The organism is Glaciimonas sp. OK215 (genome assembly GCF_057787885.1).
Map to the genome: position 1 here is coordinate 57672 of NZ_JBYMEG010000004.1, position 115343 is coordinate 173014.

The window sequence follows — 115343 nt, forward strand, 5'->3', positions numbered from 1 at the left end:
AGGCGATGGAACCCGCTTTGACAGGAAGCAAGCCAAACAGGCATTTAATGGTCGTGGAGCGCCCCATGCCGTTACGACCGAGAAGCGTAACCACCTCCCCGGCCTTGACCTCAAAAGACACGCCAAAAAGCGCTTGCGCATGCCCATAGGATGCTTGCAGATCGTCAACCGTAAGTAATGTGCTCATGAATATCTCCTTGAACCTTATATTTCTTCTTCACCGAGATACACGGCTCTCACCTCGGGGTGATTTCTGATCTCTTCGGGCGTTCCAGTGAACATCACCTTGCCGTAAACAAGGACAGTAATCCGGTCTGCCAGCGCAAACACGGCATCCATGTCGTGCTCGATCAGCAAAATTGCGTAGCGCCCCTTCAAGCTCTTCAGCAAAGACACCACGGCGCCGGATTCCTGCACGCTCATGCCGGCCATCGGCTCGTCGAGCAGAAGAAATTTTGGCTGTGCGGCCAATGCCATCGCCAATTCAAGCTGTCGCCGCTCGCCATAGGCAAGGTCCTCTGCCGGTACATGTGCCCGATGCGCCAGACCCGCTGCCCGCAGGGCGTCATCCGCAGCGCGCACCAGTTGTTTACGCTGCAACATAGGCTGCCAGAAACGGAACGCGTGTTCCTTCGCGCCCATCGCAGAAAGCACTGCGTTTTCCTGTACCGTGAATTCCTCAAAGATGGAGGTGATCTGATAGGAACGTAACAAGCCCAACTGTACGCGGCGATGAATAGGCAATGCTGTCACGTCTATGTCGGAAAATAGTACCTTGCCGCCATTCGATGGAAGTTCACCGGACAGCTGATTGATGAGGGTCGTTTTGCCGGCCCCGTTTGGGCCGATAATCGCGTGGAGTTCACCTGGCCGGATATCCAGCGAAACATTATCCGTGACCAGAATGCCGCCGTAACGTTTGACCAATGACTCGGTGCGTAGCAGGCTTGTCGTCATCATTGCTCTCCTGCACTGTGTGTGTGCGTGCGTGGAACTGCTTACCAAGTGTTTGCCCGCGTCATTGTGCGAGCCCTTCCGACCATCCAGCATTTCAAGAAGGCCCACAATTCCTGCCTTGCCTAGCAGCGCCACCAGGACAATGATCGGGCCGAAAATCACCATCCAGTGCTCGGTAAACATTTTCAGGATCTCTTCCAGTCCGAGAAACGCCAACGCACCCAGCAACGGTCCGAAGACAGCGCCTATTCCGCCCAGAACAACCATGACAATCAAGTCTCCGGAAACGGTCCATGACATGCTGCTTGGCGATGCAAAAGCGTTTAGATTCGCAAACAGCAAACCAGCTACGCCGCATAAAACAGCTGAAAGCACATAAGCGGACAGCTGGTATCGCTTGCTGGGCAGGCCAACCGCATTGATTCGACGCGCATTTTGTTTGGCGCCGCGCAGCACCATGCCAAAAGGCGCAACGCGCATGCGCGCCATCCACCATGTCGCAAGGCAAAGCGTGATGAATGCGGTCGCATACAATGTGTTCGCACTGCCAAGATCTGCACCAAAGAACTTGCTGGTCAGAGAGATGGTAGTGCCATCGTCGCCGCCGTATTGCTTGAGGCTCACAAACACGAAGTAACCCATCTGCGCGAACGCCAGCGTAATCATGATGAACGCAATGCCGGAAGTCCGCAGACTGACTGCCCCGGTAACCAGGCCTACCAAGGCGCAAACGGTGATGCACAGCAGCAGATGTATCCAGCCGCTATCGATGCCATAAAAAGCTGGGATCGCTACGCTATAGGCACCCAAGCCGAAAAATAAGGCATGCCCCAGGCTGACCAGACCGCCATAACCTATGGCGAGATTAAGCGCAGTGGCGGCAATCGCATAGATAATGATGCGGGCAAAGAAGCTGACGTAGAATGGCTGGCCCATGAAATAGGCCACAAACGGAACGGCCGCGAGACCCGCCAGCAAAACCAGAGGTACCAGAACGCTTAACCTGGACGAAGATATTGGACGTGGCATTAGTTTCTCCATGGCGTGAACAGACCTTGCGGCCGAATGGCAAGTACGATCGCCATCAGTACATAGACGAGCATCGATGCCAGCGCCGGACCGGCTGCATTGGCGATTTCCCGGCTCATCATTTCCCGCAGCAGCATAGGCAGAAACGCACGTCCTAAGGTATCCGCTATTCCGACAATAAGCGCCGCGTAAAACGCGCCGCTCACAGAGCCGATTCCTCCGATCACAATGACCACCAGCGCCGTTATCAGAACAGGCTCACCCATACCCGACTGAATGGATAGGATAGGACTGGCCATTACTCCCGCCAGACCGGCCAATCCGGCTCCCAGGCTAAACAGCAGTGCATTAAGAAGCTTGATGTTGATGCCCAGGGCGCCGATCATCTTCGGATTGCTTGCTCCCGCCCGTATCAGCATTCCCAGCCGCGTTCGATGCATCAGAAGATATGAGCCAACCGCAACCAATAAACCGACAACGATGATCGCAAACCGATAGGCGGGATAGCTGATTCCAAACAGGTTTACAGTGCTGTCCAGGAAAGTCGGCACGGGAAGAAAATAAGGCTGGGGTCCCCAGACAATCCGAACAAGCTCATTGAAGAACAGCACCATGCCAAACGTCGCCAGCACATGGTCCAGGTGATCCCGGCTGTACAAGCGGGATACGGCAAGCTTCTCAAGGACGAATCCCAATGCAACACAACCACCGACAGCGGCCAGGACCGCGAAGGTGAAGGACGTGGTTAGACCATAGGCCGTTGCAGCAAAATATGCACCCATCATATACAGCGAGCCGTGCGCCAGATTCACAAAACGCATGATGCCAAATACCAAGGTGAGGCCCGCCGCAAGCAAGAATAAAAGGACGCCGTATTGCAATCCGTTTAATAGCTGTGGAAGAACAAGATTCAACGCCATGATCTATCCCTCACTTTAATTGGCACTTGGTGTAGTAGGCATCCTTATGCTCAGGAAGCGGCGTGCCAAGCAGCTTTACAGCGGGCTTGCCAGACTCCTTCACCACCTGAAAGACGTAATAATTTTGAATAGGAAAATTGTTGTTATTAAAGCGGAACGGACCGCGCACAGAGCGGAACTCTTGTCCAGATGCCTTGACTGCCGCAGCAAACGCCTTCTTGTCCGACGTCCTGCCGGCTACTTTTCGAATCGCGACATCAAGAAGCTGTGCAGCGTCGAAAGCCGTTGCAGCGTACTCACTCGGCGTGTGCTTGTACCTTGCCTCGAATGCAGCGACAAATTTCCTGTTTTCCGGATTGTCCAGTGTGGCATCCCACATCGCTCCCGAGATAGTGCCCACAGCTGCATCACGCAAGGCCGGCATGGTCGTACCGTCTACGGTAAACACCGAATAATTTGGGAATTTTCCAAGCAGCCCGGCCTGACTGAGTTGCTTGATAAAGTTGACGCCCATGCCGCCGGGGTAGAAAGCAAACACGGCGTCAGGTTTGCCTGCTTGCAGCTGCGCGATTTCTGCTGAATAGTCGCTCTGCCCGACTTGCGTATACACCTCATCGACAATCCGGCCTTTGTAGAAGTGCTTGAATCCAGCCAGCATGTCTTTGCCTGCCTGATAGTTGGGCGCCATCAGGTACACGCCTTTGTGGCCTTTATCCTGTATATATTTCCCCGTCGCTTCGGCCGCCCCATCGTTCTGCCAGGCCACAGAAAAGACATTGGGCGCACAAGATGCGCCGGCAACAGGTGACGGACCCGCATTGGTCGCAATGGCCACAGTGCCCGATTCAACGATGGGCTTCAGGCTCGCCATCAGAACGTTAGAGAAACCAAGGCCGACAATCGCGTCGACTTTGTCCTTGTCCAAAAACTTCCGGGTGATCTGGATGCCGATTTCCGGCTTGAGTTGATCGTCTTCCTTGACGATAGTGACCGTTTGCCCGCCGAGCTTATTGCCCAGCTGTTCAACTGCGAGCATGAAACCGTCAATCTGGTCCTGTCCCACCGACGCTTGGCTTCCAGAGAGCGGCGCAGACAGACCAATTTTTACCTGTGCCGAAACTAAAGAGGCGGCGCTCAACATAATCCCTGCAATGAAAGCCGGCGCAAATTTCTGGGAATTCATCCTTGTCTCCTATTCTATTAATATAATTTTTCAGCAATTTGAAACTAGTTCGTGAAGATAGAACCTAGTGTAGTGTTGCATTCTGTTTGCCGCTTAATCGGCTGTTTGCGCGAATCACTTTTTGTAGGATGTCGCGGGCCGTTGCGGTCCAGATGAATGGCTTCGGATTGGCGTTGTGATGAGCGACGTATTGCTCAATCGCTGCGGTCAATTCCGGCACACTGGTGAACACCCCGCGTCGGAGGCGATTCTCCGAAATATCTCGGAAGAACCGCTCCACCATGTTCAACCATGATGCCGATGTCGGCGTGAAATGCATGTTGAAGCGCGGATGTTTTTCGAGCCATGATTGCACGTTGGGATGCTTGTGCGTGGCGTAGTTGTCGCAGATAAGGTGCAGCGTCTTTCCCTTCGGTGTCTCACGGTCGATCTTGCGAAGGAAGCGTAGCCATTCCTCGTGACGATGGCGTTGCTGACATTGGGCGATGACTTGACCATCGAGTACGTTCAGCGCGGCGAACAGGGTGGTCGTGCCATTGCGTTTATAGTCGTGCGTCATGGTCGCTGCGCGCCCCTTCTTCAGCGGCAAGCCCGGCTGCGTGCGATCAAGTGCCTGCACTTGGCTTTTCTCGTCGCAGCACAACACGATCGCATGCTCGGGAGGCGACAAATACAGCCCCACTACATCTTCGAGCTTTTCGACAAATTTTGGATCGCGCGAAACTTTGAAGCCGCGCACAAGGTGCGGCTTTAAACCCTTGGCTCGCCAATGCCGAGATACGCTGGCGGCACTGACACCAAGTTCGGCTGCCATCTTGCGAGTGCTCCAATGCGTCGCAGTTTCGGGTGTGGTCTCTGTCGTCAGCGTAACCAAGCGGGCAACATCGACCTTCACCGGCGGTGCCCCGCGCGGCAGATCTCGCTCAATGCCCGACAGGCGAAATTGCGCGTAGCGTTCGCGCCAGCGCCTGACCTGCCCACGGTCCACGCCAAGTTCCACAGCAATGTCCTTGTTTTGCACGCCCTCGGCCGCCAGCAGCACAATGCGCGCGCGCAGCGCCAGCCTCACACTGGTGAGACCGGAGCGAATCAACGCCGCAAGTTCCGCATGCTCTTCGGTAGTCAACACAAGCTCGGTCGCAATTCGCACTGGCACTCTCCTATCAGATACGAAAGAATAGCCTTTTAAGTGCGTAATTTCAATACGAAGCATCAAGAATGAAACACTACACTAGATCGACAAAGACCCTCCCGCCTTCTATCTTTACGGGATAGCTACGAATATCTTCGCTTACCGGTTCGCACAAGGCCTTGCCATTACGGACATCGAACTTGCCTTGATGCAGAGGGCACTCAATCTCGCAGCCATCAAGAAAACCATCGCTAAGGCGAGCCTGCCCATGCGTACAGATATTGTCTGTAGCGAACACCTCGCCGCTAACGCTATACAGCGCCAGTTCTTTTCCATTTACATCGATACCGACTACATCGTCGTCCGCGACTGTTTCCCGCGCGGTCACGTCTATCCATTTTTGCGTCATTGCGCACCTCAGATCGGGTAAATAAGAGAGTTGGGAATCATCTCGGTGTCATAGATGCACAACCGGGATTCGAACTTCAATCCCTGGGGCGTAATCCGCACCCGGTCCAGATAGCGCCCAACGTTGAAAACGGTCGAGTCCTGACTGAGCTTGGTCCGGAACACCGCGTAGTTCGCTTCCGAGACGATCAGGTCGCCGTCGTGTTTGAGGATCAGGGGCACGCCTACCACATGACGCTGGTAATACGGATCATGGAACAGCGTTTCGCGGATGCCATAAACGCGGTCCTTCAACATGCCGCGGCTGAGGAGCGACAGCGTCGCCAGTGGAAAGCCGCGCTCGTAATTCTCCCGCGGTTGCACCTTGTATTCGCACTCTTCCGTAAACAAGTCGACCCACTTGTCCCATTCGGCGGTGTCCACCACCGATGCGTAGTCCGCATACAGGCGCATCAAATCGACATAGGTTTGAAAATCAGTCATCATCAAATCTCCATTACCTTGCGCCAGTAGTTGTACATGCCGCGAATCAGCGTCTCCGTCACCATGTGATCGGTGTTGCCACAGTCATATCCGCCCAGCTCCGCCAGGGTGCGATGAAACGGCTTTTGCTCAAAGCCGCACTGCGAGAACTCAATGACCTCGCCGTCGTCAGCCGAAACGAATCCGGCCGGGCCGAACAAATTCGCCTGAATAAGACGGCGCTCGGTCATCTCAGGCGTGTCGTCCTCGAATCCGAAGTGTGTCCATACAAAATCGAACGAACCCTTTCCATTCGGCTGAATATGCCGCGTCGACACGCTGTTGACCTGCTGCTGGAAGATCACGCTGGGGAAGATGGTCAGCATGACGGCGGTTGGCCCACCCCACCATGGCTCGACCACGATGTCCAGTAGCCGCTTGTCATTGATTGACATGCCTTCCTTGAAACTCGTGACGCCAGCCGTCACTTCCTCCTTCGCGCCCGCGGCGCCGCGGGTCGACACCATGGCGGCATGGCGGAACTCGCTATCCATTTTCAGCTCGGACTTATTGTCGGCGCGCCACAAGCCATAAGTGACGAACCAGGTATGCAGAAGGCCGGGATGATAGGGATCCTTGATGTTCTCCTGCATCAGCTTCCAGTTGCCCGGAATACGCTGGCGGTTGTAGCCCAGAATACGCAGTTTGCGTCCGCTAAACAGGCGGTCGAAATAAGCAAGCATGTCCGGCCCCAGGTAGCCTTCGAGGCTTTGCACATCGTGGTCGAAAGATGCGAACACGACGCCGCCTCTGGTGGCGACCTTGAGTTTGTTCAAGCTGTGTTCGTCCGTCCTGAATTCTTTCGGCATGCCGCCATTGATCTTGCCATCCTGTTTCACGCCACGGCGAAACGGGACGCCCTGGAGATCGCCCTTCAGGGTGTAATTCCACTGATGGTAGGGACACACCAGTTCTTTCTTGTTGCCATGGCGCTCGCGGCAGAATTGCATACCGCGATGCGCGCACACGTTCTCCACAACGTGAATGCTACCGTCCTGGGCGCGCGTCATGATCACGGAGCGCTCGCCCACGACAGTCCTTTTGAAGTCGCCGTGATGCGGGATTTCCGCCTCCAGACCAACGTAGCACCAGTGGCCGTGATAAAAGAAGCGCTCGAGCTCCTTCTTGTATATCGACTCGTCGGTATAAGCCCAAAACGGAATCCGGCTTGATCCTTCTGCCTCCCAGACCGGATTTTTCTGGAACACGACAGGAATATCACCCATCTCTATCTCCTTGTTATCGGTGTATATGTGGCATTGCCATCATTGCGCCACGCGCACGACAATCTGGCCCAGCCCAGTAATCGCGCCGCGCATGACGTCGCCCGGATTGACCGCGTTGACGCCTGCCGGCGTGCCCGTCATGATGATGTCGCCCGGTTCCAGCACTTCATACTCCGACAGGTAGGATATGGCCTCAGCCACTGACCAGATCAGCTGGTCGATATCGGACGATTGCCGCGGCGCATCGTTGACTGTCAGCGAAATCGCTGCCGAGGCGGGATGACCGATGTCGGCCGCGCGATGCAGCGGACCGATGGGCGCGGACTGCGCGAACGACTTGCCGAACTCCCACGGACGCCCCTTATCGCGCGCGTCAAGTTGCAGGTCGCGGCGCGTCATATCGAGGCCAACCGCGTACCCGTACACATGCTGCAAGGCCTGCCCGATTGGGATGTTCGCACCGCCTGTGCCGATCGCGACGACCAGTTCGATTTCATGATGAAAATTGTTTGTCTTCGGCGGGTACGCGATGGTGATGCCTGCTTCATCCGCGGCGACGGCCGCGCAAGCCGGCTTCATGAAGAAGAACGGTGCTTCACGCTCCGGATCCTTGCCCATTTCACGCGCGTGCGCCGCGTAATTGCGGCCGACGCAGAAAATCCGGTTGACCGGGAACGCTGCGCTTTGACCTGCCACGCTCAGTGTGTAGATAGGTGCCGGGGTAACTGCATATTCCATGATGACTCTCCAAATAATTGGTTAAATTTTCTCTTCGCGCCACAAGCCGAGGACCTGTTGAATGGGACGATCTGAATAGCTGAACAAAATAGTGTCGTGCTTCGCTCGCAGGCGCAGCGTCTGCCAGGGCGGCACGACGAAAACATCGTTTTGGATAAAGTCGATTGTCTGACCGCCGATCTCAGCGCTTCCCTCACCTTCGAGGCAGACATATACCGTGCCATCGGTACAGCGGTAAGGTCTGGTTTCGAAGCCTGCCTCCAACCGTTGGGCAAACGCGCCTATGGTCGGCATCGGCGAAGCACCGGTCGCGGGATTCACAAAGCGCAACTTGTAGCCGAGGTGTGGATCGACAGCTCCCTTGGAGATGCCGAGCAATGACTCGCGTGTCTTGGCGAACGGATAAATGAATACCTTGGTGGGCTCCGATGAAGTTTGATGAAAATCCACCGGCAGCATGTTGTTGCCGTAGCGCGCCAGCGCATCACCTTCGTCGCGGGATGTTGCCTGGGAGGCGCTGGCACCATGCTCGGCAAAACCGGCATCAAAAAAGCGCACCGTCGGAATGTCCAAACCGTCAAGCCAGACTACGGGCTGATCGCCCAGGTTCCCATGATCGTGCCAGGTCCATGCGGGCGTGATGATGAAATCGCCGCGGTGCATCGTGGTGCGCTCTCCGTCCACAGCGGTGTAGGCGCCTTCACCGTCCAGAACCAGGCGCAATGCCGATTGCGTGTGCCGGTGTGCGGGGGCGACTTCGCCAGGCAGAATCAACTGCAGGCCGGCATACAGCGATTGCGTCACCGATGATTGACCGCGCAGGCCCGGGTTTTCCAGTACCAGTACCCGGCGTTCGGCTTCGGCAGCCGTTATCAGCCGCCCCGCCTCCATGACAAAGTCGCGCACATCCGCATAGCGCCAGATAGCAGGCGTAACGGGCGTTACAGGGGCTTTAGGAACCAGTGCGCCAAGCACTTCCCACAATGGCGTCAGATTGTAATTATCGATGCGCTTGTAGTATTGCTTGCGCTCGTCGAGCACATCGTTGGATACGGCTTGTGCATGCATGTGTTTCGCTCCTTGATTTAAATGGCACTAGCGTAAAAAGCATCTGCGTAGACGTGCTCTGTCAATACGCCTTTTTGTTTGACCAACAGGGCCGCAGCCTCGACCATCGGAGGAGCACCGCATAGATAGACGCGCCACCCGGCGAGCGTCTGCCAATCCTGAGCGACGGCGTCTGTTACCAACCCATTGCGTGTGGCGGGGCTCTCATTACCCGTAGCGACGACAATGTGAACGTGGAGATTGCTGTGGGCGGCAGCCAAATCGTGCAGCCAGCGCGTACCGTAAATGTCTTGTGGAGAACGTACGCCAAAGTAGACATGGATCTGATTCGTCATGCCCGCAGCTAACGCACCGCGGACAATCGAGAGTACCGGCGCCAAGCCGGTGCCGCCCGCGACACAGAGCATCGGACCTTCATGTTTTTTACGCAGATAGGCAGTACCCAATGGCCCGCTCACGCGGATTGCATCTCCCACTTTCAGGCTCTGTGCGATGTAGCCGGTGACGCGACCGTCGGGCACCAGACGGACGTGAAACTCCAGTTCCTCGCCGTCGCTGAGGCAAGCCATGGAATAAGGGCGAATATGCTCGGGCGTGAACTGCAAGGTTGCATACTGGCCCGGTGAAAACGCCAGCGGCTTGGCCGGGCGCAAGCGCAGACGTTTGATGTCATGCGTCATTTCCTCAATCGCGCTTACCGTGGCTTTGATAATGCGTGCGGGATGAGTGACGATTTCGTCCGGCTCAGGAATTTCTATGGTGCAGCTTTCCGTCAACACGCTCATGCATGCCAGCACATAGCGGCCATCGTTCGGATTCGTGATCTTGGCTTCCCTCCCCGACTCGAGAACATTGCCATCGACCACCTTGCAACGGCAAGTACCGCAACGACCAGCCATGCAACTGTAAGACAACGGCACATTGAGCTGACGCAGTGTTTCCAACAGGTTTGAACCTGGTTCCACTACAAAGGTGCGGTCTAGCGGTTGCACAACGAGTTCCATGGTCTGCCTTGCCCTGCTCGGGGAATTGATGAGGTATGGCAGCAGTATAAAAAATCGAATACTATTAATATATAGAATCTTGTGAATTCACATAATCACTGAAATGAATATTGGTACGCCATGGATCTTAAAGATATCGATCTGAATCTGCTGATCGTGTTCAACCAGCTCCTGCTGGAAAAGCGCGTGTCGGCGGTGGGAGAGACGCTGGGACTGTCTCAACCGGCGGTCAGCAATGCATTGAAGCGACTGCGGCGATTGCTGGGAGATGATCTGTTCCTGCGCACTTCGCGAGGAATGGAGCCGACGCCCTTTGCGACGCAACTGGCGGAACCGATCGCCTACGCGTTGAGCACGATCCTCAATACCCTCAACCAGCGCGCGACATTCGATCCCGCCATCAGTACGCGCAAGTTCACCATCGGGATGACCGACATCGGCGAGATTTACTTCTTGCCGAAGCTGATGGATATCGTCGCGCGCATCGCGCCTGGGGTGTCGATCAGTACGGTCCGCAACACCGGGATCAATTTGCGGGACGAAATGGAGGCGGGACATGTCGACCTGGCGATTGGATTATTACCCCAGCTGAAAGCGGGATATTTTCAACAGCGCTTGTTCAAGCAACGCTACGTATGCATGTTCCGCCAGGGCCATGCGCTGGACAAAAAAGAAGTGTCAGTGGAAGAATTCGCGCAAGCGGATCATGTCGTGGTGATTTCGCCCGGGACGGGGCACGACAAGGTCGACGAATCCATCGCACGCAAAGGCATACGCAGAAATGTGCGGCTTACTGTCCCCCATTTTGTCGCAGTTGGACATATCCTCTCGACCACCGACATGGTGGCGACCGTACCGGAGCGCTATGCGCGGGAATGCCTGGCGCCGTTTGGACTGAAGTATGTGCGCCATCCGGTGGCGCTACCTGAAATCGGCATCAATGTTTTCTGGCATGCCAAATATCATAAGGAGCCAGGCAACCAGTGGCTGCGCGGCGTCATTTTTGATACATTTTCCGATTGATGACTATTGAAAGTGTCACGCCTTCCCATCCATGAATGCCTACGTTGGCTCGCCATATTGCAATTTTAAACTTGAAGGACGCAGAGCGTTGTGGATGACACAGATTTAACAGTGACGTGGCAGTGGCCTAACGCAGAATGCGTTTTCTCGGCAGCCCAGCTTTCGCATTCGGCCTCGAAGTGCCGCTGATACTGGCAGCGGAAGAAACAAAAGACAAGCCCTCGGGGATCGGCCAGTCGCTTGTCAAGGCGATTGCTTCGATCTTATACGCCAGCAACCCGCTGCCCTTCGACGTGCACAGCATACGAGAACGCTAGTCAGGTCAATAACGCCGGCTGGTTTTTCATACGCTGCCATGACGCACGGTTCAGTGGAGCTCGGCGAGCAGCACTTTGGCCTCCTGCAGGTCCGCGGTGTCAAAACCTTCGGTGAACCAGCCGTAGGTCTCGGCCAGCATCTGGCGGGCGTCTCCCGGCTTGCCCTGTTGTCGCCACAGCCGGCTCAGCCCCATCACCGTGCGCAGCTCCAGCGATCGGGCGCGCTGCCGCCGAGCGATCGCGATCGCCTGCAGGAAGCAGGCTTCGGCCTCCCCCTCGCGGTTCGGCTGCCGCAGCTTCAGTTCCCCCTTGAGCCGATACAGCTCGGCCTCATACACGCGCGCTTCCGTTCGGTTCACCACGGCCAGCGCCTCGGCCAACGTCTTCAGCCCTGTCTCGGCTTGCCCGGCTCTTCCGTAGGCGTCGGCCAGCAGCGCCAGAAAATGCGTCCGCCAATACTCCGCCCCGGTGGCCCGGTAGGCGGCCAAGGCCTGTTGCATCCTTTCGATGCCTTCTGCTGCGTGTCCCTGCTCGGCCAGCGCCCAGCCAGAGAGAATGGTTCCGTAAGCCAACCCGAAAGGGAATCGGAAACGCCAGCGGTTGCCAATACCGGCGTCCGTGAATCCGGCAATGTCGGCGCAGTCAGTGTCGACTCGGACTTTGACCGCGATGATTTGATGGCCGGCATCAAGAATGTGACATCACAAGCCGCTCGCGTGATGCAAGCTTCAGCCCATTGGCGGCGGCTTACGGCGAGATCGCATATGGCAAACAGCGACGTCGATCTGCGACATGTCCGCAATAACCTGGGGCATGAATCCATCAGCACAACGAGTAACTACCTTCACTCGTCGGATGACAAACGGAACACCGAAACGGAACAGAACAGAAACACCGTATCAAGTGGTAAACTCCCCACCGCGATCTATGTCGTATTGACGGAACGTCCGAGGCCATCTCTGGGGTTACCTGTTCAACTCTCACTGTCCTTTACGCCTTCGCCCGTTGAGCAAGGGTCTACAAAGGGATTCCCGAAAAAAAGTATCAAGCCGAAGCTAATCCTAGGTTCTCGATCGCAGCATTTGCCTTCGCCAGCAAGGCTTCCAGTTGGCAAAACTCTTCCTCTGACAGCGTTGCGCTGATAGCCCCGGTCACATGATGGATTCTCTCTTTCAGCGACTCAAACACCCTTTTCCCCTCATCTGTCATCTGCAGATAAATGCGACGCCTATCATCGGTGCTCGGCGCGTAGCTCAGCAGCCCCTTTTCCACCAGTTGATTCACGGAACGGCTTAAGGCACCTGGGTCATGATCAAATGTCTTGGAAAGATCGCTGACGCTATCTCCCTGCCCTGTGGCAATACTGGAAAGCACACTCCATTGCAACGCACTCACACCTTCGATGGCCACCTGGGTTTCTACCTCATTCCACAATTGCTTTCTGAGGCGTTTGGCTAGAAAAACTATATTCCGAAGGCTGTACTCACGGGTTTCCATAAAAACTCCCTTCTAACGCGCCGCACGAGAGCGCTGAAAAACAATTTTAATCCAAATATCTGCCTTTTACAATCTCTGCCATTGACATTATCTGCCTAGGCAATATAATCAAGTCACATCAAAGGAGATTGCTGTGGACGCTGCTACTGATATCGGATTGGGTAACTTCTACGGGGGCGGCTTGGGCCACTTGATTAATGAAACGCGTAACGCGATATTGTCAGAAATTGAGAAAGGGTTGCTACCTCTAAATATTACTTCCTCGCAATTTATCGTGGTTCGAGGGATAGCGCATAAACAGGCGAAAACCTTGACCGAACTCTCCAGATTGCTGGGCTATGATACTGGCGCCATGACTCGCCTGATTGATCGCATTGAGCAGAAAGACATTATCAAGCGGGTCCGGAGTACGATGGATCGCAGAACAATCTACATAGAATTGACGTCGAAGGGCGAAGAGCTGTATCCGCAGATCATGGAGGTCGTGACGCGTGTTCACGAAAAACTGCTTGACGGATTTTCCGGGGTTGAGACCGCGCAGTTTCAGCTTTTTTTGCAAAGAGTCCTGGCGAATACGGCAAAGTAGTTGCAACTAGAAATATTTGTACCCAATCTTATGGAGAGCCGGAAGCTATGCCCTGGTTTTCAGTAATCCAGGGGAATTTTTTTAACAATTTATCTGCCTAGGCAGATTCTGTTTGCGGTGACTAATCATGCATCAGTTGAATGTTCCAGAATATAGCCAAAAAACCGAAGCTACATGGTTGCGTGGCATGGCAGATCAAACAAATGGAACTCTGCCCATTAAACACATAGGAAAATATGCGTTAAGTGCTTTGATTTTGGCGGCTGCTCTTCTGTCCGGTTGCGCAAGCACCGGAGGCCTGGAGCCAAGCGCCAGGTTAAAGAACGCGCAGGAATTGGCATCTTCAGAAAGTCTTGCCAGTCAAACAGTGTCTGCCAGTGCGTGGCCGACGCAAGACTGGTGGAAACGTTACGGCGATCCCCAGCTTGATCAGATGATGGCCGAAGCGCTGAACGACAGTCCATCGCTGCGTATCGCAGAAGCCCGGGTCCGGCAGGCGCAGGCTTATGCCGATTTGGCAGAGTCGACATTGTCACCGCAAGTGAATGGGAATCTTAAGAGCACGCGTCAGCAATTCAGCGGACATAGCGTAGTTCCCAAACCGTTGGCCGGCAGTTGGAATTGGTATAACGAAGCCTCATTGAACTTCAGTTATGAATTTGATTTCTGGGGAAAAAACCATTCAGCTGTCGAGGCTGCAATAGGCAGGGCTAAAGCCAGTGAAGTGGACGCCTATGCAGCGCGCGTGATCTTGTTGACAGCCATCACGCAGTCTTACTTACACCTGGAACAAGCCTTTGCACAGCAGGAACTCGCCGAAACCGTGTTGAAACAACGTCAGCAAGTTCTTGCACTAACTCAACAACGCGTTGCAGCGCAAATCGACTCTACCGTCGATTTGAAACAGGCCGAACTGGCCATTCCACTGGCGAGAGATCAAATAGCGCAAGCCAAGGAAAGCATAGGTCTGACCCGTAATCAATTGGCAGCATTACTCGGCGCAGGACCTGATCGTGGTTTAAAAATTGACAGGCCGCACCTTGCCACCGTGGCCGGAGCGGTCATTCCCAGCAATCTGCCCTCCGAGCTGATCGGTCGCCGTCCAGACGTGATTGCGCAGCGTCTACGCGTAGAAGCATTTGCCAAAGACATCAAGGTCGCCAAGGCGCAGTTCTATCCGAACATCAACCTGACTGCCTTCATCGGCTTCCAGAGCCTGGGCTTCGCGAAATTCCTCGATGCAGGAAGCCAGATTGCCGGCGTTGCACCCGCTATCAGCCTGCCCATCTTCGACGGCGGACGACTGCGCAGCAACCTGGCTGTGCGGGACGCCGAATACGATATCGCGGTAGAGCAATACAACCAGACGCTGGTCGAATCAATGCGGGATGTAGTGAATCAATTGGTTTCCATCCAATGGCTCGCAGAGCATATGGAGCAACAGAATCAGGCATTGAAGACTGTTCAGGAGGCCTATGAATTGTCGGTCCAGCGATATCGCTCAGGGTTGGGCAATTACCTGCAAGTGCTGGCAACAGAAATTCAGCTGTTGGCACAGCAACGATCCCAAATTGATCTGAATGCGCGCGCCCTGGAGCTGGACATCAATCTGGTGCGGGCGCTTGGTGGCGGCTACCAGCAAACGACACAGAACGACGCGACTCCAAATCCACCCACTCTTTCTTCCAGGTGAATCATGAATCAGCCTAACAATGTTAATGCTAACACTCCAGATACCAAGTCGACTGACGGCAAAAAGACAGGCCGAAGGAAAAAAGTTCAGATTGCCATAATCGGCTCCGCGGCGATAATCGCGGGTGGCCTATATTGGTTGCTTGCATCCCAAAATGACGAAGTCACTGAAGATGCCTATGTCGATGGCAATGTCGTGCAAGTCACGCCACAGATTGCCGGCACAGTCACCCTGATCGGTGCGGACAATACCGATTTTGTTAAGGCCGGTCAGCCGTTAATAAAATTTAACGAAGTGGATGCTCAGCTCGCCTTGGCCCGCACGGAAGCACAACTGGCAAAAGCAGTTCGTCAAGCGCGGGTCCAGTTTGCAACGGCAACCCAAATGAACGCAAATGTTACGCTGCGCAGTGCTGATTTATCGAAGGCGGAAGCGGATGTTGAGCGCCGCGCTCAATTGGCCAAGACCGGAGCGATTTCCGGCGAAGAGATCCGGCATGCCGAAGATGCCGTCAAGAGCGCCAAGGCGGCACTCACTGTCGCCGAACAACAATACGTCAGTAGCCAGGCACTGGTCGATCAAACCACTATCGCAACAAATCCCGACGTACTCAGTGCGGCATCCCAGGTACGCGATGCATTTATCGCTAAGAACCGCACTACATTACCAGCACCTGTGAGCGGAATTGTTAGTAAACGTAGCGTGCAACTGGGACAGCGGGTAAGCGCAGGCACACCCTTGATGTCCATCGTCCCATTAGATCAGATCTGGGTGAATGCCAACTTCAAGGAATCACAGTTGCGCAATCTACACGCTGGGCAAACCGTGAAGCTAAAAGCCGATGTGTATGGCGACTCCGTCGTCTATACCGGACACATCATCGGGCAGGACGCAGGAACAGGCAGCGCATTTTCCTTGATGCCGGCCCAAAACGCGACGGGCAACTGGATCAAGGTGGTGCAACGCGTACCGGTACGCATCGCGCTGGATCCTAAGGACTTGGCGAAGCATCCGCTGAAATTGGGCTTGTCCATGCGCGCAGAAGTGGATACCCAGGATCACCATGGCGCCGTTGTTACTGAAAAGCCCGCAGGCCCCCAATCCTACCAAACCAGCGTGTTTGCAAATGAAGTCCAGCAGGCTGATCGGTTGGTACAAGGCATCATCCAGGTCAACACCGGCGGCAAAAATTCTGCCGCTTACTAAGTCACCAGACCGACAACGACCAAGGAAGGTGTGACATGAGCACTGACAAAACGCAATATCCGCGACTCTTATTGGTGACCATCTTCATTTTGGTCACGATAGAATTCTTGCAGGCCGGAATGATCGCATTCGCAGCTGGCCCTATCATGGGGCAGATTGGCGCGTCGCCTGAGGAGTTCAGTCTGATAAGCGCAGTGTATGCTTGTATTGCGATTGCCACCATTTCCAAACACTACTGGCTGGTAGAGCGCCTGGGATGGCGCAGATTCCTCCAGTTTTCAGTCGCCATATTCGTTGGGGGAGCCTGGATCGCCGGGTCCAGTACCTCGCCACAGCGGTTCTTGCTTGGGCGTGCGGTGATGGCGTTCGGCGGAGCATCGTTCATGACTGGCGGCCGGATGATGATCAACCTGATCAAACCAGGCCCGGGAAGATTTACCGGCATCAAGACATTTGCCAGCGCATTAGCCCTTGCTAATGCGGCAGCGCCCTGGCTGGCATCCGTAGCAGTCATGCATGACCGCTGGAATGCGATCTTTGGCATCTTGATCCTGCTGGCGCTGACTGCCTGTGCGCTGGGAAGTCTATGCCTGCCGACCGATAAGGTAGCTGAAGATTTGCGCACGCAATCCCAACCCTTCTTTTTAGCGTGGATGATTGGCGGCAGCTTCCTAATTCTGTATGCATTGCAGCGCGCGTATTACGAGTTTTATACGAATCTCACGATGCTGCTCATCTTCGCCGTGCTCGCAATCCTGGCAATCGGGTACTTTGCACGCTCCCAGATCCAGCATGAGCGCCCCCTACTCCTTGTGAAGGAACTGATACAAGCACGTTATCTGATAGTGCTAGCGCTTTTTACTATTTGCTACTTTATATTGGGCGCCACCAACTACATGCTGCCGGTATTGATGCAGCGCGCATTAGGATTTTCGTGGGAGGCCATTGGCAGAATCGAGTCCCTAGGTCTCATCAGCGCGTTGTTCGGCTTCTGGATCATCGCGCACATCATCCCGAAACATCCAGGTCCCAGGAAATTTTATGTGGCGGGATTCGGCGCATTATTCGTGTGCGGCTGGCTACTGTCGGGAATTAACGGCAACGCCAATTTGTGGCGCGATATCCTTCCTGCCATTGTGTGCTTTGGACTCTTCATCATATTGACAATGTCCACCAACGCTTTACAGGGATTTAAGGACTTGCAACACAACGATGTCGCATTCTCACATGGACAACAAGTCAAGAACATGCTGTCACAACTCGGCATTGGTCTAGGTGTCTCATTTGCCACCGTGAGTCTCCAATGGCGAACCACAGAACATTATGGTGTTCTCCATGAACGCTTTGTTAGCGGCGGGGTTGAGTTCACTCGCTCCATCCAGCAATTGTCTGAATATTTCAGCTTGACTCAGGGGCCGCAACAAGCGGCGCAACTAGCTACGTCACAGCTTTCTCAGCAACTCGCTCAACAGGCGACGCTACTGGCAGGGATAGATTATTTCTGGTTACTGATGATAGTAGGAATCGTATTTGCAGGAATCATGGGCATTCAACGGACCTTAAAGTAAAGGATTGTTGGCGCCGATGTGCTATTGACCCCAGATGCCGACACTGGACTGACCCATCTCAACTCTCTGCAATCCTGCTTGTGGCAATGGGTTGCGAGGCATGAAGCTGGGTAATCAAAATACCGGCAGGTGGGTCAAAACTGTATCGGCGCCAACAACTATCCCTGCAGACGAAAAAGAATCGCAACCCCATGAAAAAAGCCATGAACAACCCCGCCCCAATCTCTCCTGAACTGGCCAAAGCTTATGCCGACGCCAACTACCACGTAGCCGACCCCCGCGCGACCTTCACTATCCGTCCCGGCGAATACTCGCCTGAATTGATGTCGCTCTATCTCGACAACGACACATTTTCGTCGGCGTTCTTAACCGCTCACAACCCGCTTTCGAACATCGTTACGGATGCGCAAAACACGGCCGCGCAACAAGCCCTCGAGGCCGAGCTGACCGACCTCGGATTCATGTTTTTTATAGGTTACGGCTGCGATGGAGATGGCGCGTGGCCGAAGGAAGTGAGCGCGCTTGTGCTCGGAATCGATTTTGAAACCGCCAAGGCGATATCGAAGAGGTACGGCCAGAATGCGTTTTTGTTCGCGGCCGATGATGCTGTGCCAAGATTGATTCTGAACCGATAAGCGACGTTCAATTGGTACCGGCGGGTCAATCGCCTGATGGCATCGCGCGATCGCGTGCGTCAGCTCGAGGGCGAACTGACGGCAACGTGGGCGTAACTCGGCTGCGCGTAATTTCCCGGTTCCGAGACGAATCGGCGCCGGAAAAGTGCGCGGCGCGGCATTGATCAAACGCGGAAAGCTATAAACAGAAAAGAATATCGGAGGTGTGTAATCTATTATGCATTGGCGTCCTAACGCTGGCATAGCCAGCACCCCGCAGCTAAATCGCGTATTTCCCCTACCCTCTTGAGCGAATTGGAGCCGCGTCAGTGAAACAGGTAGAGATCGACATCATCGGTTCCGAGTCGCCGCAGGCTGCGCTTGCAGGCCGCCTGCGTGCCGCGTCGGTCAGCGTTGTGCGGGTACACCTTGCTGACCAGAAATATCTCGGCACGGTGATGTCACGGACCTTGTCGATGAACAGCGGATCGGAGGACAGCTTGAATGTTTCGTCGCAATGTGGCTGCAAGCCGAATGCGCGCCAGATGCGCGTCACCGTGGTCTGATTGAGGGGCGCCGCCGTCGCCATTTGCCGCGTGCTCCAATGCGTTGTATCGGCCGGCCTGGTCTCGAGGGACAAGGCGATGACCTCTTCAACATTCGCATCGCTGATCTGCGAGGCTGCCCGGACGGGACGCGTCCAGCAAGCCACCGAACCACAGGTCGACAAAGCGCTGGCGCCATTTGCCCACTGTTTGCGAGGTCACATGCAAGCGTTTGGTGACTTCCCCGTTCAACGCGTCGCCGGCGCATGCCAGCACAATGCGGGCATGCAACGCCAGCGCCTGCGCGCTTTTGCGGCGTCGCGTCCACTCGACCAGCCGGTTGTTATCTTCGCCGTCAACGTCAACTCAGGCAACTGTCTTCCTCGTCTCATCTCGATCTCTCCTGTGCCATTTCGAAAAACGAGACAAATACGGAAGCTAATTGTTCAACGAATTAATGACTCAGGACACTAGAAGGGAATGGATGCCTTAACCCAGAATGCCTTTCCCTCCGGGCGATTACGAACATCCATTTCTTTTTGGTACTTGGCCGTGATGAAAAAGCCTTTGCCATTATCGTATTTGATGGAAGGACCAATTGCAAAAGCCTGGCCTTTATTATCTGCGACGTTCCTTCCATTTTGCTGATCCGAGGTGATTTGCTTATAGGCGTAACCACCGACTCCGGCCACCCAATTATTCGCGAAGCCGTAGCCGATTGTATAATCAAAATGAAGCTCCTGGCCCGACGTGTAGTTGGTATCCTTATTTTTTAGATTGAAGTCAACCATCAGCTTTACGTCCATATTCCATCCGGCCGGATCAATATAGCTCACCGCATACACAGGCTGAATGGTCCAATAGTTGCGCCCGATATTGGCCAATTCATTTTTGTTGTAACCACCTGTCGGCACAAAAAAATCCAGCCCCAGCACGCTGTGAAGATGATTGCTGTGGTGATAGCCAAGTGCCACCGCCGTGATATCTATGTCGCCGATACCGGTCTTGGATTGATGAGTGCCATTGACATTGACATCCAGATTCACCAGGGGAACAAGAATGGCGTGCGCTACTTGCCCACCGAGAAACGTGTTACCCGTTACCCAAACAAAGCGCGGTACTAGCGCATCGGCGGTCACTTTAAAACTCACTGGGACAGTATTTCCATTATTGTCCTTGAGCGTATCTGCGCTATAGTGTTCGGCATACAACAGCGTATAAAAACCGGGGGGTGGCAATGCGCCGACAAGTTGGCTTTCAGCACCCATCGGGTAAGTTGAACCTCCGCCTTCTGTCGCATATCCTGCTTGCGAGCCTATGGCAGCTGTGAATGCGATGCTCGCCAAATACGACATCTTCTTTATTGCCATGCCTGTCTCCTCATTAATTATTGATATCGAATCATTTCTATTTTTTAACTGGCACTAAGGCTTGTTTTTCCGCTTCACCTTTATTCGAAAAAACACTCCCCCTCCTTCTGTCGGAAGAGGAAAAGTGTGTGCCTGGAAGATGGAAGCTTTTAGACGCTACTTCGGCGCTGCATCAACGCCCAAGTTCTGCTGCGCTCTGGCCACCGATGCCGAAATGCTCCTTCGGCATTTCAGTCAGGATCACGCGCACGCTCTCCGGTTTGGCGCCAATGGATTCGTGCATTGCCTCGGTGATTTTGGCAATCAACGTGCGCTTCTGTTCAACCGTGCGACCTTCGAGCAAATAAATTTGGCAAATAGGCATATCAACCTCGTCTATAAAAATTATGGGAACGTCATCTCAAGCAAAGCGGACACTGACGCTGCCCAGGTCTTGCACACGCAGGGTGACGTTATCGCCGGCTTTCACCATGACGGCCTCTGTAATGGCGCCAGACAGAATCAGCGTGCCGGCCGGAATTTCCTCGCCGCGCTCACCCAGCAAGTTCGCCAGCATGGCGATTGCTGCTGCAGGATGACCGAGCACTGCCGCACCGGCGCCGAGCGCTACCACTTCGCCATTTTTTTCCAACACCACGCCGAGCGTGCGCAGGTCAAGGTCCTCGACTGGACGGATACGTCCACCAACCACAAAACGGGATGATGAGCAGTTGTCGGCGACCACGCTTTTCAGGTCGAACTTGAAGTTGCGGTAACGCGAATCTATGATCTCGATCGCCGGCATCACGAAATCGGTTGCAGCCAGTACCGTGCCGATGTGACAGCCTGGCCCCTTGAGCGCGGCCTTGGTAACGAAGGCAATTTCCGGCTCGACTTTCGGATGGATCAACTCGGAGAGTTTTACTTCGCCGCCTTCCGGCACGGAAAAATAATCGGCGAGAAAACCGAACACCGGCGTATCAACACCCATCTGCTTCATCTTGGCATGCGATGTCAGACCTGCTTTCAAGCCGACGATTCTGCAACCGCGCGCGATCTTGCGCCGTTTAATTTCATCCTGAATGGCGTAGGCATCATCCCAGTCCATCTCAGGGTGGTCGTCGGTAATTTTGGTGGTATCACGCGCCTCCAACTCGCAGTTTTCGAGATGCGCTGCCAGTTTGGCAATAGTGGCTTGGTCTAATTTCATGTCAGTAATCCTTGTTAAATCAATCCACGGGCACGCGCCATGGTGAGTGCGGTGTCTTCGATCATGTCTTCCTGGCCGCCAACCATGCCGCGACGGCCCAGTTCAACCAGAATGTCGCGCGCGGAAATCTTGTACTTGGCCTCGACACGCTTGGCGAATAACAGGAAGGATGAATAGACGCCTGCATAGCCCAGCGTCAGAGAATCGCGGTCGATGCGGACCAGGTGATCCATCATCGGCACCACGAGGTCTTCGGCCACGTCCGAAATCTTGAAAACATCGACTCCGGTCTCAATCCCCATGCGTGCGCAGACGGCGATGAAGACTTCCATCGGCGTGTTGCCCGCACCGGCCCCTAACCCGGCCGCCGCTGCATCGATCCGGTTGGCGCCGTACTCGACGGCAATCAGTGAGTTGGCCACGCCCATTGCCAGATTGTGGTGGCCATGAAAGCCCAGCTCCGTCTCGGGTTTCAATTTTTCGCGCAGGAGGCCGATACGAGACTTCACATCTTCCGGCAGCATATAGCCGGCGGAGTCGGTGCAGTAAATGCAATTGGCGCCGTAACTTTCCATCAGGCGTGCTTGTTCGAGAATCTTCTCGGGCGAAGCCATGTGCGCCATCATCAGGAAACCGACGGTGTCCATGTCAAGCTTGCGGGCATAGCAGATATGCTGCTCGGAAACATCTGCCTCCGTGCAGTGGGTAGCGACACGGATGGTGTGGACGCCCAGATCGCGTGCCATCTGCAAGTGATCGACGGTCCCGATGCCCGGCAACAAGAGCGCCGAGATCTTGGCCTGCTTCATCAACGGGATCACGCTGCCCAGATACTCCTCGTCGGTATGCGCCGGGAAGCCGTAGTTGACGGAAGAGCCGCCGAGACCGTCGCCATGCGTGACTTCAATCAGTGGCACGCCTGCAGCATCCAGACCTTGTGCAATGCTTTTCATTTGATCCAGCGACATCTGGTGGCGTTTCGGGTGCATCCCGTCGCGCAGGGTCATATCGTGGACCGTGATTTTTGTTGCTTGGCTTGTCATGGTTTTTCCTTACGCCGCAATCGGCTGAAGAGTGAGCTTGCCGTTGATGATCTCCTCGGCGAACATTTCCGCGGTACGTGCGGCAGCGGCGGTCATGATGTCGAGGTTGCCGGCATATTTCGGCAGGTAATCGCCGAGACCTTCGACTTCCATGAAGACCGAGACCCGATTGCCGTCAAACACGGGGCCATTCACCAATTTGTAGCCGGGAACGTATTTCTGCACTTCCTTGATCATGGCGTGGATGGATGCGGTGATCTTGTCGCGATTCGGTTCCGTCTCTGTCAGGCAGTGGATCGTGTCGCGCATGATCATCGGCGGCTCGGCCGGATTGATGACGATGATGGCCTTGCCCTTTTTGGCACCGCCCACTTTCTCCACCGCACCCGCGGTGGTGCGGGTGAATTCATCAATATTCTTGCGTGTGCCGGGTCCAACCGACTTGGACGATACCGTGGCCACGATTTCACCGTAACTTACCGGCTGCACACGGGAAATTGCAGCGACCATCGGAATCGTGGCCTGGCCGCCGCAAGTGACCATGTTGACGTTCATTTCACCTTTACCGACGTGTTCCAGCAAGTTTACTGGCGGCACGCAATACGGGCCGATGGCTGCGGGCGTGAGATCGATCATTAGCACCCCCAGCGCATTCAGTTTGCGTGAATTCTCGGCATGGACGTAAGCCGAGGTAGCGTCGAAAGCGATCTGGATGTTATCGGCCGCGATGTGCGGCAGCAAACCGTCCACGCCGTCGGCGGTAGTTTTCAGGCCCATGTCGGCGGCACGTTTCAAGCCTTCCGAGGTCGGATCGATACCAACCATCCAGACTGGCTCCAGAAAGGGACTGCGCTTTAGCTTGTAGAGCAGATCGGTGCCGATGTTGCCCGGACCGATCAATGCGCATTTGATTTTTTTCATGTTGGTCTTCCGTTGGAATTAATAAAAGCGTACAGAGCAACCACCGATGCCGCCGATGGAAACGCGCAGGTTGTCGCCGGCCTTTACCGGGAACATCGCAGCCAGCGAGCCAGACAGGATGACTTCGCCGGCTTTCAGTGCAATGCCCAGGCGGCCCAGGGTGTTCGCTAGCCACGCCACCGCATTGACCGGCCCTCCTGACGCCGCTGCACCAGCGCCGGTTCCGACGATTTCGCCGTTCTTTTCCAGCACCATGCCGCAGGTAGAAAGATCGACTTTGCGCGGATCGACTGCATGGTCACCCAGCACAAACACGCCACATGAAGCGTTATCGGCAACCGTATCCTGAATCTTGATTTTCCAGTCCTTGATGCGCGAATCGACGATTTCAAAGCACGGCATAACGCATTCGGTGGCGCGCAATACGTCGGCATTGCCGATCCCCGGCCCCATCAGATCGTGCTTCAGGATGAACGCAATTTCGCCTTCCGCCTTTGGCTGAATCAGGCGTGACATCGGAATCGCGTCGCCTTCGTTGTAAATCATGCTGTCGAGCAGGTAACCGAAATCGGGTTGGCGCACGTCGAGCATGTCCATTACCGCTTTGCTGGTGACGCCGATCTTTTTTCCTACGATGCGTGCGCCATCGGAAATACGCAGCGAAAGCATATGTTGCTGTATGTGGTACGCATCCTCAATCGTCATACCGGGCACGCTGTTGGTCAGCGGATCGATCGTTTTGCAGTCTATGAGCGCCTGATACAACGCATCGCCAAACTGCTGAATTTTTTGCTGTTCCATGAATAAGTATCCAAAAATGATGGTGATGACTTGGGGGGATTGGTCAGGATTCAGTCAAAAACTGCGTGACCAACTGGCTAAAACGGGCCGCGTGTTCGATTTGCGTCCAATGGCCGCAACGACCGAACACATGCAGTTGCGAGCGCGATATCCACGCTGCCAGGGTGAGGGAATTTGACAACGGAATCACCTGATCCTCGCGCCCGTGAATCACCAGCGTCTCGTGCGGAAGCGCCCGAATGTCTTGTTCCCGGCTGGTCAGCGCATCAACACCGGTTTGGCGCGGGGCCGGAAACATGGCTGAGAACGTCTCTTGAAAGCCGGGCTGGATACTGGCTTTGTAGCGCAGTTCAGCGAGCTCATCGGACATCAGGCTGCGGTCATAGGCAAAAATATCGAGTAATTTACGCATATTCTCGATAGAAGGCTGATAACCCCAGACCGCATCCAGACCGGGGGTGATCGGAAACGATACACCGGCGCTGCCCATTAGCACCAACCGTCTTACCCGCTGAGGATGGCGAATCGCTAACGCCAGCGCCAATGCACCGCCGAACGAATTACCGACGACATCAGCGCAAGGGATGTCAAGCGCATCGAGTAAGCCCACCGCCTGCGCGACCCAGGTATCAAGGTCATACTTGACGCCCGCCAAGCGCTGGGTGAAACCGAATCCGGCCACGTCGGGGGCGATCACCCGACAATGCCGCGACAGTTCAGGGATCGTCAACCGCCAGTTTGCCCAGGCGGTCACGCCCGGCCCCGAACCATGGATCAGCAGAACGGGCGCGCCAGTTCCCATGTCATGATAGTTAGTGGCGATGCCATTGATGGCAATACTTTTGCCGATCTCAAGATTGTGTGCGTGTCCCATGACTTCCTCAGAGTTTGATGCAAATATTTTTAAGCTCGGTGTAGAACTCAAGAGAATGCACGCCGCCCTCGCGTCCGATGCCGGATTGTTTAGCGCCACCAAAGGGTGTGCGCAAATCGCGCAAAAACCAGCTATTGACCCAGACCAGACCGGCATCAATACGACCGGCTACGCGATGACCGCGTTGCAGATTGGTAGTCCACACCGAGGCCGCCAGACCGTACTGCGTGTCGTTGGCGCGACGGATCACTTCCTCTTCGCTATCGAACGGTGAAATATGACAACACGGCCCGAATACCTCTTCCCGGCACACCGCTGCATCATCGGATAAACCGGTCCAGATAGTCGGTTGGACCCACGCACCATGCGCCAGGTCTCCGGCCATCACTGGCGCGCTACCGCCGGTGATAACGTTCGCGCCTTCTTCCACCGCTTTTTTGTAATAAGACAAGACTTTGTTCTTGTGTTCCTGACTGATAAGCGGCCCCATGTTGGTATCCGCCGCAGTCGGAACGCCGATTTTTAACGATTCAGCACCCTGCTTCATGGCGGCAACAAACTTGTCGAAAATCGGACGCTCGACATATACGCGTTCTGTGCCCAGGCATACTTGCCCGCTGTTGGCAAACGCCGAACGCAACGTACCTTCGATTGCGGCATCGAAATCGCAGTCGGCAAAAACAATCGCTGGATTTTTGCCGCCCATCTCCATCGATACTGGTCGTGCGCCATCGGCGGCGGCCTTCATGATGGCCGCACCGGTCCGTGTTTCGCCGGTGAAAGTGATCGCATTCACGCCCTGATGCGTGGTCAGATGTTCCCCTGCCGAGCCGGGGCCAAAACCGTGCACAACGTTGTAGACCCCTTTTGGAATGCCGACTGCATTCATCACCTCGCCAAGCAAGGTCGCGGTTTGAGGTGTTTCTTCGGATGGCTTGACGACAACGGTATTGCCGCAGGCTAACGCAGGACCGACTTTCCATGTCATCAACAACAACGGCAAGTTCCACGGGCAAACCACGGCAACAACACCGACCGGGCTGCGCGTGGCGTAATTGTGCGCGCCGCGACCATCGGGGGTTGCCATGTCAAAAAATTCGGTCGGCACGTTCTTCACCACATCGGCAAAGATTTTGAAGTTGGCCGCGCCGCGCGGAATATCCAGATGACGCGCCAGGCTCATCGGCTTGCCGGTATCGGCTACTTCAGCCGCAACGAAGTCATCAAAGCGACGATTGATTTCGTTGGCAACGCCATGCAGTAAATCGGCACGCTCCGCAATCGCCAGCTTGCCCCATGGTCCGTTTAGCGCAGCACGGGCGGCCTGCACAGCGGCGTCAACCTCAACTTTACCGGCCTCGGCGACCCGGGCAATCACTGCATCATTCAATGGCGAACGCTTCTCGAACATTTTCGTGGTCGATACAAATTCACCATTGATAAAATTATTAATCCGTTTCATCTTATTTTCTCCATCAAGGTTTTTTATTAAAGTCACGCCGCCAACCCAATGGCGGCCAGACCGGCACGAGCGCACTCCTCGTCCTGCGAGTCAGATGCCCCGGATACGCCAATGCCGCCGAGCCAATCATTGCTCTCCGCGTCAAAACGGATGGGAAGGCCGCCGCCAAACACGATCAAACGTGGCTGCGCAGAAAAGCCGAGCTTCATCCCCTCGTCATGACCGACGGCGGCCATCCAGTCTTTGGTCGGAAAGCCAAAACTCGCCGCCGTATAAGCCTTATCGATGGCAATGTTGATCGAATGGAGAAAAGCGCCCGGCATACGCAGAAACGCCATCAGATTTCCCCCACGCTCAACCACTGCGACATTGATGCGCCAGCCGTTCATTTCTGCATGGCGCACCGCAGCCTGCGAAGCGGCCAGGGATGCTTCCCACCCGATCGCCAACGATGTCTCTTGGATTTGCAAGATCAACCTCAGGTATAGACCGTGGTGAACGACTCGACAAGATCACCAGTGTGGTAAAAAATGCCGCGCCCGACGTTTTCCTCTGTCCAGGTGATCACCGGCATGTCGGGCTGGGCCAGATAGCCCAAACCGGCAAATGTTTCGTTCCTGTTGCCCGACGGGTCGAAGAAATAAATGGTTTCCCCGCGGGTGATGCCATGGCGCGTGGGTGCAACATCAATCTTGGTCCTGGTCTTGGCCATGACGTCTGCTGCCTTCAGGATGTCATGCCAACTGTCGAGGAAAAAGGACAGGTGATGCAAACCCGCCTTCGGCCCGCCAACAAAAGCGATGTCATGCGGTGTCGTGGTACGGAAAAGGAAAGCAACCGCTTGAATCGCTCCACCGGGTCCGACCAGTACCTGCTCGCTCAGATAGAAATCCATGGTTTCCATCATGAATCGGGTGTTTTCCTCGACTTTGTTGATGCCTTTTTCCGGATCTAGCTCACACATCAACAGACAGTGATCGAGCCAATGTGCACCGGCCCCTTTCAGGTCATCCGGCCACGGGTCCGGGTTGGTGGTGCCGACATCCTTGCCGGCGTGTTCTTTCTTAGCGAAGAGCAGCATTTCGTGACCGCTCGGCAGCATGAACTTCAGCGCCCGGCCGCATAGTGGCAAGCCGCCCTCGGCTACCCACTCGGTATGGATGCCGTACTCCTCGATGCGTTTCTTGAAACCATCGAGTTCGGCGTCGCGCTCGACCTTGTAAGCAACGTAATTCATTCCGGCGCGATCCGACGGCGTCAGGATCAGCGAATATTTATCCCATTCATCCCAACATTTGAGATAGACGTTACCGGCGCTGTCGCGATGCGTCACCTTCATGCCGATCACGTTTTCATAATGTTTGACGGCGGCGGCCATATCCATCACGTTAAGACTGATGTGGCCAATTCTCATAACACCCATGTCACTCCTCCTTATTATTTACACTACATAGTTGCGCCGGTAAAACAGCGGCACACTGACTTGCACATTTTTCCAACTACCCTGACAAGCAGGTCGGATCGGGGTGTTACCCGACACGCCAATACCACCGCTTTGTTTTCTTCATCCTCGGATACATGCGCCCGGCTCATTAATCCGCAGTCATATTTGCCCGCCAATATTTCTATCTTGCAGACACCGCAGCCGCCACAATGGCAACCTGCCGGTATTCCCTTGCGACCCAGGCTGGCCATGCCCTGCAGCACCGACGTTGCACTGGAACAGAAGAAGGTTTCTCCTGTCTGCTCAATCGTTATTTTTAACGCGCCTGATTCCGGGACTTCCAGCGCAACTTGCATTGTCTCCATGATGTGCGCACCGTCATATCTTCTTGAAGAGCGGACTCTTGGACTGTTGCGCATCGGTCGCCGAGATGAACTTCTCGGTAAAAATATCGGCCTCAAACAAACGTCCCTGCATCAGCGTGGTAATGCAAGCGTCGATCATCACCGGGGGTCCACACAGATAAGCCTTGTGACCCCGGAAATCGTTATTGAAGCGCGCCTTGGCAGCATCGTGAACAAATCCGCGGAACCCGTTCCAATCACTATTCTCTGGTGCATTTGAGAGCGTCGGCACATAGGTAAAGTTGGCGTACTTCGCCTCAAGCGCCTCGAACACTTCGTGGTAATAAAGCTCATCGCGACTGCGTGCGCCGTACACCAGGGTGATAGGCAGCTCACAATCATCTTCAAGCAGGTCGATAATCATCGAACGCGGACTGGACAAGCCCGATCCTCCCGCCAGAAAAATCATCGGGACCGCAGCCGACTTGCGAACGAAGAACCGTCCATAAGGGCCGGCCAGCTTGACCTGATCGCCGACCTGCAAATCCTGATGAATCCAGGTCGTCGCCTTGCCGCCGGGAACGATCCGTACATTGAGCTCCACCTCTGAAGCTGCCGACGGCGTATTCGCAAGCGAAAAAGCGCGACTTGCCCGCTCCCCAGGGATATGCAGGTTGATGTACTGGCCAGCCTGAAAGCGCATTCCGCTCGCGTCATCCAGCTTGACCCAAACACCCTTGATCGTTGGCGTGAGATTTTCTATCCGGCTCACCGTGCCGGTGAAGTCATTTACTGGCAGGTTTTGCGCATCCACCTCCACCTCGATGTCGGTCTCGACGGTGACATCGGATTGCAAAGTTGCGCAGCAAGCCAGCGTCAAGCCACCATCACGCTCGTAATCCATCAACGAAAAATTGGATGCCTCACCGTGGTCAACGTCTCCGTCCACCACCTGAATCTTGCACGTCGCGCAAAGTCCGTGACAACACGCATGGGGAAGATAGAGACCGGCGCGCAGGCTCGCATCGAGGATGGTTTGCCCATCCTCAACCTCAATCGTTTGCCCGATTGGTTCAATAGTCAACTGGTAGCTCATCATGTATCTCCTAGCTGCAACTGCCTTTGATGCCAGTTAGGCCGGGCGTACGAAAACGGATGACATCCTTGTGCTTGAGGCCGTTTTCCGCCAGCGACTTATTCGCGTCCGGCATCCATGGCCGGCCCGACTTGAACCACTCTGCCTTGCTCCAGTCAACCTTGATCCAATCAGGGTGGACGCCATAGGAAGCTGGCAAAACTTGTTCCAGGATGTCGCCGAAACGCATCGCTGGTGGAAAGGGAAATGCATACGGGGCGGCGAAAAATAAATGATCTTCCCAACCGATAAAAAGCAGCTGGTTGCCGTGAAAATTCTCGACGCGATCCTTCACCTCGCCGATATATGGATTGATTGCTACGACTGTCATCGTTGTCTCCTATGTGGTCAAACGCTAAGTCCGCCGCTGTGCTGGCAGGTTGAAACGCGCAGTGGAATGCGCGTTTCATGCGTCACTATTTAGTTTTTACGTATTGCTCTTGGCCGTCTGCCGCCAGGCGTCGAAGTTTTTCTGATCTTCGGAACCATCGAAATCCATATTGTCCCGGCCGGAAACGATGTGGTAATAGTCGAGAACGGCAGCAAGCGGATCGAAGCCTTCGGCGGTTGGATCTACACCGGGGTTGAAACAATTGCCCTGATAGATTTGCTGCACCGGCAACCAGGCCTGGACGTACTTTTCAGGCTCGTCATCGAAGATATGCTTGCAGCCATCGGAGCAGGTGTGGTACTTGTCGCCCTTGTAATCTGTCTCGCGATAGCAGATTTTGGTGGGGTCATCCGGCTCGGTAAAGAACATTGGGATCTGGCAAACTTGGCACAGCATCGGCAACGTCTTGCTGTAGAAGCGTTTCCCCTGCGCGGCCTGCTCCCCCCAATACTCAAGGCGTGGCCGGTAATACTTATCGAAGGTGTCTGGATATTTCTCTGACAGCCAATCCATCTCTTCCTTGCCAGGCAACCAGGTATGGAAGCCCGCTGCGGCACCAAATTGGTAAAAGGTGGCCCAGGTTTGATGGGAGACGTGTTCTTTTTCAATCTTGGTTTGTTCCCAGCACTTGGGCACCGTAATCCCATAGCGCGCCAGATCCTTGAACAGCGCACCGACGCTTTCCTCAAAATACAATTCCCATGATTCTTTCCAGCTCATGACGCGCTTGGGCAGCATGTAGTCCATCATCATGGCGACAATGGACAACAGGCGAATGCCGCGCCAGGTCCACTTTTCGATCCAACGCTGCACGATGGGCAGGTTATCCGGGTCCTGCTCAAGCATGAATTTGATGATTTCGAGACCGAGCGTCATGTGCCGCGCCTCGTCCGACTGCGCCGAGAATCCAAAAGTCGTTGCGGCCATATCGCCGTTATAAGCAGCGCCAGAAATGAACGGCACGAATAGCAGGTTGGTCAGTACGTATTCGAACGAAAAACTGATCGAGGTCAAAAATTCGAATGGCCCCGAGGTAAAGGCATCCTCGCCGAACGACTTCGGTACCGACAGATACCAGACGCGGTCGTTCATGTGACGGAAGTCGTGAAAGCCGTTGTAATGCTTGTTGTAGTTCGACATCGAGTGGACTTGCGTCTGGAAGTGCCGCAACTCGTCGATCGCCTGCATCTGACAGGCCACCCGCGCACCGGCACCACGGAGCTGGCGTCCGATGTGCGAATACGCCCGATGCGCCATGTATTCAAGCGGCGTAACCGCCGTAATAAATATCTTTAACGCATTGATATAGCGCGCGTCCGTGATGCCGAGATGCCCGTTGTTCTGATTAAAGGCGTCGATGATCGCGTACAACTTGCGCTCTTTTTCTGCCTGATATTTCCAGTACGCCTCCATCGTCAAGCGGAACGGGTCTTCCCATTTGTCCCAGTCGTGGATTTTGATGCCTTCAAATTTATCGTAAGGAAAGACCTTATCCATTGGCTGATAAGTAGTCTCCCAATCAAGGCCGCGAGTCATGAGCGCATAGCGCTCCTTGAGGCCCAGTTTCTGTTTCACTTTCATGTCCATCTGCTTGTCTCCTCTATCTCTAAATTTGGCGTCAATGCTTCCAGCTCAGACGGAATTCGTCGTCGGTCTCATTGATATTTCCCGTCAGGGAGATCAAATTAACGTGCAATTCTTGTAAATCGAAATCGCGGCCCATCTTGTCCTCGATAGTCACGCGCCTGATCGTCAAACTGCCTGGTGAATCAATGCGGACCATGGCCGGCTGTTCGTTGACAGTGGCAGCGTCGTTGTCCTGCAAAATCGCCTCAACGATGTTGCGGGTGTCTTCGTTGGTCTGAAAAATAATGAATACGTTGGACATTGCCTCTCCTTAGAGTGTTAGGCCGAACTTGATCGCACGGGTATTGAACTCTTTCACCAGCTCTGTCATTACCCCGTCGGCTTTTTCACCCAGTGCCAGTGCGGCAATCGGTGCCAGTGCGGTAATGGCGCGGTCACGGTAGGTTTTAGTCCAGCCGGACAACAGTTGCTGGTTCTCGGTGGATTCGCCGGCTGCGATTTTGAGCGTGGCATTGACCCACTTGCTAGTCTCGGCGTACCACTCGCTTTGAAAGCGCGTGAGCATCGACATCACGGGCCCTGCTTGTGCCGACAGCGCGCTATCGAAGTGTTGATATATCAGCGGATAGAGCAAGCCGTTGAGCACCAGGTTCTGCGCGATGAAGAGTTCAAACCAGTCCTTCAGGACGAACGTGTCTTCGACGTAGTGGCGCAGTTCCTGCCACTGCGCTTCGACCAGCCATGCCTGCTTGGCGGTATCCAGCGCTGCCACGTCATCGAGCAACAGGCCGACGCGCGTCATGTATTGCGCCATGCCCAGGTGATCCATCGCATTAAACAGACAGGGCTGGGTGATCGCCGCACCATAACCGTAGGCGCACATCGACGCGTTATTCATGTTGGCGCCCCACTCGACGTGGCGTAGCGGTAGCAGCACTTCAAGCGCGAGCTCTTTCGCCGCCGCAGGGTAGCTAGCGGCCAAACCGCGTGTCTCGACGAAATCGAAGTCACCCTCGGCGGTCTCCTGCATGCGGGCGCGCGCCAGCGTGTAGTTGCCGTAGTAGAACTGGCGTGGATCCTTGAAGGCATACCAATCGTTCATCTTCAGGGCGGTTCGCGTTGCGTCGTATATGTCGTGTTTTGGATCCCACAGCGGACGATAGTGAAAATTCGCGTCGGACTGAACGTCGAGTGTCGCCTCTTGATAGCGTGAGGCAGGCTTGTCGCTACCGATGCGCGCCGCAATACTGTCGAACGTTTGGCGCAAGGGTGTGATACTCACAGTGCGAAGATCTAAATGCATTTTCTGACTCCTCCTTTATATGACCGGCTGAATGTGTGCCGGATGGATTACTTGTTACTTGAAACGCTGTCGCGGGCTCTATGCAGACTCCAGCCCCATTGGGAATTTTCCTCACCCCCTTCCACTGCAACCTGCAACGACGATATTTCATCGAGTGTCGTCACGTGGTTCGCCGCACTGAATTCTTCAAAGGCTTTTACCGGCAGTAGCATTTCAACGTAGAGTTCAGGCTCGCCGACTGCAAATTCGAACTCGACCATGCCGTTCTTTTTCAGCTCGATCACACGCACAAACTTGCGTGTCGTATCAAAATTGTTCCGTTCCATTTATCTCGCCTCGTTGTTGCTTGCAACCTGTAGGAGCAAGCACCGTGCCTGAAAAGGGATCACCTGAATATTTGCCTTGAAATCGCTATATTTGCGCGGTGCATCATTACTTTCCGCGCAAGTTACCTAGCTAATCGGACACTGAATTTCAGGAATAAAAGGCAGGAATTCACCCGGACCGAATATCCTTTTCGGTGCTATGAAAATGGAAGGCTAGCTCAGTGCAAGCTTGTGAAAATGGCGCATAACCGGGAGTTCGGCAGTATTAGTACAGGCTCGGACGCATCGGTCTGTTGGGTAAGAATGCGTCGTTTCAATTGGCGACAATTTGCTGCGTCGCAATATTAAAAACCAGCTTTGATCAGAATGAATGAAATGATCAATTCGCCAAATCCGCATCGATCAAATCATCAATTAATTCCGACATTGCTATAAAATCTCGAGATTAATAAATACTGTCAGTTTTTAAAAATCATCAGAGCCCATGAAAAAACAAGGGGCCATTGGAGAGACAATGATCAAATATCCGGAAAACCTGGACTTGCGCCGCTTGGTGCACTTTTCTGCTGACAACGGCACCATCTGGCTGGGCGAAAATCGCATGCTGCTGCTCCACGCTGCAGCCTTGTCCAGCTTGCGTAAAGAACTGATTAATTCGGTAGGGCGTGAGCACACCCGCCGCATTTTCACTCGCATGGGCTACGCGTCCGGTACGCGGGACGCCGAGCTTGCCAAGAAAATTCGTGGTGGCCAGAATCCCATCGATGCCTTTGTTGTCGGCCCGCAGTTGCACATGCTCGAAGGTAGCGTCCAGGTCACACCGCTGACGGTCGAGATGGATATTCCAACCGGCAAGTTCCATGGAGAGTTTCGCTGGGATAACTCATGGGAAGCGGAAGCCCATGTCAAAGAATTCGGCCCACAGCAAGATCCCGTCTGCTGGATGTTGCTCGGTTACGCTTCCGGCTACACCTCGGCTTTCATGGGGCGCTTCGTGTTGTTCCAGGAAGTGGAATGCACTGCGTGCGGGTCGGCTCATTGCATGATCACCGGCAAGCCGGTTGAGGAGTGGCCCGATGCCGCCGAACATACTCGCTATTTCGAGGACGACGCAATCGTCTCGCGCCTACTCGAACTCACCACCCAGGTTGATATGCTCCGTTCCTCACTTGAGCAACAGCGACAGATCGAGAGCATGATTGGCAGTTCGCCAGCATTCCAGCGCGCCTATGACCTCGTTACAAAAGCAGCGGCAACCAGCGTTACCGTGTTGCTCACCGGTGAAACGGGTGTCGGCAAGGAGCGTTTTGCCCGCGCACTGCACCAGACCAGCTCGCGTGCGAATGGTCCATTCATCGCCGTCAACTGCGCTGCGCTGCCGCACGACCTGGTGGAATCCGAACTGTTCGGCGTTGAGAAAGGCGCTTATACCGGCGCGCATGCTACCCGCATAGGAAAATTTGAACGGGCCGAAGGCGGCACGCTATTCCTGGACGAAATCGGTGAGCTACCGCTGGCAGCACAAGCCAAGATATTACGGGTGTTGCAGGAAGGCGAGATTGAACGCCTGGGCGACGACAAGACACGTAAGGTAAACGTTCGCATCGTCGCTGCCACCAATGTCGAACTGCAGGCGGCAGTAAAGAATGGAAAGTTTCGTGCAGACCTGTTTTACCGTCTGAATGTGTATCCAATTGTCATTCCGCCATTACGTGAGCGTACGCTCGATATCCCGCCGATGGTGACTGCAATGATGGAAAAATTTAACGCGCTCCACAACAAACGGGCAGCCGGTATCACAGACAAGGCATTGAAGGCACTCACGACCTATCAATGGCCTGGCAACGTCCGCGAACTGGAGAATATGATTGAACGGGGGATCATCCTCGCGCCGCAAGATGGCTGGATTGAACTCGACCATCTGTTCCCCAGCTTGAATGTCACCGATGATCTGGATGCGAGCATCAGCGATTCAGGCGGCTTGGAAGAGAAACGTCCGCTCTTGCAAGCACGCTTATGCGACGCTTTTCTTGCGGCAGGCCTGTCGCTCGATGAAGCCGAAACAATGCTGCTCACCGAGGCGGTCGATCGATCTTCCGGCAACCTCGCAGGTGCCGCACGCATGTTAGGGCTGACACGCCCACAACTCACCTACCGGCTGAAGCGCAACCAAGACGCCAACATGCCCAAGGAGTGACGACAGATGTTGCATTCACAAAAATTTACCACGCCCTTTTCCGAAGTTGATACGCCACCACGAACGCTGGTTGAAAGCGCCTATCGACAGGTCCGCAGCGACATCGTCTGCGGTCGCCTGGCGCCAGGTGAAAAGCTGCGAGTGGAACACCTGAAAGATCAGTATGGTATCGGTGCCGGCACCCTGCGCGAGGCGCTCGCACTACTACTATCGGATGCGCTCGTCATCAGCGAAGGCCAACGCGGCTTTCACGTCGCACCGATCTCACTCAACGACATCAAGGACATTACCGATACCCGGGTGCTGTTGGAAACGGAAGCACTGCGCCAATCGATCAAGGCTGGTGACGATGAATGGGAAGCCGGCCTAATCGCCTCCTTCCATAAACTCGGCAAAATTGACGAAAGGCTTGGCAGCCGCGCCAGCCACCTCATCCGTGAATGGGAAGAGCGCAACCGCAACTTCCACCAAGCACTGATTGCAGCCTGCGACTCACGCTGGCTACGCTACCTGATTGGCTTACTCTATCGGCAGTCGGAACGATACCGTCACTTAGCAATTTCCGCCCCCACAATGCCGCGCGACGTGCACGCGGAACACACATTGATTTTTGAGGCTACGTTAAAACGCGACGTCAAGCGGGCCAGTCGTGCACTTGAACAACACATCCGCCTGACCTTTGATTCAATTCGGCTGATGCTACCTGAGCTCAACGGCAAGTCATAATCGCCACGCGAAAATAGGGTTCCGTCGTATTAACCGCATCAAGGGGCTGCTTCGGTTATGCTGATTGCTTTTCAAAAACTTACGTAGCCTGTCTGATAACGCGTTCATAATTGCACTATCAATTGAGGCGAGCTAGCCAGTTCCTGCTTTCGCCATCCGTAAAATGCACATAAAAGGATTTATAGTCATGTAACCGACCTCCCCCGATCGCGTAAAGGTGGAGTCAAGATTTGCAATGACTTAACGCACAGGAGGCTGGCATGAACAAGTTAGGCGGATTAGACCTGCACTCGAACAACAATGTGGTGGTGGTTAGTGATGAGGCGCATCGGATCGGATATGGCGAGGCTAAAAAATATGGAGGAATTGTTCAAAGGACGACGTTTTGAGTAAGAGATAATCATTCTGTGCGTTCGCTGGTATTTGCGATGCAAGCTTTCTTGTCGCGACTTGGCCGAGATGATGAAAGAGCGCGGATTGGCGATGAGTCATACAACGATCATGCGTCGGTATGTGAAGATTCGCGGCCGGTGGGTGTATCTATATCGTGCGGTTGATCGTGAGGGGATTACCGTCGATTTCCGTTTGAGCCCAAAACGGAATGTGGCTGCGGCAAAAGCGTTCTTGCGTAAGGCGATCAAGACACAAGCCCGCGCACCGACAAGCATCACGCTTGATGGTTATGCAGCATAGCACCGGGCGCCCGGCCATCATTCGGACAAGGCACTGCGCCTGCCGGTCAGGAACCAGGTATGTAACTCGCCTATCCCCTTCGCATCAATGATGCCGCGCTCCTCGAACACGAATGGCTCATCTAACAACCGCCGGGTGGCTTCCGTCACCTGTACGCGTCCGGGTACGCCGTGCGATTCCATCCGGCTGGCGGTGTTTACGGCTTCACTCCACAAATCGTAGATGAACTTGCGCTTGCCGATAACGCCGGCCACCACCGCGCCACTGTTGATGCCGATGCGCAGCTGCAAGCTGACGCCGTAGCGCTGATTGAAGCGGTCCAGCGCCTCTATCATGTCCAGTGCCATGTGCGCCGCCCGTGCCGCGTGATCGGCTGCCGGCACCGGCAGTCCTGCGGCAGCCATGTAGGCATCGCCAATGGTCTTGATTTTTTCGAGGCTGCGATGGTCGGCAATGGTGTCAAAGTCGGTGAATATCTCATTCAGCATGGCCACCAGTCGCTCGGCGCTCATGCCTGCAGAAAAGCGAGTGAATTCAACGATGTCCGCGAACAACACAGTCACTTCGGGGAAACTGTCTGCAATGATTTCAGCGGGGCTATCGGCCGTGAGGTCGGGACGCGCCTTCAAGCGCTCGGCAATCGGGTAGGGTAGGAGGTTGAGCAGCAGCCTCTCCGACACCTTCTGCTCCGCCACGATCTTATCGTAGAGGCTCTTGATTTCGTCCCTCTGGCGACAGATCAACTCATGACTTGCCTGCAATTCCACATTCTTCCGCACAATCTCGGCCTCGGCGCGCTTCTTCTCGGTGATGTTACGGCCTTCGGCAAGCAGAAACACTATCTTGCCGTTCTGGTCTTTAATAGGCAGGAGCGAGAAATCGACCATGATCGTCTCCTCGCCAGCGCCTTGACCGTAATTTTCTACGTCGCAGCGCATGAACTCTCCCTGGCCTGCTCGTCGAATGAAGTCCCGCGCGCAGTCCTGGGTCTCTTTCGAGACCGTCCACCAGCGGGCCTCCCAAAAGGGTTTTCCCTGAATATCATCCAACTGGATACCAGCCCCTTCTAGCGCCGACCTATTGATCTCGAGCGTCATACCGTTCGCGTCCAGCAGGCCAACGAACTGATACATCTCATCCAGCACAATGCGCGCGAGCTTCTCACGGTAGGTCTGGAGATTGTCGGTCGCGCAGAGCGTAACATCGCGGACGTGAAGCGCCACGGAGTCCGAAAATAGCTGACGATTGATGGTCGGCATGGTTCACCTAGAGTCTGTCGGAAAATGGGTGTATAAGAAATTTTATGATGTCACGATTAAAATCTTGGTGCAATTTCTGCGTTTAAATAGCACGAATAACTCAGAAATCTATTTCTCACGCTCTGTAGGCGTCCAATCAAGTCTCAGTTCCGGAAGTCCGACAGCCCCGTAGGCGACGGCATCGAACCGAATCGCGCTCACCTCAAATGTTCAGCCCCTTGAGCCGCTCGATCCAAGCCTGGTGTTTCAAAATGATTGACACGGTCCGAATACGGCCGCGCAACCTGCTCTCGAGGCCGAGCTGACCGACCTCGGATTCATGTTTTTTATAGGTTACGGCTGCGATGGAGATGGGGCGTGGCCGAAAGAAGTCAGCGTCCTTGTGCTTGGGATCGATTTCGAAACCGCCAAGGCGATTGCGATCCGGTACGGCCAGAATGCGTTTTTGTTCGCGGCCGATGATGCTGTGCCGAGGTTGATTCTGAACGAATAAGTGACGTTCAATTTGTACTGCACGGTCAATGACCTGATCGCATCGCTCGTGAATGGCTGCATGATGTCTGCACCGACAGCCCGGTATCGACCCACAGCTGCCGTCGGACGCAGCATGAGGTGAATGGCAGCGTTGAGGGTTTAACGGTCATTCGCAGCACCATCGCCAGCCGGTACGTCTCCCCTCAGCAGGTCGGCGTGACGTATCCGAAACTCTGTGTGCAAAGCGGGTTAGAACTCAAAGCCCGATGTTGAAGCGCGTCGGGTATGTTTGGGAGCGGTGCGTCTTCTGGCCGTACTAGGGGTAATCGGATGCGGCGTTCCAGGGCACGGGCGATTTTACACCCGCCGAATGCCACAGGGGTCATCCGATCGCTGCACGCCATTTCTCGAGTGCCGGCATGATGTACTCGGCACGCTGGAATCCGCGCGTCACGAGCGCGTATTCATTGTTCTGCGCGTTCCCGGCGATCAAGGTCGGGAAGCCTCCGACTCCGGCGCTCTGAGAGATGGCGAAATCCTGTGCAGTCTCCTGCGTAGCGGCATCGCTTAGCAGTTCGGCGCGGAACGAATCCGCCTCAAAGCCAAGTTCAGCGGCGAGCTCCGTCAGTTCGTCGGGATCCGTCACGTCGCGGTTGCCGGCGTAAAACGCTGCATGGATCCGACGCAGTCCTGCGAGCGCCGACGCCATGTCCCGACGGCGCATCACTACGACCGCGCGACAGGCCGGTTCGGTGTCGTAGACAAACCCATCGCGCGCGAAAAACGCGTAGTCGAAGGGCTGCCCGGAGGCATCGTGCACATGTTCCCAATGCGTCCGGATCTCGGCCTTGCCAGCGTCGGTCAGCGGCTCCACTGTCCCCGGGCGGAGTCCACCCAGCACGAGCCGGATCGACAGCTCGGCGCCGAAGCGCTTCTCGATCGCCTCGATGACCGGGGAGAACCCATAACACCACGAACACATCGGGTCGGCGAAATAGAGCAGGTACGGACTAGGCATGGCCGGTATCTCATGTGTTTACAAGGGCTAGGCGCCCCTTGATTTTTACCGAACGTTCTATTATTCAATGGTACCAAGTCATCAAGGTCAACTGCCACCTCATGTCACGCAACCGCACCATCGACGACGACATCGTGCTCGAACGGGCCACGGCGGTCTTCTGGCGCCGCGGTTACGCGGCCACCTCGATGCGCGACCTGTCGGAGGCAACTGGCCTTGGCGCCGCCGCGCTCTATCACCGTTTCACCGACAAAGATCGGCTGTTTGTCGCGGCATTGCGCCACTACGCCGACGAGGGGCTGGTCGAGCGTCTGGCTCGGTTTTCGGCCGTGGCCGATCCGATAGACGCGATCGCCAGCTTTCTAGATGAGCTAATCGACATGTCGGTCACCGACCCCGATCGGCGGGGCTGCCTTCTCGTGAACACCGCGCTCGACGGCGCCGCGATCTCACAGGCGGCGCGCGATCTGGTGCGCCAAAGGCTCGGCGAGGTGGAGGCATTCTTTCACGCCCAACTCCGGCGCGCCCGCGACGCCCGCCGTATCGAGCCGGAAGTCGATCCCGGCCCGGCGGCGGAGGCGCTGCTCGGCACCGTGCTAGCCATTCGTGTACTCGCGCGCCTCGATCCCGAACGCGGTCGGCTTCGGCGTCTGGCCGACAGCGCTCTCACCTCACTCATCCCCAAACGAAAGGCTCGCTTCCGATGATCGATCTGTACTACTGGACCACGCCAAACGGGCACAAGGTCACCATTTTCCTCGAGGAAACCAGGCTGCCCTATCGCATCATTCCCGTGAACATCAGCACCGGCGAACAGTTTCAGCCGGAGTTCCTGGCAATCGCGCCGAACAACCGTATCCCCGCCATCGTCGATACCGAGCCCGCCGACGGCGGTCCGCCGCTGAGCCTCTTCGAGTCGGGCGCCATCCTGCAGCACCTCGCCGAGAAGACCGGCCGATTCCTGCCGGACGATCTCCGCGGCCGTGCCGAGGTGATGCAGTGGGTCTTCTGGCAGATGGGCGGACTCGGTCCCATGGCGGGGCAGAACCATCACTTCGTGCAATACGCACCCGAGCGCATCCCGTACGCGATGACCCGCTCCGTCAACGAGACCAACCGCCTGTACGGCGTGCTGAACAAGCGTCTCGCGGACCACGAATTCATCGCGGGCGACTACTCGATCGCCGACATGGCCTCCTACCCATGGATCGTGCCGTACGAGCGCCAGCAGCAGAACCTCGACGACTTCCCGCATCTCAAGCGCTGGTTCCTCGCCATCGGGGAGCGACCGGCAGTGCAGCGCGCCTACGATCTGGCGCGCTCGATCAACCAAGTACCGGTGGTCTCTGAGCAGTCTCGTGACCTACTGTTCAACCAGCGCGCTGGAGAGCCGGTATGAGCACCGGAATCCGTCTTTATGACCTCGCCGGCGCCGATGAGCGGGTGCGCTTCAGCCCCAATTGCTGGCGCGTCCGCCTTGCCCTTGCGCACAAGCAGCTGCCGGTGGAGACGGTCCCCTGGCGTTTCACCGAGAAGGATGCGATCGCCTTCTCCGATCGGCGGGCTGCAACCGCTGAACAGCACGCTGGCGCGGCAGGAATTTCTTGCCGGCGGCACGCCCAACTAGGCCGATCATATCACTTTCGGCGCCTTCCAATGGGCGAGGGTGACCAGCCCGACGCCGCTGTTCGCCTCTGACGAGCCGGTCGCCGCATGGTGCGCGCGGATGCTCGACGCCTATGACGGTCTTGCGCGCGCGACCCCGGCCGCCGCCTGAACCCCACCCCGACACCAAAGGATCTAACGTTGGATACCACCAGCAAGCTGCATCCAGGCCAGAAGTTCACCCCTGAGACTTTCAAGTGCCTCGACGGGGGGGACTACACGTTCGGCGCCCCCGGACAATGGCAGGCGTTGTTCGTCTTTCGCGGACAGCACTGTCCGATCTGCAAGGCATATCTCGGAAAGATCGAGGCGCAGCGCGGCAGATTCGAGAAGCTAGGAATCTCCGTCGCGGCCGTCTCCGCCGACAGCGAAGCTCAGACACGCCTGACCGACGCCGCCAGCAGCCTCACATTCCCGCTGCTCTACGGCATGGATGTCGCGGCGATGCAGCGCCTCGGGCTGTATGTCTCCGAGCCGCGTTCAGCGCAGGAGACCGATCACCGCTTTCCCGAGCCCGCCCTGCTGGTCGTCAATGCCGACGGTATCCTGCAGATCGTCGACATCGCCAACGCCCCCTTCGTGCGGCCGGAGCTCGATGCGCTGCTGGGCGGGCTTGGCTTCGTGATCGAGAACAACTATCCGATCAGGGGGACGCATCGATGAGCCGACTCACCGGCATCCGCGCCTGCGTCTTCGACGCCTATGGCACGGTATTCGACTTCGCGTCCGCCGCGGCACGCTGCCAGGACATCCCGGAACACCATCGTGCGGCGCTGACAACACTCTGGCGCGACAAGCAGCTTCAATACACCTGGCTGCGGGCGCTGCAGGGCCGCTATGTCGATTTCTGGCAGGTCACCGGCGATAGCCTGGATTTTGCCCTCGACAGCCTGGACATCCACACAACCGGGTTGCGCGAGCGGTTGATGGAGTTGTATCGCACGCTCGCCGTCTTCCCAGAGGTGCCCGACGTGCAGCGCACCCTACGCGCGGCCGGCTTCGCCACCGCCATCCTTTCCAACGGATCGCCGGCGATGCTTGCCGCCGCCGTCTCGGGCGCCGGACTCGCCGGATCGTTCGATGCGGTGCTGTCGGTCGATGCAGTCGGCACATACAAGACCCACCCCAAGGTCTATCAATACGCGTTGGACCAGCTCGGCGTGCCCGCGTCGGCGGTGTCGTTCCAATCCTCCAACGCGTGGGATGCGCACGCCGCCTCGGATTTCGGTATGCGGGTGGTGTGGTGCAACCGCTACCACCAGCGCCGTGAGCGGTTGCCGGGTGCGCCGGATCACGAGATCAGTACCCTGGCCGAGTTGCCTGAACTGCTCGCGCCCGGCGGCTGAGTCGTTCGCCTTTACCGCAAAGCGTGATCGCAGAACATTGCCCGTCGTGCGCCGCCCGGTGGACGGCCGCGCCGAGCCGGTGCTTCGGATTTCGCTCGACTCTTGGAGTGAATTGCGCGGCGTCATCTCGTGCCTGTCCATTGTTGGAGACCGCGCCAAAGCGCGGCCCTCGACGGTTCGGTAGGCGTAGACCTCGGCAAATTTGTCTACAGCATGAACGAAGAGGCTGGACAGGCGGACAACACGGCGGCAGAATGTCAGCCGACCAAGCGCCCTGGTTCGCAGAAGAGAAGCAAGACGGCAGAACTGCGCATCGATCGCGAATGCGTCATCGAACCAATCGAATCAATTCATGAACGTGCAACGTTACCGCAGGATCGCCACCGAGGGCGCGTTGCTCGGTAGCCTGAAGGGGGCTGCACATCGGCGCCAACAGCCATTGGAGTCGACAATCTGAGTCGGGATGTTTGAGGTAGAGGCTGCCATTTGATTTTTAATCATTTTGCTACTTCCTCCACAACATTTGTTGCCCTTGCACTGGCAAGTCGATAGCGCTCCGAAAGTGCGTCATAGAGGGGCGGTGCAAAAAAACGTGAGACCCGACTGGCGATCAACGCGGTTGCCATCAGCGAAATCACCAGCGCGTGGCCGTCAATCATTTCCATCACGATCACGAAAGCGGTGATCGGCGATTGCGTCACCGCCGCCAGATAACCGACCATCGCCAACGCAATCAGCATCGGCAACGAGGTGTGATCGAATAGCAGGTGCAGCAGGTTGCCAAAGCCGGCACCTATCGACAGCGAGGGTGCAAAAATACCACCAGGAACACCGGGCAAATACGAGCCTACCATCGATGCCATTTTCAACAATGGATACAGCACTGGCAGATGCCCGCCCGCCAGCAAACTCTTGGCCTCGGCATAACCGCTGCCGAAGGTCGCACCGGCCGCAACGACCCCTATCAGCGCTACGACCAATCCACACAAGGCGCCAAACACCACCGGACGGTCATGTCGCAGATCTTGCAACCTGGCCGGTATCCAACGTTGGGTATTGAGCAGCAACCAGCAAAAAATCCCGCCGGCAATGCCGCACACGATACCGGTTACGACGACGGCCAATGCCAGCATGTCGGTCAGCCCGCCGACAATCTGAATGGTGCCAAAGTAGGTGTAGTTGCCATTCAAGCCAAGCGCGACGATACCAGCAAAAATAATCACGGTAATCACCACACCACTGGCGCGATGCTCAAAACTGCGGGTCAGTTCTTCAATCCCAAACACAATCCCGGCCAGCGGCGTATTGAATGCCGCCGACAGACCGGCTGCCGCGCCCGCCAGAATCAGCCGCCGTTCCAGCGCGGCACTGGCACGCGGATACAAGCGGCGCAGATTGAACATCAAGGAGGCCCCCACCTGCACCGTCGGGCCTTCGCGTCCAATAGTAAAGCCGCCTACAATGGCCAAGAAGGAAATGGCAATTTTGCCGACCAATATTTTGAGCGATAGCATGGCATGGCCACGTTCGGTTGTATTTTCTTCCAGCGCCGCGATGACTTGCGGAATACCGCTCCCTTCCGCACCTGGGGAAAAGCGCCGCGTCAGCCACACACAAAGTGCGCCAGCTGCCGGCGTGATGATGAGCGGCAGCCAGAAATGGGTCTGCTCAATCGCGCGAAAAACCCCGAACCCGGCATCGATCAGGCGCGCATATAACACCGCCACCAGTCCGACCATTACCGCACCCAACCACAGGATGCCGTATTTACGCCACGCTCGACGTACATGGCGACGCGTCTGACCAAAAATATTCGATGGGAGAAGATTCATTTATTTGAGCGCGAAGATATGATTAAGACTTATCGGTGCAACATTATTGCGACTGCGCCGACGCCGGATTTCTGTGAAATCCCGAAATGCGTCCTTCGCGAATGCGTCAAAACGGCAGAGGCGGAATATGACACGGTCGCGTTGCTAACTGCGGCTGATCCGTTTTGGATAGTCAGGCTTATAGGGGGCGTAGTCCCCGCTGTCACGTGTGTTGGCATCGCCGACACCGCAGCCTGTGCCGTCGACGAGGGCGCAGACGCGATGCCTGACGTCATTGGCGGAACTGGCGAGCATCTTTTTCTGTTCTGGTGGCAATTCCTGATACCGTTTCCACTGCGCCCACCTTTGACCTGGCTTCATCTTCGCGCGCGCATAGTTCTCGCGCGCAATGCGGCGCTGCTTCGGTGTCAAGTTGACCCAGTCATGCATGCGTTTCTGCACCCGTTGTTGCGCATCCGGTTTCATCGAGGAATACCGATCGGCGATTTTCAGCCATTTCTGCTTGCGTATTGATGCGAGCATGTCCCAGTCGGCGTTGAGCGGCATCAGGACTTGTCGTTGCGCTGGGCTCAGTTCAGTCCAGAGCGGTTGGTCCGACGTTTTCAAGACGGGCTTGACAACGTCGGCCTTAACCCGGGCAATGGACGGGGTGACCTTCGCCGATGCAGGCGAATTGTTGACCGCGGGTGCGGTGGGAATCGCACTGAACCATGCCGCGCCAGCGAAGACGAGCAAGCCCAGAACGGCACCCGCCACTGCCAGCTTTGCACCTACGCGGATGCGCGCCATGATTTGCCCTCGTTTCGCAGGTAAGCGTTGACGCCGTGACCCCGGCGTGCAGCGGTCGGTGCGGCCCCATGATCCGGGTTTTCATGCAGTGCATTGGGCACCTGGTAAGAGAAATTGAGATCGTCGGTGTTCATAAGTTACGAGGTCGGTCACCCCATCGCCAGGGATTGCATTGTTGTTTGTTACATGGTGAACGGGAGCGGCTGCAGACCGGATGTCTCATCGACCAGGTCGATCACGTCTAGTAGTGCCTGCAAGCCGTTGTGAAGTTCCAATAAGCTATGCTCATCCAGCTTGCCCAACGCTTCGGGCAACAAACCGCGCGCCGGTTTCGGCGCATCGTTGAGCACTGCCTCGCCCTCTTCGGACAGCATCAGCGTGACGACGCGTTGATCCTGCTGATTACGCTCCTTCACGACATACCCTTTCTTCGCCAGCGCATCGACCAGATTGCTCGTCGTGGTCTGGTGCATCGCCAGCTTTTCCGCAAGCTCGCCGACGCGCAACCCCGGCGTATCCAGCAGTTCCTGCATAACCCATAACTGGGCGCCACTGACACCGCATTGCTTTTCAATCCAGGTCGAGTGCCGTTGTGCTGCGCGAATCACTATCCGCAGCTTTTTGAGCGCATCCATATGGGTCACTTCAGTCGCTTCCTCAGTGAGCCGCTTGCTGTTCGTTGCTGTCATGGTAATCGTCCAAGTATAGTTTGCTCCAAATATACATTTGTTGCAATATGATTTGTCGAAATGTATTGTTAGCGGAAGCCATCAAGATGCCGACTTTCGGTGAGAATGGACGGTCTCAACAGACAAAAAAACTCTTTCCGGTAGGGCACAGTCCAAAGCAGCCAACTTATGGCACTACGGGGTAGTCGCACTTTTAGTGCGCGTACGGGCCAAAAGTAATGCGATACCCCATTCGAGGCACTCAAGAATTGCCGCTTCCGCCGTGTTCTGCAAGACCATTTGAAATCCGTCGCATTTCTTCCTGACGCAGTCTTTCAATTAATTGTTCATCAACCAGTTCTTTGCGTCGCTGCGTTGCGGTCGCCATTTTGGTGACAAGCTCTGCTGCATGTTTCTTCGCCAACGTCTCGGCCCTTGTCGCGTCTTGCTTCCGTTTTATCTGATGGGCGAGCGCAGTTAATTTATGTTGTTCCTGCTGGCTGGCCAAGGAATTCTGCCTTTCATGTTCTTGCTTCTTCTCAACAAACTTGCCATTTCTTATCAACGTTGCCAACTGTCTTTGCCTCGGATATTTTTTTTCTTCACGTACGATTCTCGTTGCCGGTTTGGCGGTGGCAATGGTCGGCATGATTTTCTTTTCACTACGCGCAGGACGAGCGTCAACTACTGGGCTGCCTGCCGTGGTTTCCTTCACCGCAGATTTTATTTCAGGAATAGTGGTGGATGGAGCGGCCGATCCTGCTGTTGTAGTTGCTTTGCTTGGGGCAAAGCTTTGGCGCTGAATATTGGATAACGCTGACCCGCTGTCATGGTGCATCGCGCCGATCCACAAAGCCCCAAACAGCAAAACATGAAAACCTATTGAACACAATGTCGCCTTCCAGTAGCCGGGCTCCCTGGGAATGGTTGGCGGCATTTTGGCGATCATCAAAAAATCTTTATCGGCGGAAATGCTATCCGTTCGAACAAATTTTCCTGTTCCTGCCGACACTCGAGATATCTCGACATGATTCCGTTTACTCATAGCGTGGCGCCTACGCGCGGTATGCGCTTGGTTCGATGCCATCCTGCCCTCGTGACAAATCGCGGCGCACACGAAGCGACTACCAATAAAATGTGAAAATTCAAACAGCGCCCGTTCTGCCATCGCATCGTATCTCGACTCTCCCCATTTGCGGCGAGGTCCGAAAGAACGGTTGCACCAACACAGTTCATTCTAAATTATTTGCACAAATATAGTTTGTGTACAGCGAATGTCGTGCACATTTTTGGTCTGTATCGCGCCGCCGAACTTCCGATGAAGAATCCATCAACAGGCCTCTCGGCCTTATCCAGCAAGGCGTCAGTCAATTTTCACCGAGTCTGGGCATATATTTTGCTTACGAGAATCTGGAAGCGGCACATTCAAGGGCAAATATACCCTGCCAATGTGCTGGTAATCCCACAACGTTGTGGGTGTTGCGTGCTTCAGGAATAAGCATCACTAGTACGGCCTAACGAAGGGTCGCATTGGACAAAGGCGTCCACGAATCAAGCCAGCTTGGCTTGAGCGTGGACGCTTTTTTTTTTGACGATTCAATTCGGCGTCCTTTATCGAATGGCCAGCGCTGCCATACATCTGAAGCACCGTGATGGCGCTTTGGAACACGCGTAAATATCTCAACTGCGAAAGGATCACCAATGAAAAATGTCATTAATTCACTGAAGAGCGGGGACTGGCTGGCGTTACTTGCCTGCTTTCTGTATTTCGACACGGGATTCACGGTGTGGGTGATGTTGGGCCCCTTGGCCCCTTTTATCAGCAAAAGCATCGCGATGTCCCCGGTCGAGCAGGGATTCCTCGTGGCGGTGCCTGTGCTGGCGGCGGCGATCCTTCGCGTCACTTTAGGCAACTTGTTTCAATCGGTTGACGGACGCCAAATCGCGCTGATGGGCGTCCTGTTGTCCGCTATCCCTGCCGTCGTTCTGCTGTTGATGCCCGGCGCACCTTCATACCTGATGTTGCTGATCCTTGGGGTGTTTCTTGGAATGGGAGGCGCCAGTTTTGCCGTGGCGTTGCCGATGGCCGGCAGCAATTATCCGCCTAAGGTGCAAGGCTTGGTGCTGGGCCTCGCGGCGGCGGGCAACATTGGCGCCGTGCTGGACGGCTTCATGTTTCCGACACTGGCCAGTGCGTTCGGGTGGCAGAGGGCCACGGCTGCAGCTTTGCCCCTGCTGGCCTTGACTGCACTCGCGATCTTCTTCTGGGCGAAGGACCGCAGCCCCAAAACCGGCAGCGGCCTGCCGGCGCTTGGCGGCTTCGCCGTGACGCTGTTCGGCTTGATTGGTCTGGTCTTGCTGGTGCATGCGGGCGTCCTGGGCCAAGGCAAGACCGGCCTGCTGTTACTGCCTTTCCTCGGTTCCCTTATGGCGATTGCTGTGCTGCCGCAACGTTACCGCACCGTGCTGACCGAGCGCGACACCTGGGTAATCATGCTGGTGTATAGCATCACCTTCGGCGGCTTTGTCGGCATGTCGTCCTACGTCTCCCTGCTGCTCACCAACTTATACCAGTTGTCCAAGGTTGACGCGGGTCTGCTGATGGCCGCGATGGCCTTCACCGGAGCCGTTGTGCGCCCCGTGGGCGGACTGATCGCCGACAAGGTGACGGGCGTCCGGGCGTTGCTCTTCCTGCTGGCGGCCATTTCGGCACTCGACTTCACCTTCGCCGCCACCATGCCTCCGCTCGCCGGCGGCATCGCCTTGCTCTTCGGGATGTACACGTGCTTTGGCCTGGGCAACGGCGCCACCTTCCAATTGGTACCGCACCGCTGGCAAGGAAAGACAGGCGTGATGACAGGGATCATCGGCGCCGCCGGCGGGATCGGCGGCTTCTATTTGCCCGTGGTGATGAGTATCGCCAAGGAAAGCACCGGCAGCTACCAAATGGGTTTTGTCACCTTCGGCAGCTTGGCGGCGCTCGCCTTCCTGTTGGTTGTCATCCTGCGCGAAAAGTGGCTTGCGTGGGCCATGCCCGATCATACCGATGCCTTACCGGCCGGAATGGCGGTTTCACCCGCTATGGAATAAATCCAGGTAGATATCCAGGCAGATAGCATGATTGCAGCGGGGGCACGAACGCAATTCCGTGGCCCCGTGTCCGTTGGAAATGCGGTGTTCTTGACGCACGACAGAGTTCATTTTGCCGAGCGTTTCGGAAAATTATGTAAATAGGACCGCGCCGTCAGCAGCCACCCAGACATTCCGGCTTGGCTCGGTTCACAGCGACGTTGTTAAGTCGGCGAAGTGAAATTCAACGGCAAAGAGATCGTCCTCAAACGCCAATAACGCCTTTTGCAAAATATCCGGGACTCGTCGATGGGCAAAATGTCGGGGTGTTCTGCGCCAAATTCACCAATCAGCACTTTATCGTCGGTGAAAGATACGTAACGATGTCTTTGGTCCGCACTTAGTTACGGCGCAGGGGACGTTGCGCGAAAAAGGAACACGTGCAAGAGCAGCAGTGCCCACCAGCGCGGACACGCGTAACAAGCCTATCGACCACTTGAGAATCGGCTCGCTTCTTGAGCTGCCAACGCATAGTGCGAGCGCTGAGAATCGCTCGAGCGGCAGTACATTACAAATAAAGCGCGCCCCCATTGCTACAGTAGTAGGGAAGTTAGCCATCGCAACAAAAACGATAGGCGTCAATCCGCTCAAAAAATCCCCCGCCGGTACGGGGGTTAAAGAGACCACGATTGGCCTCGCTGTTGATACACTTTTCCTCACTACATGGTAAAGGGTAATAGCAGCGTCCGGAACTGCTTATCCCGGGCTTCGATGCTGTCGACTCACCCTTACAATCTGCTATTCAACTGCGCAAGGCAGCCTTCATTCCACCGCCCCAATGCTTCGGACAACAAAGCTCTTGGTTGATCCAAGGCTAATAATCATTGAAGTCACACTGCTGCTCCATCCAAAACGAACGCCGCGCCACCGTTCAGATGACGTTCGCAATTTTGTCAATAGAACGAGGCGCAAATCCGTGACTGTCGTTTTTATTCATTTTCTTCACTCGACCACCCACCTTTTTGCCACGGCCCACGCCTATATTCAGTTAATTATAGTATATTTAAATTTGTACAAATATTCTTTGCAAGAATATATTTTTACAAATTGACATTTATTACAAACATTACAAACCGAATAGCCCAGCCCTTCCTTCTCTAGCCGACAGGCAAAAAAATGCACATACTTAAGACACTTACCCTATCCCTTTCAAGCGCACTGTTGGTAGCGGCCTGCGGGACAACGCCGACGACCAATACTACCGCCAAGGGAAATGCCGAAAAGCCTGATGCGCGTACCGTTAGCACGGTCAACGCAGGCTCCACCGATTTGCTGAACGATCCCAAAGGCGTCCTGGCGAAACGCAGCATTTATTTTGAATTCGACAGCTACACGCTGAAGCCGGAATTCACCTCTCTCGTCACCGCACATGCGCAATATTTAGAGGCTCACAAGCAACGCAAAATCATCATTCAGGGCAATACCGATGAGCGCGGCGGCACTGAATATAACCTCGCCTTGGGCCAAAAACGCGCTGAAGCAGTGCGCAAGTCACTCGCACTCCTGGGTGTATCAGAGACCCAGATGGAAGCCGTCTCCCTCGGGAAAGAAAAGCCCAAAGCACTCGGTAGCGATGAAGCAGCCCTGGCGCAAAACCGTCGTGCCGACATCGTGTATTCCGACAATAAAATTACGCCCTGATCAGGCTATCTTGCCAAGCGAAAGGACTCACACAAAGCGCACGCGCATGGTGATTTGGTGCCCAAGGCGCCGAGACTGGCGGGCGAGAGTTCGCCATTGAGAACTGCCACTCTGACCTGCACCAGACAGTGCGCCCCTTCGTCGGTCTAGCGCATCTGGCGGCGTTTGGCCATGCGGTGGCTAACGACCAGGTTCACTGCCGATTCGGCGATGCTGCTACTGATTGACAGGCCCTTTCGACACCGCGCAGCATAGTTGACGAGGGTGTGCGTATCGCCACGAATATAGCCGACAACATTGCGCAGATTCCACCACAGCGTTGAGAATTCGTAGCCTTCCCGGCACAACAGCGCGGCTTCAAGCGCCTTGATCCGCGCGACCGCCTTGTCGCTCTTGCCGTGCCAGACCAACCATTTTGCGCTGAAAATTTCACTCGTTACTGCGTTCCGCTCAAGCGATTCGATCGTCTTTTCTCCGAAAATCGCATTCTGTGCTGCCTTGAATTTCATGGCAATATGAAACCAGTCCAGGATGCGCCCGCGCGCAAGCTGGCTCCCCGCGACGGCTTTGTTGAATTCGCCCGCATCGTCGCAGATCACCGTCACCCGTTCATCCGGCGCCACCCCACTTTGCCTGAGAAACTGATCCAGCCGCGCTGCTGCCGAAGTAACTTCCTTGTGCACATAGGCATATACGCGAGGCGGTCCTTCGACAAAAGTCGCGCGACCTGCGACGATATTCACATGCCGGCCCAGGCCCCGAATGCCATCACAGTGCCGAAGCCAGGCTGAGTCGACACTGACTGCGCCGACATTGTCGGACTCACGGACGCCAGCAGTGGCACCCGCTGGCGTTTCCGATTGTTGCGCGATATCACGCTCTATATCGGCATCGAGCAGCTTGCCAACAGCGCGGATACGATCCCGGGTTCCACTGAAAGAGATCGCTTGGTCCAATGGCAGGAGTTCCTTGAGCAGACTCGTCGCAGCCAGGAACGGCAAATGCGCCGCCCATTTGACCTGGAGATAATTCAGCTCGGCTGTAGCATACTCAGGCAGCTCCCCACATAGCGGACTAAACGTGCGTCTGGATGAGCTGCTGCAATTACATGACCACAGTCGTGGGCTGGAAACAGTCACTTTTCCATAGATCATACGCACAACGCGCGCCCGGTTGTCCTTATGTTTCAATGCGGCTCCACACAAGTGACACTGCGTTTGGGCGGCAAGCCATACTGCTACCTGTTGAGAAATCAGTGTCTGTTGAATCTCCTCCAACAGGGCGCGTCCTTCGGAGAGCGTGAGGCCCAATTCGGAAAGGCTGCGGTCGGGTCGTTCGATCACTGCCAGAATCATATTGTCTGTTTGATTAACGCCGTTCTCGCCGTCAACTATGCGTGCTTCAATAATCATCCGCATGACCGTCTCCCACTATTCAGATTCCAGCAAGATTACCGCAGTCAGGCGCTGCCGAAAATAATGCGGCCGGGCTTTCCATCTTGCCATCTCCCCAGGTTTTGCACGCTCTCGTCTACGCCACAGTACCTTCTGTTATCCGTCAGTTCACGACCCACAACCACCCTTCTGCCAACGCTCACGAACGACCGTTGCTCGCTCAGTGCGGCCGACCATGCTGCTTCATTGCGCGCGGACGCGCGACTGTATTAAATCAGGTTGGTGCCCGATAGTTCGTGGAGTCCCCGGCGGAAGCTCCAAGAGATTGGCAAAGCAAAAGAAGGGCTTCTAGAGTTGTTCGTGAGCGTTGGATACAACATTAGTGAAGATATGGAATAATTTTAGCAGCTCTAAATATCGTTACATTAATCGTTACATATACTTCAAATTATTTCCATATTTTGTGTATCATATATTTACAATAAATAGGTGTAATAATCGTTACATGACAATTGCTCAAAAAGTTCTCGAAACACTTCGTACCTGGAACCGACAACAATCTGGAGAGCTCTTGCAGCGCCTCGGGGTAAGTCGTCCGTCTTTGATGCGGGCGATTGCCGAGTTGGATGGTCAAGTTGTCTCGCGCGGTCGCGCGCGGCGGACTGCGTATGCAGCACGTCGGTCGATTCGGGGAAATCCAACCCCATTGGCTCTTTACCGTATTGACGAGTCGGGGCGTGCGCATGAGGCCGGACTGCTTGAGCCCATTTATCCGGAAGGATGCGCGATGAATTTTGCGGAAGCATGCCCTTGGCCGCTCGATGATGAGATGACGGATGGCTGGTTTCGCGGGGTGCCGTATCCGTTGGGCGACATGCGGCCCCAGGGTTTCCTGGGACGTAACTTTGCACACCAGTTCGCAGCTATCCTCCAGGTGGACGAAGACGTGAAGCGCTGGGGTGAGGATGATGTACTGCATGCCTTAAGCGTGCTTTGCTGGGACCAGTCTGGCAATTACATTCTGGGCGAGCATGCCCTGCGCCGTTTCTTGGACGAGCAGCAAAGGGGCAGTTACTTCCTTACTGATGATGTGGTCGATACGGAGTATCCGTCGCGCGCCCTGCAGGCCCTGAACTTCGGGGTGGCGGATTCCTCGGCCGCTGGTGAATTTCCTAAATTCACTGCACGTCGGTTGTTGAATGGGCAACCGACTCACGTCATCGTCAAGTTTTCGGGTGCTGATGGTTCGCCGCAGGAACAACGTTGGTCTGACTTACTAGTGTGCGAGCACCTAGCATTAACCACTATTGCCGATACTCTTCAGCTCAGCGCAGCACAAAGCCGCATTTATCAACTAGTCGGCCGTACTTTCTATGAAGTCGACCGTTTCGACCGGCATGGCGAATTCGGTCGCTCTGGCGTTTGTACTTGGCACGAATTGAATTCTGCCTTATTTGGATTGTCAGGACCATGGTCGGAAGGCGCAGAAGCTTTGCTCAAGGAGGACTACATTTCGGCGGAGACTGCCCGCCAGATAAACCTCTTGGAGCATTTCGGTCGATTGATTGCAAACACGGATATGCATGACGGCAATCTTGCATTCCTGCCTGGACTTACCCTGACGCCTGCCTATGATATGCTGCCTATGCTGTATGCCCCACAGCGGGGAGTCGAGCTAGTCGAACGCAAATTCGCGCCGGCCTTACCTGTGCCAAGAGAACGTGGTGCCTGGGTCCAAGCAGCGGAAGCTGCCTTGGTGTTCTGGCATCGCGCGGAGCGAGATGAACGCATCAGTGAGAGGTTTCGATCTACCTGCAAAGCTAATGTTGACCACATCGAACATCTGCTTGTCGCGCAACGCGGTTGACAGGTCAACGGCATCCGCAGCCCATCCGATATCTCACGTGAGACTATTCGGTAATTGCTGGGCGGCACATCTTCCGTTTGCGGTCGCTACTGGCCTTTTAAAAGAGATTCTTCCGCTCGATCAAGCGATTTCCAACACTGGTCTGAAAAATCGTCTGCGCAAGAACCCCAGCCTTTTTAACAGTCCCCCAGCGCCGATGCGATCGAAATCTATGTGCATCGCTTGCGCAAAAAACTGGAGCATTCTCAGGCAGCCATCATGACCCTGCGCGGACTCGGATATTTGCTCAAGAAAAGAGATGATAGTTAGTCTGCGGCTGCGCTTGCTGTGATGGCTATTGATCCCGCTGACACTGTATATCGGCGTCAGTACAACGTTCTCCTACCGTAGCGCGCAGCAGACCGCCAACCTGATTCAAGATCGTGCCTTACTCACCTCGGCCCAGGTTATAGCTCGCGACATCAGCTGGCGGGACGGCATGCCGCAAGTCGGCGTGAATCCGGCAGCGCTGGAACTGTGTGCCTCACCGCAGCAGGATCAGGTCTACTATCAGGTCATCACCAAAGATGGTCGGTTGCAGGCAGGGCGTCCGGATTTTCCAGCGCTAATGCGCTTCCCCGAGACCACGCCAAGATTTACCACCGTCCAGTACGATCAACAGACCATCTGTGTCGTCAGTCAGATGCGCACACTGTACGATGCCGGGGGTTGCCGCGTTAAGTTATTAATCAGCGTCCAATTTTTCCACCTATCAGCATTGACTATTTCCAGTGCAATTGCAATATCACTTATGTCGGCACGGACGACAACAACGACGCCGCGATGACGCTGGTGCGCTTCACCCGATTGCTGCGTGACCGCAACTAAGACTCAGTTGCCTTATAAAGCGGGCTCACGCTAGGTGCGACCGCGTCAGTGTGCTTGTTCACCCCTTTGTATACCTGACACAAGCCCAGCCATACGCCGGCGGCAATCACTGGAATGAGGATGCCGGTCGCCATGTCCGGATTGATCGGCCACCCCGCCGCCTTCAAAGCCTTGCCTGCGTAATTGAACAAGCCCGCCAGATAGTAAGAAATCGCCACCACCGACAAGCCCTCGACCGCCTGTTGCAATTGTAATTGCTGCGCGGCGCGCCGGTTCAAGGACTCCAAAATCTTGCGGTTTTGCTGCTCCTGCACGATACCAACGCGCGTGCGCAACAAATCATTGGTATGCCCGATGCGCTTGGCCAGCGCTTCCTGTCGGCGGGCGATCGACTCGCAGGTACTCATCGCCGGTGTTAGGCGTCGATCCATGAATTCATCGACGGTCGGTACGCCTTCAATCCGGGTTTCGCGGAATTCTTCGATCCTTGCCCGCACCAGCCGGAAATACGCCTTGGATGCCGAAAAACGGTAGCTGTTATTGAGCGACAGCTTTTCGAGACGCGCCGCCAGACCAGTAATGCTGCGCAGCAATTCTTTTTCTTCACCGACAGCGCGCGATAGCGCTTCAGCTTTCGCTTTATCAGTATCAATGCAACTGAGGCTGCGGATAGCAAACAGGTTCTAAGAGAGTGTGAAGGTGTGACTCCTCTATGCAACTCACCTAATTTGACTTGAGATAGTTGCGTACTTTGCTGATCCACGGGAAGCGTGCCGTGTTGCGCTACGTAGTCAATAAAACCGATGCCCGCAGCCGACGGAACCTTATGTCAGTGGTTAGATTCCGTCCCGGGTCACCAAGAAAAAAAAGGGCTTAACCTCGCTAGACTCTTTTCGTGTCATTAATGATATAACGCTCACTCCATGCCGCAATGACGTTTGCTGCATACAAGGCATCGCTTTTGCGAGTAAGAAGATGATCTGCATCATCTAAGGATACGAAGCTTTTCGGATGCTTTGCAACGCTGAAAATATGCGTCGCATTCTGCACCGCGACTGTCTGATCTTGCGGCGAGTGCATTACCATCAACGCCCCATCAAACTCCGAAATCTTATGTAACAATCGCTGTTTCTCTGCGTCGATGAGAAACTGTCGCTTGATCCTGAATGGCCGTCCACCGAGCTTAACTTCGGCCTCGCCATTGGACTGGATCTCATCCAGATACCCACGGAACTGTTCCTTGACATGTGCTGGATCACTTGGTGCACCGATGGTTACAACACCGCGTACCTCGGGTATTTTTGAGGCTGCTGCAAGAACGGCCGAACCGCCCAGGCTATGCCCGATCAGCAGGGACGGGGCTCGGTATGCCTGTCGCAAATAATTTGCCGCTGCGATCAGATCAGTCAGGTTTGAGGAAAAATTGGTATTAGCAAACTCTCCCTCGCTTCCACCCAAACCCGTAAAGTCGAAACGCAACACCGCGATGCCGCACGCGGCGAGTGCCTGTCCAATCCGACTAGCTGCGAGAATGTCTTTACCGCCTGTGAAGCAATGGGCGAACAAAGCGTACGCGCGCGTTTCCCCAGCTGGAATATCGAGGCGAGCGGCAAGTTTTTGCTCTTCAGCTCCTAAGAACTCGAAACGTTCCGTTGGCATCATAATTCTCCACGCGTGTTAAAAATAGGTTCCTTGATCGTATCAACTCGAAGGTGACACATTCCGCCGCGGCACAGTTCGACGGATCGAAAACTAGATCGTCTCAAGCCGACGCACAATGGCATCTGCAAACTGGCGAGTAGATGCCGTGCCCTTAAGATCGCCGGTACGAATGTGGTCCTTATTAAGTGTCTCGGTAATCGCAGTGCGAAGTCGTTGGGCGAGGTCATGTCGGCCAACATGCTCAAGCATCAGACCTGAAGCGAGCATCAAAGAAATGGGATTGGCGATGCCCTTGCCGGCAATGTCCGGCGCGGATCCGTGCACAGCTTCGAATATCGCCGTGTCGTCACCGACATTCGCACCGGGTGCCATGCCAAGCCCGCCAACCAGGCCTGCCAACTGATCCGAAAGAATGTCTCCGAACAGATTGGTGCATAAAAGCATGTCGAACTGCCCGGGGTTAAGCACCAACTGCATGGCACAGGCATCGACGATCATGTCATTCATCTGCACTTGATTCTCGTATTCCCGCGCTACTTCTCTAGCCGCTTCCAGGAAGATGCCGGTCAGCGCCTTCAGGATGTTAGCCTTGTGAACAATGGTGATTTTCTTGCGGCCATTCTTTACGGCATATTCAAAGGCGAATCGTGCAATGCGCTTACAGCCATCGCGTGTATTCACTCCGGTAGCGACAGCGACAGCGCGTGGATCGTCGCCGACCGGAACATAGTATTCGTGCGCCACATAAAATCCGCCCAGGTTTTCCCGCACCAGCACCAGGTCAATATTCTCGTAACGGCCAGGAACAATAGTCAGTGCGGGCCTGACGTTGGCATACAGTTGAAACTCTTCACGCAGTCGCACGTTCGAGGACCGGAAGCCCTCGCCAATCGGCGTGGTCAATGGTCCCTTGAGCGCCAGTTTGTTCTTGCGAATGCTCGCGAGCGTTGCCGCCGGCAACGGGTCGCCACAACTGTTGACGCCTGCCATTCCTGCGTGTTGAACGTCCCAGGAGAATGGCGATCCCAAAGCGTCCAGCACCTGGACCGTGGCCTCGACCACTTCCGGACCGATACCGTCTCCGGGGATCAGGGTTGCGGGAATTTGGGGAAATATTCTGTTTTTCATGGAGTTTCTTTTAGAACTCGTTAATCGAATAAATTGGCGAAGACCGCCAACATGACTTCCGGGCATTTTTTGGGCGTTCCTGATGGTAGAGCGGAACGACATCAACATTGAAATGTGACTGCCTCGAACATTTGCATCAGACACTTATTTCAACTGGGACATGGCTAGCAGAGTGAGTGTGACGACTATCGCGCCGCCAATGCGTGTTGCAATCTGTGCAAACGGCATCATTTGCATGCGGTTCGCAGCCGTCAGAATCGCCACGTCACCGGTGCCGCCCTGGCCGCTGTGGCAGGCATTCACAATCGCTGTTTCGATCGGATACATGTTCAGCCATCGCCCGACCACGAAACCTGTCGCCATCAACGTCGCAACCGTCGATACGATGGTAATCAGATTGAGCACATTGAATGCGGACACCAGCTTATCCCAGGGCGTCATCGATACGCCGATGGCAAACAGCAAGGGATAAGTCACCGCCGTGGAAAAGAACTTGTACACAACGAAAGAGCCTTGCTGCAATTGCGGCGACACCGCACGCGACAGCTTGAAAATCACGGCAATAAACAGCATGGCGACCGGCGCCGGGAAATCGAACAGCTTGTAGCACATCAATCCGAACATGTAGAGCGAGATCGCGGTAATGCCTGCAGCTGCAATATTGCCGACATCCATATGACCGGCAATTTCTTCCTGCGCCGGATGCAATTCTTCATGCTCGCCAGGCTGCAAATGGCCTTCGCCAGTGAGATGCGGGTATTTCTTGCCCACAAAGTTCAGCATGCCCGCGAGCATGATTGCAGTCAGGCTGCCGAGCATGACTGGAGGCAGAACCTGCGCGAAGATATCACCCTGCGCCTGATGCAGGATCCCGGAATAGCCGATTGATAAGGGAATGGCGCCCTCACCGACACCGCCGGCCATGATCGGAACGACGATGTAAAAGAAGGTATGGTAAGCGCCCAAGCCCAGCATGGTACCGACGGCTGTGCCGACAATACCTGCCACAACAGTGCCGGCGGCAAGCGGCACAAAAATCTTGATGAAGCCTTTGATGAGCACCGCTCTATCCATGCTCAGGATGCTGCCGACAATGATCGAAGCAATAAATAAATAAAGAAAATTGGTCGACTTGGTGAAATCGACGACGTTCTTTAACACCATGGCAGGTAGCAAATGCTTGAATGCCAGGTAGGATGGAATGAAGGTCGCAAAAATTGCTGCGGCGCCGATATTCCGAATGACGGGAAGCCGCTTGCCCAGTTCTGCGCAAGAAAAACCGCCCACTGCCAGCAGCGCAATCGATACCGAGATATCGGACGGCACTTTGCCTGTGGCGACAAATCCTGCTATCAATGCCACCAACAGCAGGTACACCGGCAGCGGTACGATGCCAATGCGCATTTCCATCAATTTCCACCAGCCATCCGGCCAGAATTTGTTGGATATTTCGTCCTTGGCCGGCATCAGCTGTTCAGCAGGTATGGCTTTCATTTTTTCTCCTTTGATTCTAATTTTAGTGTTAGTGCTCGACCCGTCACTGTGCTTTTAAGTTGAAAGCCGCCTAGCGTCGACCAAGATGAGGTGACGACAATCCGCAACGTTTTTTTTCGGGCATCGCGCGAATAACCGACTCGTTCATGAAAACGAACTGAGTTCCGGAAATGCCAATCCGTGCACCCATGTCATCTGAATATTCGAGCTGTATCTGTTGTTGCACTCATGATCACCAAGAGCGCAGTTTTTTCTGATACGAATCTGCTTACCTTGACGTTCGGATTACATCCCGACAGCACTTACAATGCAGTTTCCTAACCACCAATGAGCATCCTGCCGGCCTCGGAAAACGTTGGCGGTGATTTGTGGTGCTTGCACATACACATGGTCTTATCATTGCCCTTCGACACCACTCTGCGTCCAGCCATTTTTTTTTGAAATCATCAAATTATTCAGTCAGCTTGCCGACAAATAGATCCCCTTGGCGATGCCACGAACCATGAAGATTTTTTTGTTGAGCCGACAGCCATGACCTGAGTCAGTACATTCAGGACAGCACTCGCCGGTGCCGTCGGCATTGCGGTCGAATTCATTGAGCCGCAGATAAAATACGCATTTTTTTTGTCTTCATTATTTGGGGGTTATGATCAGCCTCGAATCACATAACGGCTGCGATCTCCCTCGATTACTTCTCAACGCGGATGTATTCTAAATCTGCGCAACTTTCATCCAGCTTACCAATTTTGCGTTATTTAATTTGCAGTGCAACATAAAATTAAAACTATGGTGCAAATTTTCCAGGCAGTTATCGTGAACCTCCCCTTGAGTTTTCGTCTTCCACCGGTGACGTAAAATTCCCACCGTCGGTAATCCTTATTACCGGGGTTTTTACGAGGAGCGTCGCCAATAATTACTCAATCTATCCCTCCCAAAGCCAGGAGGCAGCGAGGTACTCTAGCGCCTACTTGCCCGGCACGATACGCTACGAGGACGGCATGTTGCAGGTAACAATTCTGCCTTCGGCGCTGGAATTATTTCAGCCGGACTCGCATGACCGCATGTACCACCGCATCGTCTGAGCGAATGGGGCGCTACTTTCCGGACAACTTGATTTCCACCATCCGCCGCGTCCCTTCCGCAACGAGGAAGCAATCTATTTCAAAGCTACCTTTCGCGACGACCCGGTCCGGATAGTGGCGTTTTCCCAGCCGGTTTTTAGCATTCCGGAACAGCAGCTGGTCTTGATCAAGGGGGAGACAAACCCTCCATTTCCCCCCCCGTCCTGTCGAAACAAATGTGGGAGCGCACGGTGCCGCAGCAAATAATGATATTGTTGCCGGTAGTGCTGTTGGTGTTGGTGGGAGTGCGGCATGGCCTGGCGCCCATGATGCGCTTGAGTGCTCGCATGCTGCGCCGCAAGCCCGGCGCGCTGGAATCGTTAGATATGGCACCGGTGCCAAGTGAACTGACGCCGTTGGCGCATTCCATCAATGACTACGTCAGGCGACCGGACGAAACACCTCTTATCAGTTGCGCACGCCATTGACATTATTGAACACCCAGGTCAACTATGGCTTGCGCAGCAACGATACGAAAGGGAAAGATGCTGCGTTTCGGGCAATCAACGGCAGTGCGCAACACGGTATCCGGCTGGTGAACCAGTTGCTCACGCTTTCTAGCGCCGTGACCGGTATCGGCCACCCATTGCGTCAAAAACGATGTGAATCTGATCAAGGCGGTGCAGCGGGTTCTGGAAGAGTTGGCCACTCTAGCACAGACCAAAAATATTGATCTCGGCTTTGAGTTTGATGGCGACATAGCGATGGTGCATGCCCCGGCGTCCATGCTGGACGAATTGGTCGCCAACCAGGTCGACAATGCCCTACGGCACACCCCTGCCGGCGGCATTGCGACCGTTTCGGTAATTACCCATGAAGACGCGACCGTTCTGCGCATAGAAGCCAACGGACCGGGCATCGCGGAGCACATGAACGCGAGCATGTATTCGAACGCTTCTACCGCACGCACGAAGATAGATCCGACGGCTGTGGATTTGGGGGCGATCGTGCGCTAGATTGCCCTGACGAGCGCGGCGGAGGTGACATTAACCGGTCCGATCGCTGGTAGCGGACTGATCGTGACGGTTACATTTCCCGCACTGTTGCCGGCCTTTTATGCTGTACCGCCAAGTAGCCGAGCGCAAGCTTCGTTTTCAAAGCGGAAATTTAATTTCTCTAACTGTGGCAGAAAACCAACAAACATTTATAGGCTGAAAGCAATTAGTAAGCTTGCGGCTGTTATATTTTGACCACCTATCGAAATGGTCGGTGAACTCAACATATTGATGTCTGGAGACTAAAATGAAAAAATCGCTACTGGCGCTGGCTGTGCTGGGTACCTTGGGTATGGCAAGCAGCGCATACGCCCAATCGAATGTCACCATCTACGGCCTGATCGACGCCACCATCAGCACGGTCAACCATGCCGACAGCAACGGCGACCGCCTGACCAGCATTCCAGTCGCCTGGTTCAGCGGCAACCGCATTGGATTCAAGGGGCAGGAAGATCTCGGCAGCGGGCTCAAGGCCATCTTCAAACTGGAGGCCGAATTCGTGGTCGGCACCGGTGAAATGGACACCCCGGGCGTATTGTTTAACCGCGATGCCTGGGTTGGCATGCAAAGTGACACCATGGGCAAACTGACACTGGGCCGCCAAAACACGCTGGCGCGCGATTTTGCGCAAGTCTACGGCGATGCGTATGGCACCGAGAAGCTGGGCCTGGAAGAAGGCGGCTTCACCAACAACAACAACTTCAAGCAAATGATTTTCTATGCCGGCAGCGCTACCGGTACGCGCTACGACAATGGCGTGGTGTGGAAGAAGGTGTTTAACAATGGAATCGTGGCCGGCCTGGGATATCAGTTTGGCGAAACCGCGGGCGCATTTGCACGCAACACCACCAAGTCTGCCGCGCTCGGCTACAACGGCAGCAATTTCACGGTTGCCAGCTTCTATAACGAAGCCGATGTCGGCAACTCGCTCGACAAGTCGACCGAAAAGAACAAATCCTACTCGCTGGGCGGCAGCTACTTCCTGAACAGCCTGGTGCGCTTGAACACCGGCTATTTCCATTACACGGCAGAACAAGGCGCACTCGGCAAGCGTAAGGACAATGCGTATACCGTATCGGCCAAGTTCACGCCACAAGGTCCGCTGGATTATGAAATCGGCTATCAGGTCATGAAGGCCACGAATGCCGCTTACAACGTGGCCGGTACCAGCGTCCTGAATGCGTACTCCAACGCCAGCTTTTCAACCGCCACGGGCACCGGCAAGAGATCCACCGTCTACGGCTCGGCTTTCTATCATTTGTCCAAGCGCACTGAAGTATATGTGGCTGCCGACTACCTGAAACTCACCGATGGCTATCGCGTAGCGTCGACCAATGGTTTCAAGAACCAGACTGAACTCGCGGCAGGTATGCGTACCCGTTTCTGACCTGCGAATTTATGACTTGACCACCATCTTGCAGATGGATTTCTAGGTCGATGCGGCAACTCTTGCCGCATCGATTTGTTTTTCTGGTTTTGTCGCGTTAAGTTGTTAATCAGCGTCCTATTTTTTCCACCTATCAGCATTGACTATTTCCAGTGCAATTGCAATATGGCACTCCCATGACCGTACTTCGAGAAGTCCTGCTGGAAAAACGGGCGCTGATATCTGGAAATACACACAAGCTGATTGACAAAAGTTATATTTCAACGGTCATCGAAGGCAGCGAAATGGACATTAAATGGGTTGAAGATTTTCAAAGCCTTGCGGTCACGCGTAATTTTTCCCGTTCGGCCGATCATCGGAACGTTACTCAGCCGACCTTCAGCCGACGCATTCGCGCGCTCGAAGCATGGGTAGGATCTGAGCTTGTAGACCGAAGCACATGCCCGCTAACCCTTACTGCGGCGGGAAAGCTTTTTTACGACACAGCGTCAGAAGCGATCCGAATGTTGAATGACGCGCGGGCTCAGCTCAGGATTCAGCAAACGGTGCATCAAGGATCGCCCTGGATCGGGTCATGAAAAACTGGTGAGCGTTAGGAAGTCCTCGATAGAGCCGTTTTCGCCGCAAGGAACTGGCTCGACGCTTGTCTTGAAAATCCTTGTGTCGGTGGTGCGATTCCGCCCCGGGCCACCATATTGAAACCGGCATAAATCCTAGATTTACGCCGGTTTTTCCATTTCTTCATACAGATCAATGTCGGAATCCATGGGCAAAATCTTTGCACATGAAAAGCATTTTTTTCAGTTTATTGCGACGATCTGTGCTTGGATCCGAAGAGGCGCAGCTGCACCATCACAGTGTTTGGCTGGCAAGCGCAATCGTCTGGCCATGATATTAACCAATTGCAGCATGCCTTTGATCCGGGCCAGCTGCAATTTTTCTCCACTCTGGCGCACCTGAGCAATCCGCGTGCGTTTGCCAAGTACCCGGCTTGCACACCGTAGGACGAATGCGTGGTCTACGCCAAGGCGCCCTTTGGTGGTCCCACGCAGGTGCTCGACTATCTCGATCACTACACGCATCGCGTCGCGATTTCCAACAACCGCCTGCTCGGCATCGGCCATGCCACGATCAGCTTTCGCTGAAAGGACTACCGCAATGGCTCGGCCAAATGACGTGATTATCCTTGATGCAGACGAGTTCATCCGGCGCTTCTTGCTATTGACGTCCAGATCGTCGACGACCAGGACGCTGGCGTGAAGTATGTCGGATGGACTGATCATGGCATGCATCCTGCCTCAATGGCGCTGATTAACCTTCGCGAATTCGAGTGCCACGTTCAGCGCATCCATGAACGCATCGAGCTGGATTGGCTTGGTCACATAGCGGAAGAAGCCTGCCTGCATGCCTTCTCAAAAATTCATTTCCTCTGCTTATTTTTCAAGCAGTCTCCTTTTGGGTGACACTGCTCTTGTTCAAGTCCGATAGACTGCCAGGCGGACATGGACCGCCCGCGTTGATGCAACCGACAAAGTGCATTGGCAGCACTTTGTCCGATTCCCGCAACTCCGACAAGAGCGGCGGGAAGTCTTCAGCTTGACGGTGTTATTTTTCGGCTTCGGTATGGACTGATGGCATCTGAGAGGCGATTTCCGTCAATTGCGTCTGCACTCCCTTAAATCGACGATACGATCAACGCGGTCGAAACGCCCGCATGCCACCAGGCGCACCGGCGAACTTGAGACGTTGTCCGGTATCGCTGGCCCGATCGCCATCAATCGCCAACACTTGAATTTCCCTTTCGATCGGATTCTGTACCAGTACGGTGCGTCCATCTGCTGAAAAGGCCAGGCCTTGCGACCAGCCGCCGATAGGAACTTCAGAGACTTTGGACAAGCTCTTGCCATCAATGCGAAACAGCACAAAGCTGCCGCGCTTATTGTAAAACGGCGAGCTTTTTGCTTTGTTGCTGCCATTCATGACGTTGACCCCGACCAGTCTGCCGTCTGGGGAAATCGCGATGCCTTCAGGCGTCTGCCCAACGCTGACCGTATTTACCACGCGCGGCGGTTCAAGCGTCATGTCGATCAGGCTGATGGTATCGGTATCGCCCTGCCCTTTCCCGATATTCGCCACCACCGCGACATCGCCACGCGGACTGATATCGATGCTATTGGGTCGCTGTCCCGGGAAAATGTCGCGTTTGCCAATCCGGACCTTTGCGCCATCGATATCGAGTAGCGTAACCCGATGATCGCCGTCGCGCGTCACCAGCGCGCGTTTGCCATCCGGTGTGAACACGACATGCCCGGGACCGGAGGTTGCACCCAACATGATGTTCTCGACCAGGCTGACCTGGCGGCCGCTGATGCTGAACACCGACACCGTGCCGGCGTCGCGACTGGCTGCCAGCGCCAGCTTTCCATCCGGACTGATCGACAGTCCGCCGACACCGAGGCCGGCATGCACGGTATCGATCACCCGCGGCGGATTGCTTCCCAGATCGAGGACCGAGATCAGGTCATCCAGCGCAGTCTTGCCCGGATCTGCCGGATCGCGTTTTACGCCCGCCGCTACCAGTGCCAGCCGCCCGTCCGGCGTGATATCGATCGACTGCGGCGGACCGATCACCGTGTTAGGGACTGGGATCTCATACAGCAGCCTGGCTCCGGCCGGGGTAATTTCGATGATCGCCAGCGTATCGGTGCCGGGGACGGTTTCGATCACACCGTTGACCGACATTACCTTGCCATCCTGGGTTGAAAAAATCAGCTGAGGGCTGGCAGCGCCGGCTATCGCGCTCAACAAAACGGACGACGCTAGCAGGAGCATTTTTGAAACACGTTGCAGCATGTTTTTAGTCACGACGTTCTTTCTTGGCAGGATCCGGGTTGAAAAAAGTCTGCGAGCGCCCTTAATCGACCGGGGTCAGCAGCGGCTTCCCTGCAAAATATGCCAGCAGGTTATCCACCACCAGCTGTCCCATTGCATGACGCGTTTCCACGGTCAGACTTGCCACATGCGGGGTCAGTACGACGTTGCTCATGGCGCGCAACGCATGCGGCACGTTCGGCTCATCGGCAAACACATCGAGCGCGGCGGCACCCAGTCGGGCATCCTGCAAAGCGGCGACCAATGCCGCTTCATCTACCAGAGAGCCGCGCGCGATATTCACCAGCGTGCCTTGCGGGCCAAGCGCTGCCATGACTTGTGCGTCTACAACATGGCGCGTCTCGGCACCGCCAGGCGCGCACACGATCAGGTAATCGCTTTCCGCCGCTAACGCCAATAAGGATTCACTGCGCGCTACGCCGGTACCCGCCACGGCCCTTGGCTGGTAATAACGCAGTTCCATGCCGAACGCCTCCAGCCGTCGCGCAATCGCCTGCCCGATCCGGCCAAAGCCGAAAATGCCGACGACCTTGCCGCGCACACTCAGGGTCGGCGCGATGGGCACGCGCCTTTCCCAATCGCCGTTGCGCACATACTGATCCAACGCCGGCAATCGGCGTGCGGCCGCCAGTACCAGCATGACCGCCAGATCGGCGACATCGTCAGTCAGCACACCGGGCGTGTTGGTGACCAGAATGCCGCGTGGCCGGGTAGCGGCGAAAGCGACCGCATCGACACCAATGCCGTTGACAGCGACAATCTCCACGGCAGGCAACATGCCAACGCGTGCTGCGGAAATGCCGATTGAACCGGTCGTCACGACACCACGTACATTGGCGGCTACGCTCTGGATGAAGGCATCTTGCTCGGGCGCCGCGATGCGCCAGGCATGATGACAGTGGAAATGCTGATCCAACTGATCCATCACCGATTGCGATGCACTCTGACCTAAGACTAAAATTTCCGGTTTCATCTGTTTCCTTGTTTGATGTAACGGTACATATACTCGTCGTTCAGCTCTTGACGGCGCCAGCGGTCAGGCCTGACACCATGTATTTGCGGAAGGTGTAATAGATCGCCGCAGGCGGCAACGCGTAGACGATCCCGGTTGCCATCAGCAGATTCCACGGTGCGTCGTCCAGCGAAGTGAACATCCCCAGGCCGACGGCCAGCGTGAGTTTGGTTTCCGAAGACAGCAGCAGGAACGCGAACAGATATTCGTTCCAGGCCAACAGCAGGGCATAGGTTCCGACCGCCACCATAGCCGGCGCCACCAGCGGCAAATACACCAGCCGGAAGATCTGCCAGGAAGTCGCACCATCGATGCGCGCAGCCTCATCGAGTTCATACGGCAATTTGTCGGACGCCTGTTTCATTACCCAGATCGCATACGGCGAGGCCAATGCAATCATCGACAGGATCAGCGACAGCCGGCTGTCCAACAGCCCATAGGTTCCCATCGCCTTGTACATCGGGATCGCCAGAAAGGCCGCCGGAATCAGATAGGTGAACAGCGCCAGATTCATCACGATCCGGCCACCCGGTACGCGCAAGCGGCTGATCGCAAACGATGCGGTGGTGGCAATCAGCAGAACCGCCAACGCTACCGTGACCGCAATCACAAAACTGTTCAAAATCTGTTGCCAGAAATGTCCCAGGTAATAATGCCCCTGGGTGAACACGGTCTTGAAGTTTTTCAGAGTCGGATGTTGCGGCCACAGCTCCCCGGCGAATGCCGTTTCCTGCGGTGTGATCGACATGATGAACAGATGGTAGATCGGAAAAGTTGCCCAGATAAAAATGGGGATCCCGATCAGCATCAGGCGCGCTTCGCGCATCGTCTTTCTCATGTTTTTGGTCCTTTACTCAGGTATTTCATCATGAACCACATCAAGGGCAGCATCAGCGGCAAGGCCACCACGATCGATGCGATGCCCATATCGACCCGATCCATACGCAGATAACGCACGCCCAATGTCGCGAGCACCTGGGTGCTGTCGGCCGGTCCGCCGCCAGTCAGCAGGTAAATGCTGTTGAAGTCGCCCAGCGTCCAGATCATCGATAGCGCCGTTAGCGACAGATACAGCGTGCTGATGCTCGGAAAGGTGATGTAACGGAATTTCTGCCAGGTGTTGGCGCCATCGACATCGGCTGCCTCATACAGCTCGGCACCGATGGCCATGCGTCCCGACAGCAGCACCAGTGTCCAGAACGGCAGCGATTTCCAAAGGTGCACCAGTACCGCGCTGCCAAATGCCAGCCAGCGATCGGTCAGCCAGTCGGGACCCATGATGCCGAACCACCTGAACAGCAGCGTGTTGATCATGCCCCACTCCGGATTGAGCATCCAGCGAAACGACAAGATGGTCGAGATCGACGGGATCGCCCACGCCAGAATGAAGATCGAACTGAGCCAGCGTATCCAACGCTGCTTATTAAGAAAAAATCCCGACAAAAACAATGCGATCACCATCTTGATGTTCACGCCGACCACGACAAAGATCAGGGTATTGACAACCGACTTGAGGAATATCGGATCGCTCAACAGATCCTTATAGCTTTGCAGATGCAGTCCGAGACTGAAGCCGTACAGCAACGGATACAGCACCAGCACCGCGAACACCAGAAAAAAAGGTAGCAGATACGCATACCCCGACACGGCGTTCCAGGACAACCGGCTACGAACCGGGGGAGCCAGCTCCCCCAGCGAAATGCTTGCACTCATGGTGGCACCTTATGCGTTGGAGGAGGTCGGTCAGGAGCCGACGATCACTTTGATGCGAGCGATCATTTCATCGGTAGCCTGGGCCGGTGAGAGCTTATCCTTGGTCACGCGGGCGATCGCCTGGCCCCACACGTTCTCTGCATTCACGATCGCAAATTTCCAGTTGTACACAAACTGGAACGGCGCCGTGCCATCCTTGAACACCTTGTACACGACCACCCGATGCGGGTCTTTCGGATCGGTCCAGAAAGGCCGTTCCGCACCGGCCTTGGTGACCGGGAACCAACTGCCTAGCGATCCTTCGACGAAAGGCGTGAGATTCTCTTCCTGCAGCAGGAAGGACAGGAATTTTTTCGCCCCCGGTTTGTTCTTTCCATCGGAAAAGACGACGGCGGTGGTGATCAGGCTCATATTCTGCAACGGCGTACCATCGGGCTTGTTCGGGAAGCGCGCGGTGACCAGGGTTTCATAATATTTTTTTCGCGCCACTTCCTTTTGTTCCGGCGTCGTGGCCGGATTGTTCATCGTATCGAGATACGAGCCCGGAATCGACAACGCGAAATTGTGCGTCATCACGGTGGTGCGGTTGTGCAGGTTGACGTTGTTGTCGACATTGGTCCAGTTAATCGAGCTCGGCGGCGTGCAGCCCTGCTGGTAGACCTTGGTATAGTCGGCCAGTGCCATTTCGAGGCCCTTGCGGTTCTTCGGATCGTCGAGCAGCAGCTTGCCGTTCTCGTCCACCATTTTCACGTTGTACGCCGCGGCGAAGGTCAGGAAGCTCTGGTAGGTGTCGGCGGCCTGCACGCTGGACGGCTGGCCGATGCCATACACGCGCAACCCCTTTTTACGCAAGGCCGGCTGCACCTTGTCGCACCAGAAACTCCAGTAGCCTTTCCAGTCCTGCGGAATATCGGCATCCTTGTAACCGGCCTCGGCCAGCATGTCGCGCCAGTAGCTCACTTCCATCGTCTGCTGTTCCAGCGGCGCCGCGTAATAGGACTTCTTTTTCGCCTTGGCGTTGTATAGGTAAGTGGTTTCGACCACGCCCGGCAGGAACCGGGGTTTAATCGGCAGCAGCACGTCGGAAACGTCTTCCAGCTTGCCTTCGTATGCCCACTTTCCTGTGGTCTTGGCGTTGTAGGTCGAGCCGAAGCCGACGTCCGGCGGGGTGCCGGCAGACACTGCGCTAATCGATTTGGTGACCACGTCTTCGGAAGAAAACAGGCTCAACTCGACCTTGATGCCGGTCTTCTTCTCGAACCGGTCGACCACCGCCTGCAGCGCGACATCTTCCGCCTTGTACTTGCCCTTGTTGGCCCATACCGAAATCGTCTCCTGCGTAGCGGCGGCGCTGGTCAGGATCGCCGAACCGAGCAATGCGCTGGTGACTACGTAAGCTAGTTTTTTCATGTCTCTTCCTTAAATTATTATTTATTTGATTGAAAATACTCAGGCCAGCGCCAGTCCGCCCTGCGTACGGAACAGGTGCACCTTGGCCAAGTCGGGCTGCAGGCGAATGAAGTCGCCGGGCGCAAAAGCGTGCCGTTCACGAAACACAGACACCACGTCGCTGTCGCCGATCTTGCTGTTGATCTGGATCTCGGCGCCGGTCGTTTCGACCACCACTACCTGACTTGCCACGCCCTGCCCTTGCTCAGCCAGCGTGAAGTGTTCGGGACGTACACCGAGCGTCAGCTTTTCGCCTTCGGCCGCTGCGGTGCTGTTAGGCAAAGGAATGAAATTGCCCATGCCGAGATCGAGGCCGGCGAGGTCGCCAGTTCTGCGGAAAGTCCCTTCCATGAAGTTCATGGAAGGCGAGCCGATAAAGCCGGCGACGAACAGATTTGCAGGATGATCGTACAGATCGAGCGGCTTGCCGACCTGCTCCACCCGGCCATCGCGCATCACCACGATCTTGTCGGCCAGCGTCATTGCTTCGATCTGGTCATGCGTGACGTACACAGAGGTGGTGCGCAGGCGCTGGTGCAGCTCCTTGATCTCGGCGCGCATCTGTACCCGCAGCTTGGCATCGAGATTGGAGAGCGGCTCATCGAACAGAAATACCTGGGGATTGCGCACGATGGCACGCCCCATTGCGACACGCTGGCGCTGGCCGCCGGATAACTGGCGCGGATAGCGGTCCAGCAGTTTGCTCAGGCTGAGGATGTTGGCAGCCTTTGTCACCTGGGCGTCGATCACGCCCTTGGAAGTCTTGGCCAGCTTCAGGCTGAAGGCCATGTTGTCATACACCGTCATGTGCGGATACAGCGCATAGCTCTGGAACACCATCGCAATGTCGCGCTCTTTGGGCGCGAGGTCATTCACGCGTCTGCTGCCGATTGAAATGTCGCCGGCGCTGATTTCCTCGAGGCCGGCAATCATCCGCAACAGCGTGGACTTCCCGCAGCCGCTTGGCCCCACCAGCACCGTAAATTCGCCATCGGCGATATCGATGCTTACACCGTGCAGGATTTCGACATTCTCATACCGTTTTATGACGTTCTTGGTCGTGACTGTTGCCATCTGTACTGTCTCCTATGCACTTCGACGTTCTTGTTTTAAGTGAATTTCCTTGTAAAGCGGTACTGCGAAATCTGCTGCTGTGTTTGATCAGGCCGTTCGCTGCCACCCGCGACGAAAATTACGGCGCGTTGGGTGGGGCGAATCGGACGGCGATATGGGCGTTAGCGCTGCATCAGGTAACAGGCGCCGGATTGAACAGGGTCAATGCATTGTGCAATTTCCAATGCTCGGCCCAGGTCTTTTTACCGCTGGCGACATCCAGCAACATCCGGAACAGTTCCCAACCGACATCCTCGATGCTCGCTTCGCCGGTCGCGATACGTCCGGCGTTGATATCCATCAGGTCGTGCCAGCGGCGCGCCAGATCGGAGCGGGTCGCCACCTTCAGGACCGGCACCGCAGCCAGTCCATACGGCGTGCCGCGTCCGGTGGTGAATACATGCAGGTTCATGCCCGCGGCCAGTTGCAGTGTGCCGCAGATGAAATCGCTGGCAGGCGTCGCCGCGTAGATCAGGCCCTTTTGCTTGAGCTTTTCTCCCGGCGCCAGCACGCCGGAGATTGCGCCGGTGCCGGACTTGACGATCGAGCCCATGGCCTTTTCGACGATGTTGGCCAGACCGCCCTTCTTGTTGCCGGGCGTGGTGTTGGCGCTGCGGTCAACGCCGCCTTTTTTCAGGTAATTGTCATACCAGGCCATTTCCCGAATCATGTCGTTGGCGACATCGGCATTGATTGCACGTGAGGTCAGCTGATCGATCCCGTCGCGCACCTCGGTCGTCTCGGAAAACATGACGGTGGCCCCGGCACGCACCAGCAGATCGGTGGCAAAGCCGACCGCCGGATTGGCCGTCACGCCGGAGAATGCATCGCTGCCGCCGCACTGCACGCCGACGATCAGGTCGGATGCGGGACAGGTTTCACGCCGGCGCTGGTTCAGCGCAGCCAGCCGCAGTTTTGCCATGGCCATGATCGAGTCGATCATGGATTCAAATCCAACATGCGCCTCATCCTGCAAGACGACGATGTAAGGACCGCTCTGAATCGGGATCGATCCTTCTGGCATCAGCCGCGCCGGTTGCAGCTTTTCGCAACCAAGACTGACGATCATCGCCTGACCGCCGAAGTTGGGATTCAGACTGATGTTACGCAACGTCCGAATGGGAATGATGGCATCCGGCGCATCGATCGCGACGCCACAGCCATAGGTATGCTCGAGGCCAATCACATCATCGACATTCGGATAGCTCGGCAGCAATTCCGCCTTGATGCGCTTGACCGCATGCTCGACTACGCCGGCGACACACTGCACCGTGGTCGTGATTGCCAGGATATTGCGCGTGCCTACCGTCCCGTCTGCATTCCGATAGCCTTCGAAGGTATAACCTTCCAGCGGCTCGGCTGGCGCCGGAGCGCGGGTGGCAATCGGCAGGTTCACCAGCTCGCGCGCCGGTGGTATGCGTACCAGCGACTCCTCGATCCAGCTGCCTTGCGCAATAGCGCGTACTGCGTAGCCGATCACGACGTCGTAACGAATGATCGGATCGCCCTCGGCCAGATCGCACAATGAAATTTTGTGCCCCTGCGGCACGCGGTCACGCAAGACGAATTCACCCGGGAATTCCGTGCCGGCCGGCAGGCCGCCATCGTTGACGACGATCGCCACATTATCGTTAGCATGCATGCGGATATACAGCGGCGCTGTACGCGTAAGCTGCGTAATTGTCGAAGTTGCCACTGTGTCGTTTTTTACTGTGCTCATCGCGCTACCCATTTCTCTTAATCTGCTTGATATAACCCCATTGGGCGCCGCCATTACCGCAGAGTTGCAATTTGCGCCGTTTTGTTGATTTCAACTATAAATAGTTAAATAACAATGCTATTACTGCATTTGTTATCAGTCGTCTGACAACATATGCGCTGAGTATAATCAAGTTATTCGACTTTCGCAACCGATCTGCCATTCAAATTATTTATGTCCGAAAATCACACGCCGACGACTCCCCAATGCGTTGGACTGGCCGACCAATTTCACCGTCACCGCATCGCCTAAAAAGCAGCGCAATCTGGCGCCAAGGATGGCGGCCGACATTTCGTTGACAATTGATCCGGATATGGTGATCAACATGCGTGGCGCGCCCAAGCCTGAAGCCACTTCAAAAAAGACAAACAAACTCACTTGTAAATTGATGACTCATGTTGTACGATGACTGGTAACAAATTATGCCACTTAGATTTAGTCGCATAACCCTCCCAACCTTTCGTAAGCCATGTGGCCAGATCATGAACCCTCAGCAACTGAAACAAACCCTTTCGTCCGGCCTTCTCTCATTCCCGGTAACCGATTTCGATGCCGAACAGAATTTCCGCCCGGAGACTTACGTAAAACGCCTTGAATGGCTTGCACCTTACGGGGCAACTGCATTGTTCGTGGCCGGCGGCACCGGTGAATTCTTTTCGCTGACGCCGGCCGACTACGCCAACGTCGTCCGCGTGGCGGTAGAAACCTGCCGCGGCAAGGTCCCTATCCTGGCAGGCGCCGGCGGCCCTACCCGCACCGCCATCGCCTATGCGCAAGAAGCGCAACGCCTTGGCGCGCAAGGTATTTTGCTGATGCCGCATTATCTGACTGAAGCCAGTCAGGATGGCCTGGTGGCGCATGTCGAAGCAATCTGCAAATCGGTGCAGTTCGGGGTCGTGGTCTATAACAGAGGCGTTTGCCGCCTCAACGCGGACTCGCTGGAACAACTGGCCGATCGCTGCCCTAACCTGATCGGATTCAAGGATGGTATCGGCGATATCGAATCGATGGTGACGATCCGGCGCCGGCTCGGCGATCGCTTTACCTATCTGGGCGGCTTGCCAACTGCTGAATTGTTTGCGTCGGCCTACAAAGCCATTGGCGTGCCGGTCTATTCATCGGCCGTGTTCAACTTCATTCCGAAGACTGCCATCAGGTTTTATGAAGCGGTACGGTCCCATGATGAAGCGACGATCAATCATCTGCTCGACAGTTTTTTCCTGCCCTATTTGGCGATTCGCAACAAAAAAGCCGGCTATGCCGTCAGCATCGTGAAGGCAGGCGCGACCTTGGTTGGCTACGATGCCGGTCCGGTCCGCGCGCCGCTAATCGATTTGACAGGCGCGGAACGCGAGCAATTGAAGGCGCTGATCGTGGCGCAAGGGCCGCAGTAATCGCGATCATACAAGCCGGTTCGATCAGCAATCTGGATCGAAGCCCAAGCAGCTGGCATCCGCATTGGGCGCGTGCCATCCATCACTTTTGAACATGCCTGCAGCGCGCACAAGTACCGCAATATCTTCGCGCTGCTGCAAATTGCCCCGACTTCTGGAGAACATAATGAGTATTCACATCACCGGCGCCATGCTGATCGGCAAAGCTGCCGTACACGGTACCGAACGCCCGCTGCGCGCGATTGATCCGTCCACCGGCGCAGAAATAGAGCCGGCCTTCGGTGCCGGCACTGGCGCTGACGTAGACCGCGCCTGCACGCTAGCGCAGCAGGCGTTTGACAGCTATCGCGCAACCACGCTGGAACAGCGTGCGCAATTTCTTGAGCAGATTGCCGCCAACATCGTGGATCTTGGTCCCGCACTGATTCAACGCGCCATGCAGGAATCAGGCTTGCCGCAAGCCCGCCTCGAAGGCGAGCGCGGCCGCACCGTCGGTCAGCTGAGGCTGTTTGCCAAGGTGGTGCGCGACGGCCGCTGGCTCGGTGCGACACTGGATGCGCCGCTTCCCGAGCGTGCGCCGCCGCGCCCCGATCTGCGTCTGCGCAAGATCGGCCTCGGCCCGGTCGCGGTGTTCGGCGCCAGCAATTTTCCATTGGCATTCTCGGTCGCGGGCGGCGATACCGCGTCGGCGCTGGCGGCGGGTTGCCCGGTCGTGGTCAAGGCGCATAGCGCCCATCCTGGCACCTCCGAGCTGGTTGGTAGAGCCATCCAGGCCGCGGTCGCATCCTGCGGCCTGCATGAAGGCGTGTTTTCCTTGCTGTTCGGTGACGGCAGCTCAGTCGGCCAGGCGCTGGTCAGCCACCCGGCCATCAAGGCGGTTGGCTTTACCGGCTCGCGCCAGGGCGGCGTGGCGTTGATGCGGGCGGCGGCGCAGCGCCACGAGCCGATCCCGGTGTATGCGGAAATGAGCAGCATCAATCCGATGTTCCTGTTGCCGGATGCGCTGGCCACCAGGGCGCCGCAGATCGGTGCCGCATTCGTCGATTCGCTGACCTTGGGTGCCGGACAGTTCTGCACCAATCCGGGTCTGGTCATCGCGCTCGAAGGCGAGCACGTCACTGCTTTCAGCGATGCCGCCAGCGCAGCATTGAGCGCCAAAGCTGCATCCACCATGCTCACTCCCGGCATCCACGCTGCGTATGACAAAGGTGTCGAGCGTCTAGCCGGCACAAGCGGCGTAAGCCTGCTTGCGCGCGGCCAAGTCGCGGCAGCACCGTGCGCCGGGCAGGCCGCGCTGTTCATCACCGATGCAAATACTTTCCTGTCGACCCCGGCACTGGAAGATGAAGTATTCGGCGCTTGCTCACTGATCGTGACCTGCCGCAGCATTGACCAGTTCCGAGAAGTTGCCGAGCACCTGGCCGGCCAATTGACCGCGACCATGTTCCTGACCGAAAACGACCGTGCCCCGGCGCTTGAATTGTTGCCGACGCTGGAACGCAAGGTCGGCCGGATTCTGATCAACAGTTTTCCGACCGGGGTCGAAGTCTCGCATGCGATGGTGCATGGCGGCCCCTTCCCCGCCACCTCCGACAGTCGCAGCACATCGGTCGGTGCCAGCGCCATCGACCGTTTCCTGCGTCCGGTCAGTTATCAGGATCTGCCTGCGTATCTGCTGCCGGTGTCGCTGCAGGATGCAAATCCGCTCGGCCTGTGGCGCGTGCGCGATGGTGAACTGGTCCAGGCCTGACGACGCGAGCCGGTGCAAGTTGTGGCGGATGTAAGGTCTTGCCGCCAGGGCTTTACTCCGGAAGCGAACGGCCCGTTGGGGCTGTTCGCGGCCTGCTACCAATCGAAACTGGGTGCTGCCGCGACCGACATTTTCAGCGAGGCTGGTCGCCGGCAATGGTAAAGCCGGGGATATCGCGGTCAAGATATTCAACCTCGGCAGCAGCTACCAGGCAGGTCCTGCGCACCTGTACGGCAACTCAAAACAACAACCAGGCAGTTGCTTCTCTAGGTATCAGTCACCGCTTCTAATGTAGATGCATTCGGATTTACTGTGGGTTCACCTATGGCTGAGAAACCTCTCCTGCTTGCAGAAGAAAGGTCAATACGTCACTTTTCGTTCTGGCGTTACGGTGTATCTGCGCTCTTTTCGACTTTGTCGGGAGTAATCAAAATTGCCCGGAAATCATTTACATTCGTGAGCGTTGGTCCAGTGACCACCGAATCGCCTAGCGCCTCAAAAAATCCGTGCCCGTCGTTGTTGTCCAGGCTCTCTCGTGGACGTATCCCTTGCTGCCCTGCGCGCGTCATCGTGTCGGGGAAAAGCAGAGCGCCGGCGATTTCCTCCTGCCCATCCACCCCGTCTGTATCCGCTGCGATGGCATAGACTCCCGGCAGTCCATTGAGCGCGATGCCAAGGGAGAGCAGGAATTCAACATTGCGTCCCCCACGGCCCTGGCCGCGCACGGTGACGGTGGTTTCGCCGCCGGAAAGCAGAACGCACGGCGCTGCAAAAGGCTGGCGGTAGCGCGCCACCTGGCGCGCAATGCCAGCCATCACAATTCCCACCTCGCGTGCCTCGCCTTCTATACTGTCACCGAGAATGTGGGCGGCAACGCCGGCCTTTTGCGCCACCGCAGCGGCCGCTTCCAGGGCCATCTGCGGAGCGGCGATCATGCGCGTGTCTATATCGGCGAGCCGCGGATCGCCCGGCTTCACCGTTTCGCCTCGTCCGCTTTCGAGAAGCGCTCGCACCTTCGGCGGCACATCTATGTCGTAACGGCGCAGGATGGCGAGTGCGTCGGCGCACGTGGTGGGGTCCGGCACGGTCGGACCTGAGGCGATGTCAATGGGGTCGTCGCCTGGCACATCCGAAATCAGCAGCGTCACGACCTTGGCGGGATGGCAGGCTGCCGCCAGCCGTCCGCCCTTGATTGCCGACAGATGGCGGCGCACACAGTTCATCTCGCTGATGGTGGCGCCACTCTTCAACAGCGCTTTGTTGATGTCCTGTTTATCCGCAAGCTGCAGGTCTTCATGGGGCAGGACCAGCAGTGACGAGCCGCCGCCGGATATCAGACACAGCACCAGATCATCGGCGCTGAGACCCTGAACCAGGTCCCGGATGCGCCGGGCGGCGACAAGGCCCGCGTCATCCGGCACCGGATGGGACGCCTCAATTATCTCGATGCGCTCGCACGGTACTTTGTAACCGTAGCGCGTGACCACGAGCCCGCTGAGTTCCCCCGGCCAGTGATCTTCGACGGCCCTGGCCATCTCCGCTGCAGCCTTGCCGGCGCCTATGACCAGCGTTCGCCCGCGCGGGGCGGCAGGCAGATGGGCAGGCAGGCAATGCGCCGGCTGCGCGGCGTCGACAGCGGCGTCGAACATCTGCCGCAGCAGCGTAGCAGGAATAGTCATGCTCACCTCCTATTGCGGTACCACCGCGCCAATTTCGAAGTTCGCCATAATCTCCAGTGCGCGGACCAAAGCCGAATGGTCCCACGCTTTGCCGCCGTGGGCGGCGCAGGTATTGAAGAGCTCCTGGGCAGTCGCGGTGTTGGGCAGGCTCAGGCCCACTTGCCGGGCACTGGTCAGCGCAAGGTTCAAATCCTTCTGGTGCAATTCAATGCGGAAGCCCGGGTCGAACGTGCGGTTGATCATGCGTTCGCCATGCACCTCGAGGATGCGCGAAGCGGCAAAGCCGCCCATCAGCGCCTGCCTTACCTTAGCCGGGTCGGCACCCATTCTGGAAGCGAACAGCAGCGCCTCTCCCACCGCCTCGATGTTGAGCGCGACAATGATCTGGTTGGCCACCTTGGTAGTCTGTCCGTCACCATTCCCACCGACCAGCGTGATGTTCTTGCCCATCAACTCGAAAAGCGGCTTTACCTGGGAAAACGCGCGTTCCGGTCCGCCCACCATGATGGTCAGACTCGCAGCCTTTGCTCCAACTTCGCCGCCGGATACGGGCGCATCCAGATAATCGCAACCCTGTGCGTTGATGCGGGCAGCGAATTGCTTGGTCTCGATGGGCGAGATCGAACTCATGTCCACTACGATCTTGCCGGGCGCAAGACCTTGCGCAACGCCGCCGGCATCAAACAGGACCGCCGCAACATGTGGCGTATCCGGAACCATGATGATGATAATCTCCGCTTTCTCCGCCACGTCCTTGCCCGAGGCGCAGTTGATCGCGCCTTGCTCCGCGAGTTCTGCGGGTAGCGGCTTGATATCGTGGACATACAGTTCATGGCCGCCCTTGAGGATATGTGCAGCCATGGGCGAGCCCATAATACCGAGACCGATAAAACCGACTTTGCTCATGCTTTTTCTCCTGCTTTCAAATTATTCAATCGATATGACCAGACGTTTAAGCACGAACGCCTACCCGCGGCCAGAAGATCAGAATCTTCTACGCGCGTTTGTCGGTTGTCGCCGCTCTTGATTTTTTGTTTCTGTCACGTCGGGGTCGTGAACCTTGCGGCAAGACTCTCCGCACCCCGTGCGAGAATGCCGACGTCGCTGCCCACCGCGGTAAACGCGCAGCCGAGCGCGATATAGCGGTGCGCCAGCGCCTCGTCGGCAGTAAGAATTCCTGCCGCCTTACCGCACGCCCTGATGCGTTTAATCGCGTCTTCGATCGCCGCCAGCACGTCCGGATGCTTGAGATTGCCGACATGGCCCATTGCCGCGGCCAGATCTCCCGGTCCGATAAATACGCCATCGACTCCCTCCACGCCCGCAATCTGCTCGATATTCCCCAGGGCGAACGGGGTCTCTACCTGGACCAGCACGCACAGATCTTCTTCACACCGCGTGGCGTAGTCCTTGATGCGTCCATAGTCCGACGCCCGCGCGCCCCCGGCATAACCACGTACGCCGTTGGGCGGGTAGCGTGTATAAGCGACCGCATTGCGCGCTTCTTCCTCGGTCTGGATAAATGGAATGAGCAAGGTCTGCACGCCAATGTCAAGGTAGCGCTTGATTGTCACCATGTCGTTCCATGGCGGGCGTACGATCGGGTGGGCCTTGCCATTGGCTGCGGCCTGCAACTGGGAATGGACCATCGGCAACTCGTTGGGCGAATGCTCAGTGTCAAGCAGCAGCCAGTCAAAACCGGCGTTGGCAAGCACCTCGACCGTAATATGACTTGATAGACAGGTCCAGAGTCCGACCTGAAGGCGGCCGGCCTGGATCGCGCGCTTGAAATTATTTATCGGTAAATTCATGGATTTGCCTCTTAAATATGCGGTTTGTATTTGCTACAACGTTGCAAGTCAGGCTGCCTCGGATACGTACGTTAAATGGTTTGTCGCCAGATCGGAATCGTCTGTCAGCGTACGAAACTAGGCCGCTTGTTATCGAACTTCCAGCCGGGGATGAAATATTGCATCGCGACAGCGTCATCGCGCACGCCCAGTCCCATGCTGCGATATAGCTGGTGAGCTGCCTCAATGGCGGCCATGTCGGGCTCAACCCCGAGGCCGGGCTTGTTTGGCACGTCTATCATGCCGCCGACGATCTGCAACGGCGCTGTGGTCAGGCGCTGGCCGTCTTGCCAGATCCAGTGTGTGTCGATGGCGGTAATTTTTCCGGGGGCGGCGGCGGCGACGTGGGTAAACATCGCCAGCGAGATGTCGAAGTGATTGTTGGAATGCGAGCCCCAGGTTAGGCCCCATTCATGGCACATCTGCGCCACCCGCACCGAACCTTGCATGGTCCAGAAATGCGGGTCGGCCAGCGGGATGTCTACCGATTGCAGCTGGATCGCATGGCCCATCTCGCGCCAGTCGGTGGCGATCATATTGGTGGCGGTAGGCAAGCCTGTGGCGCGTCGGAATTCAGCCATCACTTCGCGCCCGGAATAGCCATTCTCCGCACCGCAAGGATCCTCGGCGTAAGCGAGCACGTGGTGCTGGTCACGGCATAGACGGATGGCGTCCTTCAGCAACCAGCCGCCATTCGGATCGAGCGTGATGCGCGCATCGGGAAAACGCTCCGCCAATGCAGTGACAGCTTCGATTTCTTCCTCGCCGCGCAGCACGCCGCCCTTCAGCTTGAAGTCGTTGAAGCCGTAGCGCGCGTAGGCAGCTTCCGCCAGGCGCACGATCGCTTCCGGGGTCATCGCCTTTTCATGCCGCAAGCGCAGCCAGTCGTCGCCGGCCTCAGGATCGCTCGCATACTGCAAGTCGGTGCAGGTACGATCGCCGACGTAAAACAGGTAGCCCAGCATTTCCACCGCAGCGCGCTGCTGGCCGTCTCCCAGGAGGGCGCAGACCGGTACTTCCAAAAACTGCCCCAGCAAATCGAGCAGCGCCGCTTCAAGTGCGGTGACCGCGTGGATCGTCACCCGCAGGTCGAATGTCTGCTGGCCACGCCCTCCCGCGTCGCGCTCCTCGAAGGTCTTGCGTACCGCGTTGAGAACGCTGTGGTAGTTGCCGATCGACTTGCCGACCACCAGTTGCCGCGCGTCTTCCAGGGTCTGGCGTATCGGTTCGCCGCCCGGCACTTCGCCCACGCCGGTATGGCCCGCGCTGTCGGTGAGGATGACGATATTGCGGGTGAAAAAAGGGCCGTGCGCTCCGCTCAGGTTGAGCAGCATACTGTCACGGCCAGCCACCGGGATGACCCGCATCTCGGTTACTACCGGCGCACCATTGGTAGCGCGGCTTGTATTTATAACAGACATAATGAGCCTTTCAGAATCAGAAAATTAGTGCGTTCCGCCACGCTGAATCGGTGCGCGCAATAAGGAGCGCGGTCGAGGGGCCGGTTGCGTTACCAAGGCCGGCGTGCCACCTGCCGCAATAGAGTCGTATGCGGTTGGACATCGCCATTCCTTTAATTGCTGGCGGCTTGCGTTTTATGTACGGGTGCTGCGCCGGGCTGGCCCAGCGGCTTCTTGAATTCCACCCGCTTGATCTCGCCGACGATGAACAGATAAGACAGGATCGCGGCTGCCGCGTTGGCACCGATGAAGACCAGGGCGCCGGCAAACGAACCGGTTGCTTGCAAAATGTAACCGATGACGATCGGCGTGGTAATGCCGGCCATATTGCCGAAGGTATTGAACAGCCCGCCGCTCAGCCCTCCCGCCTCTTTCGGCGAGGTGTCGGATACCACGGCCCAGCCCAGTGCGCCAACGCCTTTGCCGAAAAAGGCCAGCGACATCATGGCGATCACGATCCAGTCGGCCGAGACATAATTACATACGATCATGCTCATCGACAGCAGCATGCCGCACACAATCGGTGTCTTGCGCGCCGCGGACAGCGAGTAGCCGGACTTGATCATGCGGTCCGACACCATACCGCCCAGAATGCCGCCGGTAAACCCTGCTATTGCCGGCAGTGCGGCGATAAAGCCAGCCTTCAGGATCGTCATATGGCGCTCCGTCACCAGATAGACGGGGAACCAGGTCAGGAAGAAATAGGTCAGCGTGGTGATGCAGTATTGGCCAATGTAGACGCCCAGCAGCATGCGGTTGCTCAACAGTTGCTTGATGGTGGCCCAGGTATTGATTTTCTTCGACGTGATCGCATTGGTCGTGCCTTCTATATCCACCAGAGCGCCGCCCGCCTCGATATAGGCCAGTTCGGCCGCATTAATGCGCGGGTGCGTTTTCGGCCCGTAAATGGTTTTGTGCCAGACCAAGGCCATCACGATGCCTAGGCCGCCCATCACATAAAACACGCTTTGCCAGCCGTAGGTGTGGATTAGCCAGCCCATCAGCGGCGCGAAAAGCACGGTAGCGAAATATTGGGCGGAGTTGAAGATCGCGGCGGCGGTGCCGCGTTCCGCTGTAGGAAACCAGGCCGAGGTGATGCGGCTGTTACCCGGAAAGGAAGGCGCTTCCGCCGCGCCAATCAGCAGCCGCAAGCCAAACAGGACTGCAACTGCGGCGGCGCCAGTGAAAAATCCGACCCCGCCCATCATCATGGTAAATAGCGACCACAGGAAAATGCTAAAAAAGTAAGTGATCTTTGAGCCGAAACGGTCCAGCAGCCACCCGCCTGGCAACTGGGCCAGTACATACGACCAGGCGAACGCAGAAAATACGAAGCCCATCTGAACCGGCGACAAGTCCAATAATTTTTTTATTTCCGGGCCGGCGAGCGAAATTGTCGCCCGGTCTGCGTAATTGATGGTGGTGATAATGAACAGGATTGCCAGGATGCCCCATCGGACGTGGGTTTGCTTGTCCCCATTCGCGCCGGCCTTGATATCTTGCTGCGATTTCATACTGTCTCCTTCAAATTGTTTCAAATGGCGCTTACTGCACTTCGACGGTAGCCCGATAGGTCTACCGTCCGTGTTTTCTTGTTTGCGAGGGTTCGATAACTGGCTGATACACCACCATCATCATCAGTCATCAGACAACCGATGTCGTAGTATAATCAGCGTGTTCGAAATTAGCAACCACTCTTCGCTTCAAATTTTCCAGGCACATCAAAGTCCATGAACTCACCATTCTCTCCATCGGCACCGCCCAAAAAGCATCGCAACCTGGCGCAAGGGGTAGTTGCCTATATAAACGACAGCATCCGTGCCGGCAGCATCAATCCGGGCGACAAATTGCCGACCGAATCGGAAATCATGCGGACGCAGGGCGTCAGCCGCACCGTGGTGCGCGAAGCAATTTCGCACATGCAGGCGTCCGGCCTGGTGGAAACGCGGCACGGCATCGGCACTTTCGTGCTGGAGCCGCCGCAGCAACACTTGGGCATCGACCCCAAAACGGTGGTCACCATGCGCGACGTGCTGGCCATTCTGGAGTTGCGCATCAGCCTGGAGACGGAGGCGGCGGGACTGGCGGCCAGCCGCCGCAGCGAAGCCCAGTTACAGCAATTGCGCGTGGCGCTCGACACCTTCCAGGCCTGCGCCGCCAAGGGCGGCGATACGGTGGCGTCGGATGTGCAGTTTCACCTGCTGATCGCGCAAGCGTCGGGCAACCGCTACTTCCACGACATCCTGAGCCATCTCGGCACCAACATCATTCCGCGCGCCCGCCTCAACTCGGCCAAGCTGGCGCATGACCAGCCGGCCACTTATCTGGAGCGGGTCACCCGCGAGCACGAAGATATCATTAACGCCATTGCGCGCCAGGACCCGGAATCGGCCCGCGCCGCCATGCGCACCCACCTGAGCAACAGCCGCGAACGCCTGCGCCGCGCTCAGGAACTGATCGAGTCCGGCAACCCGCAGTAAGTACTCTCCCCCTCCTACCCTGCAACGGCGCCCAAGCACAAGCGGGGCGCCATTCGCCCACCATCAAAAATATCATGCATCACTTGCATGCTTCCAATTCTTGTTGTACGATGACTGATAACTAGTGCGCCGAAGCTTGTGCGACGCCCACTTTTTCTTAACCCTACTTTTCCGGCTGATCAGACCATGAACGCTCAAGAACTGAAACAAACCCTCTCGTCCGGCTTGCTGTCCTTTCCTGTCACCGACTTCGACGTCGAAGGAAACTTTCGCGCCAGCACCTACGCCGGCCGCCTCGAGTGGCTGGCGCCGTACGGCGCGACCGCCTTGTTCGTGGCTGGCGGCACCGGTGAATTTTTCTCGCTCACACCCACCGACTACAGCCAAGTAGTCAAGGTCGCCGTGGAAACCTGCCGCGGCAAGGTGCCTATCCTGGCCGGTGCCGGCGGCCCGACCCGGATGGCGATCGCGTATGCCCAGGAAGCCGAGCGACTTGGCGCGCAAGGTATTTTGCTGATGCCGCATTACCTGACGGAAGCCAGCCAGGACGGTCTGGTCGCCCATATCGAAGAGGTTTGCAAATCGGTCAAGTTCGGCGTGGTGGTGTATAACCGCAATGTGTGCCGCCTGAACGCGGAGTCGTTGCTGCAACTGGCAGACAGCTGTCCCAATCTGATCGGCTTCAAGGATGGTATCGGCGATATCGAATTGATGGTGACGATCCGGCGCAGGCTTGGTGATCGCTTTGCCTATCTGGGCGGCTTGCCAACAGCCGAGATATTTGCCGCCCCGTATAAGGCGATGGGTGTCCCGGTGTACTCGTCGGCCGTCTTCAACTTTATTCCGAAGACGGCGATCGACTTCTACGAAGCCGTCAAGAACGATGACTTTACAACCGCCGAGCACCTGATCGACACCTTCTTCCTGCCGTATCTGGCGATCCGCAACAAAAAGGCCGGCTACGCGGTCAGCATCGTCAAGGCTGGCGCGACGCTGGTCGGGCACGATGCCGGTCCGGTGCGCGCGCCGCTGGTCGATCTGACCGGTGAAGAACGCGAACAATTGCATGCCCTGATTGTGGCGCAAGGCCCGCAGTAATCGCAGATCTCCGGCGCGCGCCTTGTTTCTGGGGCAGATTGCACAGAATCTTATCGACATCGGCCCTGCCCTGATCGAGCGCGCGATGCAGGAAGGGTGACGCCCTGAACACATGTTGCGACGCTGCCGTGAGCGCGATGTAAACCAAGACCGCCAGGAACGCAGCAATGTTATTCAAATTGCGTATAAATGGAAGCAACATGAGCATCATCAATCACACCTCCGCGTCCGCAACCTCCGCTGACAGTATTGCGTGGGTCCGCCTTTCGTCGGTTTATCTGCCATTGAAAAATCCCATCAGCGACGCCAAAGTGTTGACTGGCAGGCAAAAGCCGATGACCGAAATCGCCATTCTGTTTGCCGAGATCGAAACGGCCGATGGCCATTCCGGATTGGGCTTTCCCGCTGATGGTCGACGCCAACCAGCAGTGGGATCGGCCGACAGCCCAGCGCATGTGCCGCATCATGGAGCAGTTCAATCTGGTTTGGATCGAGGAACCGCTTGACGCCTATGACTCGGAGGGGCATGCCGCGCTGGCGTCGCAATTCGACACCCCAATTGCGACGGGGGAAATGCTGACCAGCGTGGCGGAACACTGGGACTTGATCCGGCAGCCTGAGCGAACAGGTTGCGGCCTGGACCGCCGAACAGGTAGTCGTGGGCAAACGGTTTTGACCGGAATGCTCGGCTGAATTAGTTTCAGCGAACCACAGCCGCGAGCAGCTCAGTATGGGTGCCGCGCGCGCTCTCGACCGCCGCGGCAACTTTGGCAAAATAACGGGTGATTGATAAGACGCCAAAAAATATTTCACTACTGCGGTTCCAGGCGCTTCAACCAGAAGGCCAAATCAATTTACCAGGAGAAGTAGCCGTGACTATAAATAAAAACAAATCCGCCCGCATCGCGATCGTCACCGGCGCCGGTTCCGGGATTGGGCGTGCAGCTTCGCTGGCGTTGCTGGAGGACGGCTGGTCAGTGGCGCTGGTCGGCCGCCGCAGCGAACCGCTAGCGCAACTGGCCAGCGATCCCGCCGCAGACGGCCGCGCTTTCGCTTTTCCGTGTGATGTCTCGGACCCGGAGTCGGTGAAGAAACTTTTCCGGGCGGTGGTGGACCGTTTAGGGCGCGTCGATTTGCTGTTTAACAATGCGGGCGTGTCGAACCCACCGGGTCCTTTCGAGGACTGGACCGTCGAGCAATGGAAGTCGGTCGTCGACGTGAACCTGAACGGCATGTTCTATTGCATCCAGCAAGCCTTTCGCGTCATGCGCGCGCAGACGCCGATGGGCGGCCGGATCATCAACAACGGCTCGATCTCCGCGAGCGTACCGCGCCCGAATTCGATTGCGTACACCGCGACCAAACACGCGGTCGGCGGAATGACGAAGTCCGCTTCGCTCGATGGAAGGAAGTATGACATCGCGGTCGGGCAGATCGATATCGGCAATGCGCAGACGGACCTCGCGGCGCGCATGGCGAAGGGCGTGCCGCAAGCCAATGGCGAAATCGCGGCGGAGCCGATGCTGGATGTCGGGTTCGTCGGGCAATCGGTGCGGTACATGGCCAGTTTGCCGCTCGAAGCGAACGTGCTGTTCCATACCGTAATGGCTACGAAGATGCCGTTCGTCGGGCGCGGCTAGCGAGCGGTCGTTGCATTGCGCACCACAACAAGCCTTATTTTCGTACTGGCCGCGCCGGCGGGACGAGCGCAGCCAATCGGAATGGGCGACTCCTATGTGCATGATGTCAGCTGCATCAATAACCTGGTTGTGTTCGCCACCGAGATTCGCTGTCAGATCGGCTCATCCGAAATGATCGTGAGTGATGCCGACACCGTACGGCGCATCGGCGGCGCGGTCGGTCAGCGCTGGTTGTGCATACGTGGTTTCCGCCTCGGGCGCGACCAACAGAATTGCAGCGATAGCTGCCAGTGGGCTCAACAGATCGCCGATGTTCTTCGAGTCGAGCAAAGCCACTTTATTATCGATGTATATGAGACTTTTATCGCGGTCGCTCAGGAGTTTGCGCGGCGAGAACATATGCTCGCTGCAAGGGACGTTCTCGCGAAATGTTTGCGAGTTCTTGCCGATATCGGCGACTATCAGCACGAACTTTCCGGCGCAATGCGCCAGCCTGCTTCCACCGCCCGCGCGTTTCTATCGAGGCGGCATGTTTTCCAATCGATGATCGGGAATAAACCAGATCACCGCCAGCACGACATAGATGGCGGTGCCGGATAGCGGGCTCCATTTCGACAAAGGGATCGCCAGTGCGTATAGCACAATCGAAGCGGAATTCTTCAAGCCTTTTCCAACTGTCTTCGCCAATCTGGAGTCACTCCCCTCGCTCGCAATCAACGCGCGCCTCAACAGCAAAAACGATACCGAGCACATCAACAGCACGGCGCCGTAGGACGCTACCGGCACCGGATCCCGATGGTGCTGCGCGACCCAGTTGGTGACGAAAGGAATCAGAGACAGCCAGAAAAGCAGATGCAGATTGGCCCAAAGAATCCTGCCGTTAACCCGACTGACCGGCTGCAACAGATGGTGATGATTCACCCAGTAGATACCGACGTAAGTGAAACTGAGCACGTAACTGAGCAGTTGCGGCACGAGCTTGAATAAGTCGGCAAGCCCCGCGCCATGCGGCATCTGCAAACCCAGCACCATGATCGTGATGGCGATCGCAATCACGCCGTCGCTGAATGCTTCCAGCCGTGCCTTGTTCATGACGCAGCAGCGGCCGCACGCCGGGCTGCGTTCCTATCCAGAAAGATCAGACTCAGCAAGATCACGACGGGCGTCAGCAGCGCCGCAAATCCGTAAGCGTGATACGCGAATGCGGCAATGATCGCGCCGATGCCGAACGCAAGAATAGGCCAGAAGAATTTCATACAGCGTTCAGCCGTGGCACCGTCGGTGGCGCCGCGCAGCACATCGATGGTATCGATAACGACCTGCGTCACGTTGCCGGTCATCATGGAAGTCGGCGCCAGATGCGCCAGCAGCAAGCGGCTGATGGCGCTGTGCACACCCATCGCTGCAGTGCCCAGCAAGCCGGCGGTCATGGCGTACGGGGATACCGTTGCGCCGACCGGCGTCGCCAACATGCCGAATACCATGAAGCCGGCAAGCAACAGCAATTGCAGCGACAAGGCCAACGCCAGCGCCGGACCGCCGCGCCGCTCTACCGCGACGATGAACAGACGCGCCCCAGCCACCCCGGCAATGAATGCCGGAAATGCCAGAAATTTGAGCAAGATGGACATCTGCGAGGTATCCGCCAGGGCCGCACCGATGAGGATGAAGTTGCCTGTGACGTGCGCGGTGAACAAGCCGAACAGAGCAATGAAACCGAGGGTATCCACATAGCCGGCCAGAAAGGCCAGACTGGTTGCCTGCAGCAGATTGCGTCGGGGGGTGTTCATGTTGTCTTCTCCTGTCTAACGACGATGCGATGACTATGGCGATGACGCTAGCGCTTTCGCGATGGCGTCGTGCGAGGCCATGTAAGATATCATCAGTATTCGGTATCGATAATTATCCGAAGAGATAGTTGTCTGTTTTGTATATCGTCCTATGCCGTATCGATCGGCATTTCCTGACAGGAAGCTTGCACCATGAAGCCAGCGGATATTCGCCACCAACACCAGCGCATTTTGTACAAAAAAAAGCAGATTTGTACAATAAAAGCAGAGACTGAATGAACATCATTATGCTCACTTGCGAGCCTTGCTCCTTGCGCCTCCTCCGGATCCGAGCCAATGTCCCCGTAAAGATCAATGCACAAACCGTGCTCGTGGTGCAACAACTATGACAGGAGTAAACCATGGAGAGAATTGTTTTTGTCGTCGATGACGATGACAAGGTCAGAGAAGCACTGGTTCGTCTTCTATCCTCTGCAGGATATGCCGCGACGGGTTTTTCTTCGGCCAGTCTGTTTTTCAGCACACCTCTGCCTGCGGCTCCTTGCTGCCTCGTTCTCGATATGAAGATGCCGGTGTCGAATGGCTTTGATGTAGTCAGAAAGCTGGAAGAAAAAGGCGATGCGATTCCGGTCATTTTTATTTCAGGTTACGGCACCATACCGATCACGGTGCAGGCGATGAAAGCCGGCGCCAGAGAATTCTTCACCAAACCGATCCGTAGCGACCAATTGCTCAATGCCGTAGAAGAGGCATTGGATGCAGCAGAAAAAAATCTGGCATCAAGAACCGAGCACGCGGCATCGACGCTGCGCCTCGAAAAGCTGACGCCGCGCGAGCGCGAGGTCCTTGAGCTTGCCATCGGTGGCTTGCTCAACAAGCAGATCGCTACCGAACTGGGCATCAGTGAAATTACCGCCAAGGTTCACAAACGCCGGGTCATGGATAAAATGGAGGCGAAGACGCTGGCAGATCTGGTGCGTGCAGCTGAACGACTCCAGATTTCAAGAGCAAGAAGTCGCTGATGGACGACATGGCTTTGCCGACCGGCCAATGCAGCGCATCGAACCCGCGTTGAATCCGCATTGAATTACCTCTCAGGAAATCGCAATGAGCATCCCCGAAGACACCCACAACCGCCAACAGCTCCAGCAGTTGGCAAAAGAGCTGCGCAAGGTACACAAGCAGCTGATCGATCTGCAGTCCGGACGTTTTGGCGAGGTAGGCAATCCGTTTGAACATCTCCAATTGGTGACGATGCATCCGGACTTCGCATGGCTGCGAATACTGTCTGAATTCATGGTGGCGCTGGATGAACGGCTGGACGATAAAGAACCGATTGACGACGCATCGGTCACGGCCTTCAAGCAAGCCGTGGAGGGACTGATCGGGCCGGCAGCGGCAAGCCAGCCGGAGTTCAGACAAAAATATCTGGCCGCTTTGCACGATTCGCCCGAGACCACCATGTTGCATGGCGGGCTGCGTCTGGCGCTTGGCAAACTGGTGCGACCGGCCTGAGGCCGGCGCAGCACGCACTCTGTTTAGGTCTGAAAACAAGAAAAGTTTCGATAATCAATGCGTTTCGGATCGATTGGAGAATGACGCAATGCGCCATCGTCCGGGTCCGCAAATGGCGATCGAAATGAAGATCACCAGCAAGAGCCAGCCGAACTGCCCCTGCGCGATGCTCCAGTCGGGATGGACCGCCAGCATGGCGATCAGCAACACGCCGATGATGGGCAGGCAAGCCAAGCGCGTGAATAGCCCTGCCGCAATCAGAACAGGGCAAACGAATTCGGCAAAAATCGCCGCCCACAAGCTGAGATGCGGTCCGAAGCCGAAAGGATCTTCAATCTGCGTCAGTTCGTGCGCGTAATGCAGGACCTTGGGCAAGCCATGCACATAGAACAACATGAAGCTGCCGGCGACGCGCAGGAACAGCAAGCCGAGATCGACGTGCGGCAACAGCAGGGGGGATGGATCTTTGTCCATGATGTCAGAATGCAAAGCAGCTGCAACCCAGCGCGCCCCAGAATCCGGCATAGTTGGATACCGGTACCGAAGAACCGCGCGCCGTATCGTGCGAATGTCCATGCACGCCGCAGGAGCCAGCGCAGGCATGCGGCAAGGCCGGTGATTTTTTAGCAGCGAGCGGGCGATAGTGACCCGGCACCAATGAGACCGGCGACCAGTCCGGCAACACCGGAATCGGCGCAGGGCCATGCGATGAAAACTCGTCGTCCGCGTAGACCACCTTGCCGCCCACAATGGTCATGACCGACTCGATCGACTTGATCTCATCTTCATGGACGCTAAAGAAATCGGCGCTCAGCACCGCCATGTCGGCAAGCTGGCCGGCCTTGATGCGGCCTTTCTTGTCCTGTTCGCTGGAGAACCAGGCGCTGCCGGCGGTCCAGAGTTCGATCGCGGTTTCGCGCGGCAGACGGCCGGCGGTGTCGTACAGCTTCATGCCGCCGACAGTACGGCCTGACACCAGCCAGTAGAGCGCAGTCCATGGGTTGTAGCTAGCGACGCGCGTGGCGTCGGTGCCGCCGCCGACAGGCACGCCCATCTCCAGCATCCTGGCAACCGGCGGCGTGTGGCTGGCTGCATCGGCGCCATAGTGTTCGGTGAAATATTCACCCTGAAACGCCATCCGATGCTGAATCGCGATGCCGCCGCCAAGAGCGCTTACGCGTTCGATATTTTTGGTGCTGATGGTCTCCGCATGGTCGAACATCCAGTGCAAACCATCGAAAGGAATATCGCGGTTGACCTTTTCGAAGACGTTGAGCATGCGTTCGATCGACTCGTCATACGTCGCATGCAGACGGAACGGCCAGCGATTACTGACCAGATGGCGCACGACGCGCTCCAGTTCGTCCTCCATGTCCGGATTCAGATCCGGTCGCGGCTCCAGGAAATCTTCAAAATCCGCAGCGGAGAACACCAGCATTTCGCCCGCACCGTTGTGACGATAGAAATCGTCGCCGGCACCCGGCGAAATCATGTCCGTCCACTTCTGGAAATCCTCCAGCTCTGCCCCCTTGCGTTGCGTAAAGAGGTTGTAAGCAATGCGCAGGGTCAGCTGCCCGTCCTTTGCCAACTGGTCGACCACGGCATAATCATCCGGATAGTTCTGGAAGCCGCCGCCGGCATCGATGGCGCTTGTCAGGCCGAGACGGTTCAGCTCGCGCATGAACTGGCGGGTCGAATTGACTTGATAGTCGAGCGGCAGCGTTGGCCCTTTGGCAAGAGTCGCATACAAGATCATGGCGTTCGGCCGCGCAATCAGCATGCCGGTCGGATTGCCGGCCTTGTCGCGCTGGATTTCTCCGCCGGGAGGATTCGGCGTGTCTTTCGTATAGCCCACCGCTTGCAATGCTGCGCGATTGAGCAGCGCGCGATCATACAAATGCAGGACAAAAACCGGCGTATCGGGCGCGGCGAGATTCAACTCCTCTATCGTCGGCATGCGGCGCTCGGCAAACTGGAACTCGGTCCAGCCGCCGACAACGCGCACCCACTGCGGATGCGGCGTGCGGTCCGCCTGCACCTTCAGCATGCGCAGTGCATCCACCACGGACGGAACGCCTTCCCAGCGCAGCTCAAGGTTGTAATTGAGCCCGCCGCGAATCAGGTGCAAGTGCGAGTCGTTGAGCCCCGGCACGACTGTGCGCCCGCCCAGATCGATAACCTTGGTATCAGCCTTCTTGTGTCGCATCACCGATTCGGCATCGCCGACCTCGACGAATTTTCCCTTGCTGACGGCGACGGCGCTGGCGATCGGATTTTGCCGGTCGACCGTGTGAAATTTTCCGTTGATGAGTATCAAGTCTGGTGTGGCAGCTGCGGACATATCGGGCTCCTGACGGTGCGATGGCATGGTCCAGGCATCGACGTTGCGCCATGACGGCGGACACGATTACCGGGATCGAAAAAGGAATGGAAGGAGTGTGCAAAATTACGAAAGAAGCGTCTAGCTATACAAACAGATAATGGCGAGCCGACTCCTGACGACCTAAGATGCGTCCGATGATGGCCGATTCGCCAAATGCGATGCGCAATGCAGCAGCTCATTTCTTACGTCTTGCTGACCTATTTCTGACAAGATGGCCATTTTTCGGTTTTCGATTTTCAGCTTCAAGCCAGCGCCGTTTTTGTTAGCACGCCAACGCCGGATGTCAGTCGGGTATTACCCCTGTGTTATCCCGCTGCTGTCGGCAACCGTAGTTGACGCAGATGCAATCTTTGCCCCACCCACCCTTACTAAGGACTTGACATGACGAATCCGAAACTAGAAGTATTGACCCCGACAAACTGCCAGATGATCTTCATCGATCAGCAGCCGCAAATGGCTTTCGGCGTCCAGTCGATGGACCGGCAGGTCCTCAAGAACAATACCGTCGCATTGGCGAAAGCCGCGAAGGTGTTTGGCATTCCGACCATCATCACGACCGTCGAAACGGAAAGCTTTTCCGGCCATACCTATCCGGAACTGCTCAACGTCTTCCCGGACAGCGACATCCTGGAACGCAGCTCGATGAACTCATGGGACGACCAGAAAGTACGTGATGCACTCGCCGCCAACGGCAAGAAAAAAGTTGTGGTCTCCGGCTTGTGGACCGAGGTGTGCAACAACAGTTTTGCACTGTGCGCAATGGCGGAAGGCGACTACGAAATCTACATGGTGGCGGATGCATCTGGCGGCACGTCCAAGGAAGCGCATGACTACGCCATGCAACGCATGATTCAGGCTGGCGTGGTGCCGGTTACCTGGCAGCAAGTAATGCTGGAATGGCAACGTGACTGGGCGCGCAAGGAGTCCTATAACGCCGTCATGGATATTGTTCGCGAACATTCCGGCGCTTACGGCATGGGCGTGGACTACGCCTACACGATGGTGCACAAGGCGCCTGCGCGCGACGTAGGCAATCACAAGACGCTGGCGCCGGTTCCCGCCAGATAACAAGAGCAGGATCTTTGCCCGCCGATGGCGCTGTCGATTTTCGACCATCGGTCGGGCGCTCCCTGAAAGGATGACGCGCAAAATGATGACGCATCAAACGCCACCGTTATGCTAGCGACATTCGATGCATTTTCCGACTCAGTCTATGTGGAGCGGTTGTAAACCATGACTATTTATCTTTTGTCGCTTGGCGCCGGAATTCTGATAGGCGTCATGTATGCGATGTTCAAGGTCCGCTCGCCGGCGCCGCCGGGCATTGCATTGATCGGCCTGCTCGGCATGGTGCTGGGCGAACGCCTGCTGCCGATGGTCCATCATTGGTTTGCCGGTTGAAGCGTCTTTCCAGGAGCAACACATGAAACCATATCTGATTTCTCTCTTGATGGGCGTGCTCGCAGGCCTTGTCTATTATCTGCTGCAGATCCATTCGCCGGCGCCGCCGGCCATTGCCTTGCTTGGTCTGCTCGGCATGCTGATCGGCGAACAGCTGGTGCCTGCCGCGAAACGGAAGCTGTCGGGCGAGCCGCTGACGGCTGCCTGGTTTCGCTCCGAATGTGTACCCAAGATCACCGGCGCTCCGCCAAAAAATGCGGATCTGGCGATGCACAACATAGGTGACAAGATGAAATAAGAACGGCCCCAAGACAAAAACAAGTGCTGAGACAGTCAGGCGAACCGAAACAGATAAAACAATTCGCCTGCTTTCCCGACAAGGTGGTCCGGATATAAAACCGCACGATTGCGCGAGATCGGCGAAGACTGAAAGACGCTTTTCCTTCTGCCGTTTGCCGCTACAATCGTGCTTTTCCAAAAGAATTCTGTGAAACGCAGAATTCATGTTTCCGCGCATCGGAACGCACCATGCGATCCGCATCGCCGGACAAGTCAGCTATTGGCGGGACACTATGTGCAATGGGGAGCATCACCTGGCATCGCAATATCTGATCTCTGTCATTGACGATGATCAGTCCGTCAGGGCTGCCTTGAGCAATTTGCTCCATTCCGCCGGCTATGAGACGCGCAGTTTCGATTCTGCCGAAGCATTCCTCGCGAGCGACTGCCTGCATGCGGCCAGCTGTGCCATCCTGGATGTCACACTCAAAGCCATGAGCGGCTTCAAGCTGAAAGAGCACCTGATCAGTTTGCGCGTCAGCCTTCCGGTCATCTTCATCTCCGGCCACAGCTCCCGTGCCGCGCAAGAACGTGCGGCCCAATTGGGCGCGGTGGCATTGTTAAGAAAACCGATCAACGCCGATACCTTGCTGACCCAGGTCAGACGCGTAACGATAGCTTCCGGAGAACAAGAGTGAACAAGCTGCGCGCGCTATTCATGGAAAGCACGGCAATACCGCCGGCCGATGATGCCGAGCTGCGGTTTCGTCTCACCGATTACTTTTATGCGCCCCTGAGTGACACCGGTGCTGTCGCCTACTTACGCGCGTGGCGCTCGGATTCGCAATCGCGTCCCCGAACGATCGCCAGAGCAAGATCCGACGAAGTCGGCTCCGAGGCCTCCTGCCAGTTAAGAAATGAACTCGCATTGCACGGCCACATGGACGATGCCTGGGCGATCAAGCCAGTCGGCTCTGTCATCGGCGCAGACACAATGGTGCTCTTATACGATGACGCCGACATCATTTCGCTGGAAAAACTTGCGCCTCACGCGTTGACGACCGCGTGCTTTGTCAAACTGGCGGAAAAACTGAGCCATGTCCTGGAATGCATGCATGCCGATGGCCTGATTCACAGGAACATCAATCCGGCCTGCTTTTTCGTCAACATCGATCATGCCTTGAACGAAGAGCCAAATTATCGGGTCAGAATCGGAGGATTCGGCCTTGCCGCAGCCGCCATGTCGGAATCCGCCAATGACGACGCCGTCATTGCTCTTCTCCGCGGCGACCTGCCCTATATGTCTCCGGAGCACAGCGGGCGGACTCAGCGTTACATCGATACACGCAGTGATTTGTATTCGCTTGGCGTCATCTTCTATCGGCTGTTGACGGGGTATCTGCCCTTCGGCGTCAGTGGCGTCGAGAGCGATGCTGCCGAATGGATACACTTCCATATCGCGTCCGAAGCCGTCGCGCCGCATCTGCTGAGTAAAAATGTGCCGGAGACATTGTCTCGCATGGTGATGTGCCTGCTGGAGAAAGATCCCGACCGGCGATATCAGAGCGCAGCGCAACTGCGCAACGATCTGGGTAACTGCCAACGCGCGTTGTGCGCAGAATCAGCGGCAGCCTCCGTGGGCGACATTTTTTCAACACCATTGTTCACTTCGCATGACGCCGGAGATGCTCAGCCTTCATCACCGGCGACCGGCATGCACTCGAACCGAATGTACAAAGCCATCCTGCATTATCACGCCGGGGAGTACGCTGAAGCAGCAGCATGCCTGGCCATCATGGATGAAGAGAGTACCGAGGACAGCGCAACAGAACCACTGTCGAACCTGCCGGAATTTGATTTTTTCAATGCACTTATCCTCGCAGGCGGCGACGTGCCGGCTGCGCAAAAAGAGCAGCGACTGCTCGCGCTGAAACAATACTGCGAGAAGCTCTGCAGCCCAGGCGTTGCCAATGCGTCGGTTTTCTCAATTCAGACGACCATGTTGCTGGGGGAAATTGCGCGACTCGACAGCGACCTCAATGCAGCGCTCCGCCATTACGAACAGGCGATCAGCCGCGCAGAAAAAGACCAGCTTTGGCACTACGCGGCAATCGCCCATGAACTGGCGGCGCGCGTGAGTCGGGAGGAAGGTTTCCTGACTTCGCTGGCGGCGCATCTCAAGTCGGCGCGCACCGCTCACATGAAATGGGGCGCACACGGACTGGTGACGCAACTTGAGCGTCGCTATCCAGAATCAGAGACATCTATGCTGTCCCGCCAAAGCTCTGCGTTATCGTCTGAAACAGCGAACATCAAGGATCTGGAAAGCGTCATACGGGCCACGCGCGCCTTGTCTGAGGAAATCAGACTGGACGAGCTGATGCAGACCATCATGTCGGTCACGCTCGAACATGTTGGCGCCGAACGGGGATTGCTGATTCGTCTTGATGAGCAGCTTCCTTACATCGAAGCTTGCGCGCGCACGACCACGTCCGGCATCACGGTCGACCTGAGACATGCACCTGTTACGGAGGACGATTTGCCGATGGCCATGCTGCATCAGGCCCTCAGCACCGGCCGCCAGGTCTATGCTGGTGACCACAGCCCGCAGCAAACATTGCGAGCCGATCGCGATATCCGCGCGGCACACGTCGGACGTTGCACTGCCATGTGTGTGCCGATGCTCAAACAAGCCCGCGTAGTCGGCGCACTGTATCTGGAAAACCGCATACTGCCCGATGCATTCACCGTTGAGCACACGCAGATATTGCAATTGCTGGCGTCGCAGGCCGCCATCTCGCTGGAGACAGCGCGGCTGTATGTGGCATTGCTGGCGGAGAATGCACAGCGCACATCAGCCGAGAGCGCATTGAGAGCAAGCCAGATCTCGCTCGTGCTGGGCGAACAATTCAACCATACCGGCAGCATGCGCTATCTGTTGAAAGAGGGCCTGATGTTTTGTTCCGCCGAACTTTGCGGCATATACGGACTGGAAGCGGGCAAGGAATCCATCTCATATGAAGAATTTTCGGCGCTTCTGCATCCGGACGATCGCAAGGCCGTGCTCGACACCGTTGAGTCTGCCGTCGCCGCGGGCGGCACCATCCGGGTGGAGCATCGGATCTGCCGGAAGAACGGTGAAGTTCGTTATATTTCGGGCATCGGCAAACCATTCTACGTCGATGGAAAATTCACCGAATATGTCGGCACCGCGACCGATATCACCAGCAGACGCCAGGCCGAAGATGCGTTGCGGGCTGCCCAGGCCGACCTGGCCCGGGTTTCGCGCGCGACCACCGTCGGTCAACTCACCGCCTCGATCGCGCATGAGATCAATCAACCGCTGATGTCCATCGTGTCGAACGCAGGCGCCAGCTTACGCTGGCTGGACCGGGATCCCATGCATCTGGAAAATGCACGTGCCGGACTGCACGACATCGTCACCGAAGGACAGCGCGCCGGCGACATGATTCAAAGCCTGCAAAGTCTGACGCGCAACACCGAGCCGGCTTTCGAACGGATCAACCTGAACGCGGCGATACGCCATATTCTGGCCATTTCACGCAGCGAAATCGAGCGCCGCGAAGTCTCGCTCGCACTTTCGCTGACGCAGGAAAACTTGCATGTCATGGGAGATTTTGTACAGATTCAGCAGGTTCTGCTCAATCTGGTAATCAATGCCATCGAGGCGATGGCCGAGATAGAGACACGGCCGCGCATTCTGTCAATATCTTCGTCAAGCATCGATGAAAAACACATTGCCGTCGTCATCGAGGACACCGGCGAAGGCATTGCGGCCGACTCCACTGCATGCGTCTTTGACGCTTTTTATACCACTAAGAAGAACGGCATGGGGATGGGACTGGCGATTTGCCGTTCCATTATCGAGAGTCATCGCGGGCGACTTCAGGCGGCAGTCAGACGGCCTTATGGCAGTACGTTCTCGTTTGATCTGCCATTGGCGCCGTAGGTCTTCAGCACTTGGCGTGCCGGGGCCGATTCCTTGTTCTTTTCAGCATTGTGAGTTGCGCCGCCAATTGCCTGGCGACGTCCCCACCAATTGTGAGAACACACGGCTGAAATGGCTTTGATCCGAGAAGTTGCAGACGATGGCGATCTCTGCCAGAGGCAAGTCGGAGTGCAGCATAAGTTCACGCGCCTGCTGCACACGCTGCATCAGCAGCCATTGATGCGGCGTATGCCCGGTGGTCGCCCGAAAGGCGCGCAAAAAATAGCTGCCGGACATATTGCACTCCATCGCGATCTCGGCAATGGAGATATTTCCTTTGGCCTTGCTCATCAACATCTGTTTGGCGCGTGCTTCATGCACCCGCGACAGCCCCCTGCTCTTGCCCTGCATCGTGACCGCTGCACCGCCATATGTCTGAATCAGGTAGGTGCCGATGGCCGTCCCCAACTGATCGACAAACAACATGCTGGCCTCGCGCGGACGGGCCAGCGCAGGCGCCAGCGCTTGTGCGAGATGCGCGAGCACGGGATCGCGTTGGCCCGTAACAGACTTCAGGCCACTCACGCGCGCACCCCGTGCCCCTTCGCCGACGCGCTCCAGAAAGAAACCGGGTAGTTCAAACAGCAAAAAATCGAAAGGCCCGTGCAGATCGGCCCGGTAGTCTTCAGAAAAGTCGCGCACGTATACGGCATCCTTTGTGAAATCATGCCGCGACGCGTGCCTGCCCTGAAAGATACTGCGACGATGCCCATCGGACATCGATATGCCAACCAGAAAACCGCGATCCGACGCCGGTGTGGCCACCTGAGAAGTGTGCGCATCTTCGGTATGCTTGCGATAGAAAGTGATGCCGCCGCCGCGCAGTTCCTGGTTCTTGTGCAGTTTGCTGGCAATGCACCCCAGCGAATCTGTCGTCCGGACCGCAGTGGCCGGAGAAGAAATCGCGCCTTCGGTAGAAATAGCTTGCATGGTTCGGACCTTTCTTAAGATGTAAAACTCGCCGGCCAATGAAGGATGATGATGTATCGTCATTTCACCGCGCTCACAGTAAAAACAAGCAAGACCAATTCCTGTACGCGGACCGGCTGCACCAACGGCATTTTTTCCTCAGTGCAGCAGGATATCCGGTATCAGCTGTCTTTGCAGACGCTCCAGCCACCACTTTTTCGCCTCGCCCATCGCCTCCGGCTTCCATGCCAGCCAGAAGGACTCGTCTGGCCGCGACTCTTCGGACGGCACTTCTACCAAAGCGCCGCTTGCCAGTTCCTTGCGGATGCAGGCGCGCGGCAGAAATCCATGACCGATTGCGGCGACCTGACAGGCAATCTTGGCCGACATTGAGGGCACGGTAATACGCTTTTGCCCGGCCAGCAGGCCAATGGTCCTATCCGACATGGTGCGCGCACCGTCTCCGACCACGATCGCATTGTGTTCCAGCAGGTCCGCCCGCGTCAGGGGGCGACGCAGCCTGGCCAGGGGATGCGTGGGCGCCACACAAAAAACAAATGCCAGCTTACCGACCTCGACTGCCCGGTAGCCGCCGCCCGCGGGGCCGTCGCCAGCGGCCACGATGATATCCGCGCGCCCGTCGCGCAAGGCCTCCCAGGTACCCATCAAGGTCTCGCAGGCGACGCGCAGCCGGGTGCCGCAGTGCAGGTCCTCAAAAGCACAAATGTCCTTTGTGAAGGCGGCGGTGGGAATGAGCGAGTCATGCATCAGACGAAACTCGGACTCGAAGCCGGTGGCAATTTGCCGCAGGCGCGACTCCAGCTCAGCCGCAGCGATGACCAGCCACCGGCCTTCCCGTAGCAGCTCCCGTCCGGCCGCAGTGAGATGAACACGCTGCCCTTGCCGGACGAACAGGGCAAAACCAAGTTGCTCCTCCAGTTTGTTGACGGCGTACGAAATCGTCGAGGGCACCTTGTGCAGCCGCTCGGATGCGGCGGCGAAGGAGCCGTAACGGTCAATGGCGTCCACCAGCTCAACGGCTTCCAGACTGATTTTGAGCATTGCAATTCTCCCGCCGGGACTTAATCGAAAATTTCGATCATTAGAACATAAAACCTTCAATCCGAAGCGTATTCGAAACGCGCAAACTTCTTTTCATGCCGTGCTTAGGCACGAAAGAAGGCCATATCTGCAAAACAGCGCTCCAAAACTATGGCTGAATTTAATCGAATCAAAAAAGGTATTCATCATGATCGAACTTCGCAAAGCAAATCAACGCGGTATCGCCGACCACGGCTGGCTGCACTCGCACCACACGTTTTCTTTCGGCCACTATCGCGACCCGAAACAGCAAGGCTTCTCGGATTTGCTCGTCATCAATGACGACCGCGTCACGAAAAGCCAAGGCTTCGGCGCACATCCGCACCGCGACATGGAGATTTTTTCCTATGTCCTGGATGGCGCTCTGGCGCACCAGGATTCGATGGGGACAGGCTCGGTGATCCGTCCCGGCGATGTACAGATGATGAGTGCAGGTACCGGAGTGAGTCACAGCGAGTACAACCACTCAAAGGATGAGCCGGTGCATTTTTTGCAAATCTGGATTGTGCCGAACGTGCGCGGAGTGCCGCCTCGCTATCAGCAAGTTCACTTCAGCGAAGAAGAGAAGCGAGGTAGGCTGCGCCTGATCATCTCCCCTGATGGCGGCGACGGTTCCCTGTCGGTGTATCAGGACGTCGAAGTCCATGCCGGCCTGTTCGACGGTGCAGAAACTGCCGAACTGAAGATCGATGACGGCCGCTTTGCCTACGTACACCTGGCTCGCGGCAGCATCAAGGTCAACGGCGTACAATTTTCTGAAGGCGACGGCGCGCGTATTCGCGACGAGGAATTACTGAAGTTCACCGATGGTAAAAAGGCAGAACTGCTGGTGTTCGGTTTGCGTCCGAATGAATTGCCGTCGGTATAAAAGTGTCGCGGTAGGGACGCCGGTTACCCAGCGCACCGGGTGACCGGAGGCAGTCACCCGCCTCCGGTTCCCACAGAACGTAGCGTGCGGATTTCCCGCACTACGCTCTTCAGCAGTTGATTCACAGCACCGCGATAGCTTGTAACGCCCCATACGCCCAACTGCCGCCGTCGCGGCGCATCAACCGCGCCTTCGCCCAGGACAATCAAAACCAAGAAAGCAACGTCCAAAGCCTCATAAATTCATGACGCAAAAACATTGTTGATGGACACTGCTCTTAAGTTGGGTGGATTGGGCATGAAGGCGGGACGCCGCATCAGACAATATATGCTATGGCGGCTTTGGTGCCGATTTCAATTACATCAAGTTGATTGTTATGGTCGGCTCTTTAATCCAATCGCGTGGGGATGGGAGAGACGTTCTGAATTATATATTTGGACGTAAAAAAAGACGGGCCAATGCTGCCCGGAGATTGCGATCTAGATCAGGGCGTGCGATGACGCCGACGAGCTCGCCAAGACGATTGCGCCACGTCTCGATCAGGCTGCCGGCGGGGACGATGACGCGCTGTTGCGCGGCGACCTGATAAGCGCAGGGGCCACGCGCCTGAAGGAACTCAACCACTGAGCCGATGAAGGCGGCACACGGGCATGAGCGCATGTTCGCCACTGATAGCAATCGTTGGTATATCTTCAGTAAAGGGTCGCTGGCATTGCCAACGTCGATCGGGCCGCAGGCAATCAGGCAGCCCCTTTGTCGAGTGACTCAGCGTTTCGCTTAAGTGGATTTTTCTGCCTCGATGACTGGTTCAACGATGCTGAACAGAATTAGAAGGCAAACCAGGGCACTGCTACCCATGTAGATAAATACGCTGGTCCAGCTATACGCATCCAACAGCATCCCGGCAAACAGGGGGGCGCATGCACCACCAATCTGCCCGACGGAATTGACGATGCCGAAAGCGACCGGATAGATTGCCTTGTTGGCCAGGCCCATGGGATAAACGGTATATCCGCCGAAACCTGCACTGACCGTCAAGCCTGCCATGAAGAGGGTGAAACCTAGGTACAGGGCATTGTCGGGGGCATTGATCAAGGCAAACATCATGAAAATGGTCCCGAAAGCGCTGAGCATCATCAGGGGTTTGCGCCGTTTTCCCAACATCCGGTCTGAAACAAGACCTCCCAGCAGATTTCCCATCACCGCGCCAAAGAAGGGCGCCGAGGCCAGGAAGCCCATCTTGATGGATGTGAATCCCTTCACAGTGACCAGGTAGGTCGGTATCCATGACATGAAAATATTGGTGATGCCAATCATGCAGCCATAACAGATAGCCGCCCCGATGATATTCCAGGAGAAAAATACGTGGCGAATGGTGTGCAGTTGCGCGACTTTTTTGGTCCTGATTAACTTGTCCAGCCACGCCAGTTTGTATTCCTTGCGCACTGCCGACGACTTTTTTTCTTCAATGACCAGTCCTGCTTGGCTGCGGATGTATTCAAATTCAGCTTTTGAGCAGAATTTGTTTTCTTCCGGCGTATTGGTCACCGTAAACATCCAGATAACAGAGAACAGTATTCCTGGAATGGCAAAAACGTAGAAGATTTCGCGCCAGCCCCACACCTCCATCACGACAACGCACAGCGGCGGGACAAACAAAGGCCCGAGCTTCGACGCCGTCAACCAGAGACCTGTCGCTGTCCCTTTTTCCTTCGCGGGGAACCAGCGGTTAATGATGTTGGTACAACCAATGCCCAGCGGGCCTTCAGAAAGTCCTAGGCCGACGCGGAAAAACTTGAGCAGGAACACCGACGAGGTCGTTCCCATCAAGCCGGTGAAGATGGACGTGAATATCATGAAAATGGGGAATAGCGCTCCGGTCACCCTATTGCTCAATCGCTTGTAAATCAGGCCTGCCGGAATCTGGACTACGCCATAGGCGAATGAAAAAAGACTGATGATCAGTCCGGCTTCGGTATTGCTGATGCCATACTCTTTTTTCATGAACGGCAAGGCGATGCCGAGATTGGCCCGATCGGCGCAGGCAATGGCCCATATGACAAATATCAGCCCCATGACTACCCATCGATAATTGCCCGTTTTCGTTGTGGTTTTTTCTATCCTGTCAAGAACTGCTTCAGCCTGATTCATTGTTGTTTTCCTTGTTATGATGAAGAACAGCATGGCTTGTCTCCTGCCGCGCCTCTGATTGTAATTGCAAACTATCAATTGCCTTGCCTGCTAACCCGCCCTGATCTGGTGATTTTGCTGGCATATCGCAGGATTTCTCCGATGGAATTACGGTCTTCTCGTGCCATCCGTGGCAATCGGACGCATGGCTGCCGGTGCGCCCTTCAACTGCAGCTTCTGACCGGTATCCTGGAGTTGTTCGTTGTTGATGCTGAAGACTTGAATCTGTCGCTCGGCCGCGTTCTGTACCAGCACCGAGCGTCCGTCGCCCGAAAACGCCAAGCCTTGCGACCACCTGCCGATTGGCATCGAGGCGATCCGGACCAGTGTCTTGCCGTCCACGCGCAGCAATACGAATTTGCCGTTCGGATTGTAGAAAGGCGAGTTCGTCTGCTTGTTGCTGCCGCCGATCTGCGGTGCCTAGCGTCCAGGAAAAAACACCCTTGCAAGCGTGTAATTTAAGCCTGGAACTATTCATCTGCCATCTCCTTGGTGTAGGCCTGGTAACTGCGGCCGGGAGTTCGGCAAGCGCTTTTCGGACTGCTCGGCATCGCAGGCAAGACTTTCGCAAAATTCGCTGAGGTGCATCCAAGCTTTATGCCGGGGTATCTTTCAAGAATCATGGTGTTAGTCATTTTGTTCATCCTTGTTGGGCTCGCCTTGCGGCATGGCCTGGCAAAGGCTCATGTGGTCAGGCTGTTCTCGGGCCGTTGCCCGGAAAGCGCCTGGGCGAGGCTGGCCAGCACCATTTCGCCCATCGCGGTACGGGTTTCAATCGTGGCGCTGGCGCGGTGCGCCTGTAACACCACACGGTCGATTGCGCGCAGTGGTGCAGGCACATTCGGTTCGTCAACAAAGACGTCGAGCCCGGCACCCGCGATGCGCCCGGCGCTCAAGGCGTCAATCAGATCTGCTTCATTGACCAGTTTGCCGCGTGCGATGTTGACCAGGTAGCCATCCTTGCCAAGCGCGTCGAGGACGGCGGCATTGATGATGCCTTCCGCCTTGTCTGCCGAGGCCGCGAGAACCAGCGCGTCGCTGTCGCGGGCGAGTTGCTGCAGATCGGCGATAAAGGGGTAAGCAAGGTCTTCCATCGCGCGCAGGTCCGTGTAGCGGATCGGACATCCGAACGCGGCGGCGCGGGTGGCGACTGCACGCCCGACTCGACCCATGCCGACGATGCCGATGCGCATGCCGCTGAAACGGCGCGAAAGCGGGATCGCGCCGGGGTGTGGGTTGTTAGCCCACAGACCCTCGCGTACGATGCGGTCACCTGAGCAGATGCCACGGCATGTGGCGATCAACAGGCCAATGGCGAGGTCGGCGACGTCTTCGGTGAGCGCGCCAAAGGTCGCCGTCACGGCGACGCCGCGTTTGCGGGCGTAGGCCAAGTCGACGGCATCGGTGCCGACGCCATTGATTGCAACCACTTGCAGCGCTGGCAACTTTTCCATCAGCGCGTTGCTGATTCCCGTGTGGCCGCCGGAGATCACGCCGCGGATCGCGCTGCCGAACTCGCGGACATAGGCCTCCTTGTCGTTCTGCTCATACAGACGCGATACGGTATAGAGCGTGTTCAATTGCTCATTGATGGCGGGAATCAGGATGGGGTTCAACTGCAAAATACTGGGTTTCATGACTGGGGTTCCTTAGTTGCGGCCAATGAAGCATGGGGTTGGTCATCACGGCCATGTTGAATAACTTGTCGCTCGAAGAAAGCGTAAGCACATGATTCGCCGTTCAATCAGATAAGGATGATGAATGCATTGGTGATGCTAGTCCAATGCCTAATTGCAATTAGGTGATACCATAATCGAATCAGTAATGGCTTGATTTGTTTGTTTTTTAGAAATTTCAGGGTGAGTGAATGTTTGATTTGAAGCAATTGCATTGCTTCGTGGCGGTTGCCACGGAATTGAATTTTCGGCGGGCCGCAGTTCGCCTCAACATGACCCAGCCGCCGCTGACCCGGCAAATCCAGTTGCTGGAACATGGATTGGGCGTACAACTGTTAGAACGCACCAAGCGCTCAGTCAAGCTGACCACAGGGGGGCAGGTATTCCTTGTTGATGCGACCCGACTACTGAATCTGGCTGAACAGGCGGCCAATACCGTACGGCGAGCTAGTAGAGGGGAAACTGGCAGGGTACGCATCGGGATTACCGGTGCGGCGGGTCATGAAATCGTGCCGAGGTTGCTGGCGGCTGCAAAACAGGCATTACCGGATATTGATGTCGTCATACATGAGTTGATTTCAGCTGCGCAAATTGAAGCGTTTGCGGCTAATTCGATCGATCTGGGTATCATGCGTCCGCTTAATTCCCGGCAGAAACTCGAGTCTTTCCTGATTGAAGTCGAGCCACTGATTGTGGTGCTTCCCGCGCGTCACGCGCTGGCCGATTGCGAGAACATTGACCTGCCAAGCCTGAATGGCCAGCCGTTCATCATGCACTCGCCCGAGGATGGAAAATACTTCCACGACCGGATCATGGGCTTGTTCTGGTCTTCGAAAGTGATGCCTGATTTCGTCCAATATATTGACCAAACGCACACCATGATCTCTATGGTCAGGGCTGGATTAGGAATGGCCATTGTCCCAGCTTCTGCCCAGCGGTTTCATTTCGACAACGTCGTGTTTCGGCCGATTCGAAACGATGCCATATCAGTAGAGATGGTCATGGCATGGCGCCCGGATCAGCGCATTCCAGCGGTGACGGCACTCCGGCTGATGGCTGAGGACTATTTTTCCAAGCCTGGGCAGGCGTAGCCAACCAGGCAAGGGATTGGCCTGGCAAACGTTCTCTTGCATGGAGTCGCCGCTATCCTGGCGGCTCATGTGCCTTGCCGTGCTCGACGAGGCCAAGCGCAAGCTTGAGGAACGCGCCAAGAGGCGCGATCTGGCTGCGCAAGCCGAACCGACCGGCTGCTAACGCGCCGCCATCGACAGCGCCACCGCTTCGGCTACCTTGATGCCGTCGAGTGGACCCTCGATGCGTCCAACTTCACTCATGTCCTATCAATTTATGGAGGACATTTCCAGGACATGCTTTTCCATTCGGTCGGATTCCCCAAGAAATTGACTGCGGTCATGACAAATCAATTCCCTGTCACTACGCTTGAAGAAACTGGCGAAAAACTTCCGTACTTAACAGGCTGTTGCAAAAGGCATGAATAATCAGCTCCATTGAAGCAGGGCGCATGGCATGAGCAGTTCATCCGCCATATTTAACGCATGAGTCCTGGTTGCGACGATCTGGAGGCCAATGTCCTGCCGCTGGAGCAGATGCTGCGCGGCGCCGGGTATGCCTCGGACACGTCCACGATGGATCCGCATGCGATCTGCGCGCTGCACAGTAAAAACTGTTACTACCTGATCCTGCTTGATTTGCAGATGCCCGGCATGGATGGATTCACGGTGATGGAAGCCTTGAAGGTAAGCGATACGGATGACTACCTTCCGGTCCTTGTTATCACCGCGCAACCGGGTCACAAGCTGCGCGCGCTGCTGAGCACCAACGATGGCGAAACGGCATTGTTCTGGGCTCTGGCAGGCTTTGGGATCTTGTTGCGTTCCGAATGGGATGCCAACGCCCTTCGCGTATCGGGACACTGGCAATAGGTGATCGAGGATTGGACGCTCCCGGTCGCAGACATATTTGCAGTTTATTCCGAACGGTTGAATCTCTCAGGAAAGGTCAGCACGTTCATCGATTTCATGACTGACTGGTTCCGCCGGAACGCAGATTGGCATGCCATCGAGCGCTAAAAATATGGAAGTGCAATGTTGAAGACAACGTCCGCCTGCGTACAGATGTAAACTACGGAAATATTGTGCAAGTCATCGTACAAAAATTGATGCAACTACTGTGCCTGTTATTTTGGCTTTTTCCGTTGGCCGACCTTATATTTCAGCGTTGATCTTTGATCATGATGCCCCAATAGGTCGCTCACGCTACCCAAGGTTGCTCCGTCTTCCAGTAACTGCACTGCGAAGGTGTTGCGCAACGTGCGCCCTCCCATCCTTTCCTTCTCAATGCCAGCCTGTTCCAATGTCTCCTTCACATGGCGATAGACCGTTGCCTTGTTGAGTACGAGGCTGCCATTTTTGCCAATTCCCGACAGGGTTGGTGGAAACAAGTATGGACCAGGTATCTTCAGTGCCGTTCTTTCCGTTACCCAGGCTAGCACTTCTTTTACTGCAAACGGCCTGATGTGCGTGTCATGGGGTTTCCCAAGTCCAATTCTTTCAACGGTCACGCGCACAGTTCCATCAATATCAATCTTCCCTATTTTATTTGTGCGCAGTTGAATCACCTCTGACACCTTTAAGCCAGCACCAAGCATTAGCGCCTGCATCGCTCGATCCCGTCGGATATTCCATTCATTCGGATTGGACGCATCCTCAGCGCTGGGTGTTAGCAATGCGTTCATATATGCCTGTTGTTGATCCGCAGACAAATACGCTTTTGGTTTATCGCGACCGAGCTCTGTGCGGCCAATCTCTTGCGCCACTTTGCGGGCTGGATTGTGAGCCGTGTTCAAGTGCGAAAAAACCTTTTCGAGAAGTCGTAAATATCGCAGCCGTATCAGACTGTTCAAATTTTTGGTCAGTTTATTCTCTACGAGATTCCCCAAATCCAAGAACACTTGCAGATTGTCGGCAGTAACGTTTGCCATATCTATGCCCTGCTCTTCCAGCCAGCGAAGGAAATTCCCGAACATGTGCGCGTAGACGATCTTAGAACTACTGCTGATTTTGTAACGCGGTTTCTCACCGATTACGAGTTCCCCTGGCCGCATGCTCATCTGCAGAAATTCGTCGGACGCAATAAATCCTTTAAACGCCACCAGTGGCGCCGTCTTCCATATGTCGGGGATATCGAACAAATCTTTTGTCATGATTTCACCATGCAACTAACGATCAAATAAAAAGAAATTTTATCCCTATTCTCCGTAGAACCGATAGCGGATTCTTGCAAGTCTGCAAAACAGCAAAAATCTGTTCAGCAAGAAAGCGATCGTTAGTTGCATGGGTATAAGCGCACTCAACTACTGTCTCATTCAGACAGGTATTTTCGACCTCTCACTCCAAGGAGGTCGAAAGGAAGCGAAGCTGCAATAAGCGACATTTTGCATTGCTGGAGCTCTTGGCCAGCCGCGCCCAAAGCTATGCGGATCGCGCTGGCCTCCACCATGCGTGTGGGCACAGCGGTATCGATAGTATTTTTTTGGGGGGTCTAACTTTTTTAAGGCTATTCGGCGGGCTGCATAGCCCGCGACACCTTGTTTAATCGGTATGGAGGCCTATGTGGTACCCACTACTCGCACTGTACTCAAGCTATTGACGAGGCCAAATTTCTCTACAAAATTAGCCATGTCCTGAACGGATGGATCCCCCCACAGTTCCTTCGCATACCAGTGCGAGAAAAGTGAACGCGCCGTCGCATTTTCGAGGGCATGATCAAGCTTGATCATTTTGTTAGTGTTTTGCTCTTTGAAACGCTCGAAGATCGGCCTGCGCTCATCATCATCAAGTTCCTTGTAGACCGCCAGGCTATCCAGCGCGCGCGCAGCAAAGAATTTCTCCATGACCGTCGCCCCATCGACCCCTTTGCCCGAGCCCTTTTTTGCCGCCGTTTGCTGGATGCGCAAGTCCTGGGCCGCTGCAGCGCCCTGCTTCAGGGTCCAGCGGAAATAGGCGGCAGGCGAATCCAGTGGTGCGCTGTTTTTGAGCTCAATGCGCGCTTGAACGAACGCGACTGCCGTTCGGATCTTGTCGTCACTGTGTTGCGCGATAAAATCGGATGCTTCTAACTGCGCGAACCCAAACTTCATGATCTTGCCCATCAACTCAAGGTCAATCACCGGTGGCGCCGCGAAGCCAAGCTGTGGCTGCTTAGTGTGCTCAACACGGAACTGTAGCCGCTCAACGCGGCGCCCTTTTTTGTGCTCGATGAGCTCAACCTGAATATCCGTTAAAGCATTGATTTCGGCGATCGCCGTCTTGATGACATCACGCTTAAAATATTTGTATTCCGGCAACTCGTCGCGCAATACCGGGTTGCCAGTGAGAACACCATACCAGTGCTCGTAGGTTTCCACGAGTGTCACCTTCGACGGATTGGTCGCGTAGCGCCGGCAAATTTCGTATAGCGCGAGAGCAGACCCCGACCGAAGCATGCCTTGATAGAGGAGGCTAAACCGCGTGTAGGTGCCCGGCGCCATGACCAGTTCGTGTACCTCTGGCGGAAAGGCGAACCCGAACCAGACTTGGCCGGAATGCTTTTTAAATCCCTGTGGATTGACGAGAGTTACTGAAGAAACCAGCCGCTCACTGGTCCATTGTCGTTCGGTCTCCATCAGTAACTTGATATTGTGCAGCTCTTCGAGTTGCTTCTTCAAAAAGTCGGTGTCTTTGCTGTCATAGGCGGCATCACGCGCAAGGTCCGAAAGCGGAATCCAGAAATATTTTTTTGCCGCAGCAGTGTCGATCGGAGCGTTGACCCCTGGCGTTCTCTGCTCCTGTGCATGATACATCATCACATTGAACAGCTTGCGTGTGAGCAACGAAAGCTTACCTTCCCTCACGCGCAGACCGATTGCTTCGTTGGTCTTTCGAAACTCCATAGGAGGACTAGTTTCGGTCGTCGCAAGCGAAGTATTTTTCGATTTTTTATTTGTTCTCGCCATGGGTAGGTATCCTATATCGCGTCGCCACCTTAGGTGAGAACATAACTTTCACCCAATCAATGGTGTGGAGTATAACGCAGATTATCTCACCTTTGTATCAACTTTAATTCACTCTCACCTATCACGGTGAGGTACGCGCCCGTTTGCCATTCACCACGCTACACTCCCTGTTGCGTCTCACCTTTTTCTTAAACGAGCCTTGATGCGGGTCCCTGTAAAGGCTCCTCTGCTTCCTGAATCCACTCACCAGTGGTCCCTGCAGTGGCTCACCTAACCGGGCCATCCTCCCCTGTGTTCACTCACCTATCTCCCCGAAGAATCTCACCCCAGTTCCCGCTGCGTCTCACCTCGTCGGCCGCAAAGGCGTATCAGTGCTAGGTTTGCACGAATTCAAATAGTATTTAAGGTTTTGAACTTGGGTTTTTATATCAATACTTCACTCAAGCACTTCGCGATCGGTTGGATAAAAAAATCAACCCGCAAACTGGCAGCAATAGCTGACTTCGTGGTTGCATCTTGTTGTCGATAGGTCCTTGAAGTCAATCAGCAGCCGGCATTGGGCGCTTAGTCCCCGTTCAGTCTCACCTGTCAAAAGTTGCTCTGACCTAAGGCTAGCTTTTTGGATTGCAGGATGTCATTCGCACTTGATTATTGATTTTGAGGGTGCCTAGGAGACGTTCCAGGCTTCCGAAGCGATGATCGGAGGTGAACTGACCTTAGATACTCCCTGCGCAGGCTCACCATTGTCAGCAATCAGGCATCAAACCGTACCTGATCGATTTAAGTCAACCTTCGAGCTCTGTGGTTCGTCAAGGATTATTCAAATCTCGAGCCTTTGTGCTCCCTGTATCGGCTCACCTAATCGGTTGTGTCGCCGGAGGTTGCAACTACGTTGTCTAAGCACCGGCCAAAATTTGTTTGAATTCTCAAGAATATACATTTAAGCAATAAATAAAGTTATCCACAGGGTATTTCGATGATGTCCCTGTGAAAGCTCCTCTGCTCCCCGTATTCACTCACTTGCGGTCCCCGTCATAGCTCACTGAAAAAGTCCGAGCTCCCTGCTTCCACTCACTTTCCTCCCCGTTGAGGCTCACCAATGTTCCCGTAGCGGCTCACCTTCTCGGTCGCAAAGCCGCACCAGTGCTAGGTTTGCACGAATTCAAATAGTATTTAAGGTTTTGAACTTGGGTTTCTTTATTAAAAATTCTCTCAAAGCGCGAGGGCTGCTATTTTTGAAAAACAAAAAAACAAGCCAACAAGATATCCGAATGCTGCTAGGCACCAGGCTGCCCACATACTTCAGATTTTGGGAAACAGCGCATCATCCGAGTTCATCATGTCTTTGCCGACAAGTTTTTCGATGTTGCTCTGCTTTGATTAGAAGAAAATACTTGTCAGAACGAGATTTGCGGCTCATAGAAGGCTTCATCCCGTGTTTGACGGGGAGCCCCATCGGGATGCCAAACGAGCTTTGCAGCGGCGCCCTATGAGCCGTCAGAATCAGAATGCAAGCCGGTGGCAGGCTCACTAACCAAGGAAAACATCTTCAGCTTAACGAAATGCCTCAGCAGGTGTTCGACGTATGGTCCCCGTAGCATCTCACCTTGAATTAGGAATACCAGGTCTTGGTTCGACTTTTGATGTCCATGTGATCGGCTGGACCATTTCGTTTCCAATAGACTCTCCAGTGGTTCGTGTAAAGCTCCACGTCGTTGAATATGAGCCTGGGCATTCATTAGAACTCCCTGTAGCTGCTCACCTTTAAATTTCAATCGGCTTTTGCTGAATTTATGAAGGAGCAGCCGGTAAGGCCAGACCAGACGCTAACTTCCCGTACATTTGATTCTCGCTCCCCGTGGCGACTCACCTATGAGTAGAAAAAGAGGTCCTAGATCGGTTTTGCAATCACAATTGCTTAAGTCCCCTGGGTTGGCGTGAGCGGATCCTGTAGGCGTTGAGAACTTCCATTGGGAAGAAAGCGCCGATCACGTCCTTTGCTGGTCCCTGTAGCGACTCACCTTTATTAGGCAGCGCCAGCAACTAAATAAGGGTCTTCCAGGCTAGATTAGTATTTAAGGCAGCTTTAAGAACAGTAAGCACGCACTACCAATGAGAAATTTGAGGGCGATTGGAATGCAAAGGCTTAGTTTTCATCCTTTTTAGGCACTCGAGCTTGTAAGGTAAAGACGGTCCAGAGGTCCCCGTTGACGATCACCTTACGAGTATGAGACATTCCGTGAAATCCTCAGCTTTTCGAGTAAAGTAGCTCCGGGGGGTGCACTGGAGTCTCGGCGCACGCGTCTTCTTCCAACACCCTGTAGAGGCTCACCTATCGATGTGCTGTTCCCGTTTTTGGGCTAATTTGTTCTTGTCGCAGGATGAAATCGCCTTGATAAGCCGTTTGGTCGGCCTGAGGGACCGATATGCACTTCGGTAAGGCAGTTTCGCTGCACAGCTAGCCTGGTCACTCCCCGAAGAATCTCACCATGATGGGTGGCAGTCCCTGTATTTGCTCACCATGAGAATATGATTGCAGATTGATTCGGTAGGCATGACCAAGATAAACTGGTCCCCGCGTAATCTCACCTTTTATAGAATAGATGATGCAGCGCGGGTGTTCGCCTAATGATGTTGCGTTTCAGTCTTTCACGCCGAAGCGCTCACGAAGCTCCGCGATCAGAAGTGCTCGGTCCTTCGAGTCGGTTAGTACGACTTCGAACGTCACTTTGCCGGAGGAATCCCATTCCTTGATCGAACCAATCTGTTGGTCTTCGCGATGGATTTTGTATTGGCGCGACGTCTCTTTACGCTTGCGTTCCCGAGGTGACTCGATTTGGTCCAGCGCCTCTTGGATTTCCCTGCGACCAGCTTCACCTCTTGCTACAAGCATGGCTATGTCCAGAGCCTTGACAGGCCCAGCGACTTCTTCATAACGGTTGAGCTCTTTGAGCACGCTGATCTCAAAGGCTTTGGGGGCATCCTCAACGACCTCAAGTATCTTTGGCGACAAACTTAATTCCGCTAAGCCTTTGATGAAGGCACGCGCTTCTTGGATTTCTTTGCGCCCCGCTTCGCTCTCAGCAACAAGCTTAGCCATGGCCAGGGCCTTAGTTTCGCCCGCGACGCCTTCATAAAGTGCAAGTTCATAAAGTACGCTAAGCGCGTAAGTTTTAGGATCCTCTTTCACAAAGTCGAGGACAGTGGGCGACAAGCGAAGGGCTGCCATCGTTTTGTTGACGTTTGGCAGTGACATTCCGGTGACTTCAGCGATCTCAGTCTCCGAAGCATAAATTCCTTGGTCAAGCAATTCGCGCCAGGATAGTGCGTTGTCAAGTGCTGACTGTGCTTCGCGCTCGGCATTCTCCCTGTAGCTGTGTGCATACAGTTCGCGGTCGGAAAGGCCTTCATGGATCAGCAGGGCCATGGACTTTGCACCAATTAGCTTTAGGGCACGAAGTCGGTAGTGGCCTGCAGCTAAGACAATGCGCCCATTCCGCGGCGTTGCTACACCTGGGATCTCCTGGCCGTGCGCGCCGATGCTTGCAGCAAGTTCGCTTACCCGCGATGTCCGATAGATTTTTCGGGCGTTGAAGGGATTAGGGTCAATCAGATCCAGCGCGATCATCTCCAGGCGAGCGCCCAACGCAGTGACAACCACTTCGGTAGCATGGTTTGCTGTCGTGACCGATGCGGGAGGATTTTCGATTAGCTCAACGGGCGGAGCAGGTGCGTCATCGGCCGGGTGTGACGACGATAAGTCGCGCGCGTGGCGCAGACGATCTTCGATGCTCGGGGCCATTTGGGCTGCCTTGGCAGCTCTAGCTCCCATATCTCTTTTCGAAATCGCCATTTCACTTACCTTTCGTCAATTTGAGATCAAGCAGTTTGGCAACCTCATCGGCGACAGCGTCGATTTCTGAGGCTGCGATCGACTTACCGAACGATTTGGCAACGCACCCAAACAGTTGGGATTCGGGAAAGGCATTGCGCATCGCGACCGTTGATTTCAAAATTGGAATTTTTGCGCCAGTTTTCAAAGTTTCAAGACAATGTTCGAAGACGTTCCCTCTTCTGACCATGCTGAGCAAATACGCGGCCTTGAGCTCCGAGAGAATACCCTTGCTCTCACGCGCTTGTCGTGCCTCGAGCACGAGTTCCTCTGCTTGTTTGGATGCCCAAACGTTGTCCATCACTGCCGCGACTGGTATCAGTGCGAAGTCTGAGGCGACCAGGGAAGCCCACGGAACGCGCGAACCAAGTGCGGGTGGGCAGTCGATGATTATGACATCGAACTTCGCGGCCAATGGACCGAGCTTATCCAGGAAGGCTTCCTTGAGAGGGGCCATTGACATCACTTCCGCCGGGAATGGTTGTTCAGGTGTGGCTTGGTGGAACCACAAGGCGGCTGTGTTCTGGGGATCCATGTCGACAACGAATACCTTGAGGCCTCGTAGGCCAAAAGCCCCCGCCAACTGCATGGTGCTCATCGTTTTAGCACACCCACCCTTTTGATTAAAAACCGTTATTATTTTTGCGGACATATCGCCTATTTCCTTTCTACTTTCACGCGTGAAAGTGGCGCGATATGCGCCGCCTTATACAAAACACTATCGAACAGGATAATAAGCAGGATACGTTTGTATGGCAAGTAATAATTATTAATTTTCTTAAAACAACTAATTATTTCATGATAAGCGTGATCAGGAATTTGATGCCTTGGCTTTCATGCTTTAAGAATACCTACTAAATTCAGCTTCACATTGAAGAAATTTAAGCAGACAGGCATTGCGATAATTAATTTGTTTTATTATTTCTAAGTATTATTCGTGGGGAGAATTCGTTGGGCCAAGGTCATTCCGCCAGTTGCCTACATTTCGCCGGGGGATTTGATTGATCGCTGGCCCACTTTCACGCGTGAAAGTAGTTCGGTCCCCAATTGCAACTTACCTATTGAATGAATCAAACAAGCAGAAAATTAGCGCCATACGACTTTGATTGAAAACATGAGGCAGTTCCAAGTGGTGATGACCTAAGACTGTAAACATTTTCTAACTATCGATTTATGAGGGGCATTGAAATGAATGCAATCGAGTAAAAAAACAGGAAAGCATAGGTTTGATCCTGGTACAGGCTACTTTCACGCGTGAAAGTGTCGTGCGGTTGACGTAGTGGTGGGCCGAGAGGAATTGGTTAGGCCCTTTCGTTGACAATATGCACGCTTTAAATTGACACAGCATCACAAGGGCTCGTTGATATTTGAAATGCCAAAAGCGAAAAAACAATCAAGGACTACTAACATCTTTGCTTTTTTTCCATTCTTGAATTTTTGCCGAGTGCAAATGTTATATGTATTGTTCCGAGACGTCCGTTGGAAGCGTATAGAAAATTATTGCAGAAAAAATAGTTGACCGTGGATTTGGGGGACAATCAATTATCTGTTTATTTTGAAAAGGTAAAAGATGACGCCGTGGCAGTTTTAGCCGATAAAGCCTACGCATGCCGATGCGTTGTTTGCCTGTGTCGACAATCAGAATGCCATGGCTGCGATCCCGCCGAAAGCGAGCTGGAAAGAGCACCGAAAATTAATCAATACTAGAACCGCAATCGTAATTTAATCGAACGCCTCTTTGCCAGAATTAAGCCGTTAAGGCGAGTTGGAGCGCGTTACGACACACTCTCTTCTCGATTTGGTTCCTTTGTTGGATCCGCAGCATCAATGCTTCGGTTCAGATTAGTATCACCTCCTAGTGTTGCCCTACTTTCACGCGTGAAAGTAGCATGAGCACTCCCAAACGTCATACTCAGGATACGCACAACGTATTCGGTCGTAACCAGCGGGGTTTTAGAAGAACAACGAATGGGGAAGAATGGCGGAGAGGAGCGTAACTAATATTAATGGCATTACACAGAGTGCAGAACGAGCCACCACCGCTTTGATATCGGCAGCGCTGGACATTGACAGAGCAAGTAACAAGCCATCAAGCCTGGATTTTCCCGGCTTTTTTTACTACCTCAAGAGTCACGGCGAAGTGTCGTAAAGACCTGTAGTTTTTCGGCTGAAACTGTGACTCTTGAAGTAGCTATTTTCTCCTCCGCGAAAATTTTTAATCCATCAAGGACGTTTTCTTAGAGTGTGCA

106 protein-coding genes and 12 pseudogenes (1 of these 118 only partly in view) are annotated in these 115343 nt (G+C 55.6%); 47 read left to right on the forward strand and 71 right to left on the reverse strand.

Translation table 11 applies throughout. The annotated features are described in order from the left end of the window. From AC3CHX_RS30795 to AC3CHX_RS30845, 11 genes are all read right to left on the reverse strand, one after another. Positions 1-187, reverse strand: the start of a protein-coding gene (locus AC3CHX_RS30795; RefSeq protein WP_488645311.1) for an ABC transporter ATP-binding protein. 533 nt of this gene lie to the left of the window's left edge; only the first 187 of its 720 coding nucleotides appear in the window; it begins with the start codon at positions 185-187; the stop codon falls past the left edge of the window. Positions 188-204: 17 nt separating this feature from the next. Then, positions 205-1986: a branched-chain amino acid ABC transporter ATP-binding protein/permease gene (locus AC3CHX_RS30800; RefSeq protein ID WP_488645312.1), complete on the reverse strand. Its 1782-nt coding sequence runs from the start codon at positions 1984-1986 to the stop codon at positions 205-207. Further along, positions 1986-2906: a branched-chain amino acid ABC transporter permease gene (locus AC3CHX_RS30805; RefSeq protein ID WP_488645313.1), complete on the reverse strand. Its 921-nt coding sequence runs from the start codon at positions 2904-2906 to the stop codon at positions 1986-1988. The genes AC3CHX_RS30800 and AC3CHX_RS30805 overlap by 1 nt, the downstream gene beginning before the upstream one ends. 10 nt (positions 2907-2916) lie before the next feature. Beyond that, positions 2917-4089 (reverse strand): ABC transporter substrate-binding protein, encoded by a 1173-nt coding sequence (locus tag AC3CHX_RS30810; RefSeq protein ID WP_488645314.1) that lies wholly within the window; start codon positions 4087-4089, stop codon positions 2917-2919. Between the two features lie 64 nt (positions 4090-4153). Beyond that, on the reverse strand, positions 4154-5239 hold the full coding sequence (locus AC3CHX_RS30815) for an IS630 family transposase (RefSeq protein WP_488629716.1): 1086 nt from the start codon (positions 5237-5239) through the stop codon (positions 4154-4156). 76 nt (positions 5240-5315) lie between these two features. Beyond that, positions 5316-5630 carry a non-heme iron oxygenase ferredoxin subunit gene (locus AC3CHX_RS30820; RefSeq protein ID WP_488645315.1) on the reverse strand — a complete coding sequence of 105 codons (315 nt, stop codon included), beginning with the start codon at positions 5628-5630 and terminating at the stop codon, positions 5316-5318. Between the two features lie 8 nt (positions 5631-5638). Beyond that, the gene (locus tag AC3CHX_RS30825; protein WP_488645410.1) at positions 5639-6112 is read right to left on the reverse strand and encodes an aromatic-ring-hydroxylating dioxygenase subunit beta; all 474 of its coding nucleotides are present in this window, start codon (positions 6110-6112) and stop codon (positions 5639-5641) included. Between the two features lie 2 nt (positions 6113-6114). After that, positions 6115-7377: an aromatic ring-hydroxylating dioxygenase subunit alpha gene (locus AC3CHX_RS30830; protein WP_488645316.1), complete on the reverse strand. Its 1263-nt coding sequence runs from the start codon at positions 7375-7377 to the stop codon at positions 6115-6117. A gap of 39 nt (positions 7378-7416) precedes the next feature. Continuing rightward, positions 7417-8115: a fumarylacetoacetate hydrolase family protein gene (locus tag AC3CHX_RS30835; protein WP_488645317.1), complete on the reverse strand. Its 699-nt coding sequence runs from the start codon at positions 8113-8115 to the stop codon at positions 7417-7419. A gap of 21 nt (positions 8116-8136) precedes the next feature. Continuing rightward, the gene (gene gtdA, locus AC3CHX_RS30840) at positions 8137-9183 is read right to left on the reverse strand and encodes a gentisate 1,2-dioxygenase (protein WP_488645318.1); all 1047 of its coding nucleotides are present in this window, start codon (positions 9181-9183) and stop codon (positions 8137-8139) included. A 17-nt stretch (positions 9184-9200) separates the two neighbouring features. Next, positions 9201-10187, reverse strand: a complete 987-nt coding sequence (locus tag AC3CHX_RS30845) for a 2Fe-2S iron-sulfur cluster-binding protein (RefSeq protein WP_488645319.1) — start codon at positions 10185-10187, stop codon at positions 9201-9203. Positions 10188-10307: 120 nt separating this feature from the next. Between AC3CHX_RS30845 and AC3CHX_RS30850 the strand changes: the two genes are divergently transcribed. Both AC3CHX_RS30850 and AC3CHX_RS30855 read left to right on the forward strand, forming a co-directional pair. Continuing rightward, positions 10308-11210, forward strand: coding sequence for a LysR family transcriptional regulator (locus tag AC3CHX_RS30850; protein WP_488645320.1), 903 nt, complete (start codon positions 10308-10310; stop codon positions 11208-11210). Positions 11211-11347: 137 nt separating this feature from the next. Continuing rightward, positions 11348-11527 carry a hypothetical protein gene (locus tag AC3CHX_RS30855; RefSeq protein ID WP_488645321.1) on the forward strand — a complete coding sequence of 60 codons (180 nt, stop codon included), beginning with the start codon at positions 11348-11350 and terminating at the stop codon, positions 11525-11527. Between the two features lie 50 nt (positions 11528-11577). Here AC3CHX_RS30855 and AC3CHX_RS30860 read toward each other — a convergent pair whose 3' ends face one another. Beyond that, complete coding sequence (locus AC3CHX_RS30860) at positions 11578-12027, reverse strand: hypothetical protein (protein WP_488645322.1); 450 nt, start codon at positions 12025-12027, stop codon at positions 11578-11580. A gap of 201 nt (positions 12028-12228) precedes the next feature. Here AC3CHX_RS30860 and AC3CHX_RS30865 point away from each other — a divergent pair. Continuing rightward, positions 12229-12437 (forward strand): annotated as a pseudogene (locus tag AC3CHX_RS30865) (tyrosine-type recombinase/integrase); the annotation flags it as partial. A 134-nt stretch (positions 12438-12571) separates the two neighbouring features. On the opposite strand, the gene AC3CHX_RS30870 reads toward AC3CHX_RS30865, so the two are convergent. Next, positions 12572-13024 (reverse strand): MarR family winged helix-turn-helix transcriptional regulator, encoded by a 453-nt coding sequence (locus AC3CHX_RS30870; RefSeq protein ID WP_488645323.1) that lies wholly within the window; start codon positions 13022-13024, stop codon positions 12572-12574. A 133-nt stretch (positions 13025-13157) separates the two neighbouring features. On the opposite strand from AC3CHX_RS30870, the gene AC3CHX_RS30875 reads away from it, so the two are divergent. From AC3CHX_RS30875 to AC3CHX_RS30895, 5 genes are all read left to right on the forward strand, one after another. Then, a complete protein-coding gene (locus AC3CHX_RS30875; protein WP_488645324.1) occupies positions 13158-13610 on the forward strand; it encodes a MarR family winged helix-turn-helix transcriptional regulator in 453 nt (150 codons plus the stop codon). A gap of 187 nt (positions 13611-13797) precedes the next feature. Further along, positions 13798-15303, forward strand: coding sequence for an efflux transporter outer membrane subunit (locus AC3CHX_RS30880; RefSeq protein WP_488645325.1), 1506 nt, complete (start codon positions 13798-13800; stop codon positions 15301-15303). 3 nt (positions 15304-15306) lie between these two features. Next, positions 15307-16509: an EmrA/EmrK family multidrug efflux transporter periplasmic adaptor subunit gene (locus tag AC3CHX_RS30885; RefSeq protein WP_488645326.1), complete on the forward strand. Its 1203-nt coding sequence runs from the start codon at positions 15307-15309 to the stop codon at positions 16507-16509. 35 nt (positions 16510-16544) lie between these two features. Continuing rightward, positions 16545-18077 (forward strand): MFS transporter, encoded by a 1533-nt coding sequence (locus AC3CHX_RS30890; protein WP_488645327.1) that lies wholly within the window; start codon positions 16545-16547, stop codon positions 18075-18077. 191 nt (positions 18078-18268) lie between these two features. Next, positions 18269-18712: a DUF3293 domain-containing protein gene (locus AC3CHX_RS30895; RefSeq protein ID WP_488645328.1), complete on the forward strand. Its 444-nt coding sequence runs from the start codon at positions 18269-18271 to the stop codon at positions 18710-18712. A 308-nt stretch (positions 18713-19020) separates the two neighbouring features. Here AC3CHX_RS30895 and AC3CHX_RS30900 read toward each other — a convergent pair. Beyond that, positions 19021-19146, reverse strand: a pseudogene (locus AC3CHX_RS30900) (aldo/keto reductase); the annotation flags it as partial. Between the two features lie 189 nt (positions 19147-19335). Here AC3CHX_RS30900 and AC3CHX_RS30905 point away from each other — a divergent pair. Further along, a complete protein-coding gene (locus AC3CHX_RS30905) occupies positions 19336-19710 on the forward strand; it encodes a hypothetical protein (RefSeq protein ID WP_488645329.1) in 375 nt (124 codons plus the stop codon). On the opposite strand, the gene AC3CHX_RS30910 is transcribed toward AC3CHX_RS30905, so the two are convergent. The 17 genes from AC3CHX_RS30910 to AC3CHX_RS30990 all read right to left on the reverse strand — a co-directional run bounded on the left by AC3CHX_RS30910 (position 19707) and on the right by AC3CHX_RS30990 (position 33426). Then, the gene (locus tag AC3CHX_RS30910) at positions 19707-20606 is read right to left on the reverse strand and encodes a SphA family protein (protein WP_488645330.1); all 900 of its coding nucleotides are present in this window, start codon (positions 20604-20606) and stop codon (positions 19707-19709) included. The genes AC3CHX_RS30905 and AC3CHX_RS30910 overlap by 4 nt on opposite strands. 172 nt (positions 20607-20778) lie before the next feature. Further along, the gene (gene thmT, locus AC3CHX_RS30915) at positions 20779-20970 is read right to left on the reverse strand and encodes a 2-hydroxymuconate tautomerase (protein WP_488645331.1); all 192 of its coding nucleotides are present in this window, start codon (positions 20968-20970) and stop codon (positions 20779-20781) included. A gap of 36 nt (positions 20971-21006) precedes the next feature. Next, the gene (gene dmpH, locus AC3CHX_RS30920; protein ID WP_488645332.1) at positions 21007-21795 is read right to left on the reverse strand and encodes a 2-oxo-3-hexenedioate decarboxylase; all 789 of its coding nucleotides are present in this window, start codon (positions 21793-21795) and stop codon (positions 21007-21009) included. Between the two features lie 14 nt (positions 21796-21809). Further along, positions 21810-22838 carry a 4-hydroxy-2-oxovalerate aldolase gene (dmpG, locus tag AC3CHX_RS30925; RefSeq protein WP_488645333.1) on the reverse strand — a complete coding sequence of 343 codons (1029 nt, stop codon included), beginning with the start codon at positions 22836-22838 and terminating at the stop codon, positions 21810-21812. Between the two features lie 9 nt (positions 22839-22847). After that, positions 22848-23759, reverse strand: coding sequence for an acetaldehyde dehydrogenase (acetylating) (locus AC3CHX_RS30930; protein WP_488645334.1), 912 nt, complete (start codon positions 23757-23759; stop codon positions 22848-22850). 18 nt (positions 23760-23777) lie between these two features. Next, positions 23778-24560: a 2-oxopent-4-enoate hydratase gene (gene dmpE / locus AC3CHX_RS30935; protein ID WP_488645335.1), complete on the reverse strand. Its 783-nt coding sequence runs from the start codon at positions 24558-24560 to the stop codon at positions 23778-23780. A 43-nt stretch (positions 24561-24603) separates the two neighbouring features. Beyond that, positions 24604-25434, reverse strand: coding sequence for an alpha/beta fold hydrolase (locus AC3CHX_RS30940; RefSeq protein WP_488645336.1), 831 nt, complete (start codon positions 25432-25434; stop codon positions 24604-24606). A gap of 7 nt (positions 25435-25441) precedes the next feature. Beyond that, complete coding sequence (locus AC3CHX_RS30945) at positions 25442-26896, reverse strand: 2-hydroxymuconic semialdehyde dehydrogenase (RefSeq protein ID WP_488645337.1); 1455 nt, start codon at positions 26894-26896, stop codon at positions 25442-25444. Positions 26897-26928: 32 nt separating this feature from the next. Beyond that, entirely contained in the window at positions 26929-27366 is a 438-nt protein-coding gene (locus tag AC3CHX_RS30950; RefSeq protein WP_488645338.1) for a GlcG/HbpS family heme-binding protein, read from the reverse strand. A gap of 8 nt (positions 27367-27374) precedes the next feature. Beyond that, a complete protein-coding gene (locus AC3CHX_RS30955; protein ID WP_488645339.1) occupies positions 27375-28319 on the reverse strand; it encodes a catechol 2,3-dioxygenase in 945 nt (314 codons plus the stop codon). Positions 28320-28342: 23 nt separating this feature from the next. Next, positions 28343-28696, reverse strand: coding sequence for a 2Fe-2S iron-sulfur cluster-binding protein (locus tag AC3CHX_RS30960; protein ID WP_488645340.1), 354 nt, complete (start codon positions 28694-28696; stop codon positions 28343-28345). A 22-nt stretch (positions 28697-28718) separates the two neighbouring features. After that, positions 28719-29780 carry a 2Fe-2S iron-sulfur cluster-binding protein gene (locus AC3CHX_RS30965; protein ID WP_488645411.1) on the reverse strand — a complete coding sequence of 354 codons (1062 nt, stop codon included), beginning with the start codon at positions 29778-29780 and terminating at the stop codon, positions 28719-28721. A 10-nt stretch (positions 29781-29790) separates the two neighbouring features. Continuing rightward, positions 29791-30150, reverse strand: coding sequence for a phenol hydroxylase subunit P4 (locus AC3CHX_RS30970; RefSeq protein ID WP_488645341.1), 360 nt, complete (start codon positions 30148-30150; stop codon positions 29791-29793). Positions 30151-30246: 96 nt separating this feature from the next. Continuing rightward, on the reverse strand, positions 30247-31797 hold the full coding sequence (locus AC3CHX_RS30975; RefSeq protein ID WP_488645342.1) for an aromatic/alkene/methane monooxygenase hydroxylase/oxygenase subunit alpha: 1551 nt from the start codon (positions 31795-31797) through the stop codon (positions 30247-30249). A 31-nt stretch (positions 31798-31828) separates the two neighbouring features. Further along, on the reverse strand, positions 31829-32098 hold the full coding sequence (locus AC3CHX_RS30980) for an MmoB/DmpM family protein (RefSeq protein ID WP_488645343.1): 270 nt from the start codon (positions 32096-32098) through the stop codon (positions 31829-31831). Positions 32099-32107: 9 nt separating this feature from the next. Next, entirely contained in the window at positions 32108-33100 is a 993-nt protein-coding gene (locus AC3CHX_RS30985; protein ID WP_488645344.1) for an aromatic/alkene monooxygenase hydroxylase subunit beta, read from the reverse strand. Between the two features lie 47 nt (positions 33101-33147). Further along, positions 33148-33426 carry a phenol hydroxylase subunit gene (locus tag AC3CHX_RS30990; protein WP_488645345.1) on the reverse strand — a complete coding sequence of 93 codons (279 nt, stop codon included), beginning with the start codon at positions 33424-33426 and terminating at the stop codon, positions 33148-33150. 514 nt (positions 33427-33940) lie between these two features. Between AC3CHX_RS30990 and AC3CHX_RS30995 the strand changes: the two genes are divergently transcribed. The 4 genes and pseudogenes from AC3CHX_RS30995 to AC3CHX_RS31010 all read left to right on the forward strand — a co-directional run. Next, positions 33941-35623: a sigma 54-interacting transcriptional regulator gene (locus tag AC3CHX_RS30995; RefSeq protein ID WP_488645346.1), complete on the forward strand. Its 1683-nt coding sequence runs from the start codon at positions 33941-33943 to the stop codon at positions 35621-35623. A 6-nt stretch (positions 35624-35629) separates the two neighbouring features. Then, positions 35630-36349 carry an FCD domain-containing protein gene (locus AC3CHX_RS31000; protein ID WP_488645347.1) on the forward strand — a complete coding sequence of 240 codons (720 nt, stop codon included), beginning with the start codon at positions 35630-35632 and terminating at the stop codon, positions 36347-36349. Positions 36350-36609: 260 nt separating this feature from the next. Beyond that, positions 36610-36738 carry a hypothetical protein gene (locus AC3CHX_RS31005; protein WP_488645348.1) on the forward strand — a complete coding sequence of 43 codons (129 nt, stop codon included), beginning with the start codon at positions 36610-36612 and terminating at the stop codon, positions 36736-36738. 7 nt (positions 36739-36745) lie between these two features. Beyond that, positions 36746-37039 (forward strand): annotated as a pseudogene (locus tag AC3CHX_RS31010) (DDE-type integrase/transposase/recombinase); the annotation flags it as partial. A 20-nt stretch (positions 37040-37059) separates the two neighbouring features. Here the strand turns inward: AC3CHX_RS31010 and AC3CHX_RS31015 are convergent. After that, positions 37060-38301, reverse strand: a complete 1242-nt coding sequence (locus tag AC3CHX_RS31015; protein ID WP_488645349.1) for an adenylate/guanylate cyclase domain-containing protein — start codon at positions 38299-38301, stop codon at positions 37060-37062. Positions 38302-38581: 280 nt separating this feature from the next. On the opposite strand from AC3CHX_RS31015, the pseudogene AC3CHX_RS31020 reads away from it, so the two are divergent. After that, positions 38582-38794 (forward strand): annotated as a pseudogene (locus AC3CHX_RS31020) (DUF3293 domain-containing protein); the annotation flags it as partial. Between the two features lie 363 nt (positions 38795-39157). Here AC3CHX_RS31020 and AC3CHX_RS31025 read toward each other — a convergent pair. After that, a complete protein-coding gene (locus AC3CHX_RS31025; RefSeq protein ID WP_488645350.1) occupies positions 39158-39793 on the reverse strand; it encodes a DsbA family protein in 636 nt (211 codons plus the stop codon). Positions 39794-39831: 38 nt separating this feature from the next. On the opposite strand from AC3CHX_RS31025, the gene AC3CHX_RS31030 reads away from it, so the two are divergent. The 5 genes and pseudogenes from AC3CHX_RS31030 to AC3CHX_RS31050 all read left to right on the forward strand — a co-directional run bounded on the left by AC3CHX_RS31030 (position 39832) and on the right by AC3CHX_RS31050 (position 42804). Continuing rightward, a complete protein-coding gene (locus AC3CHX_RS31030; protein WP_488645351.1) occupies positions 39832-40500 on the forward strand; it encodes a TetR/AcrR family transcriptional regulator in 669 nt (222 codons plus the stop codon). Beyond that, positions 40497-41192 carry a glutathione S-transferase N-terminal domain-containing protein gene (locus AC3CHX_RS31035; RefSeq protein WP_488645352.1) on the forward strand — a complete coding sequence of 232 codons (696 nt, stop codon included), beginning with the start codon at positions 40497-40499 and terminating at the stop codon, positions 41190-41192. The genes AC3CHX_RS31030 and AC3CHX_RS31035 overlap by 4 nt, the downstream gene beginning before the upstream one ends. Further along, positions 41189-41570, forward strand: a pseudogene (locus AC3CHX_RS31040) (glutathione S-transferase N-terminal domain-containing protein). The gene AC3CHX_RS31035 and the pseudogene AC3CHX_RS31040 overlap by 4 nt, the downstream one beginning before the upstream one ends. 29 nt (positions 41571-41599) lie before the next feature. Then, positions 41600-42121, forward strand: a complete 522-nt coding sequence (locus AC3CHX_RS31045) for a redoxin domain-containing protein (protein WP_488645353.1) — start codon at positions 41600-41602, stop codon at positions 42119-42121. Continuing rightward, the gene (locus tag AC3CHX_RS31050) at positions 42118-42804 is read left to right on the forward strand and encodes a haloacid dehalogenase type II (protein ID WP_488645354.1); all 687 of its coding nucleotides are present in this window, start codon (positions 42118-42120) and stop codon (positions 42802-42804) included. Before AC3CHX_RS31045 ends, AC3CHX_RS31050 begins: the two co-directional genes overlap by 4 nt. Positions 42805-43301: 497 nt before the next feature. On the opposite strand, the gene AC3CHX_RS31055 is transcribed toward AC3CHX_RS31050, so the two are convergent. The 4 genes from AC3CHX_RS31055 to AC3CHX_RS31070 form a co-directional block, all read right to left on the reverse strand. After that, complete coding sequence (locus AC3CHX_RS31055) at positions 43302-44636, reverse strand: chloride channel protein (protein WP_488645355.1); 1335 nt, start codon at positions 44634-44636, stop codon at positions 43302-43304. A 144-nt stretch (positions 44637-44780) separates the two neighbouring features. Then, on the reverse strand, positions 44781-45425 hold the full coding sequence (locus tag AC3CHX_RS31060; protein WP_488645356.1) for a DUF3106 domain-containing protein: 645 nt from the start codon (positions 45423-45425) through the stop codon (positions 44781-44783). 182 nt (positions 45426-45607) lie between these two features. Further along, on the reverse strand, positions 45608-46114 hold the full coding sequence (locus AC3CHX_RS31065) for a MarR family winged helix-turn-helix transcriptional regulator (protein ID WP_488645357.1): 507 nt from the start codon (positions 46112-46114) through the stop codon (positions 45608-45610). Between the two features lie 241 nt (positions 46115-46355). After that, the gene (locus AC3CHX_RS31070) at positions 46356-47138 is read right to left on the reverse strand and encodes a hypothetical protein (RefSeq protein WP_488645358.1); all 783 of its coding nucleotides are present in this window, start codon (positions 47136-47138) and stop codon (positions 46356-46358) included. Positions 47139-47794: 656 nt separating this feature from the next. Here AC3CHX_RS31070 and AC3CHX_RS31075 point away from each other — a divergent pair. Both AC3CHX_RS31075 and pal read left to right on the forward strand, forming a co-directional pair. Next, positions 47795-49183, forward strand: a complete 1389-nt coding sequence (locus AC3CHX_RS31075) for an MFS transporter (protein WP_488645359.1) — start codon at positions 47795-47797, stop codon at positions 49181-49183. Between the two features lie 1155 nt (positions 49184-50338). Beyond that, positions 50339-50863, forward strand: a complete 525-nt coding sequence (gene pal / locus AC3CHX_RS31080) for a peptidoglycan-associated lipoprotein Pal (protein WP_488645360.1) — start codon at positions 50339-50341, stop codon at positions 50861-50863. Between the two features lie 146 nt (positions 50864-51009). On the opposite strand, the gene AC3CHX_RS31085 is transcribed toward pal, so the two are convergent. Beyond that, the gene (locus tag AC3CHX_RS31085) at positions 51010-52281 is read right to left on the reverse strand and encodes an ISKra4 family transposase (RefSeq protein WP_488645361.1); all 1272 of its coding nucleotides are present in this window, start codon (positions 52279-52281) and stop codon (positions 51010-51012) included. A 481-nt stretch (positions 52282-52762) separates the two neighbouring features. On the opposite strand from AC3CHX_RS31085, the gene yjjJ reads away from it, so the two are divergent. From yjjJ to AC3CHX_RS31100, 3 genes and pseudogenes are all read left to right on the forward strand, one after another. Further along, positions 52763-54124, forward strand: coding sequence for a type II toxin-antitoxin system HipA family toxin YjjJ (gene yjjJ / locus AC3CHX_RS31090; RefSeq protein WP_488645362.1), 1362 nt, complete (start codon positions 52763-52765; stop codon positions 54122-54124). Positions 54125-54307: 183 nt separating this feature from the next. Further along, positions 54308-54433, forward strand: a pseudogene (locus AC3CHX_RS31095) (winged helix-turn-helix domain-containing protein); the annotation flags it as partial. A 28-nt stretch (positions 54434-54461) separates the two neighbouring features. Continuing rightward, positions 54462-54950: a sensor histidine kinase N-terminal domain-containing protein gene (locus AC3CHX_RS31100; protein ID WP_488645363.1), complete on the forward strand. Its 489-nt coding sequence runs from the start codon at positions 54462-54464 to the stop codon at positions 54948-54950. A 37-nt stretch (positions 54951-54987) separates the two neighbouring features. Here the strand turns inward: AC3CHX_RS31100 and AC3CHX_RS31105 are convergent. The 4 genes and pseudogenes from AC3CHX_RS31105 to AC3CHX_RS31120 form a co-directional block, all read right to left on the reverse strand. Then, positions 54988-55653, reverse strand: a pseudogene (locus AC3CHX_RS31105) (DUF3422 family protein); the annotation flags it as partial. 244 nt (positions 55654-55897) lie between these two features. Continuing rightward, positions 55898-56650, reverse strand: a pseudogene (locus AC3CHX_RS31110) (alpha/beta hydrolase family protein); the annotation flags it as partial. A 93-nt stretch (positions 56651-56743) separates the two neighbouring features. Then, on the reverse strand, positions 56744-57781 hold the full coding sequence (locus AC3CHX_RS31115) for an isocitrate/isopropylmalate dehydrogenase family protein (protein WP_488645364.1): 1038 nt from the start codon (positions 57779-57781) through the stop codon (positions 56744-56746). 144 nt (positions 57782-57925) lie between these two features. Further along, complete coding sequence (locus AC3CHX_RS31120) at positions 57926-59275, reverse strand: 2-hydroxycarboxylate transporter family protein (protein WP_488645365.1); 1350 nt, start codon at positions 59273-59275, stop codon at positions 57926-57928. 1145 nt (positions 59276-60420) lie between these two features. Between AC3CHX_RS31120 and AC3CHX_RS31125 the strand changes: the two are divergent. From AC3CHX_RS31125 to AC3CHX_RS31150, 6 genes and pseudogenes are all read left to right on the forward strand, one after another. After that, positions 60421-60603 (forward strand): annotated as a pseudogene (locus AC3CHX_RS31125) (hypothetical protein); the annotation flags it as partial. Beyond that, positions 60588-60824: a hypothetical protein gene (locus AC3CHX_RS31130; protein WP_488645366.1), complete on the forward strand. Its 237-nt coding sequence runs from the start codon at positions 60588-60590 to the stop codon at positions 60822-60824. The pseudogene AC3CHX_RS31125 and the gene AC3CHX_RS31130, both read left to right, overlap by 16 nt. Positions 60825-60998: 174 nt before the next feature. Continuing rightward, a complete protein-coding gene (locus AC3CHX_RS31135) occupies positions 60999-61352 on the forward strand; it encodes a sensor histidine kinase (RefSeq protein ID WP_488645367.1) in 354 nt (117 codons plus the stop codon). Positions 61353-61638: 286 nt separating this feature from the next. Continuing rightward, positions 61639-62778 carry a porin gene (locus tag AC3CHX_RS31140; protein ID WP_488645368.1) on the forward strand — a complete coding sequence of 380 codons (1140 nt, stop codon included), beginning with the start codon at positions 61639-61641 and terminating at the stop codon, positions 62776-62778. Positions 62779-62954: 176 nt separating this feature from the next. After that, positions 62955-63356 carry a LysR family transcriptional regulator gene (locus tag AC3CHX_RS31145; protein WP_488645369.1) on the forward strand — a complete coding sequence of 134 codons (402 nt, stop codon included), beginning with the start codon at positions 62955-62957 and terminating at the stop codon, positions 63354-63356. Between the two features lie 435 nt (positions 63357-63791). Continuing rightward, positions 63792-63894, forward strand: a pseudogene (locus tag AC3CHX_RS31150) (transposase); the annotation flags it as partial. A gap of 576 nt (positions 63895-64470) precedes the next feature. On the opposite strand, the gene AC3CHX_RS31155 reads toward AC3CHX_RS31150, so the two are convergent. The 8 genes from AC3CHX_RS31155 to AC3CHX_RS31190 form a co-directional block, all read right to left on the reverse strand. After that, on the reverse strand, positions 64471-65643 hold the full coding sequence (locus tag AC3CHX_RS31155; RefSeq protein ID WP_488645370.1) for a lactonase family protein: 1173 nt from the start codon (positions 65641-65643) through the stop codon (positions 64471-64473). 49 nt (positions 65644-65692) lie between these two features. Next, complete coding sequence (locus AC3CHX_RS31160) at positions 65693-66643, reverse strand: 2-hydroxyacid dehydrogenase (protein ID WP_488645371.1); 951 nt, start codon at positions 66641-66643, stop codon at positions 65693-65695. Between the two features lie 40 nt (positions 66644-66683). After that, a complete protein-coding gene (locus tag AC3CHX_RS31165) occupies positions 66684-67520 on the reverse strand; it encodes a carbohydrate ABC transporter permease (protein ID WP_488645372.1) in 837 nt (278 codons plus the stop codon). Beyond that, a complete protein-coding gene (locus tag AC3CHX_RS31170) occupies positions 67517-68395 on the reverse strand; it encodes a carbohydrate ABC transporter permease (RefSeq protein WP_488645373.1) in 879 nt (292 codons plus the stop codon). The genes AC3CHX_RS31165 and AC3CHX_RS31170 overlap by 4 nt, the downstream gene beginning before the upstream one ends. Positions 68396-68425: 30 nt before the next feature. Beyond that, the gene (locus tag AC3CHX_RS31175) at positions 68426-69805 is read right to left on the reverse strand and encodes an ABC transporter substrate-binding protein (protein ID WP_488645374.1); all 1380 of its coding nucleotides are present in this window, start codon (positions 69803-69805) and stop codon (positions 68426-68428) included. Positions 69806-69844: 39 nt separating this feature from the next. After that, on the reverse strand, positions 69845-70918 hold the full coding sequence (locus tag AC3CHX_RS31180) for an ABC transporter ATP-binding protein (protein ID WP_488645375.1): 1074 nt from the start codon (positions 70916-70918) through the stop codon (positions 69845-69847). Between the two features lie 172 nt (positions 70919-71090). Then, positions 71091-72599, reverse strand: coding sequence for a galactarate dehydratase (gene garD, locus AC3CHX_RS31185; protein ID WP_488645412.1), 1509 nt, complete (start codon positions 72597-72599; stop codon positions 71091-71093). Positions 72600-72884: 285 nt separating this feature from the next. Then, a complete protein-coding gene (locus tag AC3CHX_RS31190; RefSeq protein ID WP_488645376.1) occupies positions 72885-73043 on the reverse strand; it encodes a hypothetical protein in 159 nt (52 codons plus the stop codon). A gap of 152 nt (positions 73044-73195) precedes the next feature. On the opposite strand from AC3CHX_RS31190, the gene kdgD (AC3CHX_RS31195) reads away from it, so the two are divergent. Next, positions 73196-74110 carry a 5-dehydro-4-deoxyglucarate dehydratase gene (gene kdgD / locus AC3CHX_RS31195; RefSeq protein ID WP_488645413.1) on the forward strand — a complete coding sequence of 305 codons (915 nt, stop codon included), beginning with the start codon at positions 73196-73198 and terminating at the stop codon, positions 74108-74110. 166 nt (positions 74111-74276) lie between these two features. After that, positions 74277-75860, forward strand: a complete 1584-nt coding sequence (locus AC3CHX_RS31200) for an aldehyde dehydrogenase (NADP(+)) (protein WP_488645377.1) — start codon at positions 74277-74279, stop codon at positions 75858-75860. A gap of 386 nt (positions 75861-76246) precedes the next feature. Here AC3CHX_RS31200 and AC3CHX_RS31205 read toward each other — a convergent pair whose 3' ends face one another. The 5 genes from AC3CHX_RS31205 to AC3CHX_RS31225 form a co-directional block, all read right to left on the reverse strand. Then, entirely contained in the window at positions 76247-77539 is a 1293-nt protein-coding gene (locus AC3CHX_RS31205) for a glycerate kinase type-2 family protein (protein ID WP_488645378.1), read from the reverse strand. A 9-nt stretch (positions 77540-77548) separates the two neighbouring features. Continuing rightward, positions 77549-78445: a 2-hydroxy-3-oxopropionate reductase gene (gene glxR / locus AC3CHX_RS31210; protein ID WP_488645379.1), complete on the reverse strand. Its 897-nt coding sequence runs from the start codon at positions 78443-78445 to the stop codon at positions 77549-77551. A 134-nt stretch (positions 78446-78579) separates the two neighbouring features. Beyond that, on the reverse strand, positions 78580-79350 hold the full coding sequence (locus AC3CHX_RS31215; RefSeq protein ID WP_488645380.1) for an aldolase/citrate lyase family protein: 771 nt from the start codon (positions 79348-79350) through the stop codon (positions 78580-78582). 104 nt (positions 79351-79454) lie between these two features. Further along, positions 79455-80810, reverse strand: coding sequence for a glucarate dehydratase (gene gudD, locus AC3CHX_RS31220; protein ID WP_488645381.1), 1356 nt, complete (start codon positions 80808-80810; stop codon positions 79455-79457). 152 nt (positions 80811-80962) lie between these two features. Beyond that, positions 80963-82363, reverse strand: coding sequence for an MFS transporter (locus tag AC3CHX_RS31225; RefSeq protein WP_488645382.1), 1401 nt, complete (start codon positions 82361-82363; stop codon positions 80963-80965). Between the two features lie 216 nt (positions 82364-82579). On the opposite strand from AC3CHX_RS31225, the gene AC3CHX_RS31230 reads away from it, so the two are divergent. Both AC3CHX_RS31230 and kdgD (AC3CHX_RS31235) read left to right on the forward strand, forming a co-directional pair. After that, positions 82580-83329: a FadR/GntR family transcriptional regulator gene (locus AC3CHX_RS31230; protein WP_488645383.1), complete on the forward strand. Its 750-nt coding sequence runs from the start codon at positions 82580-82582 to the stop codon at positions 83327-83329. 186 nt (positions 83330-83515) lie between these two features. Further along, positions 83516-84427, forward strand: a complete 912-nt coding sequence (kdgD, locus tag AC3CHX_RS31235) for a 5-dehydro-4-deoxyglucarate dehydratase (protein ID WP_488645384.1) — start codon at positions 83516-83518, stop codon at positions 84425-84427. A gap of 170 nt (positions 84428-84597) precedes the next feature. On the opposite strand, the gene AC3CHX_RS31240 is transcribed toward kdgD (AC3CHX_RS31235), so the two are convergent. Then, positions 84598-84813, reverse strand: a complete 216-nt coding sequence (locus AC3CHX_RS31240; protein WP_488645425.1) for a hypothetical protein — start codon at positions 84811-84813, stop codon at positions 84598-84600. On the opposite strand from AC3CHX_RS31240, the pseudogene AC3CHX_RS31245 reads away from it, so the two are divergent. Together AC3CHX_RS31245 and AC3CHX_RS31250 are read left to right on the forward strand one after the other, a co-directional pair. Then, positions 84712-85039 (forward strand): annotated as a pseudogene (locus tag AC3CHX_RS31245) (enolase C-terminal domain-like protein); the annotation flags it as partial. The gene AC3CHX_RS31240 and the pseudogene AC3CHX_RS31245 sit on opposite strands and share 102 nt — an antisense overlap. 260 nt (positions 85040-85299) lie before the next feature. Further along, positions 85300-86067 (forward strand): SDR family oxidoreductase, encoded by a 768-nt coding sequence (locus tag AC3CHX_RS31250; RefSeq protein WP_488645385.1) that lies wholly within the window; start codon positions 85300-85302, stop codon positions 86065-86067. Positions 86068-86229: 162 nt separating this feature from the next. Here AC3CHX_RS31250 and AC3CHX_RS31255 read toward each other — a convergent pair whose 3' ends face one another. From AC3CHX_RS31255 to AC3CHX_RS31265, 3 genes are read right to left on the reverse strand one after another with little or no spacing between them, the layout of a single operon-like run. Further along, the gene (locus tag AC3CHX_RS31255) at positions 86230-86535 is read right to left on the reverse strand and encodes a hypothetical protein (RefSeq protein WP_488645386.1); all 306 of its coding nucleotides are present in this window, start codon (positions 86533-86535) and stop codon (positions 86230-86232) included. Between the two features lie 48 nt (positions 86536-86583). Beyond that, the gene (locus AC3CHX_RS31260; protein WP_488645387.1) at positions 86584-87159 is read right to left on the reverse strand and encodes a TMEM175 family protein; all 576 of its coding nucleotides are present in this window, start codon (positions 87157-87159) and stop codon (positions 86584-86586) included. Continuing rightward, positions 87156-87857 (reverse strand): YoaK family protein, encoded by a 702-nt coding sequence (locus AC3CHX_RS31265; protein ID WP_488645388.1) that lies wholly within the window; start codon positions 87855-87857, stop codon positions 87156-87158. Before AC3CHX_RS31265 ends, AC3CHX_RS31260 begins: the two co-directional genes overlap by 4 nt. Before the next feature lie 401 nt (positions 87858-88258). Between AC3CHX_RS31265 and AC3CHX_RS31270 the strand changes: the two genes are divergently transcribed. Together AC3CHX_RS31270 and AC3CHX_RS31275 are read left to right on the forward strand one after the other, a co-directional pair. Continuing rightward, a complete protein-coding gene (locus AC3CHX_RS31270; RefSeq protein ID WP_488645389.1) occupies positions 88259-88879 on the forward strand; it encodes a response regulator transcription factor in 621 nt (206 codons plus the stop codon). 85 nt (positions 88880-88964) lie between these two features. Beyond that, positions 88965-89372: a hypothetical protein gene (locus tag AC3CHX_RS31275; protein WP_488645390.1), complete on the forward strand. Its 408-nt coding sequence runs from the start codon at positions 88965-88967 to the stop codon at positions 89370-89372. A gap of 54 nt (positions 89373-89426) precedes the next feature. On the opposite strand, the gene AC3CHX_RS31280 is transcribed toward AC3CHX_RS31275, so the two are convergent. Together AC3CHX_RS31280 and AC3CHX_RS31285 are read right to left on the reverse strand one after the other, a co-directional pair. Next, entirely contained in the window at positions 89427-89846 is a 420-nt protein-coding gene (locus tag AC3CHX_RS31280; RefSeq protein WP_488645391.1) for a DoxX family protein, read from the reverse strand. A gap of 4 nt (positions 89847-89850) precedes the next feature. Next, the gene (locus tag AC3CHX_RS31285) at positions 89851-91713 is read right to left on the reverse strand and encodes an amidohydrolase (RefSeq protein WP_488645392.1); all 1863 of its coding nucleotides are present in this window, start codon (positions 91711-91713) and stop codon (positions 89851-89853) included. 423 nt (positions 91714-92136) lie between these two features. On the opposite strand from AC3CHX_RS31285, the gene AC3CHX_RS31290 reads away from it, so the two are divergent. The 5 genes from AC3CHX_RS31290 to AC3CHX_RS31310 all read left to right on the forward strand — a co-directional run bounded on the left by AC3CHX_RS31290 (position 92137) and on the right by AC3CHX_RS31310 (position 97405). Next, positions 92137-92823, forward strand: a complete 687-nt coding sequence (locus AC3CHX_RS31290) for a hydrolase (protein WP_488645393.1) — start codon at positions 92137-92139, stop codon at positions 92821-92823. A 165-nt stretch (positions 92824-92988) separates the two neighbouring features. Beyond that, positions 92989-93156, forward strand: a complete 168-nt coding sequence (locus tag AC3CHX_RS31295; protein ID WP_488645394.1) for a DUF1427 family protein — start codon at positions 92989-92991, stop codon at positions 93154-93156. 22 nt (positions 93157-93178) lie between these two features. Further along, positions 93179-93454 carry a DUF1427 family protein gene (locus AC3CHX_RS31300; RefSeq protein WP_488645395.1) on the forward strand — a complete coding sequence of 92 codons (276 nt, stop codon included), beginning with the start codon at positions 93179-93181 and terminating at the stop codon, positions 93452-93454. Between the two features lie 205 nt (positions 93455-93659). Further along, positions 93660-94133: a response regulator transcription factor gene (locus tag AC3CHX_RS31305; RefSeq protein ID WP_488645396.1), complete on the forward strand. Its 474-nt coding sequence runs from the start codon at positions 93660-93662 to the stop codon at positions 94131-94133. Then, a complete protein-coding gene (locus AC3CHX_RS31310; RefSeq protein WP_488645397.1) occupies positions 94130-97405 on the forward strand; it encodes an ATP-binding protein in 3276 nt (1091 codons plus the stop codon). Before AC3CHX_RS31305 ends, AC3CHX_RS31310 begins: the two co-directional genes overlap by 4 nt. A gap of 42 nt (positions 97406-97447) precedes the next feature. Here the strand turns inward: AC3CHX_RS31310 and AC3CHX_RS31315 are convergent, their stop codons facing one another. Together AC3CHX_RS31315 and AC3CHX_RS31320 are read right to left on the reverse strand one after the other, a co-directional pair. After that, positions 97448-98374 carry a helix-turn-helix transcriptional regulator gene (locus AC3CHX_RS31315; protein ID WP_488645398.1) on the reverse strand — a complete coding sequence of 309 codons (927 nt, stop codon included), beginning with the start codon at positions 98372-98374 and terminating at the stop codon, positions 97448-97450. A 138-nt stretch (positions 98375-98512) separates the two neighbouring features. After that, positions 98513-99415, reverse strand: coding sequence for a LysR family transcriptional regulator (locus AC3CHX_RS31320; protein ID WP_488645399.1), 903 nt, complete (start codon positions 99413-99415; stop codon positions 98513-98515). Between the two features lie 187 nt (positions 99416-99602). On the opposite strand from AC3CHX_RS31320, the gene AC3CHX_RS31325 reads away from it, so the two are divergent. After that, positions 99603-100322, forward strand: coding sequence for a pirin family protein (locus tag AC3CHX_RS31325; protein ID WP_488645414.1), 720 nt, complete (start codon positions 99603-99605; stop codon positions 100320-100322). 426 nt (positions 100323-100748) lie between these two features. On the opposite strand, the gene AC3CHX_RS31330 is transcribed toward AC3CHX_RS31325, so the two are convergent. The 4 genes from AC3CHX_RS31330 to AC3CHX_RS31345 all read right to left on the reverse strand — a co-directional run bounded on the left by AC3CHX_RS31330 (position 100749) and on the right by AC3CHX_RS31345 (position 104149). Continuing rightward, entirely contained in the window at positions 100749-100982 is a 234-nt protein-coding gene (locus tag AC3CHX_RS31330; RefSeq protein WP_488645400.1) for a hypothetical protein, read from the reverse strand. Positions 100983-101099: 117 nt separating this feature from the next. Then, positions 101100-102473 carry an MFS transporter gene (locus AC3CHX_RS31335; protein WP_488645415.1) on the reverse strand — a complete coding sequence of 458 codons (1374 nt, stop codon included), beginning with the start codon at positions 102471-102473 and terminating at the stop codon, positions 101100-101102. Beyond that, entirely contained in the window at positions 102460-102990 is a 531-nt protein-coding gene (locus AC3CHX_RS31340; RefSeq protein ID WP_488645401.1) for a hypothetical protein, read from the reverse strand. The genes AC3CHX_RS31335 and AC3CHX_RS31340 overlap by 14 nt, the downstream gene beginning before the upstream one ends. Before the next feature lie 205 nt (positions 102991-103195). Beyond that, complete coding sequence (locus tag AC3CHX_RS31345; protein ID WP_488645402.1) at positions 103196-104149, reverse strand: 2-hydroxyacid dehydrogenase; 954 nt, start codon at positions 104147-104149, stop codon at positions 103196-103198. A 230-nt stretch (positions 104150-104379) separates the two neighbouring features. Between AC3CHX_RS31345 and AC3CHX_RS31350 the strand changes: the two genes are divergently transcribed. From AC3CHX_RS31350 to AC3CHX_RS31360, 3 genes and pseudogenes are all read left to right on the forward strand, one after another. After that, complete coding sequence (locus AC3CHX_RS31350; RefSeq protein WP_488645403.1) at positions 104380-105279, forward strand: LysR family transcriptional regulator; 900 nt, start codon at positions 104380-104382, stop codon at positions 105277-105279. Positions 105280-105295: 16 nt separating this feature from the next. Next, the gene (locus AC3CHX_RS31355) at positions 105296-105442 is read left to right on the forward strand and encodes a hypothetical protein (RefSeq protein WP_488645404.1); all 147 of its coding nucleotides are present in this window, start codon (positions 105296-105298) and stop codon (positions 105440-105442) included. Between the two features lie 302 nt (positions 105443-105744). Continuing rightward, positions 105745-106017: pseudogene (locus AC3CHX_RS31360) on the forward strand (response regulator); the annotation flags it as partial. Between the two features lie 368 nt (positions 106018-106385). On the opposite strand, the gene AC3CHX_RS31365 reads toward AC3CHX_RS31360, so the two are convergent. The 4 genes from AC3CHX_RS31365 to AC3CHX_RS31380 all read right to left on the reverse strand — a co-directional run bounded on the left by AC3CHX_RS31365 (position 106386) and on the right by AC3CHX_RS31380 (position 113746). Then, positions 106386-107411: a tyrosine-type recombinase/integrase gene (locus AC3CHX_RS31365; RefSeq protein WP_488645405.1), complete on the reverse strand. Its 1026-nt coding sequence runs from the start codon at positions 107409-107411 to the stop codon at positions 106386-106388. Positions 107412-107816: 405 nt separating this feature from the next. Next, positions 107817-109202 (reverse strand): replication initiation protein, encoded by a 1386-nt coding sequence (locus AC3CHX_RS31370; RefSeq protein ID WP_488645107.1) that lies wholly within the window; start codon positions 109200-109202, stop codon positions 107817-107819. A 2641-nt stretch (positions 109203-111843) separates the two neighbouring features. Then, on the reverse strand, positions 111844-113055 hold the full coding sequence (locus tag AC3CHX_RS31375) for a ParB/RepB/Spo0J family partition protein (protein ID WP_488645108.1): 1212 nt from the start codon (positions 113053-113055) through the stop codon (positions 111844-111846). A 1-nt stretch (position 113056) separates the two neighbouring features. After that, positions 113057-113746 carry an AAA family ATPase gene (locus AC3CHX_RS31380; RefSeq protein ID WP_488645109.1) on the reverse strand — a complete coding sequence of 230 codons (690 nt, stop codon included), beginning with the start codon at positions 113744-113746 and terminating at the stop codon, positions 113057-113059. Positions 113747-115343 lie beyond the last annotated feature (1597 nt).

Bases quoted from the DNA above. Each gene is read 5' to 3' on its own strand.
- AC3CHX_RS30805 (WP_488645313.1), bottom strand. From the start codon at position 2,906: ATGGCGTTGAATCTTGTTCTTCCACAGCTATTAAACGGATTGCAATAC.
- AC3CHX_RS31160 (WP_488645371.1), bottom strand. From the start codon at position 66,643: ATGAAACCGGAAATTTTAGTCTTAGGTCAGAGTGCATCGCAATCGGTG.
- AC3CHX_RS30825 (WP_488645410.1), bottom strand. From the start codon at position 6,112: ATGACTGATTTTCAAACCTATGTCGATTTGATGCGCCTGTATGCGGAC.
- AC3CHX_RS31035 (WP_488645352.1), top strand. From the start codon at position 40,497: ATGATCGATCTGTACTACTGGACCACGCCAAACGGGCACAAGGTCACC.
- AC3CHX_RS31285 (WP_488645392.1), bottom strand. From the start codon at position 91,713: ATGTCCGCAGCTGCCACACCAGACTTGATACTCATCAACGGAAAATTT.
- pal (WP_488645360.1), top strand. From the start codon at position 50,339: ATGCACATACTTAAGACACTTACCCTATCCCTTTCAAGCGCACTGTTG.
- AC3CHX_RS31060 (WP_488645356.1), bottom strand. From the start codon at position 45,425: ATGGCGCGCATCCGCGTAGGTGCAAAGCTGGCAGTGGCGGGTGCCGTT.
- AC3CHX_RS31165 (WP_488645372.1), bottom strand. From the start codon at position 67,520: ATGAGAAAGACGATGCGCGAAGCGCGCCTGATGCTGATCGGGATCCCC.
- AC3CHX_RS31120 (WP_488645365.1), bottom strand. From the start codon at position 59,275: ATGAAAGCCATACCTGCTGAACAGCTGATGCCGGCCAAGGACGAAATA.
- AC3CHX_RS30890 (WP_488645327.1), top strand. From the start codon at position 16,545: ATGAGCACTGACAAAACGCAATATCCGCGACTCTTATTGGTGACCATC.
- AC3CHX_RS30850 (WP_488645320.1), top strand. From the start codon at position 10,308: ATGGATCTTAAAGATATCGATCTGAATCTGCTGATCGTGTTCAACCAG.
- AC3CHX_RS30820 (WP_488645315.1), bottom strand. From the start codon at position 5,630: ATGACGCAAAAATGGATAGACGTGACCGCGCGGGAAACAGTCGCGGAC.
- AC3CHX_RS31055 (WP_488645355.1), bottom strand. From the start codon at position 44,636: ATGAATCTTCTCCCATCGAATATTTTTGGTCAGACGCGTCGCCATGTA.
- kdgD (WP_488645384.1), top strand. From the start codon at position 83,516: ATGAACGCTCAAGAACTGAAACAAACCCTCTCGTCCGGCTTGCTGTCC.
- AC3CHX_RS30940 (WP_488645336.1), bottom strand. From the start codon at position 25,434: ATGGGACACGCACACAATCTTGAGATCGGCAAAAGTATTGCCATCAAT.
- AC3CHX_RS31265 (WP_488645388.1), bottom strand. From the start codon at position 87,857: ATGAACACCCCCCGACGCAATCTGCTGCAGGCAACCAGTCTGGCCTTT.
- glxR (WP_488645379.1), bottom strand. From the start codon at position 78,445: ATGAGCAAAGTCGGTTTTATCGGTCTCGGTATTATGGGCTCGCCCATG.
- AC3CHX_RS31335 (WP_488645415.1), bottom strand. From the start codon at position 102,473: ATGAATCAGGCTGAAGCAGTTCTTGACAGGATAGAAAAAACCACAACG.
- AC3CHX_RS30895 (WP_488645328.1), top strand. From the start codon at position 18,269: ATGAAAAAAGCCATGAACAACCCCGCCCCAATCTCTCCTGAACTGGCC.
- AC3CHX_RS30870 (WP_488645323.1), bottom strand. From the start codon at position 13,024: ATGGAAACCCGTGAGTACAGCCTTCGGAATATAGTTTTTCTAGCCAAA.
- AC3CHX_RS31230 (WP_488645383.1), top strand. From the start codon at position 82,580: ATGAACTCACCATTCTCTCCATCGGCACCGCCCAAAAAGCATCGCAAC.
- AC3CHX_RS31000 (WP_488645347.1), top strand. From the start codon at position 35,630: ATGTTGCATTCACAAAAATTTACCACGCCCTTTTCCGAAGTTGATACG.
- AC3CHX_RS31300 (WP_488645395.1), top strand. From the start codon at position 93,179: ATGAAACCATATCTGATTTCTCTCTTGATGGGCGTGCTCGCAGGCCTT.
- AC3CHX_RS31070 (WP_488645358.1), bottom strand. From the start codon at position 47,138: ATGAGTAAACGGAATCATGTCGAGATATCTCGAGTGTCGGCAGGAACA.
- dmpE (WP_488645335.1), bottom strand. From the start codon at position 24,560: ATGGAACAGCAAAAAATTCAGCAGTTTGGCGATGCGTTGTATCAGGCG.
- AC3CHX_RS30930 (WP_488645334.1), bottom strand. From the start codon at position 23,759: ATGAAAAAAATCAAATGCGCATTGATCGGTCCGGGCAACATCGGCACC.
- AC3CHX_RS30845 (WP_488645319.1), bottom strand. From the start codon at position 10,187: ATGGAACTCGTTGTGCAACCGCTAGACCGCACCTTTGTAGTGGAACCA.
- AC3CHX_RS30905 (WP_488645329.1), top strand. From the start codon at position 19,336: ATGACCTCTTCAACATTCGCATCGCTGATCTGCGAGGCTGCCCGGACG.
- AC3CHX_RS30980 (WP_488645343.1), bottom strand. From the start codon at position 32,098: ATGTCCAACGTATTCATTATTTTTCAGACCAACGAAGACACCCGCAAC.
- AC3CHX_RS31325 (WP_488645414.1), top strand. From the start codon at position 99,603: ATGATCGAACTTCGCAAAGCAAATCAACGCGGTATCGCCGACCACGGC.
- AC3CHX_RS31145 (WP_488645369.1), top strand. From the start codon at position 62,955: ATGACCGTACTTCGAGAAGTCCTGCTGGAAAAACGGGCGCTGATATCT.
- AC3CHX_RS31180 (WP_488645375.1), bottom strand. From the start codon at position 70,918: ATGGCAACAGTCACGACCAAGAACGTCATAAAACGGTATGAGAATGTC.
- AC3CHX_RS31345 (WP_488645402.1), bottom strand. From the start codon at position 104,149: ATGAAACCCAGTATTTTGCAGTTGAACCCCATCCTGATTCCCGCCATC.
- AC3CHX_RS31260 (WP_488645387.1), bottom strand. From the start codon at position 87,159: ATGAACAAGGCACGGCTGGAAGCATTCAGCGACGGCGTGATTGCGATC.
- AC3CHX_RS30835 (WP_488645317.1), bottom strand. From the start codon at position 8,115: ATGGAATATGCAGTTACCCCGGCACCTATCTACACACTGAGCGTGGCA.
- thmT (WP_488645331.1), bottom strand. From the start codon at position 20,970: ATGCCTATTTGCCAAATTTATTTGCTCGAAGGTCGCACGGTTGAACAG.
- AC3CHX_RS31200 (WP_488645377.1), top strand. From the start codon at position 74,277: ATGAGTATTCACATCACCGGCGCCATGCTGATCGGCAAAGCTGCCGTA.
- AC3CHX_RS30965 (WP_488645411.1), bottom strand. From the start codon at position 29,780: ATGAGCTACCAGTTGACTATTGAACCAATCGGGCAAACGATTGAGGTT.
- AC3CHX_RS30860 (WP_488645322.1), bottom strand. From the start codon at position 12,027: ATGCAACAGGCCTTGGCCGCCTACCGGGCCACCGGGGCGGAGTATTGG.
- dmpH (WP_488645332.1), bottom strand. From the start codon at position 21,795: ATGAAATTAGACCAAGCCACTATTGCCAAACTGGCAGCGCATCTCGAA.
- garD (WP_488645412.1), bottom strand. From the start codon at position 72,599: ATGCATGCTAACGATAATGTGGCGATCGTCGTCAACGATGGCGGCCTG.
- AC3CHX_RS31295 (WP_488645394.1), top strand. From the start codon at position 92,989: ATGACTATTTATCTTTTGTCGCTTGGCGCCGGAATTCTGATAGGCGTC.
- AC3CHX_RS31050 (WP_488645354.1), top strand. From the start codon at position 42,118: ATGAGCCGACTCACCGGCATCCGCGCCTGCGTCTTCGACGCCTATGGC.
- AC3CHX_RS31075 (WP_488645359.1), top strand. From the start codon at position 47,795: ATGAAAAATGTCATTAATTCACTGAAGAGCGGGGACTGGCTGGCGTTA.
- AC3CHX_RS31015 (WP_488645349.1), bottom strand. From the start codon at position 38,301: ATGCCGACCATCAATCGTCAGCTATTTTCGGACTCCGTGGCGCTTCAC.
- AC3CHX_RS31375 (WP_488645108.1), bottom strand. From the start codon at position 113,055: ATGGCGATTTCGAAAAGAGATATGGGAGCTAGAGCTGCCAAGGCAGCC.
- gtdA (WP_488645318.1), bottom strand. From the start codon at position 9,183: ATGCATGCACAAGCCGTATCCAACGATGTGCTCGACGAGCGCAAGCAA.
- AC3CHX_RS31065 (WP_488645357.1), bottom strand. From the start codon at position 46,114: ATGACAGCAACGAACAGCAAGCGGCTCACTGAGGAAGCGACTGAAGTG.
- AC3CHX_RS30970 (WP_488645341.1), bottom strand. From the start codon at position 30,150: ATGACAGTCGTAGCAATCAATCCATATATCGGCGAGGTGAAGGATCGC.
- AC3CHX_RS30800 (WP_488645312.1), bottom strand. From the start codon at position 1,986: ATGCCACGTCCAATATCTTCGTCCAGGTTAAGCGTTCTGGTACCTCTG.
- AC3CHX_RS31350 (WP_488645403.1), top strand. From the start codon at position 104,380: ATGTTTGATTTGAAGCAATTGCATTGCTTCGTGGCGGTTGCCACGGAA.
- AC3CHX_RS31170 (WP_488645373.1), bottom strand. From the start codon at position 68,395: ATGAGTGCAAGCATTTCGCTGGGGGAGCTGGCTCCCCCGGTTCGTAGC.
- AC3CHX_RS31290 (WP_488645393.1), top strand. From the start codon at position 92,137: ATGACGAATCCGAAACTAGAAGTATTGACCCCGACAAACTGCCAGATG.
- AC3CHX_RS30975 (WP_488645342.1), bottom strand. From the start codon at position 31,797: ATGGACATGAAAGTGAAACAGAAACTGGGCCTCAAGGAGCGCTATGCG.
- dmpG (WP_488645333.1), bottom strand. From the start codon at position 22,838: ATGACAAGCCAAGCAACAAAAATCACGGTCCACGATATGACCCTGCGC.
- AC3CHX_RS31330 (WP_488645400.1), bottom strand. From the start codon at position 100,982: ATGCGCTCATGCCCGTGTGCCGCCTTCATCGGCTCAGTGGTTGAGTTC.
- AC3CHX_RS30910 (WP_488645330.1), bottom strand. From the start codon at position 20,606: ATGGCAATAAAGAAGATGTCGTATTTGGCGAGCATCGCATTCACAGCT.
- AC3CHX_RS30885 (WP_488645326.1), top strand. From the start codon at position 15,307: ATGAATCAGCCTAACAATGTTAATGCTAACACTCCAGATACCAAGTCG.
- AC3CHX_RS30990 (WP_488645345.1), bottom strand. From the start codon at position 33,426: ATGGAACGGAACAATTTTGATACGACACGCAAGTTTGTGCGTGTGATC.
- AC3CHX_RS31270 (WP_488645389.1), top strand. From the start codon at position 88,259: ATGGAGAGAATTGTTTTTGTCGTCGATGACGATGACAAGGTCAGAGAA.
- AC3CHX_RS31190 (WP_488645376.1), bottom strand. From the start codon at position 73,043: ATGTTGATCACCATATCCGGATCAATTGTCAACGAAATGTCGGCCGCC.
- AC3CHX_RS30955 (WP_488645339.1), bottom strand. From the start codon at position 28,319: ATGGGTGTTATGAGAATTGGCCACATCAGTCTTAACGTGATGGATATG.
- AC3CHX_RS31305 (WP_488645396.1), top strand. From the start codon at position 93,660: ATGTTTCCGCGCATCGGAACGCACCATGCGATCCGCATCGCCGGACAA.
- AC3CHX_RS31315 (WP_488645398.1), bottom strand. From the start codon at position 98,374: ATGCAAGCTATTTCTACCGAAGGCGCGATTTCTTCTCCGGCCACTGCG.
- AC3CHX_RS31225 (WP_488645382.1), bottom strand. From the start codon at position 82,363: ATGAAATCGCAGCAAGATATCAAGGCCGGCGCGAATGGGGACAAGCAA.
- AC3CHX_RS31025 (WP_488645350.1), bottom strand. From the start codon at position 39,793: ATGCCTAGTCCGTACCTGCTCTATTTCGCCGACCCGATGTGTTCGTGG.
- AC3CHX_RS31380 (WP_488645109.1), bottom strand. From the start codon at position 113,746: ATGTCCGCAAAAATAATAACGGTTTTTAATCAAAAGGGTGGGTGTGCT.
- AC3CHX_RS31115 (WP_488645364.1), bottom strand. From the start codon at position 57,781: ATGAAAAACAGAATATTTCCCCAAATTCCCGCAACCCTGATCCCCGGA.
- AC3CHX_RS31205 (WP_488645378.1), bottom strand. From the start codon at position 77,539: ATGACTATTCCTGCTACGCTGCTGCGGCAGATGTTCGACGCCGCTGTC.
- AC3CHX_RS30880 (WP_488645325.1), top strand. From the start codon at position 13,798: ATGGCAGATCAAACAAATGGAACTCTGCCCATTAAACACATAGGAAAA.
- AC3CHX_RS31085 (WP_488645361.1), bottom strand. From the start codon at position 52,281: ATGCGGATGATTATTGAAGCACGCATAGTTGACGGCGAGAACGGCGTT.
- AC3CHX_RS31005 (WP_488645348.1), top strand. From the start codon at position 36,610: ATGAACAAGTTAGGCGGATTAGACCTGCACTCGAACAACAATGTGGTG.
- AC3CHX_RS30830 (WP_488645316.1), bottom strand. From the start codon at position 7,377: ATGGGTGATATTCCTGTCGTGTTCCAGAAAAATCCGGTCTGGGAGGCA.
- AC3CHX_RS30985 (WP_488645344.1), bottom strand. From the start codon at position 33,100: ATGCATTTAGATCTTCGCACTGTGAGTATCACACCCTTGCGCCAAACG.
- gudD (WP_488645381.1), bottom strand. From the start codon at position 80,810: ATGTCTGTTATAAATACAAGCCGCGCTACCAATGGTGCGCCGGTAGTA.
- AC3CHX_RS31240 (WP_488645425.1), bottom strand. From the start codon at position 84,813: ATGGCCATCGGCCGTTTCGATCTCGGCAAACAGAATGGCGATTTCGGT.
- AC3CHX_RS31365 (WP_488645405.1), bottom strand. From the start codon at position 107,411: ATGACAAAAGATTTGTTCGATATCCCCGACATATGGAAGACGGCGCCA.
- AC3CHX_RS30945 (WP_488645337.1), bottom strand. From the start codon at position 26,896: ATGAAACGGATTAATAATTTTATCAATGGTGAATTTGTATCGACCACG.
- yjjJ (WP_488645362.1), top strand. From the start codon at position 52,763: ATGACAATTGCTCAAAAAGTTCTCGAAACACTTCGTACCTGGAACCGA.
- AC3CHX_RS31215 (WP_488645380.1), bottom strand. From the start codon at position 79,350: ATGAATTTACCGATAAATAATTTCAAGCGCGCGATCCAGGCCGGCCGC.
- AC3CHX_RS31275 (WP_488645390.1), top strand. From the start codon at position 88,965: ATGAGCATCCCCGAAGACACCCACAACCGCCAACAGCTCCAGCAGTTG.
- AC3CHX_RS30810 (WP_488645314.1), bottom strand. From the start codon at position 4,089: ATGAATTCCCAGAAATTTGCGCCGGCTTTCATTGCAGGGATTATGTTG.
- AC3CHX_RS31175 (WP_488645374.1), bottom strand. From the start codon at position 69,805: ATGAAAAAACTAGCTTACGTAGTCACCAGCGCATTGCTCGGTTCGGCG.
- AC3CHX_RS31370 (WP_488645107.1), bottom strand. From the start codon at position 109,202: ATGGCGAGAACAAATAAAAAATCGAAAAATACTTCGCTTGCGACGACC.
- AC3CHX_RS30960 (WP_488645340.1), bottom strand. From the start codon at position 28,696: ATGCAAGTTGCGCTGGAAGTCCCGGAATCAGGCGCGTTAAAAATAACG.
- AC3CHX_RS31280 (WP_488645391.1), bottom strand. From the start codon at position 89,846: ATGGACAAAGATCCATCCCCCCTGCTGTTGCCGCACGTCGATCTCGGC.
- AC3CHX_RS30995 (WP_488645346.1), top strand. From the start codon at position 33,941: ATGATCAAATATCCGGAAAACCTGGACTTGCGCCGCTTGGTGCACTTT.
- AC3CHX_RS31140 (WP_488645368.1), top strand. From the start codon at position 61,639: ATGAAAAAATCGCTACTGGCGCTGGCTGTGCTGGGTACCTTGGGTATG.
- AC3CHX_RS31340 (WP_488645401.1), bottom strand. From the start codon at position 102,990: ATGAATAGTTCCAGGCTTAAATTACACGCTTGCAAGGGTGTTTTTTCC.
- AC3CHX_RS30855 (WP_488645321.1), top strand. From the start codon at position 11,348: ATGCGTTTTCTCGGCAGCCCAGCTTTCGCATTCGGCCTCGAAGTGCCG.
- AC3CHX_RS31320 (WP_488645399.1), bottom strand. From the start codon at position 99,415: ATGCTCAAAATCAGTCTGGAAGCCGTTGAGCTGGTGGACGCCATTGAC.